105 protein-coding genes and 1 tRNA gene (2 of these 106 only partly in view) are annotated in these 115,343 nt (G+C 35.8%); 99 read left to right on the forward strand and 7 right to left on the reverse strand.

Features of this window, described 5'->3' with window-relative positions:
• The 8 genes from G600_RS0103210 to thiI all read left to right on the forward strand — a co-directional run.
• A protein-coding gene (locus G600_RS0103210; protein ID WP_155885930.1) for a hypothetical protein crosses the window boundary here: on the forward strand, window positions 1-180 show its 3' end. The gene continues 624 nt to the left of window position 1, outside the view; the window shows 180 of its 804 coding nt (coding positions 625-804); the start codon falls outside the window, past its left edge; the stop codon is at window positions 178-180.
• Window positions 181-480: 300 nt separating this feature from the next.
• Window positions 481-633 carry a hypothetical protein gene (locus G600_RS15640; protein ID WP_155885931.1) on the forward strand — a complete coding sequence of 51 codons (153 nt, stop codon included), beginning with the start codon at window positions 481-483 and terminating at the stop codon, window positions 631-633.
• A 358-nt stretch (window positions 634-991) separates the two neighbouring features.
• Entirely contained in the window at window positions 992-2,185 is a 1,194-nt protein-coding gene (locus tag G600_RS14925) for a hypothetical protein (RefSeq protein ID WP_051195340.1), read from the forward strand.
• Window positions 2,186-2,427: 242 nt separating this feature from the next.
• A complete protein-coding gene (locus tag G600_RS0103225) occupies window positions 2,428-3,813 on the forward strand; it encodes an aminopeptidase (protein ID WP_027430641.1) in 1,386 nt (461 codons plus the stop codon).
• A 136-nt stretch (window positions 3,814-3,949) separates the two neighbouring features.
• On the forward strand, window positions 3,950-4,909 hold the full coding sequence (prmA, locus tag G600_RS0103230) for a 50S ribosomal protein L11 methyltransferase (RefSeq protein WP_027430642.1): 960 nt from the start codon (window positions 3,950-3,952) through the stop codon (window positions 4,907-4,909).
• A gap of 15 nt (window positions 4,910-4,924) precedes the next feature.
• On the forward strand, window positions 4,925-5,668 hold the full coding sequence (locus G600_RS0103235; protein ID WP_027430643.1) for a 16S rRNA (uracil(1498)-N(3))-methyltransferase: 744 nt from the start codon (window positions 4,925-4,927) through the stop codon (window positions 5,666-5,668).
• A gap of 63 nt (window positions 5,669-5,731) precedes the next feature.
• Window positions 5,732-6,889 (forward strand): cysteine desulfurase family protein, encoded by a 1,158-nt coding sequence (locus tag G600_RS0103240; RefSeq protein ID WP_027430644.1) that lies wholly within the window; start codon window positions 5,732-5,734, stop codon window positions 6,887-6,889.
• Window positions 6,890-6,937: 48 nt separating this feature from the next.
• Complete coding sequence (gene thiI / locus G600_RS0103245) at window positions 6,938-8,119, forward strand: tRNA uracil 4-sulfurtransferase ThiI (protein ID WP_027430645.1); 1,182 nt, start codon at window positions 6,938-6,940, stop codon at window positions 8,117-8,119.
• 47 nt (window positions 8,120-8,166) lie between these two features.
• On the opposite strand, the gene G600_RS0103250 is transcribed toward thiI, so the two are convergent.
• The gene (locus tag G600_RS0103250; RefSeq protein ID WP_027430646.1) at window positions 8,167-8,400 is read right to left on the reverse strand and encodes an HPr family phosphocarrier protein; all 234 of its coding nucleotides are present in this window, start codon (window positions 8,398-8,400) and stop codon (window positions 8,167-8,169) included.
• A gap of 158 nt (window positions 8,401-8,558) precedes the next feature.
• Between G600_RS0103250 and mtaB the strand changes: the two genes are divergently transcribed.
• The 15 genes from mtaB to G600_RS0103325 all read left to right on the forward strand — a co-directional run bounded on the left by mtaB (window position 8,559) and on the right by G600_RS0103325 (window position 22,578).
• Window positions 8,559-9,977 (forward strand): tRNA (N(6)-L-threonylcarbamoyladenosine(37)-C(2))-methylthiotransferase MtaB, encoded by a 1,419-nt coding sequence (gene mtaB / locus G600_RS0103255; protein ID WP_027430647.1) that lies wholly within the window; start codon window positions 8,559-8,561, stop codon window positions 9,975-9,977.
• 29 nt (window positions 9,978-10,006) lie between these two features.
• The gene (locus G600_RS0103260) at window positions 10,007-10,792 is read left to right on the forward strand and encodes a type III pantothenate kinase (RefSeq protein ID WP_027430648.1); all 786 of its coding nucleotides are present in this window, start codon (window positions 10,007-10,009) and stop codon (window positions 10,790-10,792) included.
• A gap of 9 nt (window positions 10,793-10,801) precedes the next feature.
• Window positions 10,802-11,995, forward strand: coding sequence for a bifunctional phosphopantothenoylcysteine decarboxylase/phosphopantothenate--cysteine ligase CoaBC (coaBC, locus tag G600_RS0103265; protein WP_027430649.1), 1,194 nt, complete (start codon window positions 10,802-10,804; stop codon window positions 11,993-11,995).
• 64 nt (window positions 11,996-12,059) lie between these two features.
• Entirely contained in the window at window positions 12,060-13,484 is a 1,425-nt protein-coding gene (locus G600_RS0103270) for an HlyD family efflux transporter periplasmic adaptor subunit (protein WP_027430650.1), read from the forward strand.
• Between the two features lie 172 nt (window positions 13,485-13,656).
• Complete coding sequence (locus G600_RS0103275) at window positions 13,657-14,349, forward strand: YggS family pyridoxal phosphate-dependent enzyme (RefSeq protein WP_027430651.1); 693 nt, start codon at window positions 13,657-13,659, stop codon at window positions 14,347-14,349.
• A gap of 67 nt (window positions 14,350-14,416) precedes the next feature.
• Complete coding sequence (locus G600_RS0103280; RefSeq protein WP_027430652.1) at window positions 14,417-14,968, forward strand: cell division protein SepF; 552 nt, start codon at window positions 14,417-14,419, stop codon at window positions 14,966-14,968.
• 71 nt (window positions 14,969-15,039) lie between these two features.
• A complete protein-coding gene (gene aroB, locus G600_RS0103285) occupies window positions 15,040-16,128 on the forward strand; it encodes a 3-dehydroquinate synthase (RefSeq protein WP_034245405.1) in 1,089 nt (362 codons plus the stop codon).
• A 49-nt stretch (window positions 16,129-16,177) separates the two neighbouring features.
• On the forward strand, window positions 16,178-16,690 hold the full coding sequence (lspA, locus tag G600_RS0103290) for a signal peptidase II (protein ID WP_027430654.1): 513 nt from the start codon (window positions 16,178-16,180) through the stop codon (window positions 16,688-16,690).
• A 93-nt stretch (window positions 16,691-16,783) separates the two neighbouring features.
• The gene (locus G600_RS0103295; protein ID WP_081669406.1) at window positions 16,784-17,740 is read left to right on the forward strand and encodes an RluA family pseudouridine synthase; all 957 of its coding nucleotides are present in this window, start codon (window positions 16,784-16,786) and stop codon (window positions 17,738-17,740) included.
• A gap of 68 nt (window positions 17,741-17,808) precedes the next feature.
• Window positions 17,809-18,336 (forward strand): hypothetical protein, encoded by a 528-nt coding sequence (locus tag G600_RS0103300; RefSeq protein WP_027430656.1) that lies wholly within the window; start codon window positions 17,809-17,811, stop codon window positions 18,334-18,336.
• Between the two features lie 81 nt (window positions 18,337-18,417).
• On the forward strand, window positions 18,418-19,044 hold the full coding sequence (locus G600_RS0103305) for a cytidylate kinase-like family protein (protein ID WP_027430657.1): 627 nt from the start codon (window positions 18,418-18,420) through the stop codon (window positions 19,042-19,044).
• A 5-nt stretch (window positions 19,045-19,049) separates the two neighbouring features.
• On the forward strand, window positions 19,050-19,769 hold the full coding sequence (locus G600_RS0103310; protein WP_027430658.1) for a L,D-transpeptidase family protein: 720 nt from the start codon (window positions 19,050-19,052) through the stop codon (window positions 19,767-19,769).
• Window positions 19,770-20,070: 301 nt separating this feature from the next.
• The gene (locus G600_RS0103315; protein ID WP_027430659.1) at window positions 20,071-20,634 is read left to right on the forward strand and encodes a histidine phosphatase family protein; all 564 of its coding nucleotides are present in this window, start codon (window positions 20,071-20,073) and stop codon (window positions 20,632-20,634) included.
• 215 nt (window positions 20,635-20,849) lie between these two features.
• The gene (locus tag G600_RS0103320) at window positions 20,850-21,542 is read left to right on the forward strand and encodes an iron-sulfur cluster assembly scaffold protein (RefSeq protein WP_027430660.1); all 693 of its coding nucleotides are present in this window, start codon (window positions 20,850-20,852) and stop codon (window positions 21,540-21,542) included.
• Window positions 21,543-21,558: 16 nt separating this feature from the next.
• Complete coding sequence (locus tag G600_RS0103325; RefSeq protein ID WP_027430661.1) at window positions 21,559-22,578, forward strand: GGGtGRT protein; 1,020 nt, start codon at window positions 21,559-21,561, stop codon at window positions 22,576-22,578.
• Between the two features lie 743 nt (window positions 22,579-23,321).
• Here the strand turns inward: G600_RS0103325 and G600_RS0103335 are convergent.
• On the reverse strand, window positions 23,322-27,563 hold the full coding sequence (locus G600_RS0103335) for an acyl-CoA dehydratase activase-related protein (protein WP_027430662.1): 4,242 nt from the start codon (window positions 27,561-27,563) through the stop codon (window positions 23,322-23,324).
• 329 nt (window positions 27,564-27,892) lie between these two features.
• Here G600_RS0103335 and G600_RS0103340 point away from each other — a divergent pair, with 329 nt between their 5' ends.
• From G600_RS0103340 to G600_RS0103360, 5 genes are all read left to right on the forward strand, one after another.
• Entirely contained in the window at window positions 27,893-28,858 is a 966-nt protein-coding gene (locus G600_RS0103340) for a PHD finger domain-containing protein (RefSeq protein WP_027430663.1), read from the forward strand.
• A 110-nt stretch (window positions 28,859-28,968) separates the two neighbouring features.
• Window positions 28,969-30,399, forward strand: a complete 1,431-nt coding sequence (gene pyk, locus G600_RS0103345; protein WP_027430664.1) for a pyruvate kinase — start codon at window positions 28,969-28,971, stop codon at window positions 30,397-30,399.
• Window positions 30,399-30,914 carry a VanZ family protein gene (locus G600_RS13670; protein WP_051195341.1) on the forward strand — a complete coding sequence of 172 codons (516 nt, stop codon included), beginning with the start codon at window positions 30,399-30,401 and terminating at the stop codon, window positions 30,912-30,914. The genes pyk and G600_RS13670 overlap by 1 nt, the downstream gene beginning before the upstream one ends.
• A gap of 468 nt (window positions 30,915-31,382) precedes the next feature.
• Entirely contained in the window at window positions 31,383-32,606 is a 1,224-nt protein-coding gene (gene tyrS / locus G600_RS0103355) for a tyrosine--tRNA ligase (RefSeq protein WP_027430665.1), read from the forward strand.
• Window positions 32,607-32,784: 178 nt separating this feature from the next.
• The gene (locus G600_RS0103360; protein WP_027430666.1) at window positions 32,785-33,996 is read left to right on the forward strand and encodes a hypothetical protein; all 1,212 of its coding nucleotides are present in this window, start codon (window positions 32,785-32,787) and stop codon (window positions 33,994-33,996) included.
• A 122-nt stretch (window positions 33,997-34,118) separates the two neighbouring features.
• On the opposite strand, the gene G600_RS0103365 is transcribed toward G600_RS0103360, so the two are convergent.
• Window positions 34,119-35,876: an Rqc2 family fibronectin-binding protein gene (locus G600_RS0103365; protein WP_027430667.1), complete on the reverse strand. Its 1,758-nt coding sequence runs from the start codon at window positions 35,874-35,876 to the stop codon at window positions 34,119-34,121.
• Window positions 35,877-36,022: 146 nt separating this feature from the next.
• Here G600_RS0103365 and G600_RS0103370 point away from each other — a divergent pair, with 146 nt between their 5' ends.
• From G600_RS0103370 to proC, 14 genes are all read left to right on the forward strand, one after another.
• Window positions 36,023-36,901: a YicC/YloC family endoribonuclease gene (locus tag G600_RS0103370; RefSeq protein WP_027430668.1), complete on the forward strand. Its 879-nt coding sequence runs from the start codon at window positions 36,023-36,025 to the stop codon at window positions 36,899-36,901.
• A 105-nt stretch (window positions 36,902-37,006) separates the two neighbouring features.
• On the forward strand, window positions 37,007-37,645 hold the full coding sequence (gene gmk / locus G600_RS0103375; protein WP_027430669.1) for a guanylate kinase: 639 nt from the start codon (window positions 37,007-37,009) through the stop codon (window positions 37,643-37,645).
• Window positions 37,645-38,019 (forward strand): DNA-directed RNA polymerase subunit omega, encoded by a 375-nt coding sequence (locus tag G600_RS0103380; protein WP_027430670.1) that lies wholly within the window; start codon window positions 37,645-37,647, stop codon window positions 38,017-38,019. The genes gmk and G600_RS0103380 overlap by 1 nt, the downstream gene beginning before the upstream one ends.
• Before the next feature lie 110 nt (window positions 38,020-38,129).
• Window positions 38,130-39,293, forward strand: coding sequence for a 23S rRNA (uracil(1939)-C(5))-methyltransferase RlmD (rlmD, locus tag G600_RS0103385; protein WP_051195342.1), 1,164 nt, complete (start codon window positions 38,130-38,132; stop codon window positions 39,291-39,293).
• Between the two features lie 101 nt (window positions 39,294-39,394).
• Window positions 39,395-40,171: an aldo/keto reductase gene (locus G600_RS0103390; RefSeq protein ID WP_278244390.1), complete on the forward strand. Its 777-nt coding sequence runs from the start codon at window positions 39,395-39,397 to the stop codon at window positions 40,169-40,171.
• Window positions 40,172-40,180: 9 nt separating this feature from the next.
• The gene (locus G600_RS0103395; protein WP_027430673.1) at window positions 40,181-40,867 is read left to right on the forward strand and encodes a DNA alkylation repair protein; all 687 of its coding nucleotides are present in this window, start codon (window positions 40,181-40,183) and stop codon (window positions 40,865-40,867) included.
• A gap of 147 nt (window positions 40,868-41,014) precedes the next feature.
• Complete coding sequence (gene rimO, locus G600_RS0103400) at window positions 41,015-42,340, forward strand: 30S ribosomal protein S12 methylthiotransferase RimO (protein ID WP_027430674.1); 1,326 nt, start codon at window positions 41,015-41,017, stop codon at window positions 42,338-42,340.
• Between the two features lie 78 nt (window positions 42,341-42,418).
• Window positions 42,419-42,961, forward strand: a complete 543-nt coding sequence (gene pgsA / locus G600_RS0103405; protein ID WP_027430675.1) for a CDP-diacylglycerol--glycerol-3-phosphate 3-phosphatidyltransferase — start codon at window positions 42,419-42,421, stop codon at window positions 42,959-42,961.
• Entirely contained in the window at window positions 42,961-43,446 is a 486-nt protein-coding gene (locus G600_RS0103410) for a CinA family protein (protein ID WP_034245412.1), read from the forward strand. The genes pgsA and G600_RS0103410 overlap by 1 nt, the downstream gene beginning before the upstream one ends.
• A 339-nt stretch (window positions 43,447-43,785) precedes the next feature.
• Entirely contained in the window at window positions 43,786-44,892 is a 1,107-nt protein-coding gene (recA, locus tag G600_RS0103415) for a recombinase RecA (RefSeq protein WP_051195343.1), read from the forward strand.
• A 100-nt stretch (window positions 44,893-44,992) separates the two neighbouring features.
• Window positions 44,993-45,634: a regulatory protein RecX gene (locus G600_RS0103420; RefSeq protein WP_027430678.1), complete on the forward strand. Its 642-nt coding sequence runs from the start codon at window positions 44,993-44,995 to the stop codon at window positions 45,632-45,634.
• A gap of 113 nt (window positions 45,635-45,747) precedes the next feature.
• Entirely contained in the window at window positions 45,748-47,340 is a 1,593-nt protein-coding gene (rny, locus tag G600_RS0103425; RefSeq protein WP_027430679.1) for a ribonuclease Y, read from the forward strand.
• Between the two features lie 347 nt (window positions 47,341-47,687).
• Window positions 47,688-48,971 carry an aminotransferase class I/II-fold pyridoxal phosphate-dependent enzyme gene (locus G600_RS0103430; RefSeq protein WP_027430680.1) on the forward strand — a complete coding sequence of 428 codons (1,284 nt, stop codon included), beginning with the start codon at window positions 47,688-47,690 and terminating at the stop codon, window positions 48,969-48,971.
• A gap of 159 nt (window positions 48,972-49,130) precedes the next feature.
• Entirely contained in the window at window positions 49,131-49,928 is a 798-nt protein-coding gene (proC, locus tag G600_RS0103435; protein ID WP_027430681.1) for a pyrroline-5-carboxylate reductase, read from the forward strand.
• 99 nt (window positions 49,929-50,027) lie between these two features.
• Here proC and G600_RS0103440 read toward each other — a convergent pair whose 3' ends face one another.
• Entirely contained in the window at window positions 50,028-50,534 is a 507-nt protein-coding gene (locus tag G600_RS0103440; protein ID WP_027430682.1) for a flavin reductase family protein, read from the reverse strand.
• Window positions 50,535-50,659: 125 nt separating this feature from the next.
• Between G600_RS0103440 and G600_RS0103445 the strand changes: the two genes are divergently transcribed.
• Complete coding sequence (locus tag G600_RS0103445; RefSeq protein ID WP_027430683.1) at window positions 50,660-51,193, forward strand: NUDIX hydrolase; 534 nt, start codon at window positions 50,660-50,662, stop codon at window positions 51,191-51,193.
• A 98-nt stretch (window positions 51,194-51,291) separates the two neighbouring features.
• Here the strand turns inward: G600_RS0103445 and G600_RS0103450 are convergent, their stop codons facing one another.
• Complete coding sequence (locus tag G600_RS0103450; protein WP_027430684.1) at window positions 51,292-52,320, reverse strand: 3-deoxy-7-phosphoheptulonate synthase; 1,029 nt, start codon at window positions 52,318-52,320, stop codon at window positions 51,292-51,294.
• Between the two features lie 154 nt (window positions 52,321-52,474).
• Here G600_RS0103450 and G600_RS0103455 point away from each other — a divergent pair, with 154 nt between their 5' ends.
• From G600_RS0103455 to G600_RS0103595, 29 genes are all read left to right on the forward strand, one after another.
• Window positions 52,475-53,680 carry a phosphopentomutase gene (locus G600_RS0103455; protein WP_027430685.1) on the forward strand — a complete coding sequence of 402 codons (1,206 nt, stop codon included), beginning with the start codon at window positions 52,475-52,477 and terminating at the stop codon, window positions 53,678-53,680.
• A gap of 22 nt (window positions 53,681-53,702) precedes the next feature.
• The gene (locus G600_RS0103460; protein WP_027430686.1) at window positions 53,703-55,007 is read left to right on the forward strand and encodes a pyrimidine-nucleoside phosphorylase; all 1,305 of its coding nucleotides are present in this window, start codon (window positions 53,703-53,705) and stop codon (window positions 55,005-55,007) included.
• Window positions 55,008-55,249: 242 nt separating this feature from the next.
• Entirely contained in the window at window positions 55,250-56,092 is an 843-nt protein-coding gene (kduI, locus tag G600_RS0103465) for a 5-dehydro-4-deoxy-D-glucuronate isomerase (protein WP_027430687.1), read from the forward strand.
• Window positions 56,093-56,220: 128 nt separating this feature from the next.
• A complete protein-coding gene (locus G600_RS0103470) occupies window positions 56,221-57,018 on the forward strand; it encodes a gluconate 5-dehydrogenase (protein WP_027430688.1) in 798 nt (265 codons plus the stop codon).
• Between the two features lie 298 nt (window positions 57,019-57,316).
• Window positions 57,317-58,408 carry an FIST N-terminal domain-containing protein gene (locus G600_RS0103475; protein WP_027430689.1) on the forward strand — a complete coding sequence of 364 codons (1,092 nt, stop codon included), beginning with the start codon at window positions 57,317-57,319 and terminating at the stop codon, window positions 58,406-58,408.
• Between the two features lie 15 nt (window positions 58,409-58,423).
• Window positions 58,424-59,386 carry a methyl-accepting chemotaxis protein gene (locus G600_RS0103480; RefSeq protein WP_027430690.1) on the forward strand — a complete coding sequence of 321 codons (963 nt, stop codon included), beginning with the start codon at window positions 58,424-58,426 and terminating at the stop codon, window positions 59,384-59,386.
• A gap of 145 nt (window positions 59,387-59,531) precedes the next feature.
• Window positions 59,532-60,401, forward strand: coding sequence for a polysaccharide deacetylase family protein (locus G600_RS0103485; protein WP_027430691.1), 870 nt, complete (start codon window positions 59,532-59,534; stop codon window positions 60,399-60,401).
• Between the two features lie 15 nt (window positions 60,402-60,416).
• Entirely contained in the window at window positions 60,417-61,118 is a 702-nt protein-coding gene (locus G600_RS0103490) for an ABC transporter ATP-binding protein (protein WP_027430692.1), read from the forward strand.
• Window positions 61,119-61,127: 9 nt separating this feature from the next.
• The gene (locus G600_RS14930) at window positions 61,128-63,845 is read left to right on the forward strand and encodes an ABC transporter permease (RefSeq protein ID WP_027430693.1); all 2,718 of its coding nucleotides are present in this window, start codon (window positions 61,128-61,130) and stop codon (window positions 63,843-63,845) included.
• 86 nt (window positions 63,846-63,931) lie between these two features.
• Window positions 63,932-64,318 (forward strand): Asp23/Gls24 family envelope stress response protein, encoded by a 387-nt coding sequence (locus G600_RS0103500; RefSeq protein WP_027430694.1) that lies wholly within the window; start codon window positions 63,932-63,934, stop codon window positions 64,316-64,318.
• 38 nt (window positions 64,319-64,356) lie between these two features.
• Window positions 64,357-64,791, forward strand: a complete 435-nt coding sequence (nusB, locus tag G600_RS0103505; protein ID WP_330361974.1) for a transcription antitermination factor NusB — start codon at window positions 64,357-64,359, stop codon at window positions 64,789-64,791.
• 16 nt (window positions 64,792-64,807) lie between these two features.
• Window positions 64,808-66,010 (forward strand): exodeoxyribonuclease VII large subunit, encoded by a 1,203-nt coding sequence (gene xseA, locus G600_RS0103510; RefSeq protein WP_027430696.1) that lies wholly within the window; start codon window positions 64,808-64,810, stop codon window positions 66,008-66,010.
• Window positions 65,994-66,275 (forward strand): exodeoxyribonuclease VII small subunit, encoded by a 282-nt coding sequence (xseB, locus tag G600_RS0103515; protein ID WP_242826344.1) that lies wholly within the window; start codon window positions 65,994-65,996, stop codon window positions 66,273-66,275. The genes xseA and xseB overlap by 17 nt, the downstream gene beginning before the upstream one ends.
• Entirely contained in the window at window positions 66,262-67,248 is a 987-nt protein-coding gene (locus tag G600_RS0103520) for a polyprenyl synthetase family protein (protein WP_027430698.1), read from the forward strand. The genes xseB and G600_RS0103520 overlap by 14 nt, the downstream gene beginning before the upstream one ends.
• A gap of 100 nt (window positions 67,249-67,348) precedes the next feature.
• A complete protein-coding gene (dxs, locus tag G600_RS0103525; protein WP_027430699.1) occupies window positions 67,349-69,214 on the forward strand; it encodes a 1-deoxy-D-xylulose-5-phosphate synthase in 1,866 nt (621 codons plus the stop codon).
• Window positions 69,214-70,023: a TlyA family RNA methyltransferase gene (locus G600_RS0103530; protein ID WP_027430700.1), complete on the forward strand. Its 810-nt coding sequence runs from the start codon at window positions 69,214-69,216 to the stop codon at window positions 70,021-70,023. The genes dxs and G600_RS0103530 overlap by 1 nt, the downstream gene beginning before the upstream one ends.
• Window positions 70,024-70,059: 36 nt before the next feature.
• On the forward strand, window positions 70,060-70,905 hold the full coding sequence (locus G600_RS0103535; RefSeq protein ID WP_027430701.1) for an NAD(+)/NADH kinase: 846 nt from the start codon (window positions 70,060-70,062) through the stop codon (window positions 70,903-70,905).
• A 32-nt stretch (window positions 70,906-70,937) separates the two neighbouring features.
• Window positions 70,938-71,426, forward strand: coding sequence for an arginine repressor (argR, locus tag G600_RS13680; RefSeq protein ID WP_051195344.1), 489 nt, complete (start codon window positions 70,938-70,940; stop codon window positions 71,424-71,426).
• Between the two features lie 14 nt (window positions 71,427-71,440).
• On the forward strand, window positions 71,441-73,120 hold the full coding sequence (gene recN, locus G600_RS0103545) for a DNA repair protein RecN (protein WP_027430702.1): 1,680 nt from the start codon (window positions 71,441-71,443) through the stop codon (window positions 73,118-73,120).
• A 73-nt stretch (window positions 73,121-73,193) separates the two neighbouring features.
• Window positions 73,194-74,246 (forward strand): C40 family peptidase, encoded by a 1,053-nt coding sequence (locus G600_RS13685; protein WP_051195345.1) that lies wholly within the window; start codon window positions 73,194-73,196, stop codon window positions 74,244-74,246.
• Between the two features lie 195 nt (window positions 74,247-74,441).
• A complete protein-coding gene (gene glgA, locus G600_RS0103555; RefSeq protein WP_027430703.1) occupies window positions 74,442-75,881 on the forward strand; it encodes a glycogen synthase GlgA in 1,440 nt (479 codons plus the stop codon).
• A 203-nt stretch (window positions 75,882-76,084) separates the two neighbouring features.
• Window positions 76,085-76,167, forward strand: a tRNA-Leu gene (locus G600_RS0103560).
• An 87-nt stretch (window positions 76,168-76,254) separates the two neighbouring features.
• A complete protein-coding gene (locus G600_RS14935; RefSeq protein WP_051195346.1) occupies window positions 76,255-76,647 on the forward strand; it encodes a hypothetical protein in 393 nt (130 codons plus the stop codon).
• 15 nt (window positions 76,648-76,662) lie between these two features.
• Window positions 76,663-79,341 carry a DNA polymerase I gene (gene polA / locus G600_RS0103570; protein ID WP_027430704.1) on the forward strand — a complete coding sequence of 893 codons (2,679 nt, stop codon included), beginning with the start codon at window positions 76,663-76,665 and terminating at the stop codon, window positions 79,339-79,341.
• A 14-nt stretch (window positions 79,342-79,355) separates the two neighbouring features.
• Window positions 79,356-79,949 carry a dephospho-CoA kinase gene (gene coaE / locus G600_RS0103575; RefSeq protein ID WP_027430705.1) on the forward strand — a complete coding sequence of 198 codons (594 nt, stop codon included), beginning with the start codon at window positions 79,356-79,358 and terminating at the stop codon, window positions 79,947-79,949.
• Window positions 79,950-80,021: 72 nt separating this feature from the next.
• Window positions 80,022-82,382: a cell division protein FtsA gene (locus tag G600_RS0103580; RefSeq protein ID WP_027430706.1), complete on the forward strand. Its 2,361-nt coding sequence runs from the start codon at window positions 80,022-80,024 to the stop codon at window positions 82,380-82,382.
• Window positions 82,379-83,173, forward strand: coding sequence for an MBL fold metallo-hydrolase (locus G600_RS0103585; protein ID WP_027430707.1), 795 nt, complete (start codon window positions 82,379-82,381; stop codon window positions 83,171-83,173). Before G600_RS0103580 ends, G600_RS0103585 begins: the two co-directional genes overlap by 4 nt.
• Before the next feature lie 228 nt (window positions 83,174-83,401).
• Window positions 83,402-83,674 carry an ACT domain-containing protein gene (locus G600_RS0103590; protein ID WP_027430708.1) on the forward strand — a complete coding sequence of 91 codons (273 nt, stop codon included), beginning with the start codon at window positions 83,402-83,404 and terminating at the stop codon, window positions 83,672-83,674.
• 48 nt (window positions 83,675-83,722) lie between these two features.
• Window positions 83,723-85,087, forward strand: a complete 1,365-nt coding sequence (locus G600_RS0103595; protein ID WP_027430709.1) for a PFL family protein — start codon at window positions 83,723-83,725, stop codon at window positions 85,085-85,087.
• A 711-nt stretch (window positions 85,088-85,798) separates the two neighbouring features.
• Here G600_RS0103595 and G600_RS0103605 read toward each other — a convergent pair.
• Window positions 85,799-87,031: a tRNA(Met) cytidine acetate ligase gene (locus G600_RS0103605; RefSeq protein WP_027430710.1), complete on the reverse strand. Its 1,233-nt coding sequence runs from the start codon at window positions 87,029-87,031 to the stop codon at window positions 85,799-85,801.
• A gap of 223 nt (window positions 87,032-87,254) precedes the next feature.
• On the opposite strand from G600_RS0103605, the gene pta reads away from it, so the two are divergent.
• From pta to pgeF, 27 genes are all read left to right on the forward strand, one after another.
• Window positions 87,255-88,256 carry a phosphate acetyltransferase gene (gene pta / locus G600_RS0103610; protein WP_027430711.1) on the forward strand — a complete coding sequence of 334 codons (1,002 nt, stop codon included), beginning with the start codon at window positions 87,255-87,257 and terminating at the stop codon, window positions 88,254-88,256.
• Between the two features lie 132 nt (window positions 88,257-88,388).
• Window positions 88,389-89,585 carry an acetate/propionate family kinase gene (locus tag G600_RS0103615; protein ID WP_027430712.1) on the forward strand — a complete coding sequence of 399 codons (1,197 nt, stop codon included), beginning with the start codon at window positions 88,389-88,391 and terminating at the stop codon, window positions 89,583-89,585.
• A 188-nt stretch (window positions 89,586-89,773) separates the two neighbouring features.
• Complete coding sequence (locus G600_RS0103620) at window positions 89,774-90,298, forward strand: YceD family protein (protein WP_027430713.1); 525 nt, start codon at window positions 89,774-89,776, stop codon at window positions 90,296-90,298.
• A 4-nt stretch (window positions 90,299-90,302) separates the two neighbouring features.
• Complete coding sequence (gene rpmF / locus G600_RS0103625) at window positions 90,303-90,485, forward strand: 50S ribosomal protein L32 (RefSeq protein ID WP_027430714.1); 183 nt, start codon at window positions 90,303-90,305, stop codon at window positions 90,483-90,485.
• A gap of 135 nt (window positions 90,486-90,620) precedes the next feature.
• Window positions 90,621-91,634 (forward strand): phosphate acyltransferase PlsX, encoded by a 1,014-nt coding sequence (gene plsX, locus G600_RS0103630; RefSeq protein ID WP_034245421.1) that lies wholly within the window; start codon window positions 90,621-90,623, stop codon window positions 91,632-91,634.
• Window positions 91,635-91,706: 72 nt separating this feature from the next.
• Window positions 91,707-91,937, forward strand: a complete 231-nt coding sequence (gene acpP, locus G600_RS0103635; protein WP_027430716.1) for an acyl carrier protein — start codon at window positions 91,707-91,709, stop codon at window positions 91,935-91,937.
• An 89-nt stretch (window positions 91,938-92,026) separates the two neighbouring features.
• Window positions 92,027-92,734, forward strand: coding sequence for a ribonuclease III (gene rnc, locus G600_RS0103640; RefSeq protein WP_027430717.1), 708 nt, complete (start codon window positions 92,027-92,029; stop codon window positions 92,732-92,734).
• Window positions 92,735-92,749: 15 nt separating this feature from the next.
• Window positions 92,750-96,331, forward strand: a complete 3,582-nt coding sequence (smc, locus tag G600_RS0103645) for a chromosome segregation protein SMC (RefSeq protein WP_027430718.1) — start codon at window positions 92,750-92,752, stop codon at window positions 96,329-96,331.
• A gap of 133 nt (window positions 96,332-96,464) precedes the next feature.
• Window positions 96,465-97,379 carry a signal recognition particle-docking protein FtsY gene (gene ftsY, locus G600_RS0103650; RefSeq protein WP_027430719.1) on the forward strand — a complete coding sequence of 305 codons (915 nt, stop codon included), beginning with the start codon at window positions 96,465-96,467 and terminating at the stop codon, window positions 97,377-97,379.
• A 96-nt stretch (window positions 97,380-97,475) separates the two neighbouring features.
• Entirely contained in the window at window positions 97,476-98,693 is a 1,218-nt protein-coding gene (gene ilvA, locus G600_RS0103655; protein WP_027430720.1) for a threonine ammonia-lyase, read from the forward strand.
• Window positions 98,694-98,989: 296 nt separating this feature from the next.
• Window positions 98,990-100,861: a carbohydrate-binding domain-containing protein gene (locus tag G600_RS13695; RefSeq protein ID WP_051195347.1), complete on the forward strand. Its 1,872-nt coding sequence runs from the start codon at window positions 98,990-98,992 to the stop codon at window positions 100,859-100,861.
• Between the two features lie 136 nt (window positions 100,862-100,997).
• Window positions 100,998-102,440 (forward strand): AI-2E family transporter, encoded by a 1,443-nt coding sequence (locus tag G600_RS0103665; RefSeq protein WP_027430721.1) that lies wholly within the window; start codon window positions 100,998-101,000, stop codon window positions 102,438-102,440.
• A gap of 114 nt (window positions 102,441-102,554) precedes the next feature.
• Complete coding sequence (gene ylxM, locus G600_RS0103670) at window positions 102,555-102,899, forward strand: YlxM family DNA-binding protein (RefSeq protein ID WP_027430722.1); 345 nt, start codon at window positions 102,555-102,557, stop codon at window positions 102,897-102,899.
• A 9-nt stretch (window positions 102,900-102,908) separates the two neighbouring features.
• Window positions 102,909-104,261: a signal recognition particle protein gene (ffh, locus tag G600_RS0103675; RefSeq protein WP_027430723.1), complete on the forward strand. Its 1,353-nt coding sequence runs from the start codon at window positions 102,909-102,911 to the stop codon at window positions 104,259-104,261.
• A gap of 37 nt (window positions 104,262-104,298) precedes the next feature.
• Window positions 104,299-104,541: a 30S ribosomal protein S16 gene (rpsP, locus tag G600_RS0103680; RefSeq protein ID WP_027430724.1), complete on the forward strand. Its 243-nt coding sequence runs from the start codon at window positions 104,299-104,301 to the stop codon at window positions 104,539-104,541.
• A gap of 25 nt (window positions 104,542-104,566) precedes the next feature.
• Window positions 104,567-104,797 carry a KH domain-containing protein gene (locus G600_RS0103685; protein ID WP_027430725.1) on the forward strand — a complete coding sequence of 77 codons (231 nt, stop codon included), beginning with the start codon at window positions 104,567-104,569 and terminating at the stop codon, window positions 104,795-104,797.
• Window positions 104,798-104,947: 150 nt separating this feature from the next.
• Window positions 104,948-106,075 carry a metallophosphoesterase family protein gene (locus G600_RS0103690; protein ID WP_027430726.1) on the forward strand — a complete coding sequence of 376 codons (1,128 nt, stop codon included), beginning with the start codon at window positions 104,948-104,950 and terminating at the stop codon, window positions 106,073-106,075.
• Window positions 106,062-107,801 carry an ATP-binding protein gene (locus tag G600_RS0103695; RefSeq protein ID WP_027430727.1) on the forward strand — a complete coding sequence of 580 codons (1,740 nt, stop codon included), beginning with the start codon at window positions 106,062-106,064 and terminating at the stop codon, window positions 107,799-107,801. The genes G600_RS0103690 and G600_RS0103695 overlap by 14 nt, the downstream gene beginning before the upstream one ends.
• A gap of 37 nt (window positions 107,802-107,838) precedes the next feature.
• Window positions 107,839-108,363 (forward strand): ribosome maturation factor RimM, encoded by a 525-nt coding sequence (gene rimM, locus G600_RS0103700; RefSeq protein WP_027430728.1) that lies wholly within the window; start codon window positions 107,839-107,841, stop codon window positions 108,361-108,363.
• Window positions 108,364-108,474: 111 nt separating this feature from the next.
• Entirely contained in the window at window positions 108,475-108,825 is a 351-nt protein-coding gene (gene rplS, locus G600_RS0103705) for a 50S ribosomal protein L19 (RefSeq protein WP_034245423.1), read from the forward strand.
• A 122-nt stretch (window positions 108,826-108,947) separates the two neighbouring features.
• Window positions 108,948-109,508: a signal peptidase I gene (lepB, locus tag G600_RS0103710; protein WP_027430730.1), complete on the forward strand. Its 561-nt coding sequence runs from the start codon at window positions 108,948-108,950 to the stop codon at window positions 109,506-109,508.
• Between the two features lie 225 nt (window positions 109,509-109,733).
• Window positions 109,734-110,663 (forward strand): ribosome biogenesis GTPase YlqF, encoded by a 930-nt coding sequence (ylqF, locus tag G600_RS0103715; RefSeq protein WP_051195356.1) that lies wholly within the window; start codon window positions 109,734-109,736, stop codon window positions 110,661-110,663.
• A gap of 42 nt (window positions 110,664-110,705) precedes the next feature.
• Window positions 110,706-111,365 (forward strand): ribonuclease HII, encoded by a 660-nt coding sequence (locus G600_RS0103720; RefSeq protein WP_027430732.1) that lies wholly within the window; start codon window positions 110,706-110,708, stop codon window positions 111,363-111,365.
• A gap of 128 nt (window positions 111,366-111,493) precedes the next feature.
• Entirely contained in the window at window positions 111,494-113,191 is a 1,698-nt protein-coding gene (gene fliK / locus G600_RS0103725) for a flagellar hook-length control protein FliK (protein ID WP_027430733.1), read from the forward strand.
• Window positions 113,192-113,233: 42 nt separating this feature from the next.
• On the forward strand, window positions 113,234-113,578 hold the full coding sequence (locus tag G600_RS0103730) for an EscU/YscU/HrcU family type III secretion system export apparatus switch protein (RefSeq protein ID WP_027430734.1): 345 nt from the start codon (window positions 113,234-113,236) through the stop codon (window positions 113,576-113,578).
• A 12-nt stretch (window positions 113,579-113,590) separates the two neighbouring features.
• A complete protein-coding gene (locus tag G600_RS0103735) occupies window positions 113,591-113,932 on the forward strand; it encodes a YraN family protein (protein ID WP_027430735.1) in 342 nt (113 codons plus the stop codon).
• Window positions 113,933-113,937: 5 nt separating this feature from the next.
• Window positions 113,938-114,900 (forward strand): peptidoglycan editing factor PgeF, encoded by a 963-nt coding sequence (gene pgeF / locus G600_RS0103740; protein WP_081669401.1) that lies wholly within the window; start codon window positions 113,938-113,940, stop codon window positions 114,898-114,900.
• Between the two features lie 245 nt (window positions 114,901-115,145).
• On the opposite strand, the gene G600_RS0103745 is transcribed toward pgeF, so the two are convergent.
• Window positions 115,146-115,343, reverse strand: partial view of a hypothetical protein gene (locus G600_RS0103745; protein ID WP_027430737.1) — the final stretch only. 639 nt of this gene lie beyond the right edge of the window; the window shows 198 of its 837 coding nt (coding positions 640-837); the start codon falls outside the window, past its right edge — the gene reads right to left on this strand; its stop codon occupies window positions 115,146-115,148.

A 115,343-nucleotide genomic window follows, 5' to 3' on the forward strand; every position in this document is an offset into this window, starting at 1 on the left:
ATTAGAGATGCGAGTAATATAATTCGAATTAATATAAAAGATATTTTAGAAAATAATGAAGAATATAAAATTTACTATTTAAAAAACCATAAAATGGAGGATAAAAATAATACCCAACCATGTGGTATGAGTAAAGAAGATGAAATTGGAGAAGTTGCTTCAGATGAAGGAAGTGTTTAATGTAAAGATAAATGCTTTGCGTGGCTTCCCTTACCTTGCATTCATTTTCCAAAACTCTTATACTAGTTTGGTAAAATATTTTACTATTTACGCTTGCTTGTCTCATACTTATGAGTGCGTGTTCAACTAATGAGAATAAAACAAAGGAAGGGGAGGCAACTAGCCAAGGTCAGATCGAAATTGTAACTGAAACCTAGACTTGTTTCTTGGGATGATTCAGCATATGTATCTGCATGGGGTGGCGTTTATGAATATGATTTAGATAAGGAAGAGTTTATAGATGAAGGCTTGAATAGCTTTATGTTTACATTTAACGATAACGGCGTAGCTTACTTGCCTTGGTATCACAATCAGGGTTATGGAGATATGAATCCATACGATGCCTATAAGTATGATGAGAACACAGATAGTTACAAACTTGTCTTAACAGCCGATTCTTGGACAAGGATATAGAGCCTACTGATTATCCTGATAATGTGGATGTTGAAAATGCAGGCACTGTATATTTTGTTGGCTTAAACGGCAACAGTATCGACTACGAAAATCCAATTTCTAAGTCCGAATAAGAAAAAATATATAACCAGGTTTTTGAGAATTCAAATTCTGTAGACCTTGATTTTTACTATATTAGCATAGATGGTGTAAGTTCATATAAGTCTGAAAATTAATAATTTTCAAAAAAATATAATTTAGGGCTAAAGTTTTTACTAAAGCCTGTCGATATAGTTTCTAGATTAGTCTTACTAGGCTTTTCTAGAAACTTTTTTATTGGGTAAATGGATTTACCCTCGTTTACGGAAAGGAGTCCGTTATGAAGGTTGAAAGCAGTGTAATTTCTTTTGCCACAACACATGAAGAGAGCTATTACAGTTATAAAGAGTCTGTAAGTATGGATGTTGCGGCATCTAAAGGGGCAGTTATTGCCATTCTTGATTTATCAAAAGAATCTAAGGGCATGACCATGAAGGAAGCCATGCTAAGTTACCAAAAACAGGAGAAAGAAAACGAAAAGAAGCATAGAGAGGAAAATGAAGCAAGAAATCTTAATTCTCTTGCTAAACTCCTAAAGGCTAACAAAAACTCTAATCAATATCAGATTAGCGATGAGCTAGATATGAAGATTAAGATGATTAAGGAGATTTTAGCGACCCTTGCAGGAAAGAAGGTAAGTAAGGATTTTTTGCGTAATTATGAAAATGCAATGCCTTCAGGAAATTCTAAGAAAAACGTGGCGGCAGGACTTGCCACTAGTTCTAGCAATGCATTTTCATCCTCAACTTCAGTGACAGGACTAGTTATTAGCTCTTCTGAAAATAGAGGGGTTAGCAATGGTACAGCCAGACAGAAAATCACAGCAAGTACAGGTTTTGTTTCAGAACAGGAAAGCACTACATTTTCAAGCACAGGAAAAGTGGTGACGGCAGACGGTAGATCCATTGACTTTAACTTAGAACTTAGCATGTCTAGGGCTTTTATGGCAGAGACTAACATGCTAGAGGTTAAGGATTACATTAAGATGGATCCTCTTGTGATCAACTTAGATAGCAATATTACTAGCGTTTCTGACCAGAAGTTTTTCTTTGATTTGGATGCAGATGGGGATGAAGAGAGCATTTCCTTTGCAGGGGAAGGTTCGGGATTTTTAGCCTTGGATAAAAATAACGATGGCGTAATTAACGATGGTTCCGAGCTTTTTGGCACAAAGTCAGGGGATGGCTTTAAGGATTTAGACGTATACGATGAAGATGGCAATGGCTGGATTGATGAAAATGATTCCGTATTTAACAAGCTTAAGGTCTGGACAAAGGATAGTGAAGGAAGAGATTTGCTTATTGATTTAAAGAAGGCAGATGTGGGGGCAATTTATCTTGATAGCGCAAATAGTCAGTTTAGCTTAAAGGATGCAAGTAACAATCTAAATGCAGAAATTAAGAAGACTGGTGTCTATTTAAAGGAAAGTACTGGGGCTGTGGGTACAATAAGTCATGTAGATCTTGTTTTGTAAATTTTCTTATTAGTTTAGAAAATCTTAATTGGACAATAGATGTGTTTTGTCTTACATTAGTTAGTAGATACTAATTAATATATACTAAAGCTGACTTTACAAGTTAAAAATTCAATAGTAAACTTGTATACGTTATGATTTTTAGTGATTATAACTTTCAATTTAAGCAAGAATGCTTGATTGAATTTTTTTCAAAACACATTTAGATCCTTTTTGGGATTGGAACTAGGAGGAAATTGATTATGGAAAGAGCTAATGCTTGGAAGACATACGATGCTGCTACTAAGAAAGCTGTTTTTGATTTTGCAGAAGATTACAGACAGTTCATTAGCAAGGCTAAGGTAGAAAGAGAGTGCGTAACAGAATCTGTTAAGCTCGCTAAGGCAGCTGGTTATGAAGATTTAAATGAAGTTATTAAGGCTGGCAAGACTTTAAAGGCTGGCGATAAGGTTTATGCAGTTAATATGAAGAAGGCTATCGTGTTATTTAACATCGGTGAAGAGCCAATTGAGAATGGTATGAACATTTTAGGTGCTCATATTGATTCACCAAGACTTGATATTAAGCAGAACCCATTATATGAAGATACAGAACTTGTTTTACTTGATACTCACTACTATGGCGGTGTTAAGAAGTATCAGTGGGTTGCAACACCTCTTGCACTTCACGGTGTAGTTGCATTAAAGGACGGTTCAGTAATTGATGTTACTGTTGGTGAAGATCCATCTGACCCAGTTCTTGGTGTATCTGACTTACTTATCCATTTAGCTGCTGAGCAGATGGAAAAGAAGGGTAGTAAGGTCGTTGAAGGTGAACAGCTTGATGTTTTAGTTGGTAGCATGCCAGCTGAAGGCGAAGAAGACGAGAAGGAATTAGTTAAGAAGAATATCTTAAATATCCTTAAGGAAAAGTACAACATTGAAGAAGAGGACTTCTTATCAGCTGAACTTACAATGGTTCCAGCAGGTCCTGCTAGAGATTACGGTTTAGATAGATCAATGATTATGGGTTACGGTCATGATGATAAGTCTTGTTCTTACCCATCACTCATCGCTTTATTTAACTCACAGAACTTAAAGAAGACTGGTGTTTGTATCCTTGTTGATAAGGAAGAAATCGGATCTGTAGGTGCTACAGGTATGCAGTCTAAGTTCTTTGAAAATATGGTTGCTGAACTTATGGATAGATGCGGAGATTATTCAGATCTTAAACTTAGAAGAGCACTTGCTAACTCATTTATGTTAAGCTCTGATGTTTCAGCTGCCTTTGATCCAAACTATGCTTCTGTATTTGAGAAGAAGAACTCAGCTTTCTTTGGACGTGGTGTTGTATTTAATAAGTACACAGGCGCTCGTGGTAAGTCAGGTTCTAACGATGCTTCAGCAGAGTACGTTGCTAAGATTAGAAAGATTTGCGATGATAACAAGGTTAACTTCCAGACAGCTGAACTTGGTAAGGTAGATGCAGGTGGCGGCGGAACAATCGCTTACATCTTAGCTAACCTCGATATGAACGTAATCGATAGTGGTATTGCAGTTCTTAATATGCATGCTCCACACGAGATTATTTCAAAGGCTGACCTTTGGGAAGCTCTTAAGTGTTATGAAGCCTTCTTAAAGGATGCTTAAAATCACTTGATATATACTTATCTTTAGGTTAAAATTAGATAGCTTAAAATAATACAAGCCCTGATACTATTTACTTTAAATAGATTTTATTGGGGCTTGTAGTTTTTATGTAATAAAAAGAAATGGAGAAATAAGGATGAAGTGGAATAAATATTCAATAAAAACTACAACTGAAGCGGTGGATTTAATCAGTGCTTCTTTATCAGAACTTGGAATTGAAGGAATTGAAATCTGTGACAATGTTCAGTTAACTAAGGAAGAGGCTAAATCTATGTTTGTTGATTTTATTCCAGATTTGCCAGAAGACGATGGAAGCGCAGTTGTTAACTTCTATCTTGACTCAGAGGATGATGACCATACAATCTTAGATAAAGTTAAGGATGAAATCGAGAGCCTACGTATCTTTTGTAATGTAGGTGAAGGTACAATCACTGAATCAGAGACAGAGGATAAGGATTGGATTAACAACTGGAAGCAGTACTGGCATACCTTTAACATCGGCGACCTCTACATTAAGCCAACTTGGGAAGAGGTAACTGAAGAGATGAAGGGACATCCTATTCTTTCAATAGATCCAGGAACTGCCTTTGGTACAGGTTCCCACGAAACAACTCGTCTTGTAATTAGACAGCTTCAAAAGTATGTTAAGTCAGGGGACGAAGTTTTAGATGTAGGCTGTGGTAGCGGTATCTTATCAGTAGTTGCTCTTAAGTATGGCGCAGGTCATGCCTTTGGAACAGATCTTGATCCTAATGCTATTATTGCAAGTCATGAAAATGCAGACCAGAATGACATTTCTCACAGCCAGTTAGAGGTCATTGAAGGTAATATTATTGATGACAAGGCAATTAAGGATGCTTGCGGTTACGAGAAGTACGATATCGTCTGCGCTAACATTTTAGCAGATGTACTTGAACCTCTCTCAACATGCATTCACGAGCATATGAAAGTTGGCGCTTACTTCATTACATCAGGTATCATCGATAGCAAGGAAGAAGAGGTTGTTACTGCATTTAAGAAGAATCCTCACCTTGAAATCGTTGAAGTTAACCATGATGGTGAATGGGTAAATGTTACAGCAAGAAGAGCAAACTAAAGGTTGGTGTAGACTATGTATCATTTTTTTGCAGAACATGAGAACACATTTGAAGAGGAAGGCTATATTGATATAGTTGGCGGAGATGTTAATCATATTAAAAATGTACTGCGACTAAAGACGGGCGACGAGGTTTTAGTTAGTACAGGAGATAATCTTGATTATTCTTGCCTTATTGATAGCCTATCAGATGAGCTTGTAAGGGTAACAATTAAGGAGAAACGTGAGAAGACTAATGAACTTCCAATTGAGGTTTATCTCTTTCAGGGTTTACCTAAGCAAGATAAGATGGAACTTATTATTCAAAAATGTGTCGAACTCGGTATGACTGGCTTTTACCCTGTATCTATGAAAAGATGCATCGTTAAGCTTGACAAAAAGAAGGCAGACAATAAAATAAAACGATGGAATGAGATTTCTTTAAGTGCTGCTAAGCAGAGTAAAAGAAGCATTATTCCTAAGGTGGAATCACCAATGTCTTTTACAGAGGCACTAAAAGAAGCTGGAAAGCTTGATAAGTTAATACTTCCTTACGAATGTGCTGATGGAATGGCACATACTAAGGATGTGGTTAATTCTATAAAGCCTGGTGATAAGGTGGGCATTTTTATAGGTCCTGAAGGCGGCTTTGATAGAGATGAGCTTGATAGGGCTATTGAGGCAGGTTGTGAGATTGTTACTCTTGGTAAGAGAATTCTTAGAACTGAAACTGCAGGCCTTATGCTTATGAGCGTGCTTATGTATAATTTTGAAGAATAAAGACATTTTTTAAGAAATATTTAATCGCGATATTAGATAGTTACGAGATTTGGAGTGTGAAAAATGGAAGCGTATTTAGATAATTCAGCAACTACACGTACAGCAGATCCTGTTGTGCAGATTATGATTGAGGCCATGCAGGTTAACTACGGTAACCCATCAGCTAAGCATATAAAGGGTGTGGAGGCTGAAAGCTACGTTAAGGAAGCAGCAAGCATCATTGCTAAGAGCCTTAAAGTATTAGATAAAGAGATTCTTTTCACATCAGGTGGAACAGAATCTAACAATACAGCAATTATAGGAACTGCCATGGCTAATAAGCGTAAGGGCAATCACTTAATTGTAAGCTCAGTTGAGCATGCCTCGGTTAAGGAGCCTTTCAATTTTCTTGAAAGAGAGGGCTTTAGAGTAACTTACCTCCCTGTAAACTCAGAGGGTATTGTGGATTTAGAGGCTTTAAAGGAAGCTCTTGATGAGGAAACAATTTTAGTTAGCTGTATGCACGTTAACAATGAAATTGGTGCCATTGAGCCAATTGAAGAAATCGGACGTATCGTTAAGGAATATAATCCAGATATTATTTATCATGTGGATGCTATTCAGTCTTACGGTAAGTTTAGAATATACCCAAAGAAGCTTGGCATCGACCTTTTATCAGTAAGTGGTCACAAGATTCATGGCCCTAAGGGTTCAGGATTTTTGTATATAAAGGACAAGACTCGCATCAAGCCTATTATTTACGGAGGCGGACAGCAAAAGGGTATGCGTTCTGGTACTGAAAATGTTCCAGCAATCGCAGGTCTTGGAAAGGCTGTTGAACTTATCTATAATAGTGATTTTGATAAGAAAATAGAACATCTCTACGAAGTTAAGGATCATTTAATTGATGGTCTTGAAAAAATGGAAGATGTGCAGATTAACAGTAAGAGAGACGGAGAGTCAGCTCCTCAGATAGTTTCAGCTAGTTTTAAGGATGTTAGAGCAGAAGTTTTACTTCATGCCCTTGAAGAAAAGAATATCTTCGTATCTTCAGGTTCAGCTTGTTCTTCAAACAAGCCAGGTCTTAGCAACACTTTAGTGGCTATTGGCCTTGCTAATAACCTATTAGATTCAACAATAAGATTTAGCTTTAACTATGAAACAAGCATTGAAGAAATTGATTATGCACTTGAGGTTTTAAATACATTGGTGCCTCAGTTACGTAGATTTGTTAGAAAATAATTGTTGCAACTGCTTTAGCAGTTTAGTACTAAGAAGAAAGGAAACAATATGTACAAGGCTTTTTTAATTAAGTATGGTGAAATTGGCGTTAAGGGTAAGAACCGTTACCTTTTCGAAGACGCTTTAGTTAGACAGATCAAGCACGCTCTTAAAAATGTAGAGGGTGAATTTGATGTTATTAAGAGACAAGGTAGAATCTATGCTAAGGTTTTATCTGATTCTTATGATTATGATGAGACTATTGAGGCACTTTCAAGAGTATTTGGTATTCATGGAATCTGCCCTGTAGTTCAGATTGAAGATAATGGCTTTGAAGATTTAGCAGCTCACGTAGTTGACTATATTGGCAAGGCTTATGAAGATAAGAACTTTACTTTTAAGGTAGAGTCACGTCGTGCAAGAAAGAACTATCCAAAAACTTCAATGGAAATCAACATGGATTTAGGTGAGGCTATTCTTACAGCCTTCCCTGAAACAAAGGTTGATGTACATAATCCAGAAGTTTTAGTTCAGGTTGAAATTAGAGAAATCATTAACATTTACTCAATTGAAATCCCTGGTCCTGGCGGAATGCCAATCGGAACTGCAGGTAAGGCAATGGTTCTTTTATCAGGCGGTATTGATAGCCCAGTTGCAGCTTACATGGTTGCAAAGCGTGGTGTTGAAATCGAAGCAACATATTTCCATGCACCTCCATATACTTCAGAACGTGCAAAGCAGAAGGTTGTTGACCTTGCTAAGATCGTTTCTAAGTATGCAGGTCCTATCACACTTAACGTAGTAGATTTCACTGAGATTCAATTAGCTATTTATGAAAAATGTCCACATGACGAATTAACAATCATTATGAGACGTTTAATGATGAAAATTTCAGAAGACTTAGCAAAGCAGAGCGGTTGTAACGGCTTAGTAACAGGTGAGTCAATCGGACAGGTTGCATCTCAGACAATGGCCAGCCTTACATGTACTAACGAAGTTTGTACACTTCCAGTATTTAGACCAGTTATCGCTTTTGATAAGCAGGATATCATTGATATCTCAGAAAAGATTGGAACATACGAGACATCAATCTTACCTTACGAAGATTGCTGTACAATCTTTGTTGCTAAACATCCAGTAACAAAGCCAAACTTAAGTGTAATTAAGAGACACGAACACAATTTAGATGAAGTTATAGACGAAATGTATGAAAGAGCAATGAGCACAGTCGAAAAAATTGTATGCGAATAAAGTAAAAAAAGCCCCAGCCTTTACGGGCCGGGGCTTAGTTAATAATATTATTCAACGATATATGGCTTTAATACAGAAAGAATTGTATCAATGTCGTTCTCTGCGTGGATATTAAGGTCGATTGGCTTTGAAAGGTCAAGAGAGAAAATACCCATGATTGACTTAGCGTCAATTACGTATCTACCAGAAACTAAATCAAAGTCAACATCGAACTTAGTGATATCATTAACGAAAGACTTAACTTTATCAATAGAGTTTAATGAAATCTGAACAGTCTTCATTTTGTCTACCTCCTACATTATTTTATATAATCATTCTAGCTACTAAAAATCTTACTGTCAACTAGTAAAATTTATTTTAGAGACTAGATAGATTCTAACTTAGTTGTGGGTTGTTAAAACAATAACATAGAGAATACATTTTTGAAAAGAGGAATTTAGTGAAAAAAGTAGCATTACATAGCCTTGGTTGCAAGGTTAATTCATATGAAACAGAATCAATGGAAGAGTTGTTTAGAAAGGCGGGCTATGAGATTGTCCCTTTTAAGGAGGATGTTTTAGCTGATGTCTATGTAATCAATACTTGTTCCGTTACTAATATAGCCGATAGAAAGTCTCGTCAGATGCTTCATAAGGCTAAGAAAATGAACCCAGAGTCGGTGGTTATCGCCTGCGGTTGTTACGTTGAATCAGATAGCGCAGGAGTTATTGCTGACGAGTGCGTTGATATTGTAATTGGTAATAATAGAAAATTTAGCGTTGTTGAGGCCTTAGAGGAATACTATAAGGACAGCACTTGCAACGTTTTCATGAATGATATAAATAAGGATTCAAATTATGAGAATCTTACAATCGAGACAGTATCTGAGCATACTAGAGCCTATATAAAGATTCAGGATGGTTGTAATCAGTTCTGTTCTTACTGTATTATTCCATACGTTCGTGGAAGAATCAGAAGTAGACAGATTTCTGATATCGTTGAGGAAGTTAAGGGCTTGGCGGCTAAAGGCTTTAAGGAAGTGGTTTTAACTGGTATTCACATTACAAGTTACGGCCTCGACTTTGTGAAAGAAAGCGACAAGGGTCTAGCTAGCGACGATTATCTTGCTAATGAAAATGCAACAGCCCATATAGGCCTTCTTGATGTAATTAAGGCTATCAATGAGATTGATGGAATTGAAAGAATCAGACTTTCCTCACTTGAGCCAAGAGTAATTACAGAGGAATTTGCTAAGGAAATTGCGAAAATGCCTAAGCTTTGTCCACATTTTCATCTATCCCTTCAAAGTGGAAATGATAAGACTCTAAAGGCTATGAATAGAAAATACGATACTAAGGAATTTATGGAGGGGGTTAATAGACTTCGTAAATACCTTGATAAACCAGCCCTTACAACAGATATTATTGTTGGTTTCCCAGGTGAGACAGATGAGGACTTTAATGAGACTTATGAGTACCTAAAGAAGGTAAACTTTTATGAGATGCACATTTTCAAATACTCAAGAAGAAAGGGTACGGTTGCTGATAAGATGCCGGCTCAGGTAAACGGTAAGGATAAAAATAAGAGAAGTAATTCACTTTTACTTATGACAAAGGTTAATTCTTTGGCTTATAGAAAGGATTTCCTTGAGAATACTAAGTTTGCTGATGTCTTAATTGAGGAGCTAGTTACAATTGATGATAAGGAATATTATACAGGTTATACTAAGAATTATATTCGTGTAGCTATTGAAAAAGAGGCATTTAAAGGTTATTCTATAGTAAGTGAAGATAAAATAGTTAATACTATTGTAAAAATTAAAGCAGAAAGTTTAATGAGCGATAACGAGACAGTTCTTTGCTCAATTATCGGAGAGTAAATATGAAGACTAGAAAGAATGAGGCAGGAATGATTCTTGCCATAGACATGGGTAACACTAACATTGTAGTTGGATGCGTGGATAATGACCGTGTAATTTTTGAGGAGAGATTATCTACAGACCCATCAAAGACGGAGCTTGAGTATGCAATAGGTTTTAAGACGGTTCTTGAATTATATAATATAAAGCCTGAGGACATTAAGGGTTCAATTATTTCCTCAGTTGTGCCATCTTTAGTTAATATTATTAAAGAGGCAGTAATTAAGACAGTTGGCGTGGTCCCTATGATCGTTGGCCCTGGCATTAAGACAGGCCTTAACATCCTTATGGATCAGCCTCGTCAAGTAGGTTCTGATTTAATCGTTGATGCTGTTGGTGCAATTCATGAGTACGGCGCACCGGTTATTATTATTGACCTTGGAACAGCGACAACAATTAGTGTGGTGGATGAGAAGGCTAATTACATTGGTGGTGCGATTTTACCAGGAATTAGAGTATCTCATGATTCCCTAGTTTCAAGAACAGCACAGTTACCTAAGATTTCCCTTGAGGCACCGGAAAAGTCAATCGCAAAGAACACTGTAGATTGCATGAAGTCTGGCCTTGTTTATGGAAATGCTGCATGTATTGATGGCATGATTCGCCGTTTAACTCGTGAAGCTGGCTTTGGCAAGAACGGAAAGCCAGAAGCTAAGGTAGTTGCTACAGGTGGTCTTGCAAGTGTTGTAATTCCTAATTGTGAAGAGAAGATTATTGAAGATCCTGAGCTTTTAATTAAAGGACTTAAAATTATTTATGATAAAAATGTAGATTAGGAGAGTTTTATGTTAACTAATAAGAATGTAGTAATTGGAGTGACAGGAAGTATTGCGGCCTATAAGATAGCCAACCTAGCAAGCATGTTAGTTAAACAGCATGCCAATGTTGACGTTATTATGACAGAAAATGCTACAAATTTTATTAATCCAATTGCATTTGAGACTTTAACAAGTAATAAATGCATTGTTGATACATTTGATAGAAATTTCCAATTTAATGTAGAGCATGTATCTTTGGCTAAAAAGGCAGACATTTTCCTTGTGGCTCCTGCTTCCGCTAATGTTATTGGCAAGATGGCAGCAGGAATTGCAGATGATATGTTAACTACAACTCTACTTGCAGCTAAATGCCCAATTTATGTGGCACCAGCTATGAATACTAATATGTATACTAACAGAATTGTTCAGGATAATATAGCTAAGTTAAAGGGATATGGTGTACATTTTATTACACCAGCCACAGGTAGACTTGCTTGTGATGATGTGGGAATTGGCAAGTTAGCATCAGAAGATGTTTTAATGGATAATATCCTACGCGAAATTGCAATGCCACATGACCTTGAAGGCCTTAAGGTGGTAGTAACTGCAGGTCCAACTAGAGAGAAAATCGATCCAGTTAGATATCTTTCCAATAATTCCACAGGTAAGATGGGTTATGCTATTGCTAAGGTTGCTATGATGCGTGGTGCAAATGTAACACTTATTTCAGGTCCTACAAGCCTAGATAAACCTCGCTTTGTAGATGCTATTGATGTAGTTTCAGCAAGAGATATGTATGAGGCGGTAGTTGAAGAAGCTAAGGATGCTGATATTGTTATTAAGGCTGCTGCAGTGGCTGATTACAGACCAGATACAGTGGCAGATGAGAAGATTAAGAAAAAAGACGGAGATATGTCAATTAGTCTAGAGAGAACTGATGACATACTTGCTAGTCTTGGAGCAAACAAGTCAGATAAGCTCTTCCTTTGCGGTTTTTCAATGGAGACAGAAAATTTAATTGAGAACTCAAGAAAGAAGCTTGATAAGAAGAATCTCGATATGATAGTTTGCAACAATTTAAAAGTAGCTGGCGCTGGTTTTGGTACAGATACTAACGTAGTTACATTTATTACAAAGTCAGATATTAAGGAACTTCCGATTATGTCTAAGGAAGAAGTGGCGTCTAAGTTACTTGATGAGATTATGACTTTAAGAAAGTAGAAATACATTTTCAAAATAATAGGGTAGATAGGGTAGAAAATTTATATAAGGGGCAAATTGATTAATGGCTAAAAATAAAAAGGTAATTAAATATAGGCGTAATTATGACAAAGTAATTGCAGTTGTAACTTTTGTATTAATTGCAGTTTATGTAGTTTGTTTTGTCTTTTTATACGCTACAAAAAGTTCGGTTAAGACCTATGAAACTGCGCTTGGTAGTCTTTATGACAGCGAGAGTTTCACGGCCTTAGCTATTCGTGACGAGACAGTTTATTATTCAAATTATTCGGGTTTCGTTAACTATTATCAGGTTGAGGGCAGCAAGGTGGCTAATGGAGAGACGGTTTATTCAGTGGATGAAACCGGCAAAGTTGCTGATCTTTTGGCAAGCTATAGCACCGATACTTCAAATGCCCTTTCTTCCGATGATTTGTCTTTACTAAAGGAGACACTTGATAAGTATAAGCTAAATTATGATCCTAATGAATTCAGTGAAATTTATAATTTAAAGACAGATTTGAATTCTACAATTCTTGCATCTATAAGCGCAGATATTATGGAAAATCTTGATTCTTTAATCGATTCAACAGGAAATGCTAACTTCTTTAATGCCGTGGGTTCTGAGGCAGCAGGAGTGGTGGTTTATAGCACAGATGGCTATGAAAATTTTAGCGAGGATCAGTTATCTACTTCTTGCTTTAATAAAAATAATTATGAAAAAAATGTATTAAAAAATACCAGTGGTGAAGATACCATTGTAGCTGGCGATGCCGCTTACAAAATTGTAAATAGCGAGAATTGGAATCTATATATTTCCCTTTCTAAGTCTCAAGTTGAACAGCTTGATTTGACAAATGCATCTACAGTTACAGTAAATTTCAAGTCCGACGGTATATCCACAAGTTGTGGCTTTGAATTAGTTGAAGTTAATGGACAATATTTTGGAAAAATGGCACTTTCAAAATATATGATTCGATATGCTACAGAAAGATACTTAGATATTGAACTTGTTGTGGATGAGGCAACAGGAATTAAGGTTCCAAGCTCAGCAATGACAACAAAGGATTTCTATGTACTTCCAACTAGCTATTTAACTTCAAGTGGTAATGAAAATGGATATCTAATTAGCTATGAAGAAAATGGGGAGACTAAAAAGACCTTTATTAAAGTAGCTAGATATTATACAGAGGACAACGACACAACGGATACTAGTGATGACTACATTTACGTAGATCCAAATCTGTTCCCGTCAGATTCCTTTGTCTTAATAAAAGAGGATAGTAAAGAAACCTATTCTGATATAAAGACAGCATCACTTAATGGTGTTTACTGCGTAAATTCTGGCTTTACAGAATTTAAGGTAGGAAATATTTTGAAGAAGAACGACGAGTATTGTATCCTAGAAAACAATGCTACAAAAGGCGTTGAACTCTACGATAGAATTTTACTTGACGCAAAGAAATACAGCGAAGGTGAGCTGATATATTAATTGTCGCAATCAGCTTTGCTGATTACGACCTAGCGTCGCGCTGCGCGAAGCGCATCTCATGCGCGATGTTCCCCCCTGTCGCAATCAGCTTTGCTGATTACGACCTAGCGTCGCGCCGCGCGAAGCGCGTCTCATGCGCGATGTTCAATGGTAAATGTAAAAAGGAGTAATTATGGTAGTTGAAAATTACAAGGAAGTTTTAGAAAACGTTAAAAAGGCCGCCCTTAAGGCCGGCAGAGACCCTAAAGACATTACTGTTTTAGCGGTCAGCAAAACAAAGCCAAATGAAATGATAGAAGAATTATATAACGAAGGCGTTAGAGAATTTGGCGAAAATTATGTCCAGGAACTTGCAACAAAAATGGAAACTCTACCTAAAGATATCCAATGGCATATGATTGGACATTTGCAAAGAAATAAGATTAAATACATCATTGAAAATGTTAAAATGATCCATTCAGTAGATTCCCTTAGACTTGCTAAGGCAATCAGTGATGAAGCCGTTAAAAGAGGCGTAAATATGGACATTTTACTTGAAGTTAATGTGGCTCTTGAGGAAAATAAATTTGGTTTTAAAGTAGAAGAGGTTGAAGAGGCACTTAAAGAAATTGCAAAATTGCCTAATATCTGCGTAAAAGGCTTAATGACAAGTGCTCCATACGTTAGCAACGCAGAAGAAAATCGACAATATTTTAAAAGACTAAATAAATTATTAGTTGACATCAATGATAAAAACATAGATAATGTTAGTATGAGCGTTCTTTCAATGGGGATGACTAACGATTATTTGGTAGCCATTGAAGAAGGTGCGACTCATGTAAGAGTTGGCACAGCAATTTTTGGTGAGAGAAACTATAATAAATAGTTTATGTATTTTATGGACAGAATTTTATATTGCTGTGGAAAATCGATTGGGAATAAGGAGAAGAAAAATGGGAGCAATAGATAAGATTACAGATTTTTTCAAATTTAACGAAGAAGACGACTACGAGGATATCGAAGAAGAAGGATATGATGATTTAGAAGAAGACTACGAAGAAGATGAAGAAACAACTAATGACAGAAGAAACATCTTCGGTGGTAAGAAGAACGATACTGATTCAGTTTCAGTTCCAGAAAGACCAAAGTCAAGTCAGTCTCGTACTAAGATTGTACCTATTAAGACACAGACTCCAAAGGAATTAGAGGTTGTTGTTATTAGACCTCAGTCTATGGAAGATGCTAAGGAAATTACAGATACTTTACTTTACGGTAAAGCTGTTGTTCTTAATTTAGAAGGTATTCACGTTGAGATAGCTCAGAGAATTATTGATTATTCTGCTGGTTCAACATACGCAATCAGAGGTAACTTACAGAAGATTACTAACTTTATCTTCCTTGTAACACCTCCTAATGTAGATATTTCAGGTGACATTCCTGAATTAGTTGGTGGCGGAATTGATTTAGCAGGTGTTAAGTCTAAGTCTGATATTAGTCAGTTATAATTAAAGATTTTGCCATCTAAGCGCTAGCTTAGGTGGCTTTTTTAGTAGTAAGTGTGTTTTGTGGAGGAATTATGAGTAAGTGTATTAATGTAAAATATGAGGAAAAGCCTTGTTATGATATTGTAATTGAGAAGGATTTTTCTAAGCTAGCAGAAAGCTTTAATAAGCTTGGTGTTAAGGATAGAAAGATCTGTATCGTAACAGATTCTAATGTTGGTCCTATTTATGCAAATGAAGTGAAGGCCGAGCTTGAAAAGACAGGCAATAAGGTTTTTGTCTATACATTTGAAGCAGGAGAGGACAATAAGACTCTTTCTACAGTTCAGGATGTTTATGAATTTTTAATACAGAACAAATTCGATAGAAAGGATATGCTTGCGGCTCTAGGTGGCGGTGTTGTTGGAGATTTAACAGGTTATACTGCAGCAACTTACCTTAGAGGGGTAAATTTTATTCAAATTCCAACTTCTCTATTAGCACAAGTAGATTCTAGTATCGGTGGAAAAACTGGCGTAGATTTTAGAGGTTATAAGAACATGGTTGGGGCTTTTCATATGCCTAAACTTGTATATATGAATATGGGTTGTCTTAAGTCTTTATCTAAGAGACTCTTTAATTCTGGCTTTGGCGAGATTATTAAGCATGGTCTTATTAAGGATAAGGAATACTATCACTGGTTAAAGGATGAATATAAGGCAATTACTAGCCTTGATTTTGATGCTCTTGAACATATGATTTATGTGAGCTGTAATATTAAAAGAGAAGTGGTTGAAAAAGATCCAAAGGAACAGGGAGATAGAGCCCTACTTAACTTTGGTCATACACTTGGTCATGCCATTGAGAAACTACTTAACTTTAGTATGTATCATGGCGAATGTGTAGTGTTAGGTATGGTTGCAGCACTAGACATTTCTCTTAGAAGAGCTAAAATTACAGAGGAAGAGTATAATGAAGCTATTGAGATGTTTAAGCTCTATGAATTCCCTGTAACTTGTAAGGGAGTTTTAGCTGAGGATGTAATTAAGGCTTCTAAAAATGATAAAAAGGCAGACGCTGGTAAGATTAAGTTCATTTTACTTGATTCTATTGGAGATGCCATAATTGATAAGACTGTTTCAGATGATGAAATGAGACAGGCTTTAAAAAGAGTTTTAGAATAAAATTTATCAGACTCTTTTAAAAAATGGGAAGGGAAATTTGAAGTTTTTTATGAAAAAAAGTGTTAGATTAATTATATTTTTACTTGCAAGCGCATTACTAGTTGAGCTTGATCAGATTACAAAGATTATTGCAAGAGCTAATCTTGAGGGTAAGTCAGAGGGTTTTTCTATAATTCCTGGAGTTTTGAAATTATTTTACCTAGAAAATCAGGGAGCGGCTTGGGGAATCTTAAATGGCAAGCTTAATTTCTTTATTGTACTTACTTGCCTTATTGTATTAGTACTTGTTTATATAGTAATTAAGATGCCAGCAGATAAGAAATATAATTATCTCTTTTTTACAATAATCTTTTTAACAAGCGGAGCAATCGGAAACTTTATTGATAGAATTAGATTGTCTTACGTTAGAGATTTTATTTATTTTGAATTAATTGATTTCCCTGTATTTAACGTAGCTGATATTTATGTTACTTTATCGGTTATTGCCTTGATTATCCTTATTTTCTTTGTTTACAAGGATGAGGATTTTGCATTTTTATCAAGAAAAAGGGAATCTAACTAATAATTTTTTGAGGTGCAAATGTTAGATAATTTAGACGCAAATAAAAACGATGAAATAATGGCTTCTATGACAGAGAACATGAATGATGCTGTGATGGATGAGCTAGATTTAGAGGATGAGGACTCTTTTGAGAAGGAGATTTGCCTTAAAACTGAGAGTCAGGATAAGGGGACTCGTATTGATAAATACATTTCCTCAAAGCTAACTGACTTTTCCCGTTCTAGAATTCAAAAATCTATTGAAGAGGATAATATCTTAGTGGATGGAGCAAGCATTAAGGCTAACTATAAGCTTAAGGGCGGGGAAAACATTTTAGTAAGGATCCCTAAGCTTGTGGTGCCAGAAATTGTGGCGCAAGACATTCCACTTGATATAGTTTATGAGGATGATGATTTAATCCTTATTAATAAGCCAAAGGGTATGGTTGTGCATCCTGCGGCAGGTCATTACGACAACACTATGGTCAATGCCCTTATGTATCACTGCAAGGATAATTTATCCGGCATCAACGGGGTTTTAAGACCTGGTATTGTTCATAGAATTGACATGAACACAACGGGAATTATTGTTGCTTGTAAAAATGATTTTTCCCACAATTTTATAGCTAGTCAGTTGGCGGTTCATTCTATAACTAGAAAGTATTATGCCATTTGCCTAAATTCCTTTAAAGAGAAAGAGGGTACAGTAGATGCGCCTATTGGCAGAAATCCTAACGATAGAAAGAAGATGGCTATTGATAGAAAGAATGGCAAGAGAGCTGTTACTCACTACAAAGTTTTAGAAAACTTTGGAAAATATGCCTTTATCGAGTGTCAGCTTGAAACCGGCAGAACTCACCAGATTAGAGTGCATATGGCAAGTATCGGGCATCCTCTTTTAGGAGATGATGTATATTCAAGGGCTAAGTCCAATTTCAAATTGCAGGGCCAGACTTTGCATGCTGGAGTTCTTGGCTTTATACATCCTCGTACAAAAGAATATGTGGAGTTTAGCGCGGAATTGCCAGATTATTTTAAGGAACTATTAGAGAAATTAAGAAAGTCAAGTTAACTAAGAAAAAGCGTTTTTAGGGGATTGCTTATATTGCTTTTAAAATATATCTAACTTTGGAGGTCATCATGAGACGTAGAGAATATATTGATTTGATTTTAAATGGCATTTCCGATAGTTTTGACATTTACCATAACTATTGGTTTAAGGACAGGAAATTCGTGGTCTATGCATATAATTACGATCGCAAGAATAAATTTGAGACAGCTAAGGATGCGAAATTATGGGACTCGAAAAGCTATGAACATCTTTTCTTTATAAATTGCGATGATTTAGACCCAGAGAAGTTTAAGGAGCTTTATCAGTGGACTATTGATAATATTGAGCCACATTTCGTCCGTGGAGATAAAAGATGGCCACAAAAGAATCACATGTGTAGCTACATTTCCTTTATTATAATTACCAAGAATCCTATTACTTATGAGGTTTCGCAGCTTATTAAGAAGAGTAATTTTAAGAAGAATTATCTATTTGGAGCTAGAGGTTTTTCAAATATTAGGATTGCAGTAATTACGCCAAGTACAAAGGAAATTACAGTTAATAAGTTTGGGGCAAAGATAGGAAATTTCCTATCGGAATTGTTGCCTAATGAATAAGATAAATGTTATAATAATTATATAAATTTTTGTTCATTCATATAGCGATGATTTTAAAAATTGTTCAAGGGGGTATGAATTATGAATGAGAGAACTGTTATAACAATTGGCAGAGAATTTGGTAGTGGCGGTCATGAAGTAGGTATGAAGCTTGCTGCTAAACTAGGCATTAAGTGCTATGACAAGGAATTATTATCTGAGGCAGCTAAGGCAAGTGGCATAGCAGAAGAGCTTTTTTCAGCTCAGGATGAGAAGCCAACAAGTAGTTTCTTATATTCATTAGTCATGGATACTTATTCTCTTGGATATACTAATGCATATATGGACATGCCTATTAATCACAAGGTTTTCCTTGCTCAGTTCGATGCCATTAAGAAAATCGCTGCAAGAGAGTCTTGCGTAATCGTTGGTCGTTGTGCAGATTACGCCCTCGAGGACAATCCATTTGCAGTAAATGTCTTTATTAAGGCACCTCTTGAAAAGAGAGTGGAGAGAATCAAGAGAATCTATGAGCTAAACGATAACAAGGCAGCTGACTTCATTCAGAAGACAGATAAGAAGAGAGCTAGCTATTATAACTACTATTCTAGTAAGAGATGGGGCGAGGCTAAGAGCTACAACCTTTGCATTGATACTGGAGATGTAGGAATAGAGGGCGCTATCGAGCTCATATTAAATTATGTAGAATTAAAGGAAAAGAATTTGTAGTATTTATGTTGGATAATGGATTTAAAGGAAAGAAGAAATATGATTTTGGAAAATGGATCACTGGAGGAAATTCAAAGATTTATCTGATCTTAATGATAGTAGTATTTGTCTTTTTGCTTTTTGCCCTAAAGACAGTTATTAAGATGCATCAGGATAATATTGATAATGAGAATGGTGAAGCAACAAGCGAGGATGTAAATAACGACATCACAGAAGAAGCTACAGAGAGCGAGTCTAACTATGTTGCAACTAATATGTCTTATTGCATTAAGATTAATAAATCTCAGAATTTTGCAGTTATTTACCAAATGGATGAAAATCAAGAATACACTATAGTTGTTAAGGCATTTAAGGTTTCAGTAAGTGAAGACGCAAGTGTAGGTGAGACTTTCATTTCCCGTAAGGCTTTATGGTGGAAAGTTTCTGATACTTCATATTGCCGTTATGCTTCTAAATTGGACAATTCAGAGGTTTTATATTCAGCAGCATATTACTACAATGAAACAGATAATTCTTTAAATAAGAATTCTTATAATAATATTGGAAATGCGTCTCTAGACGGCTCAATTCACATGACCGTTAGCAATGCTAAGTGGATTTATGAAAATTGTGGCATCAACACACCAGTCTATATCCTTGATAATTTCGATTTGGACGAGGGCGTGACTCTAGAGGAGTTTGAAACAATAAGTTCAGGCTATCGCGACCCAACAGATACAAAGTAAGAATGTAAGATTTAACTCAGTCGGAGTACAAGCTCCGACTGAGTTAAACGCTCCGCGAGGATGCGCACGGATTCGGGTCTTGACTGATATAAAGATAAAATGAATAAAAGATTAACCGGTAGGTTTTTGAGTTACTTATATGGAGTTTAACTTAAATCTACCGGTTTTTTGTTGTTGTGGGTGGAGGATTATTTAGAATCTAGTGGGGTTAGATACATTTTCCTAAAGGCGCCCTTTAAAGAAAGGCAGTATCTGTGCTATAATGTGCCCTGTTAAATAAAAGAAATAGGGAAGTGTAATTATGCTATATATTATTCGACATGGAAAAACTGATTGGAATGTGGCAAAGAAGCTACAGGGCTGGACGGACATTCCACTAAATGAGCAGGGTATTAGTATGGCTCGTGAGGCGGCAAAGGAGAATAAAGAGATAGATTTTGATATATGCTTTTGTTCGCCTTTAACTAGAGCTAGACAGACTGCCGAGCTTTTCCTTGAAGGCAGGGACACTCCTATTATTATAGATGAGCGAATCAAAGAGATGGGCTTTGGTGAATACGAGGGAATTACTAACTATTTTGAGGATAGTAGTTGCCCTGTAAATGTTTTTTTTACTTATCCAAAGAACTATAAGGGTTCTAAAAATGGGGAATCTACTAAGGATTTACTTGCGCGAACTAAGGATTTTCTTGAAGATAAGGTCTATCCTCTTCTTAAAGAGGGTAAGAATGTCTTAATCGTTGGGCATGGCGCTGCAAATTCTAGTATCATTTGCAATTATCTTAATCGTGACGAAGACGATTTCTGGAAAGAGAGTATTGCTAACTGCAAGCTTATTAATTTAGATGCTTTAAAGGCCAACTAAGGGGCTAATATTATTTAAGCAAAAATGTTATTATTGATAAACTTTATCATATTTTAATTCCATTGATAATAAAGGGTAAATATGAATAAAGCCTTGATTTTACTGTATTTTTTGTGTTTTTTTCAGAAATTTGCAATTTTGTATTGAGAAAAAATTATCAATAAACTATTATATTAAGGTAAGGTTTCTATAAATTATTATTAATGGAGGAACATATGTTATATTCAACAGAAATTAAAAACATGTGCCCTGTAACACAGGGAGTACACCATGGCGCAGCTCCTATTCCAGAAGAAGCAAAATGGGTACAGGCAAAGAAAATCGAGGATATATCTGGCTATACACACGGTATTGGCTGGTGTGCACCTCAGCAGGGAGCTTGTAAGCTTTCCCTTAACGTAAAAGACGGAATTATTCAGGAAGCTCTTGTAGAGACAATCGGATGTTCAGGAATGACTCATTCAGCAGCTATGGCTTCTGAAATTCTTCCAGGACTTACTCTTCTTGAAGCTCTTAATACAGACCTTGTATGTGATGCTATCAATACAGCTATGAGAGAATTATTCTTACAGATTGTATATGGTAGAACTCAGTCTGCATTTTCAGAGGATGGACTTCAGATCGGTGCTGGTCTTGAAGATTTAGGTAAGGGTACTCGTTCAATGGTTGGTACTACTTATGGTACTTTAGCTAAGGGACCACGTTACCTTGAACTTACAGATGGTTACATCACAGAAGTTGCATTAGACGAAGATGATGAAATCATTGGTTATAAGTTTGTTAACTTTGGTAAGATGATGGATTTCTTAAAGGCTGGCGACGACGCAGAAACAGCTTTAAAGAAGGCATCTGGACAATATGGTAGAGTTGATGACGCTGTTAAGTGCATCGACCCAAGAAGACAGTAATAGGAGGATAATTGAAATGGCATTATTTGAATCATATGAAAGAAGAGAGCCACAGATCCTCGCTGTTTTAAAGGAATATGGTATCTCATCAATTGAAGAATGTAAGGAAATTACAGACGCAGCTGGTATCGATGTATATCACTTAATCGAAGGTATCCAGCCAATTTGTTTTGAGAATGCAAAGTGGGCTTACACAGTAGGTGCTGCTATTGCTATTAAGAAGGATTGCCGTAAGGCTTCAGAAGCTGCTGCAGCTATCGGTGAAGGTTTACAGGCTTTCTGTATCCCAGGTTCAGTAGCTGACCGTCGTAAGGTTGGTTTAGGACATGGTAACTTAGGAAAGATGCTTCTTGAAGAAGATACAGAATGTTTCGCATTCTTAGCAGGTCACGAATCATTCGCTGCTGCTGAAGGTGCTATCGGTATCGCTGAGAAGGCTAATAAGGTTCGTAAGACTCCTTTAAGAGTTATCCTTAACGGTTTAGGTAAGGATGCTGCTCAGATTATTTCTCGTATCAACGGTTTCACATACGTTGAAACAGAGTATGACTACAAGACAGGCGAACTTAAGGAAGCATTTAGAAAGTGTTACTCAAAGGATGCTAACTCTCCAAGAGCAAAGGTTAACTGCTACGGCGCTAACGATGTTCAGGAAGGTGTAGCTATCATGTGGAAGGAAAACGTTGATGTTTCTATCACAGGTAACTCTACAAACCCAACAAGATTCCAGCATCCAGTAGCTGGTACATATAAGAAGGAAAGACTTGAAGCTGGTAAGAAGTACTTCTCAGTAGCTTCAGGTGGTGGTACAGGACGTACACTTCACCCAGATAACATGGCTGCAGGTCCAGCTTCATATGGTATGACAGATACTATGGGACGTATGCATTCAGATGCACAGTTCGCTGGTTCTTCATCAGTTCCTGCCCACGTAGAAATGATGGGTCTTATCGGTGCTGGTAACAACCCAATGGTAGGTATGACAGTTTCAACTGCCGTTTCTATCGAAGAAGCTGCTAAGGCTGGTAAGTTCTAAGATTATTAGAACACACATTTATAATTTATAATTTAAATTAAATTCTAGCCAAGCTATCATTTTTCTAGATGTGATCTGATCCATCACATTTAGAAAATGAAAGTAAGGCACAAAATAAAAGGATTTTAAAGCTTGATTGAAGTTTTAATAAGTCGACATGTTAGAAGGACATGAGAGTTTTAGAATCTATTGATTTAAATCAAATAGGTCTTTGACCTACAATTTTATAAGTACTTAAAAGAAGCAAGTTCGCTGTGTTCCGGTCATAGCGAGCTTGTTTTTTTATTGCTTTGGAGTGGGGGGTCCTATAATTAATAGATTTGAGTTGCTTGCTTTTCTATTTAGGTGACGGGCCCTTTTAGAGCCTCTAAATTCGGCGTATTTGTGCCTGTGAATCGTATTCGAACAAGTTTAAGGCCCAATCGGAAGAGAATAATAAGCTTCTCTGTTTAGTTCCAGAAGCCCATAAAAAAAGACTCTAGCTTTCACTAGAGTCTTCATTAACATTTTTATTCATTGTCGTCTTCTTCAGCAGCAATCACACCTGAGATTACTGAAACTAAAACAACACTTGCAATTATAGCAATTGAAACACCAATAATTGGTCCTAAAAATAATAAAAACATTTTGTCACGACCTCCATTCATAGATTAGTTATATTATATATCTTGTTGCAAAGATTTTCAATGTCTTATTAGGTTAGTTGTTAAACAGAAGTCAAAGTCATAATTTCCTAAAGTCTATTATGAAATTTTTTGTTCTTTCTTAAGGTTTTTATTAGCTGTTGAAAGCATAAGCTTAATTCTGTTAAGCTGGTTAACTTCAGAAGCACCTGGATCGTAATCAACTGCGATGATATTAGATTCAGGGAATGCAGCTCTTAATTCCTTAATTACACCCTTACCAACGATGTGGTTAGGTAAGCAACCAAATGGCTGACAGCAAACGATATTTCCGGCACCGTTGTGAATTAATTCGATCATTTCACCAGTAAGTAACCAACCTTCACCTGTCTGGTTACCAAGAGAAACTAAGTCCTTAGCAAGGTTAGCAGTTTCTTTAATTGATGATGGAGCATCAAAACGCTTACTTGCAGCTAAAGCCTTGTTACCTTCTTTTCTGAACCATTCAAGGAAGCTAATAAGTGTGTTACCAATAAGGGCAGTCTTTTTTGGAGCGCCAAGGTATTGATGCTTAAAGTTTGTATTCTCCGCACTGTAGAGTAGGAAGCCCATTAAGTCTGGAACTACGGCCTCAGCACCCTCAGATTCAAGTAACTCAACTAAATAGTTATTAGCAGCTGGCATGAACTTAACTAAGATTTCACCAACAATACCAACTCTTGGTTTCTTAATATCAAGTAATGGAATTTCATCGAAATCCTTTACAATAGCGTGGAGATTCTTGTTGAATTCTCTCATATTTACACGCTTCTTAGTTAACTGCTCAATAACAACCTTCTTCCACTTATCATGAAGTGCATTTACAGAACCAGGAACGGCCTCGTAAGGTCTTGTTCTATAAACAACATTCATAAATACATCGCCATATTCAATAGCCATCATAGCCTTTTTAAGCATTGGGATAGTGTATGTAAAGCCTGAGTTCTTTTCAATTCCTTGAGCAGAAAGTGAAATAACAGGTACATATTCTAAGCCAGCCTTAGCAAGGGCTCTTCTAATAAATCCAATATAGTTAGAAGCTCTACAACCACCACCTGTCTGAGAGATAATAATAGCAGTTTTCTTCATATCATATTTACCAGAAAGGACAGCATCCATAATCTGACCAACAACCATAAGAGATGGGTAGCAAGCATCGTTATTAACGTACTTTAAACCTACATCTACAGCTGATTTGTTATCATTATCAAGGACAACGAAGTTGTAACCACAAGCATTAAGGGTTGGTGCAAGTAAATCAAAGTGAATTGGTGACATCTGAGGGCAAAGAATTGTGTAATTCTTGCGCATCTCTTCAGTGAATTCAATCTTGTTAAATGCAGCGCTTTCAACCTTTCTCTTGTAGTTATGAAGTTCTCTAACCTTAAGGGCAGCAATTAAAGAACGGACTCTAATTCTTGCAGCACCAAGGTTATTAACCTCATCAATCTTTAAGACAGTATAAATCTTACCTGCCTTAGATAAAATATCATTAACAGCATCTGTTGTAACAGCATCAAGACCACAACCAAATGAGTTAAGCTGAATTAAATCAAGGCTATCATCAGTTCTTACATAGCTTGCTGCTGCGTAAAGTCTTGAATGATACATCCACTGATCCATAACAACAAGTGGTCTGTCAACCTTACCTAAATGTGATATTGAATCCTCAGTTAATACGGCAATTCCATAAGAGTTAATTAATTCAGGAATACCATGGTTGATTTCAGGATCAACGTGGTAAGGTCTACCTGCAAGTACGATACCATGCTTACCTGTTTCGTGAAGGTAATTAATTACCTCTTCACCTTTCTTTCTAACATCTTCCTTAGATTGCATTAATTCATCCCAAGCATGACTTACAGCCTTCTTAACCTCTTTAGCTGGAATATCAGATAATTCCTCAACTAAGCGCTTTGTAAGAATTTCCTTGTTTTCAAATGTCATGAAAGGATTTCTAAAGTCGATATTTTCAGTTTTGATTTCCTCTACGTTATTCTTAATATTTTCAGCATAAGAAGTAACGATAGGGCAGTTGTAATGATTATTAGTATTCTCAATTTCCTTGTGCTCGTAAGGAATACATGGATACCAAATGAACTTAACGTTGTTCTTGATTAACCATGAAATATGTCCATGTGCTAACTTAGCAGGATAACACTCTGATTCTGAAGGAATTGATTCAATACCAAGTTCGTAAATCTTACGGTTTGAGCTTGGTGATAAAACAACTCTATACTTTAAGTCATTAAATAAAGTAAACCAGAATGGGTAGTTCTCATACATGTTAAGAACTCTTGGAATACCAACTGTACCACGAGTTGCCTCAGCTTCGCTAAGTGGCTCGTAGTCAAATAATCTATGGAACTTATAATCAAATAGGTTAGGAAGCTTATTCTTATTCTTTTCCTTACCAAGTCCCTTTTCACATCTATTACCAGTGATAAATCTTCTGTTACCAGAGAACTTATTAATTGTTAAATGACACTGGTTTGTACATCCCTTACATCTTGTAAGAGTTGTTTCATAAGTCAAGTTGTTGATCTGATCAATTGAAAGCATTGATGAATCTGAAATACCATCATATCTTTCTCTAGCAATAAGGGCAGCACCGAAAGCACCCATAATACCAGCGATATCAGGTCTAATAGCCTGAACACCTGTGATCTTCTCGAAAGAACGAAGTACAGCGTTGTTGTAGAATGTACCACCCTGAACAACGATGTGCTTACCTAAATCACCTGGATCAGAAATCTTAATAACCTTATAAAGAGCGTTCTTAATTACAGAGTATGCTAAACCTGCAGAAATATCAGCAACTTCAGCGCCTTCCTTCTGAGCCTGCTTAACCTTAGAGTTCATGAAAACTGTACAACGAGTACCAAGGTCAATAGGGTACTTAGCAAAAAGAGCAGCCTTTGCGAAGTCCTGAACTGAGTAATTAAGTGATTTTGCAAATGTTTCAATAAATGAACCACAGCCTGAAGAACAGGCTTCATTTAACTGAACGGAATCAACTGTCTGGTTCTTAATCTTGATACACTTCATATCCTGTCCACCGATATCAATAATACAGTCAACCTGTGGATCAAAGAAAGCAGCGGCATAGTAGTGAGATACAGTCTCGACTTCACCCTCATCAAGCATAAGAGCAGCCTTAATTAGGGCTTCACCATAACCTGTTGAGCATGAGCTAACAATCTTAGCCTTTGGACTAAGCTTAGAGTAAATCTCCTTAATAGCCTTAATTGTTGTAGCAAGTGGAGAACCATTGTTGCTTGAGTAAAATGAATATAAAAGATTTCCTTCATCATCAACCAAAGCAACCTTAGTTGTTGTAGAACCAGCATCAACACCTAAGTAACAATTACCCTCATAGCTTTCAAGTGGGGCAGTCTTTACCTTGTGAGCGCTGTGTCTTAAAGTAAATCCATCATATTCTAACTGGTTCTTAAATAGAGGTTCCATACGAGCAACCTCAAATTCTAACTGAACCTTGTTCTTTAAACGTGTAATAATATCATCTACGGCCACGAAAACATTTTCATCATAATTCATAGCAGAACCTACTGCTGCAAATAAATGTGAGTGGTCTGGTGCAATGATATTCTCAGGACCTAAGCTAAGAGTTCTAATAAAACACTGTCTAAGTTCTGATAAGAAATGAAGTGGGCCACCAAGGAATGCAACGTTACCTCTAATTGGCTTACCCTGTGCAAGACCTGAAATAGTCTGGTTTACAACGGCCTGGAAAATTGAAACAGATAAATCTTCCTTTGTGGCACCTTCGTTAATAAGTGGCTGGATATCAGTCTTTGCAAATACACCACATCTAGCAGCGATAGGGTAGATAGATTTATAATTCTTAGCATATTCGTTAAGACCCATAGCATCAGTCTGTAAAAGAGAGGCCATCTGGTCGATGAAAGAACCTGTACCACCAGCACAGATACCGTTCATTCTCTGATCAATACCGTTTGTAAAATATATAATCTTGGCATCTTCACCACCAAGTTCAATAGCTACATCACATTGTGGAGCATAGTCTTGAAGGGCAGTAGATACTGCAACTACTTCCTGAGTGAATGGTACGCCTAAATGTTTAGCAAGTGTAAGTCCACCAGAACCTGTGATTACTGGATATACTTCAAAGTCACCTAGCTTTTCTTTAGCTTTTTCAAGCAAAGATTGTAGAGTTTCTTGGATATTGGCAAAATGTCTCTCGTAGTCAGAAAATAAAATGTCGTTATTATCAGCTAATATTGCGAGCTTAACTGTTGTTGAACCAATATCAATACCGAGTCTATATCTATTCATATTCATTGCGGAATTTTCCGCACCTCCTCCTAAAAGTTTTAAAAGCATAAGTATAATTTAATTGCCTTTAACAATTTGTAAACAATTCTGTTATACATTTTAAATAAGAAAGAAAATGTATATAAAAGCAAAAACTTCTAAAATATGCAATCTGATTTATTATAGTGGAAAGAACTATAAATTTCAACTGTATACAATCTTGGAAATTATGAAATTAACCTAAATAAATGTGAATTAATTATATGATTAATTGACAAAGATGGTGTGTCTTTTTTATACTATTTATAGTAATGTCTGTACAATTTGACATAAAAAATTACTAGAGGTGAAAACTAATGAATTTTATGAGAAAATTAGAAAGAAAGTACGGTAAATACGCAATTCCTAACCTTATGAATTACATTATTGTTTTATATATCATAGGTTATGTTTTGTATATTTCAAAACAAGTTACGGGAGTAGATCTTTATTCTACCTTTCTTTCGCTTAATTTCAGGATGATTATGAGAGGACAGGTTTGGAGACTTGTTACTTATATCATCCAGCCACCTTCAACTAGTATTATTTTTATATTTTTTGCCCTATATTTCTATTACATGATAGGAACAAGTTTAGAAAGACTCTGGGGTTCTTTTAAGTTTAATGTCTATTTCTTTAGCGGCGTTATTCTTAATATAATCGCAGCTCTTATCATTTACTTGATTTGGGGCGTAAGTATGGATCTAAATACTTATTTTATTAATTTGGCACTATTTATGGCTTTTGCTGTTGAATTCCCTGATATGGAAGTATTACTTTTCTATATTATTCCAATCAAGGTTAAATGGCTTGGTATTTTAGATGCAATCTTTTTAGTAGCTCAGATAATAGGTGGATATGCTGCATTAATAGCATATAATACAGACAATTCGGTATTATTTATGCGTTTGTATCTTAACTTTGGCTTTGAATGGTTTAGCGCAACAGCAGCTTTGATTGCTATGTTGAACTTCTTTATTTTTATGATTCTTTATAAGAAGGGACCAGCTAAGAGTAAGACACAAAAGAATTTCCGCAAGGCAACAAAGAATTCTAATAGGACTTCTTTTAATGAGCGTTTTTACAATGCTAATAGTGAGAAGACTAACTGGGAGGATGCAAACAGTTACAGACCAATTAATCCAGGTGGAGCACGTCACAGATGCGCAATTTGCGGAAGAACTGAAAAGGATGGAGACTTAATTTTTAGATATTGTTCAAAGTGCAATGGTAATTATGAGTATTGTCAGGATCATTTATATACTCATGTGCACGTGAAATAATTGTCTAAATGGAATTAATGCTTGATTTATAGCGCATGCTATATTATAATGACAGATGTTTTTGGTTAAATTTAAGTAGAATTAGAGATTAGAGAATTTCGGAGGAAAGTATGAAGAAGACTAAGATTATTTGTACAATGGGACCTAATACTAACGACAGAGAACTTATTAAGAAGTTAGCATTAGCAGGAATGGATGTAGCTAGATTTAATTTTTCCCATGGTGATCACGAAGAACAGGCAGGCCGTATGGCATTAGTTAAGAGCGTTAGAGAGGAAATTGGAAAGCCAATCGCAACACTTCTTGATACTAAGGGTCCAGAAATCAGAACAGGTGCAGTAGCAGGTGATAAGAAGGTTACTCTTGTAGCTGGACAGAAGTATACACTTACAACAAAAGAAGTTGAAGCAACTAATGAAATTAACTGCATCACATACGAAGGACTTCCACATGATGTAGTAGCAGGTAACACAATCCTTATCGATGACGGTTTAATTGAACTTAGAGTTGATGACGTTGTTGATGGAACAGATATTATTTGTACAGTAGTTAACGGTGGTGAGTTAGGATCTAAGAAGGGTGTTAACGTACCTAACGTTTCAATTAGACTTCCAGGTATCACAGACAAGGATAAGGAAGATATTATCTTTGGTGTTGAACAGGGATTTGATTTTATTGCAGCTTCATTCGTTCGTAATGCAGCTTGTATCCAGGAAATCAAGCAGTTACTTTGGGCTCATGATTCAGACATTCCAGTTATCGCTAAGATCGAGAATGCTGAAGGTATCGACAACTTAGATGAAATCATTAAGGTTGCTGATGGTATCATGGTAGCTCGTGGTGATATGGGTGTTGAAATTCCAGCTGAAGATGTTCCACACATCCAGAAGGAAATCATTGCTAAGTGTAATGCAGCTTATAAGCCAGTTATTACAGCTACACAGATGCTTGATTCTATGATTAGAAACCCACGTCCTACAAGAGCTGAGGTTAATGATGTTGCCAACGCTATTTACGACGGTACAGACGTTGTTATGTTATCAGGTGAGACTGCTAATGGTAAGTACCCATTAGAAGCTCTTACAATGATGGCTAAGATTGCAGAAAGAACAGAAGCTGATTTAGCAGGTAGAGAAGCTGAATTAACTAACGTTCATGCTAAGAGAAACGTATCTTCTGCAGTTTGTAACGCAGCAGTTCAGACAGCTGCTAACTTAAATGCAAAGGCTATCCTTTGCCCAACAATTTCAGGATTTACAGCTAGATTAACATCTAAGCTTAAGCCAGAAGCTGAGATCATTGGATGCTCTCCATATGATAACGTTCTTAGAAAGATGCAGCTTTATAGAGGTGTTAGACCAGTTAAGTCTGCTCCAGAAACTAATACAGATAAGATCATTGAGCATGCTGTAGAAGTTGCTGAACAGGCTGGATACATTGAAGAAGGCGATACAGTAATCATTTCAGCAGGTATTGCTACAACTTCAGCTCCAACTGCTAAGCGCGGTTTAACTAACACAATGAGAGTTGTTACTCTTTAATGGATAAATTTAAAATTTGCGGCAGGGTGCTTATATGGCTCCCTGCTATTTTTATAGCCATCACTATTTTTAGTTTTTCAAACCAGAATGGTGATGAGTCACAGGGTCTAAGTAACAAGGCTGCTGAGGTTATTTTGACAGCGGGTGACAATTTAGGACTTGTAAAGTTTACAGATACTAATACTAAAGCTAACATGATAGAGGATTTACAGGTTCCTATTAGAAAATGTGCTCACATGGGGGAATATGCTGTTTTAACCATGTGTATATTTATAGCTTTTATGTTTAATGGAGTTGCTTTTAGATGGTCTAGAATACTTAGTCTTTTATTAACTATTATTTGGGCTAGTTCAGATGAAATCCATCAATTGTTTATTGCAGGTAGAGCAGGACGATTTTTAGATGTATGTATTGATACATTTGGCTCATTAATTTTTCTTGGAATAGTAAGTTTGATTCATCATCATCTAGAAGTAAAGAAAGAAAAGAATATATTTAGTGAGCTAGATCTTTAAATTTATGCTTGAAGAATATATTCTTTTGTGATAAGCTTTTAAAGTAAATTTAATATTAAAGCGATGATGGAAACAAGTAGGAATTTGTGGAAGCTACAGAGAATTGCCGGTTGATGAGAGGCGTTAGGGAAAGCAAGTTTTGAATACCTTCCGGAGTGTTTAACTGAAATTATAATTTTTGTTTTGAGGATGAGATACATTTTCATAAAAGTTATAAGACTAGGAGCGACGTATTGGTACACGTTATAGTACTAAGAGTTAAGGAATCTAAGGATTCTAAGACTTGATGAGGCAAGAAGCGCGAGTTTCTTGTGAATAAAGGTGGTAACACGGGATTTCACTCTCGTCCTTTTAATTAAGGATGGGAGTTTTTTTATTGCGATTTAGAAGCGATACAATCTCGTCCTTTCAGTCTCATTTTTATAATAATTGAGGCACAATCATATTATAATTAGGAGGTTCATAAATATGGGTATTTATGAAGAATTAGTTGCTAGAGGCTTAATCGCTCAGGTAACAGATGAAGAAAGAATTAGAGATTTAGTAAACAATGGTAAGGCTACTTTCTATATTGGTTTTGACCCAACTGCTGATAGTCTTCATGTAGGTCACTTCATGGCTCTTTGTCTTATGAAGAGACTTCAGATGGCTGGCAATAAGCCTATCGCTTTAGTAGGTGGCGGTACAGGTATGATTGGTGATCCTTCTGGTAGAACTGATATGAGAAAGATGTTAACTCCAGAAACTATTCAGCACAATTGCGATTGCTTTAAGAAGCAGATGGAGAAGTTCATTGATTTCTCTGATGGCAAGGCTTTAATGGTAAATAATGCTGATTGGTTAATGAACTTAAACTACATCGAAGTTTTAAGAGAAGTAGGTGCTCATTTCTCAGTAAATAACATGCTTCGTGCAGAATGCTACAAGCAGAGAATGGAAAAGGGCTTATCATTCCTTGAATTTAACTACATGATTATGCAGGCTTATGACTTCTATATGTTATACCAGAAGTACGGCTGTAACTTAGAGTTTGGTGGCGACGATCAGTGGTCTAACATGCTTGCTGGTACTGAGCTTATTAGAAGAAAGTTAGGCGAAGATGCTTCAGCTATGACAATCACACTTTTACTTAACTCGGAAGGTAAGAAGATGGGTAAGACTGCTTCAGGTGCTGTTTGGCTTGATCCTGAAAAGACATCTCCATACGACTTCTACCAGTATTGGAGAAATGTAGGCGATAACGATGTTCTTAAGTGCATCAGAATGCTTACATTCTTACCACTTGAAGAAATCGATGAGATGGATAAGTGGGAAGGTGCTCAGCTTAACAAAGCTAAGGAAATCCTTGCATTTGAGCTTACAAAGTTAGTTCACGGTGAAGAAGAAGCTAAGAAGGCAGAAGAGACTGCGAAGTCTATCTTTAGTGGTGCAGGTGCTGCAGCTAACATGCCAGAAGCTAAGATTTCAGAAGATGTATTTGTTGATGGTTCAATCAATGCAATCGCTTTAGTTGCTGCAACAGGCCTTGTAAAGTCTAATTCAGAAGCTAGAAGAGCTATTCAACAAGGAGGTGTAAGCGTTGATGGTAACAAGGTAACTGATATCAACGAAACATTTGCTAAGGAAAAGTTTGAAGGCGAAGGAATCGTAGTTCAGAAGGGTAAGAAGAACTTCGTAAGAGTTAGCTTATAATTATGAAAATGTAATAAAGAGTCTAGTATATCTAGACTTTAAACTTACTAACCCCGGTGGGAGTGCCAAGCATTTCTTCCGGGGTTATTCTTGTTTTAGCAAGGTGCATAGTGTATAATATAGTTAAATTTATAGTTGTAACCAATAGACGTGAATAAAAAAATAAAAGAGGATTTATATGGATAAGGCGCAAAAGACTTACATTCGCTTAGTCTCTATAATGGTTTTGTTATGCTTAGATTTTATTTGTCTGCTTTGCTTTTTGGGTGGTGGCTTGTTTCAGGACATTTTAAATCTAATAAGCCTAAATTCTGACAAATTAACAGAAGCTGAGAAAAATCTCTACAATATGCAATATTACTTGGCTTTTAATATAATTTATAGATTTGTATTTTCCTTTGCAATCCTTGCGGTATTTATTGCATTTATCGCAGTATTGTTTAGGCTTAGTAAAGCAGGAAGAATCGCTATTATTGCAAATCTATCAAGCATTGCCACAGCAGTAGTTGTAATTGTTGCTAGACTCTTAGAGGGGAATAAAAGCGTACATAGAAAGATTACAAATTTGTTTTTAGGTATCAATGGAGACGATTTTGTCACCATGCAGGCATTGCCTAAATTACTTGTTGTGCCAATAATTATTATAATTTTGTCACTGCTATGTTTGGCAATGGTTAAGTCTAGTAAAATTGAAAAAATACGACTTTATAACAAAGCCAACGCCCTAAGTGGAACTAGTATTTACATGGTTGCCATGTATGGATATGTGGGAATTGACGTGCTTAGAAACAATTTAAGTTATATGATTATGAATAAAAAGGATCTAGCTTGCATGAATTCCTTAAATTACTTAAGGACCTTTTATATAGATAATAATAAGATTCTAGGTTTGCCAATTTCTTATATTTTAATACTGATTATTGGCCTTGGAATCATAACAGATAAGTTTCTAAAAAAGAAAATTGCAGGAATTATCTCGGTTTTAATACCGACTTTAATCTCAATTGTAATCATTGTAATTAACATAATTAATAAGCCTGTGATTCTTGGAAATGTAACTACGGATTTGAATATTTGCGACATGGTTGATTTTGCCTACTTTGCCTTTTTAGCAAATTTCCTTATTACCTGTCTATATATAAACCTAATGCTAGTCTACATTATAAGCGTTAGGGGCAACAAAACTCAGATGTTAATTTTAATTACCATTAACATCATTTTAAATCTAATTGGTCAAATAATTGCTAAAAATTTTAGTGGTATTGCAATTCACTTTATTATGTGGAGCGTGGCAGATATTATAAGCACCGTAATCGTCCTAGTTCTTATGATTAATATTCATAAGTATCGAAAGAGAAAAAGACGAGAAGCTAGAGAAAGCAAAGATTAAAGGATTTTTGAAAATGTGCCATTTGGGTAAGTAAAAACCTACGTCCATAAGAAATAATAAAAATTAGGAAGGTCAAGTTGCTGGGAATCCCAAAACTTAACCTTCCTTTGTAAAAATAGGACTTAGTCCTCAACTTCCTTTAACATAGAAATGTCTGATTTTGCAATAAGAGAGTAATTTGTATAATAGACAACAAATCCAGGTTTTGCCTGAGCTGGCTTTTTAACTTCCTTCTTTACAACGTAGTCTATTTCTACCTTTTCAAGTTCTCTGCCCTTAGAGTAGTAGGCTGCAAGAGCTGCTGCCTCCTCGAAAGCTCTATCAGGAATTTCCTTGCCGTTAGTTCTTAAAACTACATGGGAACCTGGCATTTGCTTAGCATGAAACCACCAGTCGTTGGCATTGGCAAACTTAAAAGTAAGCTCGTCATTCTGACTGTTATTCTTACCAACATAGATGTCAAAACCATCAGAAGAAATGTAGTGAAGTGGCTTACTTGAAATCTTTTTAGAATTTTTCTTCTTAGAAGACTTTATATAGCCTGTTTCGTGAAGCTCTTCCTTAATCTGATTTAAATCGTCCTCGCTAACTGCAATTTCAAGAGAATTAAGAACAGACTCAAGATAGTTAATGTCTGCGCTAACTTCCTTAATAAGTATAGTTGTGGCCTCGTAAGTTCTCTTTAACTTGTTATACTTTGCAAAATACTTGTTAGCATTTTCAATAGCAGATAAATCCTTATCAAGTGGGATAGTGATTTCGCTGTTATCGTAGTAATTGTTACAAGTGTAGCTCTCATCTCCACTAGTTACATCATAGCTGTAGGCAGATAGTAGCTCGCCATAAATCTTATATTTTTCCTTCTTCTCAGTGTCCTTTAACTGTCGCTCCTGAATATCTAACTTCTTAATGTCACGCTCCAAAATAGTAGTAACAATTCGTCTTAAATCCGCAGATTTTTGATGAATTCTAGTATAGATTTCCTTCTTCTTATAAAAATCACGAATCAAATCACTAATTGACTCATAATTTGAAATGGCAATATCACTTGTCTTATTAGAACCTGAAAACATCTCAAGCTCAAAAGCCCAGAATTCCTTAGGAATGTTGTTTGAAAAGACTATGTTAGGCTTGTAGTTGCCTGCCTTAATATCAGCAAGTAATTTTGAAAATGTGTCAAAAATCGCCTCTTTGTCTGCATTTTCCAAACAATTCGCTGGAAGCTGGCTATCAATCTTAGCTCTTATGCAAAGTTCTTCGCCTGCAAGGCTAGAAAAACCGGTGTAGGTTTGATAAATTGCTTTAGAGATAGGTTGTGCCTTTGAGAATACATTTTCAAAAAACTCATCCTTAGTGGTAGCAACAGGGTTTAACTTGTTGTTAGTGTTAGTTATAAAATATGGGCGACCCGGTAGAACCTCACGCACGGAGCTCATCTGAGCGGATACGTGGCGGATACTATCAAGAATCATATTGTCCTCATTAACTAGGATAATGTTACTATGCTTACCCATAAACTCAGTAATTAAGTGCTTTCTGCAAAGGTCACCAAGCTCGTCAAGGTGCTCGATTTCAATATCAATAATTCTTTCAAATTTTGGCTGAGTGATTGAAATAATACGACCATTGTTTAGATGCTTTCTAAGTAACATACAGAAATTAGGCGCTTTTATAGGGCTTGTCTTATTATCCTTTGCAAGATAGCAAAGAGGAAGAGTAGGATTTGCTGATAAAAGTAGTCTGTACTGACCCTCAGAAGTTTTTACTGTAAGAAAAAGCTCGTCGTTTTCCGGCTGAGCGATTTTATATAATCGACCATTTTTAATGGTTTTGTTTAATTGATCAACAATATTTGAAATTACAATTCCGTCGAATGCCATTATTTTGCCTCCTTTTGTCTCGTATAAAGAGTTTAGCAAATTCTTGTATAAATTCCTAGTTCTTCTTGTGATTTTTGCAATATATTGTTATAATTATAGAAGTTTGTGGGGTTATTCAAATAAATACATTTACGAGGTGAAAATACGTGATTAAAAGTATGACAGGCTTTGGAAGAAGCGAGATTTTAAGAAATAATAGAAAGATTTTAGTTGAGGTTAAATCCGTTAACCATAGATATTTAGAAGCAGGAATTAAAATGCCAAAGAAGCTCAATTCTTTCGAGTCTAGAATTCGTGAGACTTTAAAGAAGTACGCTAATAGAGGTAAGGTGGATATTTTTATTAACTATGAGGACAATAACGAGAATCAGGTTAATATTAAATATAATGATGCAATTGCTAAGGAATATATGGACATTTTCAAGAAGATGAGCGAAGAGTTTAATATTGAAAATGATGTCAATTGCGCAGCGCTTTCAAGATACCCTGAGGTTATTACAATGGAAGAGGTTCAAGTGGATGAAGACGAGTTATGGGCATTTATTGAGGAGGCTCTAAAGGAGTGCTTTAGCCAGTTTGTTGAAACTAGAATCTTAGAGGGTGAGAACCTAAAGAAGGACTTACTTTTAAAGCTTGATCACATGGAAGAGCTTGTGGACTTTATTGAGAAGAGAAGTCCTGAAATCATGAAGGAATACAGAGGTAAGCTTGAAAATAAGATTAAGGAAGTCTTAGGAGATACTAATATTGACGAGCAAAGAATTGCTACTGAGCTTGTAATATATGCCGATAAGATTTGCGTAGACGAAGAGACAGTTAGACTTAGAAGTCACATTAATCATGCTAGAAAATGTCTTTCTGAAGACGGTGGTGTTGGTAGAAAGATGGACTTTATCGCTCAGGAAATGAACAGAGAGTCTAATACAATTCTTTCAAAGGCAAATGATATTGATATTTCTAATGCAGCAATTGATTTAAAGACAGAAATCGAGAAAGTAAGAGAGCAAATTCAGAATATCGAATAAATTTTACTTGATTGTTTTTTCTCCCTTAGGTATAATAGTCTTTGCGCATTATGTAAAGATTTATTCTTTATTGGTGCAACATAATTTAAGATTTGAGGTTATGTTATGAACAATAAAGGTTTATTAATTGTTTTATCTGGCTTTTCAGGAGCAGGTAAAGGAACAGTTGTTAAGAGCTTACTTGCTAGTCATAAGGATGAATACTGTTTAAGTATTTCAGCAACAACTCGTAATCCTAGACCAGGTGAAGAGAATGGCAGAGAATACTTCTTTAAGACAGTAGAAGAATTCGAGGCTATGATAGACAAGAATGAATTAATAGAGTATGCAAAGTATGTAAGCAATTACTACGGCACACCTAAGGCTTATGTCGAGAGTCAGCTTGAAGCTGGTAAGAATGTTATTCTTGAAATTGAGATGCAGGGAGCACTTGATATTAAGAAGATTTATCCGGATGCGGTGCTTATTTTCATCACACCTCCATCTGCTAAGGAATTAGAGAACAGACTCCGTGGTCGTAACACAGAGGATGAGGCTACAATTCTTGCAAGACTTTCAAGAGCTTATGACGAGTCTGAGGGCTTAGAAGAATATGACTACATAATTCTTAATGATGAAGTTGAGAAGTGTGTAGAAAGAATAGTGGGAGTTGTTGCATCTGAGAAGATGAAGACAGCTAACAATGAAGAATTAATTAACAAAGTAAAGGAAGAGCTTAAAGCTTATTCGAAAGGAGAACAATAATGATACATCCATCTTATACTGAATTAATGGCAGTTATTAACAGCGAGGTTGAAGAGGGCGAGCAGCCTTTAGTACAATCAAGATATTCTATCGTTAAGGCAACAGCTACACGTGCTAAGGAAATTATTGATGCAAGATCAATCCAGGAGAAGATTAACAAGGCTAAGGCTGATGCTACGGTTAAGGAAAAGGAAAAGGATAAGGACAAGAAGGAAGTAGAAGAGAAGAAGATTTCTGCTGAAGACGAAAGAAAGTTAATTATTGGTACTCCTCTTATTCATTCAACAGATAATGATAAGCCTTTATCTATCGCTGTAAGTGAATTATACCAGGGTAAGGTTAAGATCGTTGGTAACAGCGACGAGCAGTTCTAATAAAACTAATATATAATGATTACAATAATAGGCAGTCATCTAGATTTTAGGTGACTGCTTAATTTAGTATAAACGTTTATAAAGTTAAGTTTAATTTATTTGAGGTAAATATGAGTAGTTATAACGAAGAAACTAAGGCAATAAATTGTCCTTATTTTGAGGATTGCGGGGCTTGCGCCTATGCAGGAATGAAATATGACAACGAACTTGCAATTAAGACTAGAGACATGGAAAAGCTCTTTAAGGATTTTACTAAGGTGGAGCCAATTGTCTCTATGTATAGACCGATTTATTATAGAAACAAGGTTCATGCCGTGGTTGCCGCTGATAAAAAGGGCAATATCCGCATGGGCACTTATAAGGAAAATAGCCATGATGTAGTAGACATCAAAGACTGCATGATTGAAGATGAAGTATGTCGTAGTATCATTAATACCATCAAGGAGCTTATGAAGTCCTTTAAATATAAGGCCTACAATGAAGATACAAGACAGGGCTTTTTGCGCCACATTCTTATAAGACGTGGCGTTGTAACAAAGGAAGTTATGTTGTGCCTTGTAACCGGCGACATTGCATTTCCATCAAAGAACAATTTCCTTAAGGAAATCAGAAAGCGCCATCCTGAAATTACTACAATTTTGCAAAATGTAAATAATTCAAAAACTAGTATGATTCTTGGCAAAAGAACAGTAACTCTTTTTGGTAAGGGTTATATTGAGGACATTCTTTGCGGACTTAAGTTTAGACTCGGCATTAGCTCATTTTATCAAATTAACCACGACCAGACAGAAAAGCTCTACAAGAAAGCTATTAAGCTTGCAAACCTTACTAAGCAAGACACTGTAATTGATGCTTATTGCGGCATCGGCACTATTGGAATGGCTATGAGCAAGGCTGCTGGCCAAGTTATTGGTGTTGAGCTTAATGAAAATGCAATCGAGGACGCAAAAGTTAACGTTAAACTTAACAATATCAAAAACATTTACTTTCAGGCAGCAGACGCAGGGGAGTTTTTAGTAGACTACGCAGCAAGCGGCCGTAAGGCTAACGTTGTTGTAATGGACCCACCAAGATCTGGTTCAAGTCCAGAATTTCTTAAATCTATACTTAAGATTAAGCCGGATAGAGTGGTTTATATTTCATGTAATCCTGAAACTCAGGTGAGGGATATAAAGACTTTGATTAAGGGCGGCTATAAGGTAAGTCCTGTGACACCTTTTGATATGTTCCCACATACAGCGCATACAGAGACTGTGTGCCTCTTGAGTAGATGAAAACTCTAAATGTAAATTATATTTAAAGGAGGGAAGCTCTTAAGTGAGCTTCATCATGCAGAATGAATTCAGAAACTATTAGATTGAATAATGGCGTGGAAATGCCGCTTGTAGGGCTTGGCACATGGGACTTGCGCGGAGAGGAGTGCACCCAGATGGTTAGTACAGCCATTGCTCTTGGATATCGTTTGATTGATACAGCCCAGATGTATGGAAATGAGCGTGAAGTCGGAGAAGGCATCAAAAAAAGCGGGGTTGCCAGAGATCAGATTTTTGTGACTACAAAAATCTATAGCAGAAGTAATAGTTACGAGAAAGCGAAAAGAGCGATAGAAGAATCCCTCGAAAACCTTCAGCTTTCTTATGTAGATTTGCTGCTTTTACATGAGCCTTACCCTCAGGGTCCGGAGATGTACCGTGCGCTTGAAGAGGCTTTTCATGAGGGCAAGGCTAGAGCAATAGGAATCTCCAACTATGATGAGAACTGGTATCGCTCTTTCTTAAAGCAGTGTGATGTCATTCCGGCGGTCAATCAGTTGGAAACTCATGTTTACTTCCAGAAGTGGGACTTTCAGGAGGAAATGAAAAAACACGGGGTGACTATGCAGGCATGGGCTCCACTTGCGCAAGGAATCGGGAATGTAGCAAGTAATAAAGTACTGGCTGAAATTGGTGAAAAATATCAAAAAAGCGCAGCGCAGATAGCACTTCGCTTCCTGGTACAAAGAGGGATTCCTATCATTCCGAAATCAAGGCATGAAAACCGCTTACGAGAGAATATGGAATTGTTTGATTTCTCATTGACGGAGGAAGATATCACGAAAATAAGGGAACTTGACCGTGGCGATACGCTGTTCCCATGGACTAAGGCATTTTAAGAGGTATAAATGATAGTAAATGACATTCAACATACACTTTTTGAATTAGAAGATAAAAATTATAAGGACTTTCAATCAAAGCTTATTCCTAACGTGGAAAAATCTTGTGTTATAGGGGTTAGAACCCCTGATTTAAGAAAACTATCAAAATCTCTTAAGTCAAATAAAGATATTGAAATTTTTCTTAATAGTTTGCCCCACAGATTTTTTGAAGAAAATCAGCTACATGCTTTTATTATTTCTGATATTAGGGATTTTAATTTATGTATACAAAAAGTTAATGAGTTTTTGCCTTTTATAGATAATTGGGCTACTACAGATCAGATGTCTCCATGTGTTTTTAAAAGACATAAAAAAGAACTTCTTAAATATATCAATACATGGATAAAGTCAAATAGATGTTATACTGTTAGATTTGCCATAGAAATGTTAATGAAGCATTATCTTGATGAAGACTTTGACCTTAATTATGTAAGAATGGTTTCTGGGGTCAAATCAGATGAATATTATGTAAATATGATGATTGCTTGGTATTTTGCCACAGCACTTGCTAAACAATACGATGAAGTTCTTCCTTTTCTTACAAATAAATGTCTTGATAAATGGGTTCACAATAAAACTATTCAAAAAGCCATTGAGAGCAATAGAATTTCTGCAAATCAGAAGATATTTTTAAGAACACTTAAAATAAAATAGCGCATTTAACATAAATATGTTAGAATAGCACAGTATATTTTAACTCAGTCGGGGTACAAGCTCCGACTGAGTCTTGACAATTTTAGCCCATTAAGTGATATAATGGGCTTTTTATTATAAGAACAATTAGAATTTAGGAGAAATCATATGAAGATTATGTTTGTTTCCCTTGGATGTGATAAGAACCTAGTTGATACAGAGAACATGCTAGGTATTTTAAAGAACAAGGGCTATGAGTTTACAGATGATGAGTACAGTGCAGATATTATCGTTGTTAATACATGCTGTTTTATTGGGGATGCTAAGGAAGAAAGCATTAATACCCTTATTGAGATGGGTCAAAGAAAAAAAGACGCTAATTGCAAGATTTTAATTGCCGCAGGTTGTCTTGCTCACAGATATAAGGACGAATTAATTAAGGAGATTCCTGAAGTTGACGCATTTATCGGTACAACAAGTTTTGATAAGATTGCGGAGGCAATTGAGAGCGTATGTGCTAAGAAAAATATTAATTTTATTGATGATGATAACAGATTACCTCAGGTTAAGGATAAGAGAGTTATTTCAACTCCTGGATATTTTGAGTACTTAAAGATAGCAGAAGGCTGCGATAAGAGATGCACATACTGCATTATTCCTTATGTTAGAGGAAGCTTTAGAAGTTATCCGGTTGAATATTTAGTTGAGCAGGCTAAGCATTTAGTGGAAAATGGTGCTAGCGAACTTATATTAGTCGCACAGGAAACAACACTTTACGGTGTTGACTTATATGGCAAGAAGTCACTTCCTATGCTTCTTCACGAACTTTCTAAGATTGAAGGTTTAAAGTGGATTAGAATTCTTTACTGTTATCCTGAGGAAATTGATGATGAATTAATTCAGGCTATTAAAAATGAGCCTAAGGTCTGTCATTATCTTGATTTACCTATTCAATCAGGCTCTGATAATATCTTAAAGAGAATGGGTAGAAGAACATCAAGACAGGATATTATTGATATTGTAAATAAACTTAGAACAGAAATTCCTGATATTGCCTTAAGAACAACACTTATTACAGGTTTCCCAGGAGAGACTGAAAAAGACTTTGAAACAACTTATAATTTCGTTGATGAGCTTGAATTTGATAGACTTGGTGTATTTACTTATTCTATGGAAGAAGGCACACCAGCAGCTGAATTTGAAGACCAGGTGCCAGAAGAGATTAAAGCTAGTCGTCGTGATGAAATTATGGAATTACAGCAGGAAATCTCTATTGAGAAGTCACAGGCTATGGTAGGCAAGGAATTAGAAGTCTTAATTGAGGGCTATATCCCTGATGATGACACTTATGTTGGACGTTCCTATAAGGATGCGCCAAATGTAGATGGACTCGTATTTGTATCATGTGATTATGAATTAATTAGCGGTTCAATTGTAAAGGTTAAAATCACAGACGCCACAGAATATGACTTACTTGCAGAGATTATGGACTAATTTATAAATTTATGTGGAAAATTATTTACATTTGATATAAGCTAATATGTGGTAAAAGAAATTAATAGGAGGCTTAAGATGAATTTACCTAATAAATTAACTATTTTCAGAGTTATATTAGTGCCAGTTTTTCTTGTGTTATTATACATCGATAAGATTCCAGCACATAACTACTGGGCAGCAGCAATTTTCATAATTGCTAGCTTAACTGATATGCTTGATGGAAAGATTGCAAGAAAGTATAATCTTGTAACTAATTTTGGAAAGTTTATGGATCCTTTAGCAGATAAATTACTTGTTTGCTCAGGACTTATCGCACTTTCTGACCTTGGAAAAATCTATGGTTGGATTGTAATCGTTATTATTGCAAGAGAGTTTATTATCAGTGGTTTTAGACTTGTTGCATCAGACAATGGCGTAGTTATTGCTGCTAGCTGGTGGGGCAAGGTAAAGACTGCCGTAACTATGGTGACAATTATTTTAGTAGTACTTGAGTTACCATTCCCAGGTTCTGCTATTTTAAATCAGGTATTGATTTACATTTCCCTTGTATTAACAGTAATTTCACTTCTTGATTATATTATGAAAAATTATAAGATTTTCCTTGAGGGCGCACACTAATGCCAAACGAGAGTTTTATTAAGGGTTTAGATGCAGCAGCTGTACGAATTTTAAAGGACAAGGGTCTAGTCTTAACAACTGCAGAGAGTTGTACAGGCGGTATGGTTTCTTCTTTAATCGTCAATATTAGCGGCGCATCCAATGTATTTAAAGAAGGCTTTGTTACTTATTGTGACGAGGCAAAAGAAGAATTACTAGGTGTAAGCCATGAAACAATGCTTAAATACAAGGCTGTAAGTGCAGAAGTTGCTAGTGAAATGGCCAAGGGCGCTTGTAAAAAGGCCAAAGCTGACGTAGCAGTTTCTATTACAGGTGTTGCAGGTCCTTCAATGGAAGATGGAAAGCCTGTAGGTTTAGTTTATATTGCTTGTCATTACAAGGACGAGACTATTGTTAAGGAGTTTAACTTCACTGGCGATAGAAAGAGTGTTAGAGAGCAGGCTGCTTTCAATGCCCTTAAGCTTGTAATTGATACGGTAAAGTAGATATATCTGAAATTTGGGTGGTACATTTAATATGTACCACCTTTTTTTATAAAAATATATCTCAAAGCTCAAAGTCCAAACTCAAATAATCAAATTTAGACTTTGAGGTTTACAAAAAATAGTGGCTATGTTAAAATTTTTCTTGTTCCAGTATATTATTAAGATAAAAATCTTATCTAAAAGCAGTATTTATCTGCATTTTTTCTATTTAGACTCTCGTCTAAAACTTTCCGAATACATGTTCGAAAAACTATTGACAAAGAAATTAAATGGTATTATTATTAATACAAACGAACGAATGTTTCGAAAATACGTTTTGATTATAAGGAGATTACGATTATGGTAAATAACGATGAAAAGCTTAAAGCATTAGACGCAGCTATATCTAACATTGAAAAGCAATTTGGTAAAGGTTCGGTTATGAAGCTCGGAGAGCAGGCTGCTTCTCTTAATGTTGAATGTGTTCCAACAGGTTCATTAAGCTTGGATATTGCCTTAGGAGCAGGAGGGGTTCCGAAGGGAAGAGTTGTTGAAATTTATGGTCCTGAATCAAGTGGTAAGACAACAGTTGCACTTCACATGGTAGCTGAAGTACAGAAGCGTGGCGGTATTGCAGGCTTTATTGATGCTGAGCATGCTCTTGATCCAGTTTATGCTAAGAATATTGGCGTAGATATTGATAATTTATATATTTCTCAGCCTGATAGTGGTGAACAGGCATTAGAGATTTGTGAAACTATGGTACGTTCTGGTGCTATTGATATTGTAATCGTGGATTCAGTAGCTGCCCTTGTACCAAAGGCTGAAATTGATGGTGACATGGGTGATTCTCATGTAGGTTTACAAGCTAGACTTATGTCTCAGGCTTTAAGAAAGCTTACCCCAGTTGTAAGTAAGAATAACTGTGTAGTTATCTTCATTAACCAGTTACGTGAAAAGGTTGGTATTATGTTTGGTAACCCAGAAACTACAACAGGTGGTAGAGCCCTTAAGTTCTATTCATCAGTAAGACTTGATGTTCGTCGTATTGAAACATTAAAGCAGAACGGTGAAGTTATTGGTAACAGAACTAGAGTTAAGGTTGTAAAGAATAAGATTGCTCCTCCATTTAGAGAAGCTGAATTTGATATTATGTTTGGTAAGGGTATCTCAGCGGTTGGTGACTTAGTAGATTTAGCTGCTAACGCTAACATTATTAACAAAGCTGGTGCTTGGTTCTCATACAATGACGAGAAGATTGGCCAGGGTAGAGAGAATGCTAAGCAGTTCTTACTTAACAATCCAGCTCTTTATGAAGAGATTGATCATAAGGTAAGAGTATTCTACGGTATTGAACCAGGTGATGAAACAGAGGCTCAGGCAGAAGAAGTAGCATCTGATGAAAGCCAGGCTAAGGAAACAAAGACTACAAAATCAAGAAAGAAAGCTGCAGCAACTGAAGAATAATCTAGTAACTAATATTAGATTAATATAGATAACTATTGGATAGCTAGTTTTATGCTAATTGTCCAATAGTTATTTCTTTTCATGGCAGTTTGGTAAATTTATGAGCGAACTTACAATAACCTCAATTAAAGAATTAAATAAAAAGAAGCTATTAATATCAATTAACTATGAAGAGGCATTTGCCCTTTATAAAGGCGAAGTAAGACGCTTACATATAAAAGAAGGCGTAGTGCTTCCTGAGTCTGTATATGAGGAGATTATAGCCACTCTAACTAAGAGAGCAACTCTTAGGGCCATGTCTTTACTTACAAGTAAAGACTATGCAAGACAAGAATTAATAGATAAATTAGCTAAGAGTAGATATCCTAAGGAATCAATAAAGAAAGCCGTGGCTTACGTAGAGAGCTATGGCTATATTGATGACTACAGATATGCCTATAATTATTTCAACTTTAAGGCTGCTAATAAGTCCAAAAGAATTATTGAGATGAAACTTATGCAAAAGGGGATTAATTCTAATATTATCAAGGAAATTTCTGACGGATTTTATGAAGACAATCAAGATTGTGAGCTAAATCAATCAATTAAGCTTATTAGAAAGAAACTAAAACTAGCAGAAGATGAGTATATTGAGAATCTAGACTTTAAAGAGAAGAACAAATTAATGGCATTTTTGTTTAGAAGGGGATATTCGATGGATATAATTAATAAAGCATTAGATAGACTGATTAAGGACTATTAGAAAACTAGTTATGTATCTTAAATAGTGCAAATTTCTTGACAATATGCGCAAATCAAGGTAATATGGTATTGTTGTATGTAGAGTACAATAAAACTTAATAAGGAGGCGCTCCTGTGGATCCTATTTTGATAGTTGTGTTTGCTGTCTTAGTAGTCATAGTAGCAATCGTTGCCTATATTCTTGGTAATCGTTCAAAGATTAGCAATGCTAATAAGAAGGCACGTGAGATTGTTGATGAAGCTATTAAGGAAAGGCAAGCAGCCAAAACTGCTAAGGATGCCGCAATCGCTGATAGGGAGGCAGCAATTAGAGAAAAAGAAGCTGCAAAGAAAGAAGCTCTTTTAGAGATAAAGGAAGAGTCAATTAAGGCTCGTAATGAACTTGAGAAAGAGACTAGAGAAAGAAGAAACGAACTTTCAAAGTATGAAAGAAGAATAACTTCTAAGGAAGAATCCCTTGATAAGAAGATTGAGGCAGTAGAAAAGCGTGACTCTAGTATAACTAAGCGCGAGGAAGAACTTAGCAAGGCTAGAATAAAGGTAGAAGAACTTGAGAAACAGAGACAACAGGAACTTGAAAGAATCTCAGGCTTAACCTCCGAACAGGCAAAAGAATTTCTATTAAAGACTGTTGAAGATGAAGTAAAACATGATACTGCTGTAATGATTAAGACATTAGAAAGCAGAGCAAAAGAGGAAGCAGATAAGAAAGCTAGGGAGTATGTTGTTAATGCAATTCAGAGATGCGCTGCAGATCACGTTGCTGAAACAACAATTTCAGTAGTTCAGCTTCCTAACGATGAAATGAAAGGCCGTATCATCGGTCGTGAGGGTCGTAACATTAGAACTCTTGAGACTATGACAGGTGTAGAACTTATTATTGATGATACACCAGAGGCAGTAGTTTTATCAGGCTTTGATCCAGTTCGTAGAGAAGTAGCTAGAATTGCCCTTGAGAAGTTAATTCTTGATGGTCGTATTCATCCAGCTAGAATCGAAGAAATGGTTGAAAAAGCACAAAAAGAAGTAGAGGCATTAATTAAAGAGGAAGGTGAGGCTGCAACCCTTGAGGTTGGTGTTCATGGAATTCATCCTGAGTTGGTTCGTTTACTTGGTAAGTTAAGATATAGAACTAGTTACGGACAGAACGTTTTAAGGCATTCTATCGAGGTTGCCCAGTTAGCAGGTTTGCTTGCTGCAGAGATGGGACTTGATATTAAGACTGCTAAGAGAGCTGGTTTACTACATGATATTGGTAAAGCAGTTGATCATGAGATGGAAGGATCTCACGTTCAGTTAGGTGTGGATTTATGTAGAAGATATAAGGAATCACCAACTATTATTAATGCGGTTGAAGCACATCATGGAGACGTTGAACCAGAAAGCTTAATAGCTTGCCTTGTACAGGCTGCTGATACAATTTCAGCTGCAAGACCTGGTGCAAGAAGAGAGACGTTAGAAACTTATACAAACAGACTAAAACAATTAGAAGACATTACAAACTCATTTAAGGGAGTTGAAAAGTCCTTTGCCATTCAAGCAGGTAGAGAGGTTCGAGTAATGGTAGTTCCTGAAGTCGTGAGTGATACAGACATGGTACTTATGGCAAGAGATATTTCTAAGCAGATTGAAGATCAGATGGAATATCCAGGTCAGATTAAAGTAAGTATTATTAGAGAATCACGAGCTGTAGATTACGCTAAGTAATCAGATTTCAAGCCGAGAAAGAATTAAACTAAGGTGATTAAAGAGAAATCTTTAATCACCTTTTTTGATGCCCTTTTTAAGCTTTATTTCTAATTTTCTTTGATTTTCATAAATTGAGTTTTTCTTACAAACTTAATTTATGAAAGTAAATTCTCAAATTCTATTTATAAAATTAGATAAAATATAGAATTTCTATGTTTTTCCTTGCATTAACTCCTATTATTGTGTATGATACTAGGGACTTAAGAAAGTTTTTTGAGAAATAACTTTATTTTATTAAGTATAAACCTATCAATGCATTAATAAATTTAAGTCGTAGTAAATCTAATATGATTTAGGAGGAAGTTATGAATTATACAAGTTTAAGTAAAGAGGAATTACTTAAGTTAAGAGAGGAATTAAACAAGGAGTATAGTGAAGCTAAGGCAAAGGGCTTAAACCTTGATATGTCTAGAGGTAAGCCATCTGCAACACAGCTTGATGTTTCACTTGATATTTTAGACGCTATTAACTCTAAGTCACTACTTAAGTCTGAGAATGGTACAGACTGTAGAAACTATGGTGTTTTAGATGGTATTCCAGAAGCTAAGAAACTTATGGCTGATATGATTGGAACAACTCCAGATCATGTTATTGTATACGGTAATGCATCACTTAGCATTATGTATGATCAGGTATCAAGAGCTTATACACATGGTATTTTAGGTAACACACCTTGGTGTAAGTTAGATAAGATTAAGTTCTTATGTCCAGCTCCTGGTTATGACAGACATTTTGCTATTACAGAAAGATTCGGAATTGAAATGATTACAATTCCTATGTCAGATAAGGGACCAGATATGGACCTTGTTGAACACTACGTTAATAATGACCCAACAGTTAAGGGTATTTGGTGTGTACCAAAGTATTCTAACCCACAGGGCTACTCATACTCAGACGAAACAGTTAAGAGATTTGCTAACTTAAAACCAGCAGCTCCTGACTTTAGAATTTTCTGGGATAATGCTTATGTTATCCATCATTTATATGATGACAATCAGGATGAGATTCTTGAGATCCTTTCAGAATGTGAGAAGGCTGGAAATCCTGATATGGTATTTGAATTTGCATCAACATCAAAGGTTTCATTCCCAGGTTCTGGTGTTGCTGTATTTGCTTCATCACACGCTAACATCGAAGATGTTAAGAAGCAGCTTACAATTCAGACAATCGGTCATGATAAGTTAAATCAGTTAAGACATGTAAGATACTTCAAGAACCTCGATGGTTTAAAGGCTCACATGAGAAAGCATGCCGATATGATGAGACCTAAGTTTGAAGCTACATTAGCAGTACTTGAAGAAGAACTTGGTGATACAGGTATTGGTAGCTGGACAAAACCACACGGTGGTTACTTCATCAGCTTTGAAAGTTTAGAAGGTTGTGCTAAGGATATCGTTGCTAAGTGTAAGGAAGCTGGTGTAAAGCTTACTAACGCAGGTGCTACATTCCCTTATGGTTCAGATCCTAAGGATAGCAATATTCGTATTGCACCATCTTTCCCAACTCCAGAAGAGATGGCTCAGGCTGCAAAACTTTTCGTATTATGCGTAAAGTTAGTATCCGTTGAAAAGTTACTTGAAAGCAAGTAATTACTTATTTATTTAACTACAAACTCTAAATTCTAAACTAATTTCTAAAAACAACATTTAATTCAAAAAATAATTTATCTGTAGGTAATCATTTGGTATAATCTAACTGTTACCTACAGATTTTTTATTAGTAACAATATATCAACTTGGGAGGAAGATATGAGTAAAATTGGATTTATCGGAATGGGAAATATGGGATACGCAATGCTTAAAGGCGTTTTAAAGAGCTTTGAAGCAAGCGACATTATAATTACTAGCCCTAATAAGGAAAAATGTGAAAATATAGCTAAGGATACAGGGGTACGTTATGCTGAAACTAATGCAGAACTTGCTGCTAATGCGAAGTTTGTTGTTTTAGCCGTTAAGCCACAGGTATATCCAGAGGTTTTAAAGAATATTAAAAATGTAATCACAGGGGACAGTGTTATTATTTCCATCGCACCTGGTATCACAATCGAGTCTTTAAAGAAGCAGCTTGGAGCTGACATTAGAATTGTACGTGCTATGCCAAACACACCAGCTTTAGTGGGAGAGGGCATGACAGGAGTTAGCTATTGTAAGGAAGATTTCTCTTTTGAGGAAAGAGATTTAATTGATAGCTTCTTTAATGCCTTTGGTAAAGCAGTTTATGTAGCTGAGAATCAGATGGATGGTGTAGTTTGCGCATCAGGTAGCTCACCAGCTTACGTCTACATGTTTATTGAAGCTCTTGCTGATTCAGTTGTTAAGTACGGAATTAAAAGAGAAGATGCCTATAAGCTTGTTGCTCAAACTGTTCTTGGCTCAGCTAAGATGGTTTTAGAGACAGGCGAACATCCAGGTCTATTAAAGGATAAGGTTTGCTCACCTGGTGGAACAACAATTCAGGGCGTTGCAACACTTGAAGCAGAAGGCTTTAGAAATGCAGTAATTAAGGCAACAGATGCATGCTATGAAAAGTGCACTAAGATTAAGTAATGATAAAACTAATAAATATAAAAGCAAGTTTAGGCTTAAGGATTTCTTTTAAAAGTTCAAGCCACAAACTTGCTTTTTTATTTTCATACAATTATTTAATTATCTAGCCATGGCATCAATAATTTCACCTATATACATTGTGTGATAATCGCCTTCAGCATAGAATTTCTTGTCAATTTCTTTATCCATAAAAGTTTCAGCAGTAATAGGAACTGCTGCCATCTTCTTACATAAATAAACAAGGCTTGCTTCATCTGGAAATGGAATACCAAGTCTAGAATTAAGAGTTAAACCAGATTGCTCCCACTTATTATTGTCCTTGCCTGATAGTGAACCACAAACGCTTAAGGCATTTCTCTTATCATCAGGTAAAAAACTAACTGAGAAAAAGTCTGACTTATCAATTAATTCCTTTGTAAATCTAGATTCTCTTACATAAATTGTTAAAACGCTTTTACCCCAGAAAGTTCCAAAGCCTCCCCAGCTTACTGTCATAGGGTTAGCTTCCACCTTAGTACCAGCTGTTACAATAGCCCATTCTTTTGATAACTTTTGGAATGGATTAATCTCGATTAAGTCTAATGGTAATGGTTGAAATACGTGCATTTTTCTCCTCCAAATATATCTATTTCTTGATTATTTCAATCAGGACGTTTAATATATTGATTATATCATATATTTTAAAAAATGTGCCTATAATTGCACATTTTCAAAAAGAAAGGGAGAAGAAGATGGATAGTGTAAAACGTGTTGGAAGAGAATTAGTTTATAAGGGTTCAATCCTTGATATGTACAAGGATACTATGGAGTTTGCCGATGGTCATACATCAGACTGGGATTACCTTGATCATAGAGGAAATGCAGCAGCTGTAATTCCTATAACTAATGACGGAAAGATTTTAATGGTTAGACAATATAGAAACTCAGTGGATGGTCTTACTTTAGAGATTCCTGCGGGCTGCCTTGATTTTAAGGATGAAGAGACAAGCGTGGCTGCCGCAAGAGAATTAGAAGAGGAGACTGGCTTTAAGGCAAATAATATTGAGAAGCTCTTTACTATTGTAACTGCCGTTGCTTACTGTAACGAGTTAATTGACATTTACATTGCAAGAGACCTTGAAAAGGGACATAGATGTCTTGATGAAGACGAGGATATTAATGTTGAGTGCTATAGTCTTGATGAGGCTAAGAAAATGATTCTCGAAGGCAAGATTATCGATGCTAAGACAGTGGCTGCTATTTTAGCTTATGCAGCATTTTACTAAGATTTACTAAAAACTAATAAGATTAAATAAGACCTAACGGGAAACAACTTCCGTTAGGTCTTATATTTTCTTAAATTCTTTATTGATTAAAAATGATTCTATAATCTATCTGCGATTTCGTAAATAAGATTTTCTGAATCCTTCCAGCCAAGGCAAGCATCAGTAATTGACTTACCATAAACGCCTTCGCCTACCTTCTGATTTCCTGGTTCGATGTAGCTCTCAACCATAACGCCCTTGCAAAGAGTTCTAATATCCTTGTTGTAGCGGCAGTTGTGGAGGATTTCCTTAACGATTCTAATCTGCTCCATGTACTGCTTACCAGAGTTAGAATGGTTTGTATCAATGATAAGGGCAGGATTTTCAAGGTCTCTTGCCTTATACATGTTAAAGAGGCGAATAACATCCTCGTAGTGGTAGTTTGGATTGTTCTGTCCGTGCTTATTAACGGCACCTCTTAGGATGCAGTGAGTAAGAGGATTTCCTTGAGTATTAACCTCATGTCTTCTATAAATAAATGTCTGCTTAGACTGAGCTGCCACAACAGAATTTAACATAACGCTAAAATCACCAGAAGTAGGATTCTTCATACCAACTGGAACGTCAATACCACTTGAAACAAGGCGGTGTTCCTGATTCTCAACGGAACGAGCACCAACAGCTACGTATGATAAAACATCCTCTAAATACCAGAAGTTATCTGGGTAGAGCATCTCATCGGCTGGTGTAAGTCCAGTCTCCTTAATAATGTCTATGTGCATTTTTCTAATTGCCACAAGTCCTGCATAAAGGTCTGACTTCTTTTCTGGGTCAGGCTGATGAAGCATGCCTTTATAGCCAATGCCTGTTGTACGAGGCTTGTTGGTGTAAACTCTTGGGATAATTAAAATCTTATCTGCTACCTTTTCCTGCACCTTTGCAAGTCTAGTTGTATAGTCAAGGACCGCATCTTCATTGTCTGCTGAGCAAGGGCCAATAATAGCAATAAACTTGTCAGACTTTCCTGTGAAAACGTCTGCGATTTCCTGATCTCTTTTCTTCTTAAGTTCAATACATTCCTTACTTAAAGGATAGGCTTCCTTAATCTCCTTTGGAGTTGGAAGCTGCTTTACAAATTCAAAACTCATTTTACATCTCCTACATGTACTACATAATTTTTTAGAATAACTTCTGATGTATATCATACAACAATTCATATGTCATTTCTAGGAATTTATAGCTAAATGTGTTAAAATGTGAACAAGGGTTTGTGAGAAAAAAGAAATAACGGAGGCAGTTTTAATGGGAAAAATTCGTAATAAAAGTGGAATAAATAGAGTTATTTGGATTGTACTTGATAGTGTAGGTATCGGCGAAACACCAGATTCTAAGGACTTTGGTGATGTGGGAGTTGATACACTAGGACATACTTGGGAAGCTAATAACGGACTAAAGATTCCTAATCTTTTAAAGCTTGGCCTTGGAAATATTGACGGGGCTAATTTAAAGAGATTAGAAGATAAAGACATCATTGGCGCTTATGGAAAATTACAGGAAAAGTCAGCAGGTAAGGATACAACTATTGGTCACTGGGAAATGGCTGGTATTTATTCCCCTAATCCTTTTCCAACATTTCCTAATGGCTTTAACGATGAGATAAATAACGAGATCATTAAGAGAGCCAAGCTTCCTGGCATTCTTTGTAATGAGCCAGCTTCAGGTACTGAAGTTATTAATAGACTAGGAGATGAGCATGTAAAAACTGGTAAGCCAATTATCTATACATCAGCTGATTCAGTTTATCAGATTGCAGCCCACGAGGATGTAATTAGTGTTAAGAGATTATACGAGATTTGTGAGATTGCACGAGAAGTTTTACAAGGAGATGTGGCAGTGGCTAGAGTTATTGCTAGACCTTTTGTTGGAACTAGCGGCAATTACATTAGAACTTCTAATAGACATGACTTCTCCCTTGTACCAACAAAGGATAACATTTTAAATAGACTTAGAGATGATTTAGGTCTAGATGTTTTAGCTGTTGGTAAGATCGAAGATATATTTGCAAAAGAAGGAATCTCAAGAGCAGTTCACACTAAGGATAATATGGACGGGGTTGATAAGACTCTTGATTACATGAGAGAGGACAATCAGGGCTTAATCTACACTAATTTAGTTGAGTTTGACTCAGCTTGGGGACATAGAAGAGATGCCAAGGCCTACGGTAAGGGCTTAGAGGACTTTGATAGCCGCCTTCCAGAGATTTTTTCGGCAATGCGTGAAGATGACATGCTTGTTATTACAGCAGATCATGGTTGCGACCCAACATATTCTGGCACAGACCACACAAGAGAGTACGTGCCAGTGCTTATGTATGGTAAGGCTTTAAAGGAAAATGTTAATCTGCATACAGGTACTAGCTACGCAGATATAGCTCAAACAATCGCTGATATCTTTAATACTAGACCTACATTGATTGGTAATAGCAGACTTGGGGAGATTTTAAAGTAAATAAGCAAAGGGGATAGAGCTTATGAGAATGGTGGATTTAATTGAAAAAAAGAGAAATAAGGAGAAACTATCAAAAGAGGAGATTGACTTTATTATAAAGTCTTATACAGCCGGGGAGATTCCTGACTATCAGATGTCAGCCCTACTTATGGCGATATATTTTAACAAGATGGACAAGGAAGAAACCCTTAATTTAACCCTTGCTATGAGAGATAGTGGAGATACTCTTGATTTATCTGAAATTAAGGGCATAAAGGTGGATAAACACAGCACAGGTGGTGTGGGAGATAAGACTACTTTAGTACTTGGACCTATGCTTGCTGCTTGCGGTCTTAAGCTTGCTAAGATGAGTGGAAGAGGACTAGGTCACACGGGAGGCACCATTGATAAGATGGAAAGCATTCCAGGCTTTAAGACAAGTCTTTCTATGGAGGCCTTTGTAAAACAGGTAAACGAGCTTGGTATTGCAATTACAGGGCAGACAGGAAATTTAGCCCCTGCGGATAAGAAGATTTATGCTCTTCGTGACGTTACTGCCACAGTGGAAAATATTTCTCTTATTGCAAGTTCCATAATGAGTAAGAAGCTAGCTTCTGGGGCTGATAGCATTTGCCTAGATGTTAAGGTGGGATCTGGCGCCTTTATGAAGACCATTGAGGATGCTAAAAAGCTTGCTAGCGCCATGGTAGAAATCGGCAAAGGTGCTGGTAAGTCAACTATTGCCATAATTAGTGAGATGGATGAGCCTCTAGGGCTTGCTGTAGGTAATTCCCTTGAAGTTAGGGAAGTAATTGAAAGCTTAAAGGGCAGAGGCCCTAAGGATTTAATGGAGCTTGTTTACTGCCTTGGTTCTTATATGATTAAGTCTGCAAAGCCAGAAGTTAGCCTAGCAGATGCTAGAAAGATGCTTGAAGCCTCTATAACAGAGGGCACAGCTCTTGAAAAGTTTAAGGCTTTTGTTAATGCTCAAGGCGGCGATGAAAATGTAGTAAATGACTATTCTTTACTTAAGATTGCCCCAAGAGTAATTGAGGTTTTATCAAAAGAAGAGGGTTATGTAGCCCACATCCAGTCTGATTTAATTGGCCATGCTTCTATGATTTTAGGCGGCGGCAGACAAAGAAAAGAGGATACAATTGACTACGGCGTTGGCATTGAGCTAAATAAGAAGGTTTCTGATAAGATCCTTGAAAATGAATTGCTAGCTAAAATCTATGTAAACGACGAGACAAATCTAGCTAATGCCATAGATGATATTTATGAGGCCTTTAGAATTGAAAAAGAAGAGATTAAAGAGCCTGTTTTAATTAAAGAAATCGTAGAATAAATAATATTTTTTATGGGATTTTATCTATATATATGTATAAATAAATCCACTATAGAGATAGATTTTCTTAAAAATTCAACACAAAATTTTTAAGTTTGTTAAAGAAGTAACGTGCTTTATTACTTGTCTGAGGGCAAAGTTTATGGTAATATAGACATTGCGATTTAGATTTTTTAACTTTTACTATTTTAGTGAAAGTTAAAAGGACTAAAATTTTTTTGTAATTTTAAGGAGATATTAAGATGGAAGTTAGACCAGGTGCAAATCCTGTGGACGTAAAGACTTACGACACAGCAAGATTAAGACATGATTTTTTAATTGAGAACGTATTTGTTCCAGATGAAATTAAGTTAACTTACAGCCAGATCGATAGAATTATCGTTGGTGCTGCAACTCCAGTTAATAAAGAATTAAAGCTTGAAGCAGGTGATGAGCTTAGAGCTAAGTATTTCTTAGAGAGAAGAGAATTAGGTATTATTAACATCGGTGGTAATGGTACAGTTACTGTTGATGGAACAGAATATAATTTCAAGTATAAAGATGGTATGTATATTGGTATGGGCGCTAAGGATATTACATTTAAGAGTGCTGATCCTACAAACCCAGCTAAGTTCTACTTAAATTCAGCTCCAGCTCATAAGACATATCCTACAGTATTTATCGATCCTGCTAAGGATATTTTACCAGAAAACAAGAAGGAACTTGGTTGCCTTGAATCTGCTAACCACAGAACAATCAACAAGTACATCCTTCCAGGTCAGGTTGAAAGCTGTCAGTTAGAGATGGGTATGACTTGCCTTGAGCCAGGTTCAGTTTGGAACACAATGCCATGCCATACACATGATAGAAGAATGGAAGTTTATCTTTACTTTGAAGTACCAGAAGATGCTGTAGTATTCCACTACATGGGCGAGCCAACAGAGACACGTCACATCGTTATGAGAAATGAAGAAGCTGTTATTTCTCCAAGCTGGTCAATTCACTCAGCTTCGGCTACACATGCATATACATTCATTTGGGGTATGGTTGGCGAGAACCAGGACTTCGATGATATGGATGATGTAGACATGAAAGATTTAAGATAATTTCTTAGAAAATAAGAGGATTTCTAAGGCATTTTCTTAAAGACGTATAAATCTTAAGCTATATAAGATAATGTTATTTGGTTTTCCAAATTTCATTTATAAATTAAAAAAAGAAGGAGATTAATAAAATGTCAGTTAATTTTTCACTTGAAGGCAAGATTGCATTCGTAACTGGTGCATCTTATGGTATTGGTTTTGCTATCGCTTCTGGCATGGCAAAGGCTGGTGCTAAGATCGTTTTCAACGATATTAAGCAGGAATTAGTAGATAAGGGTATTGCAGCTTATAAGGAAGCTGGTATCGATGCTACAGGTTATGTTTGTGACGTTACAGATGAAGATGCTGTTAACGCTACAGTAGAAAAGATCACAAAGGAAGTTGGTCCTATCGATATCTTAGTTAACAACGCTGGTATCATTAAGAGAATTCCTATGTGCGAAATGACAGCTGCTGAATTCAGACAGGTAATCGATGTAGACTTAAATGCTCCATTCATCGTATCTAAGGCAGTTATTCCATCAATGATCGAAAGAGGTCATGGTAAGATCATCAACATCTGCTCAATGATGTCAGAATTAGGCCGTGAAACAGTTTCAGCTTACGCTGCAGCTAAGGGTGGTTTAAAGATGCTTACAAGAAATATTTGTTCTGAATATGGTAAGTACAATATCCAGTGTAATGGTATTGGACCTGGTTATATTGAAACTCCTCAGACAGCTCCTCTTCGTGAGAGACAGGCTGATGGTTCAAGACATCCATTCGATGCATTCATCGTTGCTAAGACTCCAGCTGAAAGATGGTTACAGCCAGAAGAACTTGCAGGTCCTGCAGTATTCTTAGCTTCAGAAGCATCTAATGCTGTTAATGGTCATATTCTTTACGTTGATGGTGGTATCCTTGCTTATATCGGAAAGCAGCCACAGTAATTAAGTAAAGAATAAACTAAATTATAACTTTCATTAGTATATAGATTTAGATTTTAGAGGTGTAGCAGTAGCTACACCTCTTTTTTATTTACATACTTTTTATACATATCCAATTATATCTTCTAACTTCTTATAAATATATAATTTTATACAATTCCAGAGAATTAGATTCATACATATATCTATCTTCACAAAAAATTTAAGTTTTATCTCCCTATTTACTAGCTAAATAAAATATTTTGTGTTAAAATACATTTAGTTTAAGTGCGTAACAAATTAATACAAATTAGGAGGCTTTATGAAATCTAAGTTTGGAATTAGTAAGAATGTTGATTTTGCTAAGGCTGTAACGGAGGCTTTAGGAGGCGTATCAAATCCAATCGGATTAGTTTATATTTGCCCATATGAAATGATTGAATCAGTGGGAAATGAACTAACTAGCAGATTCCCGGGAGTGCCAGTACTTGGTACAGGTGGAATTAGCTATTTTAATGATACGATTGATGATAAGCATCTTCAGATTATGGCTGTAACAGGTGGAGCAAAGATGGCTGCAGGTATTATTAAACACATTAGAAGAGCTCCTTTATCAGAAATCTATACACTTGAAAAGAGTGTACAGGAAGTAGGCGCTGGTGCTGATAATACAATCTGCCTAGAGTTTTGCCCATACAACGAAGAAGTTGCTACATCAACACTTAACGTTGTATTAGAAAAGCACAAAATTAGCCTTATTGGTGGATCGATTTTTGATGTTCCAGAGGGCAAAGATCCTTTAGTATTTGTAAACGGACAAGTTTATAAAGATACTCTAGGATATATGATGATTAAGAATACAGAAGGCAAGGTTCATATGTTTAAGGAAAATATCTACGCACCTACTGATAATCCTGTACATATTGCCACAAAGGTAGACTTAAATAAGAGAGAGCTATGTTGTCTTGATGGTAGGCCAGCAGCTCAAGTTTATTCAGAGGAAACTGGAGTGCCTGTAAATCAGGTTTGCGACAATGTATTTGTTAATCCATTTGGTCGAGTTGTAGGTGATGAAGTTTACATTGCTTCTATGAAGGAGCCAGGAACTAATGGTGGTCTTATTAATTATAAGAAGATTTATGAAAATGATGCTATTAGTATCTTAAGTGTTCTTGATTATAGAGAAGTTGCTGAAGAGACAAAGAGAAATATTAGAAGTAAAGTTAGTAATCCATCTTGTATGATTTCTTTTAACTGCTGCTTTAGATATCTTTTCTTTAATAGCGAGAATTACACAAATGAATATCTAAAAAACATGGCAACAGTAGCACCTAATTTCGGATATATAGCTGGTGGAGAACAGTATTTGAATCAGCATGTAAATCAGACAATGGTTTGTGCAGTTTTTGATTAATTAAGGAGGTTTGCAATGTTTGGTAGAAAAGTGGATAATACAGCAAAGACAGCAACAACTGAAAAGAAGATAGACTTAAATAAGGTATTTATGCCAATTGTGCAATCATCTAATCATATAATGGCACAGAAAAACAAATTAGTTGCTGAGGAATTAATTACATCTGAAAGCCTTCAGGCTGTAACAAGTTCATTTGTAGAAGTTAAGCGTCAGTCAAGAGAAATCAATGACTCCGTTGTACATTTTAGAGATGAATTTGATGATGTTAGAAAGGTATTAAATCATTTCGAGGAAATCATTGATAAGATGCTTGGAACTGTTAATGAGACTCATCAAAGCATGAATAATGTAAGAGTTTCTTCTCAGTCTGTAAATGAGACAATCAAGGCTGTTCAGGAAGTATTTGAGGAATTCCAAAAGAGCTTTGATGAAATCTTAGAAAAGGTAAATGCCATTAATGGTATTGCAAATCAGACTAACTTACTTGCTCTAAATGCTTCAATTGAGGCTGCAAGAGCTGGTGAATCAGGACGAGGCTTTGCAGTTGTAGCTGACCAGGTTAATAAACTATCTTCTGATATTAAGACATTAGTAGGTTCTATTGGCGATAGCATGGACAGATTAAATCAAAACAATTCAAGACTTATGGATTCTATTGATGATACACGTTCTGCTATGAATGATTCTATGAACCATATCAATGAAACTGAAGAAGTTGTAGATAACATCAAGGTTGTTGCCGATGAAATCGAAGATGGCAACAAGGGTATTGAAAGTGTTATTAATTCTTGTTCAGAGCACATTGATGAAATTACAGATACTATTCTTAGTTCTGAAAGATATTACGAATCCGTTTCAGAAAATATTGATTCTATGAAGCTTAAAATCACACAAAAGAGTTTCATTTTCGAGGAATTAACAAATATCCTAGATCAGTATCCTGAAATGATTGAAATCATTAAGAAAAGATTAAAATAATATTATACTCCTTTTGGCCCTAAACCTTAGTTGGTTTAGGGCTTTTTCCTTTTATAAATTGAGGGATTGTAGTATAATTGTATGGTAAGTTATATTTAAAAAAGATGATTAAATCCAAAGGTTTTAATTGTTTTGGGAGGAAAAGATGAACAGAATATATAAGGCTTATCCAGGGGGTAAACACAAAGTCCTTACACTTAGTTATGATGATGGAAAAGTTCAGGATTACCGCTTGTTAGAGTTACTAGACAAGTACCATATTAAGGCTACTTTTAATCTTAACTCAGCAGTAAAAGATGCCATTCATATTAGTCAAGATGAATGGCGCGAACTTTATAAGAATCACGAGGTTGCAGTGCATACAATGACACATCCAACAATGGCAAGATGCACTCCATACCAGATTTGTGAGGAATTACTAGAGGATAAGAATAATCTAGAAGAGATTATGCAAAGACCCGTTAGAGGACTTGCTTTCCCTAACGGTTCTTATAATGATGAGATAATTAATTTAGCAAAGTCACTAGGCTTTAAGTATGCAAGAGTTGCAGGTGATAAGTATGCCAACATTTGCGCAGCGAAACATTTTGCAAAGGAAGCCGAAGGCCCAATTCTACTTGGAGATGAGACAGGCTTTGGAATTCCAGAAGATTATATGCACTGGCTTCCAACATGCCATCACAATCACCATTTAGTAGATTTAGCTAAGGATTTTATAAATTTAACAAAGAAGCAGTATCTATACATGATGTATGTTTGGGGACATAGCTTTGAGTTTGATAGAAACGACAATTGGGAGCTTATGGAGGAATTCTGTAAGGTTATTTCTAATAGAGAAGACATTTGGTATGCCACTAATTTAGAAATCGTTGAATACGACGAGGCCTTTAATAACCTACAGTTCTTTGCAAGAAATTCTTACGTTTACAATCCAAACGCTATGAGCGTCTTTGTTATGGCGAATAATGATAAATGTATCGAAATACCAGGAGGAGCTACTATAAAGCTTTTCTAAAGAAGGAGAGAGAACATGAGTTTTATTGAATTTAGGAACGTTTGGAAGATTTACAGAATGGGCAATGTCAAAATCAAAGCCCTAACTGGAACTAACTTTACAATTGATGAAGGAGAGTTCGTTGTAATTGCTGGCGCTTCAGGTGCAGGAAAGAGTACTATTTTAAACCTTCTTGGAGGTATGGATAGCCAGACTACAGGTAAGATTATTGTAGATGGTAAAGAAATTAGCGAATATAACAACAAGAAATTAACAACTTATAGAAGGAATGATATTGGCTTTGTATTTCAGTTCTACAATCTAGTACAAAACTTAACAGTTCGTGAAAATGTTGAGCTTGCCACACAGATTGTAAAGGATCCTTTAGATATCGATGAAACTATTAAAGCCGTTGGCCTAGAAGATAGAATTTCTAACTTCCCATCACAGATTTCTGGTGGTGAACAGCAAAGAGTAGCAATCGCTAGAGCTTTAGCAAAAAACCCTAAGATTTTACTTTGTGATGAGCCGACAGGCGCTCTTGATTATAATACAGGTAAGCAGATTTTAAAGCTTCTTTATGATACCTGTAAAGAGAAGAAGGTAACTGTAGTTGTTATAACCCATAACCTAGCAATTTCAGCTATGGGAGACAAAGTTATTAAGGTAAAGAATGGTGCCGTTGAGTCCATCACCCTTAATGAAAATCCTGTATCTATAGATGACATTGAGTGGTAGGAGGAGAATATGGGTTTAGCTTTAATAAAAGATTTACTAAGAGAAATAAAACAAAGCTTTGGGCGATTCTTTGCTATATTTGCTATCTGCTTTATTGGCGTAGCATTTTTTGCAGGTGTAACCGCCTCTTCAAGCGATATGAAGTCCTCATCTGATGCCTACTATGATGACTATAATCTTTACGATTTACGAATTTTATCATCAATTGGCTTTGACAGTGAGGATGTGAATCAAATTAGTCAGGTGGAGGGTGTTGAAAATGTTTTCGCAAGCCACTACCTAGACCTACTAACTACAGTAGACGAAGTAGAAAAGGCTGTAAGAGTAACTAGTCTTCCAGATTCAGACGGGGTTAACAGCCTAAAGCTAGTTAAAGGTAGATTACCTGAAGCTGATAATGAATGTGTAATAAGATATGAAAGCACAATAGATTTGCCTGAAATTGGAGATGAGATAACATTTTCAAAGGGGGAAGAATCTGAAGTTGACGCCTTACTTGAGGGTGGCGAAAATCTAGAAGATGAAATTGCCAATACAAGCTACACAGTAGTTGGTTACGTATATACACCGGTTTATGTATCTTACTATATCGATTCAACAACAGTGGGAAATGGCACTTTGTCATATCTTGTTTTTGTAAATGATGAAAACTTTAAGAGTCAATATTATTCAGAAGTTTATTTAAATATTTCTGGAGCAAAGGATTTCTCAACTTATGATAATGACTATTTTGAATATTTAGAGTCTTACGAGGATGCAATTCTTGCAGTGGGAGATTCAAGATTTGAAGAGCGCTATAATAGTTTAGTAAGCGAGATTGAAGAAAAAAGAGAGGCTAGACTAGCAACTCTTAATGATGAGATTTATGCCCAGGTTGTGGCTAATCTAACTTCTATTTATCAGTCTTATTATCCAGATAGAGATGTTTCAGATATGATTGCTCCTTATATTGAGCCAAACTATCAAAAGGCTCTTGCAGAGTTTGACTATAGTTTGGTAAATGAGCCTTTTGATCAGGCACTAACTGAAGTGGAGGATAGAATTTCTAACTATACATGGCTTAGCCTTACAAGAAATGAATCCTACTCTTTTGTAGATTACAAGCAGAGTGCTAATAGAATGGGAGCCATTGCCACAGTATTCCCAATCTTTTTCATTGTAGTAGCAGGACTTGTTTGTCTTACAACAATGGCTAGATTAATTGATGAGCAAAGAGGCTTAATTGGTACTTATAAAGCCCTTGGTTACTCAAGATTTATTATTTCACTTAAATATGTCTTGTATGCCTTAATTGCTTCAATGATAGGTGGAATCCTTGGTTGCATTGTGGGACTAAAGATTTTCCCTTATATCATTATTAATGCTTGGAATATTATTTATCAAATTCCTGATATTGTGCCAGCTAACCACACAATTTTATCAATAATTGCAGTTTTAAGCCTAACTCTTACAACAATGATTGTTACAATAATTGCTTGTGGAGAGACAACAGCAGAAGTTCCATCAGAACTTATGAGACCTAAGGCTCCAATTAGTGGTAAGAAGATATTACTTGAAAAGGTGGGCTTTATCTGGAAAAGACTAAACTTTACAACTAAGGTAACTATGAGAAATCTATTCCTTTATAAGAAGAGATTTATAATGACAATTATTGGAATTGCAGGTTGTGGAGCACTAATTTTAGCAGGCTTTGGTATAAAGGATAGTATTAGAAGCTTAGTAACAAAGCAGTTTAGTGAGATTTTCCATTATGATTTAGTTGTGAGTCTAAATAGCAATTTAGAAGAGGAGAGCTTAAATTCTCTTACTTCAGATATGGATAGTAATTTACTTTATACTGATTATTTACTTGATTATGGCTACACTGAAACAGCTAGCAATAATGACAAGGAAATCGATGCAGGCATTTCAATTGTTTCTGATATTGATGCCTATAAAAATTACCTAAGCTTTAGAGATAGAAAGTCTCATAAGAAGGTAAATTTAACAGATGAGGGAGCAATCCTTTCAGAAAAGTTAGCTAGAGACTTAGGAGTTAAAGTGGGAGATAGCTTTACAATTAATGATGCTAATGGCGCTCCTATAACTATTAAGATTTCTGGCATATGTGAAATGTATGTAGGCCATAGCATTTACATGACTGCAAATTATTACACCTCTATTACAGGGGAAGACCTTGGAGTTAATAGAATGCTTGTAAAGCTTCCAGATTCAGAGGACGAAACAATTAATCTTGTAAGTAGCGACCTTATGGATAGAGCGCAGATTAAAGCTTTGACATTTTTAAATACTAATGTGGAGCATTATGAAAATATGATCAAGTCCCTTGACATTGTAACCTATGTACTTATAATATCTGCTGGGCTACTTGCCTTTGTGGTAGTTTATAACCTTATAAATGTAAACATCTCCGAGAGAATCAGAGAAATTGCCACAACAAAGGTACTTGGTTTTTATAATTTTGAAGTAGGAATGTATGTCTATAGAGAGATTATTCTTCTTACTTTAATTGGCGGTGTATTTGGATTAATCCTTGGCCGTCTATTACATATGTATATTATGACTACAGTTGAACTTGAAGATGTTATGTTTGGTAGTTATATAAGCGCTAAATCCTTTGTGTTGACCTACCTAATTACATTCATTTTCTCATTAATTGTAGATTTGGTAATGTACCCTAGATTATCTAAGATAAAAATGGTAGAATCACTTAAGTCAGTTGAGTAGTTTATTGGCAATTGCAAGCTAATTTGTGATATGTTATAATGTTTTAAAATTACAACTGCTTAAAATAAAGCGATGGAGGTTAAGACATGACTAAAGAGTTTGAGGATAGAGGAGCTAATTATACAGTTTCAGAAAACAATAACATTGGTGAAGTTAAGATTTCTGATGAGGTAGTAGCTATTGTTGCAGGTCTTGCAGCAACAGAAGTAGAGGGTGTTGTAAGTTTAGCAGGTAATATCACTAACGATATGGTAGCTAAACTTGGTATTAAGAACCTTGCTAAAGGAGTTAAGGTTTATGTTAACGAACAGACTGTGTCTGTTAGCTTAGTGGTAAATATTAAGTATGGTACATCAATCCCTGCTGTTTCTACTGTAATTCAGGAAAAGGTTAAGTCAGCTGTTGAAACTATGACTGGTTTAGATGTATCAGAAGTTAATATCAAAATTTCAGGCGTTAATATCGATGCTTAATGCATAGATAATTACGTAGATGTTAGGAGTTATATAATATGTCTAGAATGAACAGAACAGTGATGAGAGAGCATATTTTCAAGCTTTTATTCAGAGTGGAATTCCATGACACTGTCGAATTTGAACAACAAATTTCTTTGTATTTTGAGAATTTAAGAGAAGGAACTAAGGAAGAGAGAGGCATTGATATTAATGAAGCAGATTATAACTACATTCATGATAAAGCAATAGCTATCAAGAATAATCTAGCTGATATTGATGCTAAGATAAACGAGATTTCAGAAGGTTGGCCAACAACTCGTCTTGGTAAGGCAGAATTATCAATTATGAGACTTGCAACCTATGAAGTAATGTATGATGATGACATTCCAACGAATGTAGCAATTAATGAAGCGATTGAACTTGCTAAGAAGTATGGTTCTGATAATGCACCATCATTTATTAATGGTGTACTTGCAAAGCTTAATAATTAATTTGGAGAGATAATAAATGGCCGGAGTATATACTGTAACTCAGATCAATTCCTATATAAAGAACATGTTTCAGCAAGATTTCGTTCTTAAAAGCGTTCAAGTAAAGGGAGAGATATCGAATTGCAAGTATCATAGCTCCGGTCATATTTATTTTACTTTAAAAGATGAAACCGGAGCCATTGCTTGTATTATGTTTGCTTCCAATGCGAAAAGCCTTAAATTCACCCTTAAGGATGGTTTGGCTGTAAATGTACATGGAAGAGTCGATGTCTATGAACGCGATGGTAAATATCAACTCTATGTCACAAGCATAGAAGAAGATGGAATTGGAGATTTAAATAAACGATATTTAGAATTAAAGCAACAATATGAGGAAATGGGTTTATTTTCCCCGGAATATAAAAGACCTATTCCTGTCTTTGCTAAAAGAATTGGCGTTGTAACTGCAAGAACAGGTGCTGCCATAAGGGATATTATTAATGTTTCAAAGAGACGAAATCCTTATATTGAGATTGTTCTATATCCCGCATTAGTTCAGGGAGAGAATGCCAAATACTCAATTGTAAAAGGCATTGAAACCCTTAATAAACTAAACCTAGATCTTATTATTGTTGGTCGTGGTGGTGGTTCCATTGAGGATTTATGGGCTTTTAATGAGCCTATGGTTTTTGAGACGATTTTTTATTCTAAGACACCAATAATTTCTGCCGTAGGTCATGAAATTGACTTTACACTTTCTGACTTTGCAGCGGATTTAAGGGCCCCAACACCATCGGCGGCAGCAGAACTTGCAGTTAGCGATATAACTGTTATAGAGAATACAATAGATAATCTTAAAAGGCGCTTAGACCTGGCTATGTCAAGAAAAATTACAAGCTACAGGGATTTAATCTCTAAGTATGAATTAAGACTTAAATTCCTAGATCCAATCAATGTAGCTAATAAGAATCGCGAGGATTTAATTAGACTTGAAGAGCAATTAGAAGACGCCTTTAGTAACATTTTACAAAATAAAAAGAACAAACTAGAGCTTTTAATTACAAGGCTTGAGGGGGCAAGTCCTCTAAAGAAGCTAAGTTCTGGCTATTCTTATGTGGAGCATAATGGAAAAAATGTATCCTCAATTAAGGACGTTAACACAGGGGATAGCTTAAATATCTACCTAAAGGATGGTAAATTAGAGGCTATAGTAGGAGGTAAAAGTGGCAAAGAAGATTAAAGAAGAAGTGTGTAAAGCAAAGGCTGATAATGAGCTTAATTTAGAAGATAATAAAGAATTTAGTCTAGAAGTGTCTTTTACTAGACTTGAAGAAATTATTGGCGCCCTTGAAGAAGGAAAGATTAGCCTAGATGATTCTTTTAAGTTATATAAAGAGGGTGTAGGCCTTGTTAAGGACTGTAATAGTAAATTAGATAAAGTAGAAAAAGAAATTATTATTATTAATGAAGATGGAGAGATTGAAGAGACAGATGGAGAATTTTAAAGAGCAACTAACTAGTCAGGTTGATTTTATTAATGATATAATTGATGAGAGATTGCCAAAGGAAGAGGGTTACGCCCTTGAGGTAATTAAGGCTATGAACTACAGCGTAGATGCTGGTGGTAAAAGAATTAGACCTTTAATTATGCTTGAAAGCTACAGACTTTGCGGTGGTAATGACTGCAATGTGCTTTACGACTTTATGGCAGCTCTTGAGTGCATTCATACATATTCACTTGTTCATGACGATTTACCAGCCATGGATAATGATGAATACAGAAGAGGTAAGTTAACTACACATAAGGCCTTTGGCGAGGATATGGCTATTCTTGCAGGAGATGGCCTTTTAAATTATGCCGCTGAGCTAATTCTTAATAGAGTTAACGAAATCTCAAAGGATGCTAAGGAAAAGATTAATAAACTTCTAGATTCTGACCTTAATGAAGCTAATATGACAATAGTTAAGGACAAGATTAAGGCAGAGACTAAAATAATTACAAATGCTACAAATGCCGCCAATGTAATACTTTCAAAGGCAGGTATTTACGGCATGGTAGGTGGACAGTGTTTAGATGTGTATTTAACTAATAAGCCGGTTAAGGCAGAGGAGTTAGATTACATTTTCAAAAATAAAACTGCTGCCTTAATAGAATGTGCCTTTATGGCAGGCGGTTATTTAGCAGGTGCTAATGAAGAGACAATTGCTAAATTAGAGCTTGCAGGTAGATTTATTGGCCTTGCCTTCCAGATTCAGGACGACATCTTAGATGTTACAAGTACTACAGATGAGCTTGGAAAGCCAGTAGGTTCTGATGATAAGAACAATAAGACAACTTATGTGACTTTATATGGCATGGATAAGGCAAATGAAGACGTTAATTCCTACTCTAGAAAGGGTATTGAAATTCTAGAAGAAATTGGCAATAACGAATTTTTAATTGAATTAGCAGTTATGTTAATTGGCAGAAAAAATTAGTTATAATAAGCCTTACAAAGGTTTAAAATTTGCCAAAAATACAGCTAAATGCTAAAATTAGTTTTCGTTTAAATAAAATGAAAGTGGTTGAGATGAAATTATGATCCTTGAGAAAATTAATAAACCTGGTGATGTGAAAAAATTATCGCCAATTGAATATAATCAGTTGGCAGAAGAAATAAGAGACTTTCTTATTAATCATATTAGTAAGACAGGTGGACATCTTGCGTCTAATTTAGGCGTTGTTGAACTTACAATTGCATTACACTTGGCTTTTGATTTACCAAAGGATAAGATTATTTGGGATGTGGGACATCAGTCTTACACTCATAAGATTTTAACCGGTCGAAAGGACCAGTTTGATGGGCTTCGTAAGTTTGGTGGAATGAGTGGATTCCCTAAGAGAAATGAAAGTAATTATGATGCCTTTGATACAGGTCATTCATCTACATCTATCTCGGCAGGTCTAGGTTACGTCTGTTCTAGAGACTGTCAGGGTCAAAACTACAGCGTAGTTTCAGTAATAGGTGATGGTGCCCTTACAGGGGGTATGGCCTATGAGGCGCTAAATAACGCCTCTTCACTAAAGACAAATTTCATTATTGTTCTTAATGATAATGCCATGTCTATATCTAAGAATATAGGCGGTGTTTCATATATGTTAAGTGATATTCGTTCATCGGATTCATATATTGATTTTAAGGAAAATTTAGCTAATTCTTTATATAAGATTCCAGGGGGCAGCCGCATGGTTAGCGCCCTAAAGAAGACTAAGAATAATCTAAAGCAGATTATCCTTCCAAATCAATTGTTTGAAAGTATGGGAATTGCTTATCTAGGACCAGTTAACGGTCATGATACAGAAAAACTTATTAAGACCTTAAAGGTAGCCAAAAGAATTAATGGCGCGGTTATAGTTCATGTGGTTACTCAAAAAGGTCGAGGCTATAAGCAGGCGGAGAGAAATCCTAGTAAGTTCCACGGTATTGCTCCATTTGATGTAAAAACTGGAAATGTTTTAAACAAGCCAAAGAATCCAACTTATTCTAGTGTGTTTTCAGATGCAATTTGTCATTTGGCAAAGAAGGATAAGAAGATTTGTGCAATTACAGCGGCTATGCCAGATGGAACGGGCCTTACTAAATTTTCAAAATGGTTCCCGGACAGATTCTTTGATGTGGGAATTGCAGAAGAACATGCCACAACCTTTGCAGCTGGTATGGCAGCAGGGGGCATGAAACCCGTATTTGCAGTATATTCTTCCTTCCTTCAAAGAGCTTACGATCAGATCCTACATGACGTTTGTATTCAACAGCTTCATGTGGTATTTGCCATAGATAGAGCGGGACTTGTAGGTGCAGATGGAGAGACTCATCAAGGTATATTTGACCTTTCTTTCCTATCTTCAATTCCTAACATGACTATCTTTGCTCCAAAGAATGACTGGGAATTAAAGGAAGGACTTAAGTTTGCCCTTGAAGAACATAACGGTCCAATAGCCCTTCGTTATCCAAGAGGTGAGGCTTGCACTGACTTCCACGAATTTAAGGAAGAGATTGTGCTTGCTAAGTCGGAGATTTTATATAAAGAGAAAGATATAGCAATTCTTGCAGTTGGTAGCATGGTTAAACTAGGGGACGAAGTTAGAAAAAGACTTAAAGCTAGAGGCCTTAATGTAACCTTAGTTAATGCTAGATTTGTTAAGCCTATTGATGAAAAGCTTATATTAGAGTTAAGCATGAATCATAGTTTAATTGTTACTTTAGAAGAAAATGTAGCATCTGGCGGCTATGGTAGAGCAGTCTGTCAGATGATTAATGATACAAAATTAAAACCTAGATGTTTAGAAATTTCTCTACCAGATGATTATATTGAACATGGTAGTGTTGATATTTTAATGAAAGAAGCTGGAATTGATGTGGATTCCATTGAAGAAAGAATCCTTTCAGTTCATAAGGAGATATAATGGCAAAAGAAAGATTAGATGTTTTATTAGTAAAAAGAAATTTAGCTCCTTCAAGAGAGAAGGCTAAAAGCATTATTATGGCTGGCATTGTCTATGTAGATGGCCAGAAGGAAGATAAGGCTGGTACTACATTTGCAGAAACAGTTAATATTGAGGTTAGAGGCAATACTTTAAAGTATGTTAGCCGTGGTGGTCTTAAGCTTGAAAAGGCTATGGAAAACTTCGATGTTACACCAAATGGCAAGGTTTGTATGGATATCGGGTCATCAACAGGTGGCTTTACTGATTGCATGCTACAAAATGGTGCTGTTAAGGTTTATGCAGTAGATGTAGGACATGGTCAGCTTGCTTGGAAATTAAGAAACGATGAGAGAGTAGTTTGCATGGAAAAAACCAATATCCGCTATGTTACACCAGAGGATATTGATGATAAGATTCAGCTTGCAAGCTGTGATGTTTCCTTTATTTCTCTTACTAAGGTTTTAGGCCCTGCAAAGGAATTATTAGCAGATGATGGCCAGATGGTTTGTCTTATTAAGCCACAGTTTGAGGCTGGAAGAGAGCAGGTTGGAAAACATGGCGTAGTTAGAGATAAGTCAGTACATGAAAGCGTAATTAAGATGGTTGCTGATTTTGCAATCTCAATAGGCTTTGAGTGCTTAGCCCTTGATTTCTCACCAGTTAAGGGACCTGAAGGTAATATTGAATACTTAATTCATCTTCAGAAGCATACAGAAGGCAGTTACGAAGAAATGCCATTTAATATTAGTGATGTGGTAAATGCTGCACACGATTCATTAGATAAATAATTTAAATTAGTAGATAAATGTGTTTTGGAGGCTCAAATGAAAAATTTTTTTATTGTAGCCAATCCTTTAAAGGATAGGGAGGGACTCTATTCCAACAGAATATGCCAATATATAAAGAATATGGGCGGAACTTGTAGCATTTATAGTTATGAGCTAATTGAGAATGCTTGTAATTATACGGACTGCAAAAATATTCCTGAAGGTGTGGAGTGTATAATTGTGCTTGGTGGAGACGGTACTCTAATTCAGGCCTCGGATGATCTAAATGGCTTAAATCTTCCGTTTCTAGGGGTTAATATTGGAACTCTTGGTTATTTAACAGATACAGATATGGCAAATGTCTATGACACCATCGATTTGCTCTTTAAAGATCAATACCTAATTGATGAGCGAATGATGCTTAATGGACAAATCTATCGTGACGACAAACTTATCTTTGAAGAGACCGCCCTTAATGATGTAGTATTAAATAGGTCAGGTAATCTCTCAATTATGGAGTATGACGTCTATGTAAATGATGAGTATTTGACTACTTACATGGCGGATGGCGTGATTTTATCCACTGCCACAGGCTCAACAGCCTACAGCCTATCTGCAGGTGGTCCAATTATTCAGCCAAATGCCAATCTTATTTTAATGACTGCAATTTGCCCACATTCTCTTAATTCAAGAAGTATTATTTTTGGAGCAGAGGATTGCGTAACTATAGTTATTAAAGACAATAAAAAGGCGGCGGATAGAAGAGTTGCAACCTTTGACGGAGAAAAATTTATTGATTGCTTACCAGGGGATAAAATTAAGGTATGTAGATCAAAGAAGATAGCCAAGTTTATTAAGACCAACAAGGCTTCTTTCCTAGAAAGAATAAGGGATAAAATGTAATAAAGAAATGTAAAAAAGGAGAAAATTTTAAAATGAAGAATGCAAGACAACAAAAAATTGTTGAGCTTATTACTTCTTACGATATAGCAACACAGGATGAATTAGCTAAGGCCTTACTTGATGCAGGTTATAACGCTACTCAGGCAACTATATCAAGAGATATTAGAGAGCTTAACTTAACTAAAGTAGCCTCTGGTTCAAAAAGCCAGAAGTATGCCCTTCCTACTAATGAAAATGTAGCCCTTAACGGAAGATTCGAAGGTGTTTTAAGACAGGGCTTCTTATCATGTGACGTGGCTCAAAACATTTTAGTAGTAAAGACAGTTTCAGGTATGGCAATGGCTGTTTGTGCGGCCTTTGATGCCCTAAAGTGGCCTGAAATTGTAGGTGCTGTTGCAGGTGATGACACAATTCTTTGTGCTATTAGAACTGAGAAGGAAGCTCTTGAGGTTATGAGTAGAATTAGAAAGTTTGTAGCTGAGGAACCAAGTCACAAAGATGGAAATGAGGACTTTGAGTAAAGAGAGGTAGTGGGGTGTTAGTTAATTTACATGTAAAAAATCTTGCTCTTATTGAGGAAGAGAACATCGACTTTGAAGAAGGTCTAAATATTTTAACTGGCGAAACTGGCGCTGGTAAGTCTATAATCCTAGGTTCAATTAACGCAGCTCTTGGTGCTAAAACTAGCCCTGATTTTATTAGAACTGGCTGCGATTACGGCCTAGCCGAAGTAACATTTTATGTAGAAGATGAAAAAACAAGACAAGAGCTTAAAGAGCTTGGTATCTTAGATATTGATGAGGGGGAATTAGTGATTTCTAGAAAAATTTCTCCAAGCCGTTCAACTATTAAAGTAAACGGACAATCTTTTACATCAAGTCAAACAAGGCAATTAGCCAATCTCTTAATTAATATCCATGGACAAAGAGATAATCAGATTTTAATAGATGAGAATAAACAGCTTGAGACCGTTGATGAATATATTAAAAACGAAGCAGCTGTAGTTTTATCTGACTTAAAGTCTGCCTATAAAGAATTTAAAGAGGCTAAGCAGGCCCTTGATGCACTTAATATTAACGAGGAAGAAAGAAATAGACAAACTTCTTTCCTTGAATTTGAGATTAATGAAATTAGTGCCGCTAATTTAAGTCCTAATGAGGATTCTGATTTGGAAAATGAATACACAAAGATGAGAAATTATCAAAAAATCGTTTCTGAATTAGCTCTTGTATCGGAAAATCTATATGATGGTGAAACTAATGTATCTGATATGATTTCAGACATTTTAAGACATACCAATAAGGCCCTTGAATATGATGAAGACCTAGAGGATTTATCAAACACTTTATCATCTATTGAGGATTTAATTTCAGATGTGGCACATCAGGTTTCAAATTACATGGATGATTTAGAATTTGATGAAGAGAGATTTAATGAACTTGAGGAAAGACTTGATTTAATCAATAATCTTAAGATGAAATATGGTAAGACTATTGAGGATATATTAGAAAATCTTGATAAAAAGCAGGCTTTACTTGAAGAATACTTAGATTTTGACAATGTATATAGTAAAAAGAAAAAGGAAGTTACAGCTAAAGAAGAAGAGTGTAAAAAACTTGCAGCTAAGCTTAGTGACCTTAGAAAAGCTGGAGCTAAAAAATTAGAAGCTGCTTTTGTTAAGGCTCTAAAGGAACTTAATTTCCTTGATGTTAAGTTTGAAATTGACTTTAGTGAAAGTCCACTTAGTGCAAAGGGTGTTGATAAGATTACCTTTATGATTAGCACAAACCCAGGTGAGGAGATTAAGCCTTTATCAAAGGTTGCCTCTGGTGGTGAGCTTTCAAGAATTATGCTAGCGCTTAAAAGTATTATGGCAAGTAAAAATGATCAGACTAGTTACATTTTCGATGAAATTGATGCAGGTATTAGTGGTAAGACAGCCTCTATGGTTGCAGCTAAACTTCTTAGTCTATCAAATTCAAATCAGATAATTTGTATTACTCACTTACCACAAATTGCAGCTATGGCATCTAAGCATTTTATTATTGAAAAGGCCTTATCTAATAATAGAACTATTAGTAATATAAAAGCTTTATCTGAAGAAGAGTCTATTAAGGAACTTGCTAGACTTCTTGGTGATGGAGAGATGACAAAAGCAACTCTTACTAATGCCAAGGAATTAAAAAGCCGTTCTAAAAACTTGAACTTTTCCTAAAGGTGGAGTATACTTTAAAAGTGTTTTAACAGGATTTTAATAATTCTGTAATAAAATAATGGAGAGGAAGAGTATGCGCAAGAGAGTATTTAAGACATTTGCAGCAACTTTGTTGATTACATCACTTGCAGCTTCAGCAGTTTTTGCTGATGATGATGTAACAACTCTAAAGAATCAAAAGAGTCAGGCAGAAAGCACACTTGATGATTTAAAGAATCAGTTAGCTTACGTGCTTGTACAGATTGATGAATTAGAACAACAAGCAGCTGATTTAACTGAAGAGAAAGAAGAGGTTAATCAACAGTTAGCAGAGGCTGAAGAGAAACTTGCACAGCAGTACGATGATATGAAGTTACGTATCAAGTACATGTACGAGGATCAGTCAGCAACAATCTCAGATGTTTTCTTATCTTCTGCAGACATGAGTGAATTACTTAATAAGACTAACTACTTACAGTCAGTATACACTTATGATCGTGAACAGTTAGATGAGATGGCAGCTACAGCACAGGCTGTTGCAGATCTTAAAGCTGAAGTTGAAGAAAAAGAAGAAGCTTTAGCACAGACAAGTCAGGAATTAACTGACAAGCAAGCAAGTCTATATACTACTATTGAAGAGCAGGAAGCCTCTATTGAAAACTACGATGAATTAATCGCAGATGCAACTGAGAAGGCAGCAGCTGCAGCAGCAGCTAGGGCAGCAGCATCAGCAAAGAAGTCAACAACTACTACTACAACAACAACTACTACAACTGTTACAGCTAATAATAACAGTTCAGTAGCAAACCAGATTGTAAGCATGGCTTACTCATGTGTTGGTTATAATTATGTAAGTGGTGGTGCTTCACCATCTACAGGTTTTGACTGTTCTGGATTGATTTATTACATTTTCAATCAGTTAGGAATTTCCGTTTCAAGAACATCCTCTGGACAGGCATCAGGCGGTACTAAGATTTCAAGTATTAGTGAAGCTCAACCTGGCGATATCATTTGTTATCCAGGACATGTAGGTATCTACATTGGTAATAACATGATGATTCATGCACCAGTACCTGGTAAGAAGGTATGTACAATTAATGTATATGGATTAGGAATGTCTATAACATCGATTAGAAGATATTGGTAAATTTAGAATATCTCGTTATTTAACTAGTGTTTGGAAGTTAAATATGTTATAATAAGTGTGGTCTGTGGCCACACTTATTTTTTTGCTATTTTTGCCATAGATTATTAGCTTTAATGGAGAAGTAATAAAGCTAATTTTTTAGCCTTAGGGAGAGGCTAATTTAAAGCATATTTTATATGTTCTAGGAGGGAAGGAATGAAAAACGTATTATTTATAGCATCAGAGGCGGTACCTTTTATTAAAACTGGCGGATTAGCTGATGTTGTAGGTTCTCTTCCAAAGTATTTTAACAAAGAGGAATACGATGTAAGAGTAATGCTTCCAAAGTTTATGTGTATACCTTGGGAGTACAGAGAAAAGATGGTTTATAAGACACATTTCTATATTGATCTCGCTTGGAGAACTCAGTATGTAGGTGTGTTTGAACTAGAATGGGACGGAGTAACTTTTTATTTCATTGATAATGAATTCTATTTCGGTGGTCCAAAGCCTTATAGTTGGATCCATGAAGATATTGAGAAATTTGCCTTCTTTAGTAAGGCAGCTCTTTCTGCAATTCCAGTAATCGGATTTAATCCAGATATTATTCACTGTCATGATTGGCAAACAGGTTTAATTCCTGTTTATTTAAAAGAACGTTTCTCACAGGGTGAGTTCTATTCAGGTGTTAAATCAATTATGACAATTCATAACCTTAAGTTCCAGGGTATCTGGGATTTAAAGAAGGTAAAGGATATAACAGGACTTCCTGATGAATATTTTGCTCCAGATAAGTTAGAGGCTTATGAGGATGCTAATTATTTAAAGGGTGGTATTGTTTATGCCGATAGAGTTACAACAGTTTCTGAAACATATGCCCAGGAAATTAAGACACCATTCTATGGTGAGAATCTAGACGGACTTATGAATGCTAGATCTAATTGCCTAAGTGGTATTGTAAATGGTATCGACTACGAAACATACAATCCAGAAACTGATACTAACTTAGTTGCTAATTATAATCAGATTACTTTCCGTAAGGAAAAGTGGAAGAATAAGGTAGCACTTCAGAGGGAACTTGGCTTAAAGGAAGATAAGTCAAAGTTTATGATTGGTATTGTATCAAGACTTACAGATCAAAAGGGTCTTGATTTAATTGCCTATGTTATGGATGAGCTATGTAGTGAAGACGTTCAGTTAGTAGTACTTGGTACCGGTGAAGAACGTTACGAGAACATGTTTAGACATTTCGATTGGAAATATAATGACAGAGTTTCAGCTAATATTTACTATTCAGAAGCAATGTCACATAAGATTTATGCAGCTTGTGATGCATTTCTTATGCCATCACTCTTTGAGCCATGTGGCTTAAGCCAGTTAATGGCCCTAAGATACGGAACAGTACCTATTGTTCGTGAAACAGGTGGTCTAAAGGATACAGTTGAGGCTTATAATGAATATGAAAGCAAGGGAACAGGTTTCTCCTTTGCAAACTATAACGCTCATGAAATGCTTGGCATTGTAAACTACGCAAAGGACGTTTACTACAACCACAAGAGAGAGTGGAATAAGATTGTAGATAGAGGCATGAAGGCAGACTTCTCTTGGAAGACATCTGCTAAGAAGTATGAAGAGTTATATAGATCTTTATACTAATTGCTTTTGTAATTCCTATTACAATTAATTTTAGAATTTATTTTTGTTTTATTCATCTAGTCAAATTAACTTGGCTAGATGAATAAAATGTTTTTTGAAAATATTAGACGTCTTTTATCTTCAAAAAATAGATAGTTGAAAGTTAGAATTGTTCTGAATTAGCCTTGATTTTAGTGCAAAGTTATGATATTCTAATTAAGCGCGCGGATGTGGCGGAATGGCAGACGCAGCAGACTCAAAATCTGCCGGTGGTGACATCGTGCGGGTTCAAGTCCCGCCATCCGCATTAACTTAACCACTTAAGTCAGTTGGCTTAGGTGGTTTTTTTAGTTTAGTCGGAGAAATCCTAAGCAGGGATAAAAAGGAGTCTTATATGAAATGTAAATATTTTCAAAATCAATTCGAAGACTTTGATAAATCAAGATTATCATTTAAAATGAATGAGGATTTTATTAATCATCTAAAAACTTGTCCCGATTGTAGGGAAGAGCTTGAGATATATTACATTGTTAAATATGGATTATCCGATGATGATATAATAGATAATCAAATGAGATCAAAGGAAGAGTTTGCCAACAGGCACGCTTTTCAAAAGCTCTTCGATTCTCTTGATTTTGCAGGCATAGTAGACTTGAAATTAAAGCTTGAAGAGCAAAAACAAGAAAGAATAAAAAAACGCAGAAAGCTTAATCGATATTTCCTAATGACAGTTAATATGCTTATGCTTTTAACTTGTATAATCTGGTTTATCATAAACTATTTGTAATTAATTGGAGGAAAAATGAGAAAAAAAATTGTATTAATAGATGGTCACAGTATCTTAAATAGAGCCTTTTATGGCATACCTGACCTAACAAACAGCGAAGGAATCCACACTAATGCCATGTATGGATTTCTTAATATCATGTTTAAGTTCCTTGATGAGGAAAAGCCTGACTACTTAACTGTAGCTTTTGACTTGCCTGTCCCTACCTTTAGACATGTAATGTATAAGGAATATAAGGGCACAAGAAAGGCCGCAGCACCAGAGTTTAAGCAGCAGGTGCCCCTTATGCAGGACCTACTTAGAAGCATGAATATTAATGTTGTAACTTGCGAAGGCTTTGAAGCAGATGACATTATTGGAACTATTGCAAAGACAAGCGCAAGAGACGGACTTGATGTAGTAATCGTCTCTGGTGATAGAGATTTACTCCAGCTTTGCGAAGAGCATATTAAGATTAGAATCCCAAAGACTAAGAAGGGCGGCACTGAGGTTGAAGATTATTTACCTGAAAATGTTTTCGAGACCTACGGCGTTACACCTCTTGAATTTATTGATGTTAAGGCCTTAATGGGAGATACATCTGATAATATTCCTGGTGCTCCTGGTATTGGCATAAAAACTGCTTGCAAAATTATAGCTGATTATAAAACTATGGAAAATGTGTTTAAAAATTTAGATAAATTAACACCTAAACAAAGAGAAAGTATTGGAAATAACATTGAAGTTTTAAGACAAAGCAAAATCTTAGTTACAATTAAAACGGATGTAGACCTTGGCTTTAAATTAGAGTCAGCAGGCCTTGATGATATGTTTAATGCAGATTCTTATGAGTTATTTAAGCGCTATAACTTTAAGAATATGTTATCTAAATTTGATAAGAATATGCCTCAAAAAGAACTTGAAGTTTACGATAATTTCAAGGAAATTACTGAATTTAACGAGGTGGAAGACATTTTTAATAAAGTAAAGGAAATGGTAGAGAGCGGCAAGCAAATCGGCTTGGCAGTACTTGCAGAAGAAAGTTTATCAGGCATTGCCCTTAGTCTCTCTGATGAGGAGATTTACTATATTCCATGCACTGGTTTTGTGAATGAAAACTACCTTGTAGCAAGACTACGTGAAGCAATCAAGCTAGCAGATGGCAGATTAATTGTTACTTCAGGCTTGAAATCTGTTTTGAAATTTTTGGACACAACAAGTCTTTATGAATACTCAGATGTCCCTGAAAATGCATTCCTTGACTTATCTGTTGGAGAATATTTACTTGCACCAAACAATGAAAGCTACGACTATGTAGCCCTTGCAAGAACTTATATGGACATTAACCTGCCAGCAAGAGCTGAGTTAATTGGTAAGGACAGCTTAGAAAAGGCTAGCCAGACTAATAATGAGAATCTAGTTAAGTACGCTTGCCTACAGTCATACATTTACTTAAAGGTTGCCAATAATATTCTTGATAATTTGAAAAAAATGGACATGTATGACTTATTTATTAATATGGAAATGCCACTAATCTTTGTTTTATACGAGATGGAAAAGCAGGGCGTAAGAGTAGATAAACAGGAATTAATTGACTACTCAGCAGTTCTTGCAGAAAGAATAGAAGACCTTGAGGCAAGCATCTATAAGACTGCAGGAGAGGAATTTAATATTAATTCTCCAAAGCAGTTAGGAGTTATTCTTTTTGAAAAGCTTGGCATGCCAGTAAAGAAGAAGACAAAGAGTGGTTATTCAACTGCCTCTGATGTCTTAGAAGAGTTAGCAGTGGATTATCCAATTGTTAATGATATCCTAGAATACAGACAGTTAGCTAAGTTAAAGTCAACTTATGCTGACGGTTTAACAGAATATATAGGAGAGGATGGTAGAATTCATTCAAACTTCAACCAGACAATTACAGCTACTGGAAGAATCAGCTCTACTAATCCAAACCTACAAAACATTCCAATTAGAATGGAAATGGGTAAGTTGTTTAGAAAGGTATTTATTCCAAGAGAAGGCTTTAGCTTTATTGATGCGGATTACTCACAGATTGAGCTTAGAATCCTTGCTCATATGTCAGGTGATGAAAAGCTTATTGAAAGCTACAATTCAGACGTAGATATTCATAGAGCTACTGCATCTCACGTATTTAACACACCGCTTGAAGAGGTAACTGACCTTCAAAGAAGAAATGCCAAGGCCGTAAACTTTGGTATTATCTATGGAATCAGCTCCTTTGGTTTAAGTAAAGACTTAAGTATTTCACCAAAAGAAGCTAAGCAGTATATCGATCAGTACTTTGAAAGCTACCCATCTATTAAAGACTTTATTGATGGCTTAGTAGAGAATGCTAAGGAAAATGGATACTCAATCACTATGTTTAACAGACGTAGACCTATTCCTGAATTAAAGGCATCTAACTTTATGCAAAAAAAATTCGGTGAAAGAATCGCCATGAACGCTCCAATTCAGGGAACTGCAGCAGATATTATTAAGATTGCCATGATTAGAGTTTATGATGAATTAAAGAAGGCAAATTTAAAGTCACACCTTGTTTTACAGGTTCACGATGAATTATTAGTAGAGGTTGCTAATGATGAAATCGAGAAGGTAAGAGAAATCATTGAAAAGGGCATGAAGGAAGCTGCTAAATTAAAGGTATCCCTTGAAATTGATTTAAATGTTGGTAAAAACTGGCTTGAATGCCATTAATTAAAAGGAATAATATGAAAACAATAGGTATTACAGGAGGCGTGGGGGCTGGAAAGTCCCTCGTCCTTTCTCTTTTAAAGGAAATGACAAACTGCGAAATTTTAATGGCAGATGATGTGGCAAAGTCCATGTATTTTAAGGGAAATAAGGCCTTTGAAGACTTAATAGAATTCTTTGGGGAAGAAATTCTAAATGAGACAAAAGATGCCATTGATACAAGTAAGCTCTCAAAGATTATTTATAATAATCCCAACAAGCGAATCCTTGTAAATAGCATAGTTCATCCCTTAACTAAGCAGGAGATTATAAAGAAAATCACTGAGCATAAGATTAAGGATGACGTGGATTTTTGCTTTGTTGAGGCTGCCCTTTTGCTAGAAGATCACTATGATGTATTTTGTGACGAGACTTGGTACATTTTCGCAAGTAAAGAAACAAGAAGGCAGAGATTAAGAGAGAGTCGTGGCTACTCAGATGAGAAAATCGACAAAATCTTTGAGGCCCAGCTCTCAGAAGAAGACTTTAAAAATAGAACAGACCATACAATAGACAATGATACAAGTATAGAGAATATTAAAGGAAAACTTGCTAGTTTGCTAAATTTATGATATATTAAAAATAATTTAAACGTGAATTTAATATACTAGTTGACCTTACTTTATATTTAGGGGGTATTTGGGATGGAAACACGAATTGGTCTAGACAGCCTTGTTTTCGGGTTGGACATCGGAACAAGAAATGTTGTAGGTGTGGTTGGTTGTGTAGAAAATGACATCTTTAAGGTTGTAGCTATGTCTGAGAGGGAGCATGAGAGCAGATCTATGCTTGATGGTCAGATTCATGACATCTACAAGGTTGGAGAGAAAATCCTTGAGGTCAAAAACGACTTAGAGGCTCAACTTGACACTAAACTTAAGGATGTGTGTATTGCTGCAGCTGGTCGAGTATTAAAGACTATTAATACAAAGGGCATAATGGAATTTGATGAGGAAACAAGAATCACTAAGGATCACGTTTTCTCTATGGAATTACAGGCCATTGAAAATGCACATAAAAAGGTAAACGAAGAGGATGCCGAAGCGAAATTCTTTTGCGTAGGTCATTCCGCTGTAAGATATCTTCTTAATGGCTTTGAAATTAGCAATCTTGAAGGCCATAAGGCAAAGAAGATAGAGGTAGATTTAATTGCTACATTTTTACCAGAAGAAGTTGTAGATAGCTTGTATATGGCTGTGGAGCACGCTGACCTAAAGGTGGCTAGCCTTACTCTAGAACCTATTGCTGCTATTAATATAGCGGTGCCAGAAAACTTTAGACTGCTTAATCTAGGTTTGGTGGATGTAGGCGCTGGAACTTCCGATATTTGCCTAACTAAGGATGGCAGCATTATTGCCTTTGGCATGATTCCTGTGGCAGGAGATGAAATCACTGAAGCCATTGCAAGACACTATCTTGTAGACTTTAAAACTGCAGAGCAGATTAAGATGATTGCAAGCTCTAAGCCAAAGGGACAGGTGAAATTTAAAGATGTCATGGGCATTGAGCAAAAAATCAATGTTTCAGATATTAATAAAGTTGCCTCAGAGCCAATTGGTGAGATGGCTAAGGAAACAGCAAGTCGCATTAAAGAGCTTAATGGAGGCAAGAGCTGTAACGCCGTCTTTGTAGTTGGTGGCGGTGGCAAAATGTCTGGCTACACACAAACTCTTGCTAAGGAGCTTGGTCTTCCAAAGGAGAGAGTTGCAGTTCGTGGGGCAGATGTACTTGAAAGCGTGGATTTTAGCGCGGTTTCTTTCCAGAAAGATTCCCTTTATGTAACACCAATCGGAATTTGCACTAATTTCTATAACCAGAAGAACAACTTTGTCTTTGTTAGCGTAAACGAGTCAAGGGTTAAGCTCTATGACAACAACCACCTAACAATTAGCGATGCCCTTGTTCAGATTGGTTATTCTAATAGCGATGTATTCCCTAAACGTGGTAAGGCCCTTAGTTTCTCAATTAATGGCGTTCAAAGACAGGTTAAGGGTAAATCTGGTGAAGGCGCTATAATTAAGCTAAATGGCAAGCCTGCTAACCTAAATTCTAAGATTGGTCAAAATGCAAAGATTGAAATTAAGAATTCAACTGCCGGTGAAGATGCAAACCTTACACTTAATAAGCTAGAGGAGCTCTCAAGCCCAGTTAAGTTAACTCTTAACGGTGAGCTACTTGAACTTCCAAAGATTGTCTATGTAAATGGCGAGACAAAGCCTGAAGATTACGACATTTTAGAGGGAGATCATTTAAGAGTTGAAAACTATTATACTGTTAAGCAGCTTTGTGACTGTCTTGGCATGAAAGCCCTTGATAACGAAATCTTTGTAAACGGCGAGGAAGCTAATCCTATTACTAAGATTTATTCCGGTGATTCTATTACAGTCTCAAGTTACATTAAGAGTAATGAAAATGCATCAAATCCTGACAATAAGTATCTAACCCTAACAAATGGCTTAGAGGTGGAAAACTATGAAGAGGATATTGAGGAACTAGAAAAGGCTAAGGAGCGTGGCAGAAAGAAGGCTATGCTTGAAGAAGAAAAGAAGTTAAAGGAAGAAGCTAAAAAAAGCATTGACCTTAAAAATATCGATGAATCAAGTATTGGTAAGATGAGTGCTTCCTTTACTAAAAAGAATAAGATTTCAAATGACAAGTTCATGAATGAAATTATAAAAAGCAATACATTTTCAGAAAATATTGCCAAGCCTGGAAATCAGGAAGAATTGGCGCAGGTGGCAGCAGACATGGTTATGGTTGAGAAAAAGTCAGAGATTCCAAATAAAATAACTAAGGGTATCACAATTTTTGTAAATAATGAACCTGTAAAATTATCTGGAAAAAGCGACTATATTTTGGTAGACTTATTTCAGTTCTACGAATTTGATTTGTCTAAGCCAAAGGGAGTCGTAGTTCTAAAACAAAATGGAAATAAGGGTGAATACACAGCTCCTCTAAAGGAAGGAGATAAGATTGACCTTTATTGGGAGGATATAACACAATGAGAATGATGCCAATCGCAAGTGGCAGCAGTGGAAACTGCGTCTACGTTGGCTCTGATAATACGCATATTTTAATTGATGCAGGAGTTAGTCGTAAAAAAATTGAAGAGGGTTTGAATAAAATCGACCTTTCAGTTAAAGATTTATCTGCAATATTCGTAACACATGAGCACAGTGACCACATTAAGGGTATTGGAGTTATAAGTCGAAAAGAGGCTATTCCAATTTATGCAACCCAAGGTACAATTGATGGAATATTAGAGGCTGGTTTAGGAGATATGCCTGAGGGCATACTTAATAGAATCGGCGTTGACATTCCCTTTTACCTTAACGATTTAGTTATTAGACCTTTTGCAATTTCACACGATGCTAACGAGCCTTGTGCTTACAGCATTACTAATGCAAATAAGAAGGTTGCTGTTTGTACAGACCTTGGTTGTTATGATGACTATACAGTTGAGAATTTGAAAGAATCGAACATTTTATATGTAGAGGCTAATCATGACATAAATCTACTTCAGGTAGGTAGTTACCCATATTATCTTAAGCAAAGAATCTTAGGAAATAAGGGACATTTATGTAATGAGTCTTCAGGACAGCTAATTAGTAAGGTTTTACATCCTAATTTAAAGAAGGTAATTCTTGGCCACTTAAGTAAGGATAACAACTACGAAAAGCTAGCCTATGAAACTGTAAAATTAGAAATTGACCAGTCAGAAAACGACTATAAGGCCAGTGATTTTGAAATTGAGGTGGCAAAGAGATTTGAAACTTCAATGTTAAATGTGATTTAAGGTTATATGTAATTAAATGTTGCATTTGATTTAATTTTACATGTTAAATGTACTTTAAAGTAACATTTTCAAAAAGAATAAAAATTAAAGCTTCCGAAATCTTGCAATTATGCGGGGTTTTGGAAGCTTTTTGCTTATCTTAAAATTGACATACATTCAGAAATAGAGTATCTTTAGAGGGATAAAGCTTGCAATTTGCAAGTGTTTAATTTTAAGGAGAATGATTATATGAAGAAGTGTGTAATTACAGTTGTAGGAAAAGATACAGTTGGAATTATAGCAAAGGTATGTACTTATTTAGCTGAGTCTAAGATCAATATCTTAGATATTTCACAGACTATCGTTTCAGGTTATTTTAACATGATGATGATCGTTGATATTGCTAATACAACTAAGAGCTATGATGAAATTTTAGAGAATTTAGACAAGCTTGGCGAAGGAATCGGCGTTTCTATTAAGTGCCAGAAGGAAGAAATCTTCGACATGATGCATAGAATCTAATTCGATTTTTCAAAACACATAAAAACTCTGATAATATAGGAGAAAACTATGATTAATATTATGGAAGTCACTGAGACTAATAAGATGGTTGAGAAGGAAAACCTTGATGTAAGAACTATTACAATGGGTATTAACTTGCTTGAATGTGCAAGTCCAGACCTTAAGTCTACATGTGATAATATTTACAATAAAATTACAACTCTTGCTAAGAACTTAGTAAAGACTGGTGAAGACATTGCTAGGGAATTCGGTGTCCCTATTGTTAATAAAAGAATTTCTATCACACCAATTTCTTTAGTTGGTGGTGCTTGTTGTAAGACAAGTGATGACTATGTTGAAATCGCAAAGACTCTTGATAGGGCTGCACACACAGTTGGTGTTAACTTTATTGGTGGTTATTCAGCAGTAGTTTCAAAGGGTATGACTCGTTCTGATGAGTTACTCATTCGTTCAATCCCAAAGGCTTTAAAGGAAACAGAACTTATTTGTGCTTCTGTAAATGTTGGCTCAACAAAGACTGGTATCAATATGGATGCAGTTAAGCTTATGGGCGAAATTGTAAAGGAAACAGCACATTTGACAAAGGACAACGACTCTATTGGTTGTGCTAAGTTAGTTGTTTTATGTAACGCACCTGATGATAATCCATTTATGGCTGGAGCTTTCCACGGTGTAACAGAAGACGATGCAATCATTAACGTAGGTGTTTCTGGTCCAGGTGTTGTAAAATATGCTCTCGAATCAGTACGTGGTGAGAGCTTCGAGGTTCTTTGCGAAACTATAAAGAAGACTGCCTTTAAGATTACTAGAGTAGGTCAGTTAGTAGCTCAAGAAGCTTCTAAGCGTCTTGGTGTACCTTTTGGTATCATCGATCTTTCACTTGCTCCAACTCCAGCAATCGGCGATTCAGTTGCAGATATTTTAGAAGAAATCGGACTTGAAAGAGCAGGTGCTCCTGGTACAACAGCAGCTCTTGCCCTCTTAAATGACCAGGTTAAGAAGGGTGGCGTTATGGCTTCTTCTTACGTTGGTGGTTTATCAGGTGCCTTTATTCCTGTTTCAGAAGATCAGGGTATGATTGATTCTGTTGAGGCTGGTTGCCTTACAATTGAAAAGCTTGAGGCTATGACTTGTGTTTGTTCAGTAGGTCTTGATATGATTGCCATTCCTGGTGATACAAAGGCTACAACAATCTCAGGTATCATCGCAGATGAGGCAGCTATTGGTATGATCAACCAGAAGACAACTGCTGTAAGAGTTATTCCTGTTGAAGGAAAGGGACTTGGAGAGACAGTTGAATTTGGTGGATTACTTGGATACGCACCAATTATGCCAGTAAATCAGTTTGATTGTTCTGCGTTTGTGAATAGAAAAGGTAGAATTCCAGCGCCTATTCATAGTTTTAAGAACTAGCTGGCTTAAATCAGTTATTAAATAATATAGTTTGATGCTTTCTGTTATGTTTGTGTGACTAACGTACATTGCAGCACAGCCATCAAATTCTCAAAGACACGTTTTCACTAAGCTAATTGCTTAGCGGTACTAATAAAAGGGATGGGTTATTACCCATCCCTTTTAAAGTGCCGAAGCAATTAGAATTGTCTTTTCGAATTTATGTCTGCGCTTCCATTTACCTTACAACAAACCAGACAATAAGATGAAACTTTATAGATATAAAACTGCTTTAATTGCCGATAGAATACTACTAACTACCACACCTTTAGGAATATGTATTACATGAACATTAACATTTAGTATAACTAAATTTTTTGCGACCACGATTAGCAAGATATGACCCCACCACACAACAAGCCCGAGGAACCACTCCGCAGGAGTCAGTTCCGGCGTTTGTGATAAAAGTCAAATATCGGAGTTTACTAATGGGGGGCATTCTCATCCGCAGGGGTGATGCACAATGTAAGTGGAGATACAAGTTCGAAAAGACAATTCTAGCTGCCTCTGTACTTGAAAGGACGTCCCCTTTAGGGGGCTGGACTTTCTTAGTACAGCTAGGCAGCTAGCTTAGCGGGAGCGGGTCTTTGAGAACTTTGTAGCTTCACTGCAATGTCCGTTCTTCTCCCCTTAGTGGCTGAGATAACTCATCCCATTAGTAAAACTCCCTATTTAGTTTTCCTTCACAATTGCCTTCTTAATCTCTCTTTCTGGAATCTTTCCTGTCTTCCTTCCTAGCACATTATTGTACAAATCAGACATATACATTTCTTCCAAAAATTCTTTATTTTCTTTTCCCTTAGAGTTCTTAGTTATTAGTTCTATATCTAAGTCCTTCTTTACGCTAGATAGTAGGGCTTGTCCTTTTTTATCAAAGCCTAACACTTTAATAAAAGTTAATTCTTCCTTTATATCTGTCTTTTTTATTCCTAAAATTATGCAAAAAAGACAGCGGGAGATGCGAGAGTAAGTGTAGGTTTTTGATTTTAGAGCATCTATAAAATCACTAATTTTAAAGGCTCTATTCCAGTTTATAAACTTCGTATAGATAGAGGCTGCTAAAAAATCTGATAGGTCGTTGAATTCTACTAAAGCTTTTATAGCCTCGTCTTTGTTATATTTGCAAAGGTCTAAGAGCTTAAAATAAAGAAGGTCACTAAAGTCATCAATAAAGATTAGTTCGTTCTTATTAAAGCTATCCTCTAAGATATTATAAGTAAATTCATTTGTGTGACCTTTGATTATTTCTATGTCTTTTTTATACAAAGAATTTCTAATGGCTGTGGCGCTTGTAAGATTTTCTTTTATTTCTTCATCATTAAAGTCTTGGCCAAGGCGTTTTATGCCTTCAAAGCTTATGTTGGCCTTGTGTTTTTTGTTATATTTTAAAATCTGTCTAATATATTCAATAGCAAGCACATTGTTGGACTTAGTTGTTTCCTTTGCCAAATTCTCCCCATAAATAGAAGAGAGGGCTAGCATTCTAGCCTTAGGGTAGGAGTAGCCTTCATTAATAAAAGACTTGATGCTTTCACTAAATTCTGGACTTTCGTCGTTTAGTAGGTTAGCGATCTTTACTAGATTTTCAATATTATCAGACTCCATGCCAAAGATTATCTTATCAGCTCCCAGCTTTATTAGACTGTTGATGGAAGCAAAGGCAAAGTAGCTTGCGCTTGATAAGGAAAATTTAGTTGCTATCTGAAGGATGAGATTTACATTTTCAGATAAAGCCATATTCGTTCTTTTATATTTATCTATAATTGCTCCCTCGCCTCTTTGGACAAAATCGCCACTCATGGAAACAATGAGGCTTGCCTCTGGGTATTTAGCCTTGATTGAGTCAAGCAAATACTTGTGTCCGTTGTGGAAGGGATTAAATTCTGCAACTATTCCTATAGTCATAATTAAACCTCTTGTTAAATTTATATAAAATTACAAGTTAATAATATTATTTTTTCTAAAACATGTCAAAATCGTGCTTTTAAAGAGATAATGTTAAAATATTTTCTTGTATTCAAAAAGGAAAAGTCGTATAATTTTTACTAGTGTTCGAAGTGTTTTTGAAACTGGAAATCATCGAACTAATATTAAAAAAACAAAATAATCTAAGGAGGAGTCAGTAATCATGGCATTTATTGACGAAATTAAAGCAAAGGCTAAAGCTGATAAGAAGACTATCGTTTTACCTGAATCTATGGATAAGAGAACATTCGCTGCTGCAGAGCAGATTTTAAAGGAAGGTATAGCTAACTTAATCATTATCGGTACTAAGGAAGAAATCGAAGCTAACAGTGAAGGATATGATATTACAGGTGCAACTATCGTTGATCCTTTCAACGATCCTAACAAGCAGAAGTACATCGACAAGTTTGTTGAATTAAGAGCTAAGAAGGGTGTTACTCCAGAGCAGGCTAAAGAAATGATGGAAAAGGATTACATGTACTATGCATGCCTTATGTGTAAGTGTGGCGATGCTGATGGTGCTGTTTCAGGTGCTTGCCACTCAACAGGTAACACAATCAGACCAGCTCTTCAGTTATTAAAGACTAAGCCAGGTATCTCATCAGTTTCTGGTTTCTTCCTTATGGAAGTTCCTAACTGCGAACTTGGTGAAAACGGTTTATTCGTATTCGCTGACTGTGCTGTTAACCCAGATGTTGATTCTGAGAAGTTAGCTGAAATTGCTAAGTTATCTGCTGAATCATTTGAAACATTTGTTGGTAAGGAAGCTAAGGTTGCTATGCTTTCATTCTCTACAAAGGGATCTGCTAAGCATGACAATGTAGATAAGGTTGCTAACGCTGTTGCAATCGCTCATGAGAAGTATCCAGAACTTACACTTGATGGTGAATTACAGTTAGATGCTGCATTAGTTCCAGAAGTTGGTGAATTAAAGGCTCCAGGTTCTAAGGTTGCTGGTCATGCTAACACATTAGTATTCCCTTCACTTGAAGCTGGTAACATCGGTTATAAGTTAGTTCAGAGACTTGCTAAGGCTGGTGCTTACGGTCCTATCTTACAGGGTCTTTCACTTCCAGTTAACGATCTTTCAAGAGGTTGTTATGCAGAAGATATCGTTGGTACAGTAGCTTTAACAGCTGTTCAGGCTCAGAACGCTGCCAACTAATCTAGATTTAGTCTTATTTTAATTAACTAGATTTTTAAGATATTACTTAATAAAAACTGATCACCGGGAGTTTTACATTGCCTCCGGTGATTAGTTAAGTTATAAATAATTTTTTAAACAAGGAGATTATCAATGAATATTTTAGTTTTAAACTGTGGTAGTTCATCACTTAAGTATCAGTTAATCAACATGGACGACGAAAGCGTTATCGCTAAGGGTCTTGTTGAAAGAATTGGTATCGAAGGTTCAATCCTTACACATAAGCCAACAGGTAAGGATAAGTATGTAGTAGAAACACCTATGAAGGATCATAACATCGCTGTTAAGTTAGTTCTTGACGCTTTAGTAGATCCAGAACACGGTGTAATTAAGTCAACAGACGAAATCGGCGCTGTAGGTCATAGAGTACTTCACGCTGGTGAAGCTTACAAGGAGTCTTGCCTTGTAACTGAAGATGTTAAGAGAGTTATTAAGGAGTGCTTCGATTTAGGACCTCTTCATAACCCAGCTAACTTAATCGGTATCGAAGCTGTTGAAGCTGCTATGCCTGGTAAGAAGAATATCGCAGTTTGGGATACAGCATTTGGTGGAACAATGGAGCCAAAGGCTTACCTTTACGCTATTCCAAGAGAATACTATGAGAAGTATCATGTAAGAAGATACGGTTTCCATGGAACATCTCATATGTTCGTTTCTGGTGAAACAATTAAGTTTGCAGGCCTCAATAAGGACAACGCTAAGGTTATCGTTTGCCACTTAGGTAACGGTGCTTCAATCTCTGCATCAATCGGTGGTAAGTGTGTTGATACTTCAATGGGTCTTACTCCACTTGAAGGTTTAATCATGGGTACACGTTCTGGTGATCTTGATCCAGCTATCCTTGAATACCTTTGCAACCATGAGAATATGACAATCTCTGAGATGTTAAACGTTCTTAATAAGAAGTCTGGTATCTTAGGTATGTCAGGTATCTCTTCAGATTTCCGTGACTTAATCGCAGAAGTTGATAAGGGTAACCAGATTGCTAAGGATACATTAGATGCTTATGCATACAGAGTTGCTAAGTACATCGGTTCTTATGTAGCAGCTATGAACGGTGTAGATGCTATCGCATTTACAGCTGGTGTTGGTGAAAACAACGCTAGAATCCGTAAGATGATCTTAAGCTATTTCAACTACTTAGGTATTGAAGTTGATGATGCAGCTAACGAAGCAGCAGTTGGCGAAACAAAGATGATTTCTACAGCAGATTCTAAGGTTAAGGTAGTAGTATTACCTACTAACGAAGAATTAGCAATCGCTAGAGATACATTAGCATTAGTTAAGTAATTGTCTTATAACTATTAAATTTTATGCTGTAAAGTAATTTTACTTTACATTTTAGAAAATGTTGTTGACAAAAACAAAACATGTGCGTATAATTGACAAAGTGTGAAAAGGCAAGTTATTTCCCTTCACGCCTAGTATATAGGATCGGGTCGTAACTAAGTATTAAAGGTTTCGATAGGAGATTATGTATGCTAATTGATTTAAGAGAACTTTTATCCGGTTCATCTCAAGATTTAACTAAGAATGTTTCCCTTGAAGCGGATACATTTAATAATGGTCTATTTGACTATCCAATAGTTAAGAAGGCACCATTTGATGTTGCTATTAACAAGATAGGAACTAACAAGATTTCTATTAAGGCAGTAACAGATGTAACTTTATCAATTCCTTGTGACAGATGTTTAACAGCTGTTGATACTAAGGTGGATTTAGTTATTGATGAGATAGTTGATTTTGCTGATGACGCTTCGGAAGAAGAGACTCAGATAGAAAAAGACTACATTGATGGATACAACCTCGACGCGGATAAATTATTATTTAGCGAATTGCTTGTTTCCATGCCAGGCAAGACTTTATGTAAGGAAGACTGCAAGGGCTTATGCTTAAAATGTGGTACTAATCTTAATATTAAGGAATGCGGGTGTGACCGCGAAGTTCTGGATCCAAGAATGTCTGTTTTCAAAGATATTTTAAATGAGTTTAAGGAGGTGTAATAGTATGTCAATTTGTCCAAAGAATAAATCATCTAAGGCTAGAAGAGATAAGAGAAGAGCTAATTGGAAGATGAGCGCTCCTAATCTTGTTAAGTGTTCAAAGTGTGGTGCTTTAATGCTCCCTCATAGAGTTTGCAAGGCTTGTGGTTCTTACAACAAGAAGCAGATTATCGAAGTTGAAGCTTAATTCTAGAGCTTAATTTTTATAAAGAGTCCTTTTATAGGGCTCTTTTTTTATTTGTTAAAAAACTCTAAAAGACTTGAAAAATGCGCGTTTTCGTGGTACTTTTAATAAAGTTTAAAAATAAATTCGGAGGAGAATATGATTAAAGTCGCTTTAGATGCTATGGGTGGAGATAATGCTCCAAAGGAAACAGTAAAGGGAGCTATAGAAGCAATTAATGCCGATAGTGACACATTTGTATATCTAGTTGGACTAGAGGATGTTATTAATAAGGAACTTGCAAATTATAAATATAACAAGGATCAGCTTGAAGTAGTAGCTGCTAGTGAAGTTATTGAAACAGGTGAACCACCTGTTATGGCCGTAAGAAGAAAGAAGGATTCTTCTTTAGTTAAGGCTTTATATATGGTTAAGGAAAAGAAGGCTGACGCTTTTGTTTCAGCTGGTAGTTCAGGTGCTATTCTTGTTGGTGGACAGACTATTGTTGGTAGATTAAAGGGCGTTCAAAGACCTCCTATGTCACCACTTGTACCAACTATGAATGGTGTTTTCTTACTTGCAGATGCAGGTGCTAACGTAGATTCTAGACCGGATTTCCTTGTTCAGTGGGCTAAGATGGGCTCTATTTACATGGAGAATGTAGTAGGTGTTAAGAATCCTAGAGTAGCTATTGTTAACGTAGGTTTAGAGGAAGAGAAGGGTAACCAGTTAGTTAAGGAGACATTTCCACTTCTTAAGGCTTGCGATGACATTAACTTTATTGGAAGTATTGAAGCTAGAGAAATTCCTAATGGTGGAGCAGATGTAGTAGTCTGTGATGCCTTTGTAGGTAATGTAATCTTAAAGCTATATGAAGGTCTTGGCGGTGGCTTACTTAAGAAGATTAAGGGCGTTTTAATGTCTAGTCTTAAGACTAAGATTGGTGCTCTCTTAATTAAGAATAAGCTTAAGGAAGAGTTAAAAACTATGGATGCTAGCCAGTACGGAGGAGCACCTTTAGTAGGCTTAAATGGTCTAGTTGTTAAGACTCACGGAAACGCTAAATCTACTGAAATTAGGAACTCAATTCTTCAGTGTGTTAAGTTTACAAAAATGAATATTAATGATAAGATTGTAAAGTCATTAGAGAATATGCCAACAGCTAATGACTAAGCATTTTGGCAAAGCTTTATAGCATGTACGATGCTAATAGAGGGATTTTTATTTTGAAAGGATGTTAATACTATGGAATTCGAGAAATTACAGAAAATTATTGCTGATGTACTTAATGTAGACGTTGACAAGATTAATCTTGATACAACATTTATCGATGATTTAGGCGCTGATTCATTAGATGTTTTTCAGATCATTATGGGAATTGAAGAAGAATTTGATATTGAAATACCTGAAGACGCAGCAGAACAGATTTCAACTGTTGCAGATGCAGTAGAAGCAATTAAGAACGCAACTAAATAATAACTTTATATGATTTAATATAGGACTACTTATTTGTTTAAGTAAGTAGTCTTATTTATTTGTAAAAATATAAAAAGGAAGATGAATTTATGAATACTAATCTGAATGAATTAATGGATATTATTGGCTATAAGTTCAAGGATATCTCATTACTAGAGAATGCACTTACTCATAGTTCATATGCCAATGAAAAGAAACAGCTTAAGATTAAGGATAATGAAAGACTTGAATTTTTAGGCGATGCTGTTTTGGAACTATCAAGCAGTGACTACATTTTCAAAAAATTCACAATGAATGAAGGTAAGATGACTAGACTTCGTGCAAGTATTGTTTGTGAGCCAACTCTTGCACTTTGCGCTAGAGAATTTGGTTTTGAGGAATTTATTAAGCTTGGTAAGGGTGAAGAACTTACAGGCGGTAGAAGAAGAGACTCTATTGTTTCAGATGCACTTGAGGCTTTAATTGGTGCTATTTATCTTGATAGTGATTTTGCTAATGCAAAAGAGTTTGTCCTTGAATTTATTTTAAATGACTTAGACAATAAACAACTCTTTTTTGATAGCAAGACCATTCTACAGGAAGTTGTTCAAGGAATGGGTAAAGAGGTTAGCTATTCTCTAATTAGAGAAGAAGGACCAGAGCATAATAAGACTTTTGTTGTGGAAGTTAAAGTAGAGGGCTTAATTGAGATTGAAGGAAGCGGACACAATAAGAAGAATGCTCAGGCTAACGCCGCCTATAAAGCTTTAGTAGAGCTTAAAAACAAAGGGATAGAAATTAAAGATGTATTAAAGTAACTAAAGGGAGATTTTATGTATTTAAAGAGTATTGAGGTACAAGGATTTAAGTCCTTTGCCAATAAAATCGTTTTTGATTTTGATAACGGTATTACTGGTATTGTAGGACCTAATGGTTCTGGTAAAAGTAATGTTGCTGATGCTGTAAGATGGGTTTTAGGTGAACAGTCAGCTAAGCAACTTCGTGGTTCTAAGATGGAGGATGTTATCTTTGCTGGAACACAAAACAGAAAGCCTGTGGGCTTTGCGTATGTATCAATTACGCTTGATAATTCAGATCATGCACTAGCAGTTGATTATGATGAAGTAACTGTAAGCAGACGAGTTTATAGATCTGGCGAGAGCGAATATCTAATTAATGGTAATGCGTGTAGATTAAAGGATGTTACTGAACTTTTTTATGATACAGGTATTGGTAAAGAAGGCTACTCAATTATCGGACAGGGTCAGATTGATAAGATCCTTTCTGGTAAGCCTGAGGAGAGAAGAGAACTATTTGATGAAGCAGCAGGTATTGTAAAGTTTAAGAGAAGAAAAGCTGCCGCAATTAAGAAGCTAGAAAGTGAGAGAGCTAATTTAGTCAGAGTTAATGATATTTTATCTGAGCTTGAAAAGCAGGTAGGACCTTTAAAGGTGCAGTCTAATAAGGCTAAGGAATACCTTAATTTAAAGACTGATTTAAAGAATTACGATGTCAATGCCTTCCTCTTAGAGACAGACAGAATCCGTAATGATTTAGCTGCCTTAGATGAGAAGATTTCTATTGCTGATGGTGACCTTTCAAAGGCCAATGGCGAATACGAAACAATTAAGTCAGAATATGAGCAGGCTGAAAGTCAGTTAGAGGCAATTAATGCTCAGATTGAAGAAACTAATAATACAAAGTCTGAGACAGAACTTGAAAAGCAAAAGCTTGAGGGCACAATTAATGTCTATAGCGAGCAGATTAAGACTTTCAATAACAATAACGAACTTCACTCAGAAAGACTTACAAAGATCACTGAGGAGATTGCATCAAAAAACGAAGCAATAGCTAAAGCTGAAGCTGATTATCAGGCTATTAAAAATGATATGACAGGCCACGATGATAGACTAGAAGAGATCAACAAGCAAAGCGAGGAAATTAAGGAAAAGATTTCTTCTGTAGAGACTAAGATTGATGAGAAGAACCAGTCTATTATGGATGCCTTAAATGAGAAGTCTTCTATTAATGCTGAGAATCAGAAGTACGTTACTATGCTTGAGAACTTAAGCATTAAAAAGGCAGAGCTTTCAAGTAAGGTAATTAAAGATAAGTCTGATGAAGCTAGCCAGAAAAAGCTTATTGATTCTTATTCTAACGAGCTTTTATCAGTTGATGAAGAATATAATGAATTAAACGATAAATTAGTTAAGAATAATGAAGAAATTACTAATATTAAAAATGCTAACACAGATTTAAATCTTCAAATTGAAAAATTAACTAGTAAATATCATAGAGAGAAATCAAGACTGGAATCCTTAATTAATATTACTGAGCGTTATGATGGTTACGGTAACTCAATTCGTGAAATCATGAAGCTTAAGGATAAGAAGCCAGGTATTCTTGGTGTTATTGCAGATATTATTAAGGTTGAGCGTTCTTATGAAGTAGCAATTGAAACAGCCCTTGGCGGAACTATTCAGAATATCGTTACAGACAAGGAAGAAACTGCTAAAGACTTGATTGCTCACTTAAAAGAAAACCGTTTGGGTAGAGCTACATTTTTACCATTAAACGCTATTAAGGCAAGAGATACCCTTGAAAAGGATAATTGCATTAAGGAAGAGGGCGTTATTGGCGTAGCTTCTAACTTAGTTAGAGTTTCCTTTGAATATGAGAATCTTGCTAAGTATTTACTTGGTAGAATCTTAGTTGTAGATAATATTAACAATGCTCTTGCCATTGCAAGAAAGTATAGATATTCCCTTAGAATCGTAACTCTTGAAGGTGAACAGCTAAATCCAGGTGGTTCAATGACTGGTGGTGCTTTCAAGAATTCAAGCAACTTGCTTGGACGTAGAAGAGAAATCGAAGAGTTAAAGCAAAGTGTTAATGAGACTTCTAAAGCTGGCGTTGAGCTTAAGAATCAGGTTAGCGATAACAGAGCTAAGATTGCTGAAATTAGAACTGATAACGAAAGCTTAACAAAGGATTTAAGAGATGTTACTTTAAGAAAGAACACAATTCAGGTTAACTTAAATCAGGAGAAGGCTAAGTTAAAGTCAATCCTTGAGTTAGTTGCAAAGGATAGCATGGAAATTAAGATGGCGGATGAAGAAATCCAGAAGATTAATGAAAGCAAGTCCCTTGTTTCTAACAACTTAGATGAACTTGATAATCAGAATGAGAAGTCTAAGGAAGAGATTGAGAGCTTAAATAAGTTCCTTGACGAGTTAAAGGAAGAAGAAGTTAAGATTTCTGTTAAGCTAGAAAATGTAAAGCTACAGCATAGCAGCTACAGCCAGAAGATAAGCTACATCGAAGAGACTATCCTTCGTCTTAACGAAGAAGTTAAAAAGCTTATTGTGGAAGAGGCAGAAATCAAGAATAAGATTAAACAGACTGAAACTGAAATTATTAATAAGAATAAGGACATTTCAGATGTTAAGAAGTCTATGAATCTTGCTGACTTTAGAATTAAGGAATCTAACGAAAAGATTGAGAAGTTAAGACTTGAGCGTGACGAGATTTCAAAGACTCACAAGTCATCCTTTGATAAGAGAGATGAGATTAATAATCGAATCGTCTTACTTGAAAAGGAAAGCATGCGTCTTCATAACCAGCATGAAAAGCTCGATGAATCTAATGATACATTAGTAGATTACATGTGGAATGAATATGAGTTAACTTATAGTTATGCTCTTGAACTAAGAAACGAAGAACTTACTGATCTATCTAATATTAGAAAGCAGATTAACATTTTAAAATCCGCAATTAAAAAGCTCGGTGATGTAAATGTTAATGCCATTGAAGAATACAAAGGCGTTTCAGAACGTTACGAATTCTTAAAGGGCCAGCATGATGATATGATTGAAGCTGAAAATGCACTTATGCAGGTTATTGATGAACTTGATAGCGGCATGAGAACTCAGTTTACAGCTAAGTTTGAAGAAATTAAGAAGGAATTCGACCAGGTATTTAAGGAATTATTTGGCGGTGGAAAGGGTACAATCGAACTTGTAGAAGGTGAGGATATCCTTGAAGCAGGCATTACAATTATTTCTCAGCCACCTGGAAAGAAATTACAGAATATGATGCAGTTATCTGGTGGTGAAAAGGCTCTTACAGCCATTGCGCTTTTATTTGCGATTCAGAACCTAAAGCCATCTCCATTCTGTCTACTTGATGAAATTGAGGCCGCTCTTGATGACTCAAATGTAGGAAGATACGCAAACTACCTACATAAGTTAACAAAGCATACTCAGTTTATTGTCATTACACATAGACGTGGTACTATGGCAGCTGCAGATAGACTCTTTGGTATTACAATGCAGGAAAAGGGTGTATCAACTCTTGTTTCTGTTGACTTAATTGATAAAGAACTAGATAAAGATAAGCAGGTAAAAACTGCCTAGAAATTTTAGTTAAGCCTATATTTTTACTAGTATGGAAGTACATGCATTAGAGGCGGCTTCTATGAAGTCGCTACATTTGATTAGTTTACTTGTAAGAATGTGGGCTTAATTTTTTTATAAGGAAGGATTTAATATGGGATTTTTTGAAAAATTAAAAGCAGGTCTTAATAAGACAAGAGACAATATTGTTTCAAGCATTGATTACGTTTTCAATGGCTTTACAAATATTGACGACGAATTCTATGAAGAGCTTGAAGAAACTCTTATTATGGGCGACATAGGCGTTAGAACAACTGATGAAATCATTGAAAATCTTAAGGAAAAGGTTAAGGAAAATGCTATTAAGCAGCCAGCTGAATGTAAGGAATTACTTATTCAGTTAATTAAGGAGCAAATGGATCTAGGCCCTAATGCCTACGATTTTGAAAATCAGAAATCAATTGTCTTATTAATCGGTGTTAATGGCGTTGGTAAAACAACTTCAGTGGGTAAGCTTGCTGGCTTACTAAAGAATCAGAATAAGAAGGTTATTATGGCTGCTGCCGATACCTTTAGAGCTGCTGCCATTGAACAGCTTACAGAATGGTCTCATAGAAATGGCTGTGAGATTATTGCTCAAAGCGAAGGTTCAGACCCAGCTGCAGTTATTTTTGATTCAATTCAGGCTGCAAAGGCAAGAAAAGCTGATGTTTTACTTTGCGATACAGCAGGACGTCTTCAGAATAAGAAAAACTTAATGGAAGAGCTTCGTAAAATCGATAAGGTTATTACAAGAGAATATCCAGAAGCTTATAGAGAGAATTTAATCGTACTTGATGCTACAACAGGACAGAATGCTCTTTCTCAGCTTAGAGAATTTAAGGATGTAACTGACATTACAGGTATTATTTTAACTAAGATGGATGGTACAGCTAAAGGTGGAATAGCAGTGGCTATTCAGTCTGAATTTGGCATTCCAGTTAAATATGTGGGAGTTGGCGAGCAGATTGAGGATTTACAGAAATTTAACTCAGAGGATTTTGTAAATGCCCTCTTTGACTTGCAATAAAAGCTTTACAGGTCTATAATTATGAACAACTTGTCATACAACAATTATGGCTTGTTGGACAAGAATACTTATGGGATTCAAGGAGAAGCTAGGAAAATGGAAGAATTAACATTGAAGAAATTCGAAGAAGCAGCTGAAAAAGTTAAAGAAGCTACTCTTCCAACAAATTTAGTATATAGCGAGTTCTTTAGTGCACAGTCAGGCAACAAGGTTTACTTAAAGCCTGAGAATATGCAGTATACAGGCGCATACAAGGTTAGAGGTGCTTATTATAAGATTAGCACAATGTCAGAAGAAGCTAGAAAAAGAGGATTAATTACAGCTTCAGCTGGTAACCATGCCCAGGGCGTTGCATTTGCAGCAAAGAAATATAACGTAAAAGCAACAGTAGTTATGCCTACTACAACACCTTTAATTAAGGTTAACAGAACTAAAGGCTATGGCGCCGAAGTTATCCTTTATGGAAATGTTTACGATGAGGCATGTGAATACGCAATTAAGTTAGCTAAGGAGCAGGGATTAACTTTCGTTCATCCATTTGATGACCTTGAAGTGGCTACAGGTCAGGGCTCAATAGCTATGGAAATCATTAAGGAATTACCTACAGTTGATTATATTTTAGTACCAGTAGGTGGTGGCGGACTTGCAACTGGTGTATCTACACTTGCAAAGCTACTTAATCCTAACATCAAGGTAATTGGTGTTGAACCTGCAGGAGCTAACTGTTTACAGGCATCCCTAAAGGCTGGGGCTGTAACAACACTACCAACTGTTAACACAATTGCAGATGGTACAGCAGTTAAGACTCCAGGTAGTAAGTTATTCCCATATTTACAGAAGAACTTAGACGACATTATTACAGTACCAGATGAAGACTTAATCGTATCCTTCCTTGATATGGTTGAGAACCACAAGATGGTAGTTGAGAATTCTGGTTTACTTACAGTAGCTGCCCTTAAGCAGCTTAATGTAAAGGATAAGAAGGTGGTTTCTATCCTTTCAGGTGGTAACATGGATGTAATTACAATGTCTTCAGTAGTTCAGCAGGGTCTTGTTCAGAGAAGCAGAATCTTTACAGTATCTGTTCTTTTACCAGATAAGCCAGGTGAACTTGTAAGAGTTGCAACTATTATTGCAGAAGCTAATGGTAATGTAATTAAGCTTGAGCACAACCAGTTTGTATCAATTAACAGACAGACAACAGTTGAGCTTAGAATCACAATTGAAGCTTATGGACATGAGCATAAGGATGAGATTGTAGAAAAGCTTGAAGAAGCAGGCCTTAGACCTAGAATAGTTAAGGTTAATATTTAGTCAGACTATAAAGAAGCTAGATAATCTAATAAATTAGATACAAAACTACAGCTGTTATGAGTAAGTGAAACTAAGCTTTACGCCCTTGTTTCATTTCTCATAGCAGCTTTTTTAATTTCTTTTTAAAATTTCTTTTTTATCTCTTTTTAATTTCTTTATTTCAGTTCACAAAAACACCACACAAAGAACACATTTACAACATTTTAAATCTTTATATTAATTATAAAAATAAGATATCAGAGGGCGGAAAGATTTACGATTCCCCAGTGATAGGTTTAATTAAAGGAGGATTACTTATGATTAATTTAAGAAAGGTAGGTACCATAGGATTAACTAGTGTATTAATTACCATGAGTCTATATGGCTGCACAACTAACGAGGCTACAACGACAACAACAAGTTCATCTAGTTCTACTAGCTCATCAAGCTCCACAACTGCAACAGTTGACGTAGATTTAGACGAGTTGATCTCAAGTCTTGAAAATGGAGTGTCTCTTGAACTAGATGAAAATGATACAGATACATCTTATGACAACGACGACACAACAATTACACTTAATGGTTCTTCAATTTCAGTAAATGGTGATGGCGCAAGTGCATCTGGTTCTACTGTAACTATCACCAAAAAAGGAACTTATGTTATTTCCGGTAGCTTAAGCGATGGACAGATTGTAGTTGACCTTGCAGATGACACTGATGAGGTGCATTTAATTTTAAATGGAGTGGATATTTCTAATTCAAGCACAGCACCAGTTTTAATTCTTAGTGCAGACAAGGTAACAATTACTCTTGCAGATGGTACAACTAATACAGTGACAGATTCCTCAAGAACTACAGATACTGAAGAATATAGCGCAGCAATTTATTCTAAGGATGACTTAAGCATTAATGGTAATGGTAGTTTAGTTGTAAATGCAGGCTATAACGATGCTATTACAAGTAAAGATGATTTAATTATCGTTAGCGGAAACATTTCCATAACAGCAACTGATGAAGGTTTAATTGGTAAAGACTTAGTAGGTATTGCTGGTGGAACAATTGATATTACAGCAACTGGAGATGGTATTAAGGCTTCAAACGATTCTGATGCAACTAAGGGTTATATCATTATTGAAGACGGTGAGATTACAATTCAGTCAGAAAATGATGGTATCCAGGCAGAAAACTACGTAGTAATTAATGGTGGTACAATTGATATAACAACTGGTGATGGTGCAGCTAATTCCTCTGTTACACATAGTTCAACAGACTTTGGCTTTAGAGCAGGTTCTTCAACTTCTTCAACTTCTTCTACAAGTACAGATAGTATGAAGGGTATTAAAGCCACAAACGTATTAATCGTATTTGGAGGAAATGTTAATATAGATTCTGAAGATGATGCTGTTCATACAGATGGTGCCGTTATTATAAAGGGCGGTGATTTAGAACTTGCTTCCGGTGATGATGGTATCCATGCAGATACATTAATTCAGATTGATGGTGGAACTGTTAATATTACAGATTCATATGAAGGTTTAGAAAGTACTCAGATTGTTATTAACAATGGTAATGTTAGTGTAGTAGCTGACGATGATGGTATGAATGCCTCAGATGGTTCAACACAAACAACTGGCATGGGTAATACAACAGGTGGTACAAATTCAAGTGTTAAATTAGAAATCAACGGTGGTACTGTTTATGTTAAATCTACCGGTGATGGACTTGATTCAAATGGTACACTAACAATTAATGGTGGTAATACAGTAGTTGAAGGACCTACAGATTCATCAAATGCAGCTGTTGACTTTGATTCTAATTTAACTATTAATGGTGGTACATTAATGGCCTTTGGTTCAAGCGGAATGGTTGAAACACCAAGTTCTGCTACAAACGGTGTATGCTTATTATTATATGGTTCAGGTTCTGCTAATCAGACCTTTACATTAACTGATTCAAGTGGAAATACAATTCTTTCATATACACCATCAAAGTCATATCAGGTTTGTATTTGTTACTCCGCTGACATCACAACAGGCAGCTCATACACATACACAATTGGTTCTTCTTCAACAACAGTAACACCAACAAGTTCTGTTTACTCAAATGGTTCTTCAAGCTCAGGTATGGGCAGTATGGGAAACATGGGTGGTAACTCACAGTCTGGCACTGGAAGAAATGCCTTTAAATAAAATCTAAATAAAATTTAAATATCTTTTAAAATATAAGAAAATAGGCTATAATTAAAGGGATGACTTTTTAGTCGTCCCTTTTTTCGTACATTAAAGCCTAGATTAGGGCTATAAATTTAAATATTAGGGGGATAATATGAAAAATAAGGAACCGATAGATATTAGGAAATATTTAGGACTTACACTTGCATTTTCTATTTCTTTTATACTAGCAATGTTAGTATATTTTATGATTGATAGAGCTAGCTATATAAGTAAATTTCTAAATGGCATAATAAAAACCTTAATGCCTTTTTTAATAGGTGCCTGCTTGGCCTATATTATCTGTCCTATGGTAAATGGTCTAAATTTATTATACCAAAAGCTTTTTAAAAAACTAAAAGAAGAAAGAAGATTAGCCCTTGCTAATTCTTTTAGTATCTACACAGGTATTATAATTGCAGCGCTTATTATAATTTTCGTTATTGTTATGATTATTCCAAACCTTGTTAACAGTATTATAAGAATTGTGCAATTAGCACCTTCGGCCATTGATAAATTCTATGATTTTGCAATTAATTTTTTGCAGTCAAATGAATTTATTAGGGAGCATTCTCAAAATATTATTAATACAAGTTATGACTTTGCAAAAGATTATATTAATAACAATCTAGTTAAAAACTCAGATGTTATCCTATCTAATCTTACAATCGGTGTAATGGGAGTATTAAATCTATTTTTTAACTTACTTATTGGTTTTATTGTTGCAATCTATCTTCTTTTTATGCGCAAAAAACTTGCTAAACAAGGTAAGATGATAATTTATAGCATTTTCAAAGAAAAAGAAGCAGAATCCATTATGGATGAATTTGAATTTGTTGATAAGGTATTTTCAGGCTTCCTTATTGGTAAAATTGTAGACGCCATTGTAATTGCCATCATATGTTACTTTATGCTTATATTTTATAAATTGCTAAATCCTGGCGTTGAAACTATGAACGAAGTCATGATTGCAGTAATTGTAGGCATATTTAATGTCATTCCTTTCTTTGGATGGTACATAGCTTGGGCTATTGGCATTATACTTTGCTTAATTGTAAATCCAGGACAAGCCATATATTTCCTCGTGTTTAACTTTATTCTTCAGCAAATCGATGGAAATATTATAGGACCAAAAATTTTAGGAAACAGTACAGGTATCTCTGGCTTTTGGGTATTATTTGCCATCCTTTTATTCGGACACATTTGGGGCTTCTTTGGAATGTTAATTGGTGTTCCAATATTTGCCATAATTTATCACTTCATCAAGAAGGCTATTTTCAAAGGACTATTAAAAAAAGGACAGTTTAAAATGGCGGTGGATTATGAAAATGAATATCCAACGAAGGAAAATGAAAAGTTTAGTGAGAAGATGAAGACCGCATATGAAAGAATTAAGGAAGATCAATTAAAACAAAAAGAAGAAATAGTAAAGCAAAGGGAAGAACAAAAAAGAATAAAAGAAGAGCTAAAGGAAAGCAAAAGGCTCAAAAAGGAAAACAAACAAAAAGAAGAAAATATAGAAATTGACTCTGAAATAGAAGAGGATGAAGAAGAATAATTTTTTAAATTTTCTTCCTCTGTCAAGTTTTTTTACTTGACATTAAAAATGCTATATGATATTCTATTCAAGGTTTAATTGAAACAAGCTAAATTTACATAAAGGTAAGGAATTATGGAGAAGATTGTTGAGCAGGCTCTTCTATATGACTTTTATGGAGAGTTACTAAATGAACATCAAAGAAAAGTCTATGAAGATGCAATATTTAACGATTTATCATTTAGTGAAATTGCTGATGAATATGGAATCTCTAGACAAGGAGTTTTTGATTTAATTAAGCGTGTCAATAAGACATTGGCCAATTATGAATCTAAACTTCACCTTATTGAGAAGTTTCAAGAAACTAAGACAAAGGTTGCAAGAATAGATTCTTTAGCTGATTCTTATCTAGAGAATAATGATGAGAATTTAATACTAGATATCAAGAAGATATCTAAAGAAATACTAGATGAATTTTAGAGGTGTTACATGGCATTTGATAGTCTTTCAGATAAACTACAGAATGTATTTAAGAACCTTCGAAGTAAGGGACGATTAACAGAAAGTGATGTTAAGGCAGCCCTTAAAGAAGTTAAGATGGCTTTACTTGAAGCTGATGTAAACTTTAAAGTTGTAAAAAACTTTGTTAAGTCAGTGGAGGAAAGAGCAGTAGGTCAGGATGTTTTAACAAGTTTAACTCCTGGACAGATGGTCATTAAGATAGTTAACGAAGAGATGGTTAACTTAATGGGATCTGAAACTACCGAGATAAAGCTAAAGTCCGGTAATGAAATTACCGTAATTATGATGGCCGGTCTTCAGGGTGCTGGTAAAACAACTACAACAGCTAAGTTAGCTGGAAAGTTTAAAGCTAAGGGTAAGAAACCTTTACTAGTTGCCTGTGATGTTTATAGACCTGCAGCTGTTGAGCAGTTACAGATAAATGGTAAGAAGCAAGAGGTAGAAGTTTTCTCAATGGGAACTAATAACAGCCCAATTGATATTGCCAAAGCTGCTATTAATCATGCTAAGGATAATAACTTTAATGTTGTTATTTTAGATACAGCCGGTAGACTTCATGTTGATGAAGATATGATGAACGAGCTTATTGAAATTAAGAAGAACGTAGAAGTTGATCAGACAATCTTAGTTGTAGATTCTATGACTGGTCAGGATGCAGTTAATGTTTCTGCTTCCTTTGATGAGAAGATTGGAATTGACGGAGTTATCTTAACAAAGCTTGACGGCGATACAAGAGGTGGTGCTGCACTTTCAATTAAAGCAGTAACTGGTAAGCCAATTCTCTATGTTGGTATGGGTGAGAAGTTATCTGACCTTGAACAGTTTTATCCAGATAGAATGGCAAGCCGAATCCTTGGTATGGGCGATGTACTTACTCTTATTGAGAAGGCAGAAGCTCAGATAGATGCCACTAAGGCCAAAGAGATGGAGAACAAGTTAAAGAAAGCAGAGTTTGACTTTAACGATTTCCTCGATTCCATGGATCAGATTAGTAACATGGGTGGTATCGGTTCAATACTTGGTATGTTACCGGGTATGGGACTTGGCTCTAAGATGAAGGATGTTTCAATCGATGAGAATGAAGCAGAAGCCAATTTAAAGAAAACAAGAGCAATTATTCAATCTATGACAAAGAAAGAAAGATCTCATCCAGATATTCTTAATCCGTCAAGAAAGAATAGAATTGCAAGAGGTGCAGGCGTAGATATTGCAGAAGTTAATCGTCTTGTTAAGCAATTTGAGCAGATGAAGAAGATGATGAAGCAGATGCCTGGAATGATGAAAGGTGGTAAAAAGGGTCGATTCAGATTACCTTTTTAACATATATCAGCAAATTATTTAGGAGGTGAAATTTAACATGGTAAAGATTAGATTAAAGAGATTAGGTGAGAAGAAGTCTCCTTTCTATAGAGTAATCGTAGCAGATTCAAGATCTCCAAGAAATGGTAGATTCATTGATCAGATTGGTACTTATGATCCTAATTATGAACCAGCTAAGATTAACATCGATGCAGAAGCTGCTAAGAAGTGGTTAGCTAACGGTGCTCAGCCAACTGAGGTAGTTAGCAAGCTTTTCAAGGCTGCTGGTATCGAAAAGTAATTGACTAGTAGTGGAGGTGTGGTCTATGAAAGAATTAGTAGAAATTATCGCTAAAGCGCTAGTTGATAATCCCGATGAAGTTGTAGTAACTGAAACTGAAAAAGACAAGGCAATTGTAATTGATTTAAAAGTTGCTTCTTCTGATATGGGTAAAGTAATCGGTAAATCAGGTAGAATTGCAAAGTCTATTAGAGCAGTTGTTTCAGCTGCTGCACAGAAAACCGACAAAAAGGTTATAGTCGAAATTGACAACTAGTTAATGGAGAACTATTTGAGAGAGATTAAGTTTAGCTTAGTTTCTCTCTTTTTTTGTATCTTAGTTTACTTGGCTCACTTTACATGTGCTTCAAAGTTTATTACAATATTTATGTTTTTTAAGAAACTAAAAGACATTGGGAGGAATACATTGAAAATTATACATTGTGCAGATTTGCACCTAGATTCGTCCTTAACAGCTAATTTTAATGCAGGACAGACTAAGGAAAGAAAACTAGAACTGATAAATAGCTTCGAAAGATTACTTCGCTATGCCGATGAGAATCTTGTAGATGCTGTTATTATCGCTGGGGATTTATTTGATAAGCCAATCGTTAGTAAGACTACAAAGAATATTGTTCTTGATGGAATTACTAGATTAAAAGATATAGATTTTTACTACTTAAAGGGAAATCACGACGAGTTTAATTCCCTTGATCAACTAAGAAACTTACCGGAGAATTTGCATTTATTTAATAATGAATGGCAGACCTATACAGCATTTTCTTCGGATTATTATGATATAACAATTTCAGGAAAAGAGCTAACTAGTAGGGATTCTAATCTAGACTTAGAGGGCCTTGAGCTTGAAGCTTCTGACTTTAACATAGTCTGCCTACATGGTCAGCTAACAGGCTACGAATCTAAAAAGGATGACATAAACATTCCTTTAAATGGCCTTGTAGGGAAGAATATCGACTATTTAGCCCTTGGCCATATTCATAAAGAAAGCGTCGGAGAAATCGATTCTAGGGGCATTTATGCCTATTCTGGAGCGCTAGAGGGCCGCGGCTTTGATGAGCTTGGGGAGAAGGGATTTATTTTACTAAATATTGATGAGGAAAATCACAGCTTTACTCACGAGTTTATTCCCTTTGCTAAAAGAACCCTTGAAGAAGTATGGGTGGACATTACAGATGCATATACAAGCCTTGATGTTATTGAGCTTGCAACAGAGGCTATTAATGAAGCTAATATCCCTAAAACCTCTCTTATTAAGCTAGTCCTTGTGGGAGAAGTCCTTGTGGAGGCGGATATTAATGAAAATGTAATCAAGCGCCATTTTGAAAACGACTTCTTCTACATTAAAATCGTAAACGACAGCCGATTTAAGCTAAATATTAGCGACTACGCCCATGAAGAGTCCTTGAAAGGTGAATTTGTAAGGTTAATTGCTACAGATAAGGAACTTTCAAATAAGGACAAGATGCAAATAATTAATATTGGAATTAAAGCGTTAACTAACGATTTAGGAAAGCAGGACTATGAGATTAATTAGCTGTCATATTGAGAATTTTGGTAAGCTGTCAAATTTTGATTACAATTTTAACGAAACTAAAAATATCATCCTAGAGGACAACGGCTGGGGAAAGACGACTCTTGCAGCCTTTATTCGTGTCATGTTTTACGGTTTTGCAAACCCTCTAAAAAAGGATGATTATGAAAATGAAAGAAAGAGATTTAAACCTTGGAAAGGCGGAGTTTATGGCGGCAGCCTAAGCTTTAGCGTTAATAACAAGGAATATATAATTAACCGTGTCTTTTTTGATAGAGAAAAGGAAGATACATTTTCCATAAGAGACGCCCACACTTTACTTGAGACTACAGACTTTAGTAAAAACATTGGGGAGGAAATCTTTAAGATTAATCACGAGTCCTTTAAAAATACCATCTTTGTTGGACAGGACGAGCTAGAAACCAAGTCTACAAGGGATATTGAGAGCTTGCTTGGCAATGTAAGCTTAGAGGAACTTGATATTAATAACTACGACGACGCCCTTGGCACCATTAACGGCCTTATTAATAGTTTAAGCCCTGATAGAAAGACTGGCAGACTCTACAAGCTATCTAGACAGCTTGATAATCTTGAATTTGAAAATCTATCTTTTGACGCTAATAAAACACGAGTTTCTAAGTTAGTTGAAAGAGCTAAGTCTTTGGAACATTTTCTAAATAAGGAAAGAAGGGCTAAGTCAGAGCTACAGGGGCTAATATTTGAGGAACTATCAAATAAGGGCGAGGAAAAGAAAGAAGTGAAAGAGGAGAAAAAGGAAGAGGCGCCAAAAGATGAGAGGGCAGAAAAGTTAAAGAAGGACATTTTTAACTTTAATAAGCTTGCCATCAATGAAAAGACTGATGTTATCGGACTTTTTATACTTTTCTTTGGATTTTTCCTAACGGTACTAGGTGTATTTTTACAAAATAATAACAGATACCACGTATACGCTTATCCACTGACCTTTATTGGAATTATCATTGTGATTTTCTATGTGTCTAGGACCTTCTTTAAAAGGGCCGATGATACGGAAGATGATGATGAGGAGGAAGATCCTCATCTAAAAGAGGAAAAAAAGGAAGAAACTAAGGGCTACGAACCTTTTAAATCCGCTGAGGATGCCGAGTTTAACAGCTCTTCTAGTAAGTATCAGGCTTTAATTGAGAAGATGAAGCTTAATGATAAGAAAATCGATGAGCACACAGGTGAGCTCTACCGCCTAAACCGCGAGATTGAGGAGCTTACAAAGGAGATTTTAAAGCAGGAAGAAAATATTACAAGACTAACAGAAATCAAGGAAGAGATAATCGAGCTTAAGGAAAAGTATGAATATACTCTAAAAGCTAGAGATTATCTAAGCTTGGCTAAGGAAAATTTTGCTAAGCGCTACAATAAGCCAGTAAAAAAGAGCTTTGATAAGTTCCTTGGCTATATGCTTGATGAGACGGATGACTACATTTTAAATATAAATAATGAACTAAGAATTAAGGATGCCGGAGAGTTAAGGGACGTGAGAATGCTAAGTAAGGCCTTTAGAGACGTAATTGGCCTTGCCCTTCGCCTTGCCTTTATTGAGAGTGCCTTTACTAAGGAAAAACCTTTTATTATCCTGGATGACCCTTTTGTAAATGTGGATGATAACACACTAGCTCCTTGCCTTAATACGCTAAATATCATCTCAAAGGATTATCAAATTATTTATTTTACTTGCTCAATAAGTAGGACCTAGTTTATAATACGAATACGATTTTAGATTGGAGTAGACTATGAAGAATGATTTATTAAGAGTCGGTGTTATTACATCTACTCATGGAATTCGTGGTGAAGTTAAGGTTTTTCCTACAACAGATGATCCACAAAGATTTAAAGATTTAAAGGAATGCATCATTGCTGCAAAAAGAGAGAATATTAACGTTACAGTGGAATCTGTGAAGTTTTTTAAGCAGTATGTAATAGTTAAATTCAAGGAATTCTCTAATATCAACGATATTGAAATCTATACTAAGTGCGATTTAATGGTTACTAGAGAAAATGCAGTTAAGCTCGAAGAAGGAGAATATTTTATCTGCGATTTAGTAGGCCTTGAGGTTATTACAGATGAAGGCCAAAAGATTGGTAAGTTAAAGGATGTCCTTGAGACTGCTGCCAACAATGTCTATATTGTAGAAGATGAGGATGGGGATGAAATCCTTATTCCTGTTATTGATCAGTGCATTTTAGGCCATGACCTAGAGGCTGGCACAATCACTGTTCACCTACTTGATGGCTTATTGGATTTAAATAAAAAATAAAGCTTGCATAAAGCGAGGATTTATGATAAATTAATAAAGTTGTGAGATAACGAGATGGTCCTCTGTTACAATTCCTGTATTAAGAACATCCAGATTAATAGGAGGTCACACATGGCTAATAGTATTATTAAGAGCATCGAAGATGCACAGCTTAAGGCTCAGGCACCTGAGTTCAGAACAGGTGATACAGTTAAGGTATCAGCTAAGATTAAAGAAGGAAACCGTGAAAGAATTCAGGTTTTCGAAGGTACAGTAATTAAGAAGCAGGGTACAGGCGTACGTGCTACTTTCACTGTAAGAAAGATTTCTAACGGAGTTGGCGTTGAGAAGACATGGCCACTTCATTCACCTATCGTAGAGAAGGTAGAAGTTACTAGACGTGGTAAGGCTAGACGTGCTAAGCTTTATTACTTAAGACAGAGAACAGGTAAGGCTGCTAAGGTTAAGGAATTAGTTAGATAATTAATTTACGTTAGTGGATCTATAAAGCCCGCAACTTATGTTGTGGGCTTTTTTTTTCTACATTTTTTTGATATAATCTAGTTTGTTTGTAAATTAATAAAGTTGGGAGAGAATATGGTGATATGGTAGCATTTAGAAGAAGATACCACGAGAACAAGCAATTGCTATTCGTGTGTAAATATATTGTTGATATAATAATGGTGATTGTGGCAGCTTACGTTTTAGTGAGCTTTATAGCCTATAGAGATACTAATGTGGGTAACTCCATGAACTCTATTTTAAAGGATGGAGATACAGTTTTAGTTAACCGTTATGCCTATTCTTTAGCTAGCCCTAAAAGATACGACGTTATTGCTTTTAGCGTAGATGGTGTTAATTCATCTAAGATTTATATTAAAAGAGTAATTGGTCTTCCAGGAGAGACAGTGCTTATTAAAGACGGCAAAGTCTTTATTAATGGTGAAGAGTTAGAAGACGATGTGGTGGATACAGAGATTTTAACTGCAGGTCTTGCAAGCACAAGCATTACCCTAGATAAGGATGAATATTTTGTTCTAGGTGATAATAGAAACAATAGTGAAGACAGTCGTTTCTCATCTATAGGAACAGTAAAGGAAGACAATATAGTTGGCAAGGTTTGGTTCATTTTAAGCCCTGTTAAACGTATTAAATTTGTATCATAATCAATCATAACTATCATTGAAAGGTGATTCTATATGAGTAAAGAAATTAAGAAAAATTTTGGAAAGTCAGCTTCTAAGGGAAGAGCTGCTGGAAAATCCAGTGCTAACAAGTCAGGTTCTGGCAAGTCTGGCTCTAAGTTTGGCGCAGCTAAGCCTAGCAAGACTTTTGATAAAAAGGAACACGATAGAAAAATTCAAGAACGTAAACTTGAAAAGAAGAAGAAAATGGAAGCTAAGGAAGCAGCAGGAGATAATAACAAGCTTGCAACTTTTAACTGGTATCCAGGTCATATGACTAAGGCGAAGCGTCAGATGCAGGAAGATATTAAGCTTATCGACCTTGTAATTGAAATCGTTGATGCAAGAGTACCAAACAGTTCAAGAAATCCTGATATTGATGAATTAGCTAATAATAAAGCAAGAATCGTTATTCTAAATAAGGCTGATTTAGCTGATGATAAGCTAACTAATGCTTGGATTAGCTATTTTAAGGAAAAAGGCTTTTACTGCATAAAGATGGATTCAAGAAAGAATAACGGCTTTAAGGAATTAAACGAGATTATCCTTGAATCTTGTAGTGAGAAGATTGAAAAGGACAAGGCAAAGGGTATTGTTGGTAGACCTATTAGAGCCATGATCGTTGGTATTCCTAATGTGGGTAAGTCTACATTTATCAATGCCTACTCCGGTAAGGCGTCAGCTAAAACTGGTAACAAGCCTGGTGTAACAAAGGGTAAGCAGTGGATCAAGATCAAAGGTAACATCGAGCTTCTTGATACTCCTGGTATCCTCTGGCCTAAGTTTGAAGACCAGACAACAGGACTTAGACTTGCCATGATAGGTTCAATTAACGACAACATTTTAAATAAGGATGACTTAGCCCTTGAGGTTATTAAGTACTTAAATAAGTATTATGCCAATAACCTAAAGAAGCGCTACGAGTTTGAAGATAGCGAGATTGAAGAGGCTAAGGCAAATTATGAAATGGCAATTAATGAAGAAACTGCAACTAGCCTTGCAATTATGGAAGTTATTGCCTTAAAGAGAGGTTGTATAAAGAAGGGGGCACAAGCTGATTTTGAAAAGGTATCTAATATTATCTTAGATGACTTTAGAAGTGCTAGACTTGGTCTCGTTTCTCTTGAAAGACCTTAATTTATCTAAGCTTAACTAAAGTTTAGGAAAATGGAGCATTATATGACATTAAAAGAAGAACGCGAATTAAAAAAGAAGAAAAAAATGGAAGAAGAAATGGCCAGAGTTGAGGCCATGTTTGAATATGAAAAGCAGCATCCTGATTGTGAGTATATCGCAGGTATCGATGAAGTAGGCCGTGGCCCTCTTGCAGGTCCTGTGGTTACTTGCTGCATCATTATGCCAAAGGATGTAAGAATCCCTTATGTAAATGATTCTAAAAAGGTTTCTAAAAAAAGACGTGAAATGTTGTATGATATAATTATGGAGAAGGCAATTGCCGTTTCCATTGGCGTCAATAACGAGAAGAGAATTGATGAGATTAACATTTTACAAGCAACTTATGAAGCTATGCGTAAAGCTATTAACAATTTAGAAGTAAAACCCGATATATTATTAAACGATGCAGTTAATATTCCTGAGATAGACATTCCTCAGGTTCCAATCATTAAGGGTGACGCTAAAAGCTTTACCATTGCCTGTGCAAGTATCATTGCTAAGGTTACAAGAGATAGAATGATGGAAGAATACGACAAGAAATATCCAGGCTACGGCTTTGGGAAAAATATGGGTTATGGCACAAAGGAGCACACAGATGCCCTAAGGAAGCTTGGCCCATGTGAAATTCACAGAAGAACTTTCATAAAGAATTTTGTGGATTAAATTGATTTGAAAAAATGTATTTGAAATAATTGATTTGAAATTATATTTTTAAGTTAGTTAAGCAAGCTATAAAGTTGGCAAAAGATTTACCGTTACTAGAAACTAATAATTAGTATAGTGGGGGAATTATGGAGATTAATCTTTCAAAGCTATTTAATAACCAAAATATAAATACTAATCAGAATCCCGAAGGAGAGGTTTCAAGCACTTCTCTTAGGGAGTCTGCCAACCTTTTAAAGAATGTTGTTAATAGCAATAATTCTGAGAACGCTATAACTGTGCTTAAAAATATGCTAGCTGGAGATACATTTTCGGGGCTTGTAACCAATGTATCTGAAGGTAGCGTTGAAATTCTCCTTAATCAAAATGTAAAGATTAACGCTAGTCTCTCAAAAGGGGTTAATATCTCTAAAGGAGAGAACCTAACCTTTATGGTTGAGGACAATCAAAATGGCAAGGTTCATATAAGACCGCTTGATTCTAACGGTCAGGCAAACACTGTAATTAACAGAGCTCTTGAGGCAGCAAATCTTCCTATAAACGAGAAGAACATAAACATTGTAAAAGAGCTTTTATCCCTAAATATGCCAATTAATAAAGAGACCATAACTAACTTGGCTCGTCAAATGGCAAAATTCCCAGAGGCTAATTTAAACAGCCTAGCTAATCTAACAAGACTAAATATTCCAATTAATAAAGAAAATATCGGACAATTTGAAGCCTATAAGCAATTCGACGCAAAGATAGAACAAAGCCTAAATACACTAGAGTCGGATTTTTTCAAAGACTTAGAAGGGCTTATAAATAATAAGAATCAGGCAGGAAATCTTGCCACTAAGGGCGATGCGCAAGGAAATAATCCTAGCAATCTAGTGGGAAATCCTAATGAGGCTAATGCCTCAGCCTTAGGAGAGAATGTCCAAAATTTACAAAAGGATAATCTAGCTAACGCCCGTGATATTCTCAAATCCACTATAAACAATCTATACAATGGTGTAGCAGATTCAAAGGATAATACACTAGATACATTTTTATCAAAAGAAAGTTTAAATAATCTAGCTAGCCTTGTAAGCGATAAGGAGTTAGCAAGCCAGATTAAAGATGGCTCAATTACTACAAGAGACCTAGTTACTAAGCTTTTTAATTCTGAAAATGCATTATCAAACGAAAATCTTGCAAAGCTTATTGGCGACAAAGACTTTAAGAGTCTTTTCCACGAATTAATTAATGAGACTATGAAGCTTAGCCCTAAGGAAGTAGGGGAGTCTGAGGACGCTATTAATGAATTTTACAATAAATTAAAGAAAAATGTGGACGAGCTATCTAAGGATTTAAAGAACCTAAATATTAGCCCACAGACCGAGAAAAACGTAGACAATCTAAAGAATAACATTAACTTTATGAACGAGCTTAATAGAAATCTTATGTTTATGCAGATGCCAATTAAGTTTAGTGATAGCGAGGGAAACGGAGAACTCTATGTTTTTAGTAATAAGAAAAATCTAAAATACGACCCAGATAATATTAGCGCTATGCTGCATCTAGACATGGAAAACTTAGGACCTCTAGACATTTACGTAAAGCTAACTAATAAGACTAATCTAAGCACCAACTTTGTTCTAGAGTCCGATGAGATGCTAGATTTTATCTATGAAAATATTGATAAGCTTGAAAAGAGGCTCTCAGAGCTTGGTTACGATACACATTTTGAAATGAAGACCAATGACGAGGCGGCAAAGAGTTTCGACTTTGTAAGAGATTTTATTGAGCGAGACCTAAATAAGTCAAGCCCTATTGAGACCTACATTTTTGATACCAAGGCCTAGCTAGAAAGTTTTGTGACTATTTAGTTTTACGGGGGTAAAATTATGGCGGAGAATAAGTTTCATTTTAATAAGGAAAATGTAAATAAAGACAGCAGTAAAAATAAGGACGGGGACAATAAGCAAAAAATTGCAGTTGCTCTTGAATACGTCCCTGGGGAAGATGCGCCAAAAATCATTGCCAGTGGTAAGGGACATCTTGCAGAAACCATTATTGAAAAGGCCAAGGAGGTAAATGTGCCAACCTATGAGGACACAGGCCTTGCAAATACCCTATCTAAGCTAGATATAGGGGATATGATACCTCCTGAATTATATACAGTTGTTGCAGAAATACTTGTATTTGTGGATGACTGTGATAGAATAAGAGGAAAATTAAAAAATAAATAGAAAGGTTAAGCCATGAACAAAAGACAACTAGGGCAGGAGAATGAGTATTTAGCCCTCAAATACCTAACGGACAAGGGGTATAAAATTATTAAGAGGAATTACAGATGTAAATTAGGGGAAATAGATTTAATTGCTAAAAAAAATAATAGAATAATTTTTATCGAGGTTAAATATAGATCTAATAGCCGCTACGGAAATTCTATTGAGGCGGTAAATAAGCGCAAGCAACAAGTCATAAGGCAGGTAGCTCGCTACTATCTTTTAACAAACTATCACAGTTTGGAAATCCCCATAAGTTTTGATGTAATTGGAATTGATAAGGACAAAATAACACACATAGAGAATGGCTTTTAAAAAATATGGAATTTAAATTAATTAATAACAAGGATTTTTTTGACGGACTAAAGGTGGGCTCTTGTATTGATTCCACATATTTTGAAAAAATTGAGGTTGATGCAAATAAGGATTTTAATAGACAGCCTGCTGCCAAAGAGAACGAAGCTTCTAAGGAGTCTTTGGCAAGTCACAAGGTTGGCATTATTAGATTTAAGCCCTTTAAGGATTTAGACTTTATTGAGTGCGCCTTTTCTACTAGACTTGGTGGGGTAAGTACTGGCTACTCTGAGAGCATGAGCTTTTGCTATGATAGAGGAGATAGTAGAGAAAATGTTTTAGAAAATTTTAGAATTTTTTCTAAGGCCATTAAGATAAGCCCAGACAGACTAGTCTATTCAAAACAAACTCACACAACTAATGTTTTATATGTAGATGAGTCAAATGCAGGCATGGGAGTTACAAAAGAACGTAACTATGACAATATCGATGGACTTATTACTGATAAGAAAAATCTATGTCTTGTAACTTCCTTTGCAGATTGTGTTCCTGTAATCTTCGTTGATAAAAAAAGACATGTAATAGGCTCTGCCCACTCTGGTTGGAGGGGTACAGTAGGAAATATTACAAGAAATGTAGTTGAACAAATGGGACAAAAGTTTGGCACAAAACCAGAAGATCTTGTAAGCTTTATTGGCCCATCAATTTGCATGGATTGTTATGAAATCAGTGAAGATGTAGCAGAAGAGTTTAAAAAGGCCTACTCAAAAGAAGAACAAAAACACATCCTATTAGATAAGAAAAATGGTCACTACCAACTAAACCTACACATGGCCAATTACTACAACATGCTAAACGCCGGTATAAAGCCAGAAAGCATAAACGTAACTAATATATGCACCTGCTGTAATAAAGATTTACTCTTCTCCCATAGAGGAAGTCAGGGAAAACGTGGGTTGCTATGCAACTTCATATACATAAAACAATAAACTTATCTCCAAGCACGGTGAAACTCGCGCGAGCTTTGCGACAAAGTAAATGGAAGCAAAGACACAACTTCGAAAAGACAATTCTAATTACCTCGGTACTTAAAAAGCCCAGGATTGTAAAATCCCGGGCTTTTTTTAGTATCCGCTAGGTAATTAGCTTAGCGCAAGCGTGTCTTTGAGAAGTTAGTGTCTTTGCTGCAATGTACGTCCGTCGCAAACCTCGCGACTTAACTGCACTTCCAACTCTACACCCCCCTACGCTTCTTAATCTCTAGTTCTTCCTTTATCAACTTATTCTGTTTCTTCTTATTTCCAACTCTTATAAAGTAAACAAGCAATGCCAAAATTGCTACGGGAATGGCAGCAGTAATGATTACTGATAGAGTTTCGGAAACGACTCCATTTTCTAAAATCGAAGATTTAACTTCTGTATACTTAGCGGA

Source organism: Lachnospira multipara ATCC 19207 (genome assembly GCF_000424105.1).
Classification (GTDB): domain Bacteria; phylum Bacillota; class Clostridia; order Lachnospirales; family Lachnospiraceae; genus Lachnospira; species Lachnospira multipara.

Excerpts from the sequence above, each read along its gene's own strand:
- G600_RS15640 (WP_155885931.1), top strand. The coding sequence starts at position 481 with ATGTTTACATTTAACGATAACGGCGTAGCTTACTTGCCTTGGTATCAC.
- G600_RS14925 (WP_051195340.1), top strand. The coding sequence starts at position 992 with ATGAAGGTTGAAAGCAGTGTAATTTCTTTTGCCACAACACATGAAGAG.
- G600_RS0103225 (WP_027430641.1), top strand. The coding sequence starts at position 2,428 with ATGGAAAGAGCTAATGCTTGGAAGACATACGATGCTGCTACTAAGAAA.
- prmA (WP_027430642.1), top strand. The coding sequence starts at position 3,950 with ATGAAGTGGAATAAATATTCAATAAAAACTACAACTGAAGCGGTGGAT.
- G600_RS0103235 (WP_027430643.1), top strand. The coding sequence starts at position 4,925 with ATGTATCATTTTTTTGCAGAACATGAGAACACATTTGAAGAGGAAGGC.
- G600_RS0103240 (WP_027430644.1), top strand. The coding sequence starts at position 5,732 with ATGGAAGCGTATTTAGATAATTCAGCAACTACACGTACAGCAGATCCT.
- thiI (WP_027430645.1), top strand. The coding sequence starts at position 6,938 with ATGTACAAGGCTTTTTTAATTAAGTATGGTGAAATTGGCGTTAAGGGT.
- G600_RS0103250 (WP_027430646.1), bottom strand. The coding sequence starts at position 8,400 with ATGAAGACTGTTCAGATTTCATTAAACTCTATTGATAAAGTTAAGTCT.
- G600_RS0103260 (WP_027430648.1), top strand. The coding sequence starts at position 10,007 with ATGATTCTTGCCATAGACATGGGTAACACTAACATTGTAGTTGGATGC.
- coaBC (WP_027430649.1), top strand. The coding sequence starts at position 10,802 with ATGTTAACTAATAAGAATGTAGTAATTGGAGTGACAGGAAGTATTGCG.
- G600_RS0103270 (WP_027430650.1), top strand. The coding sequence starts at position 12,060 with ATGGCTAAAAATAAAAAGGTAATTAAATATAGGCGTAATTATGACAAA.
- G600_RS0103275 (WP_027430651.1), top strand. The coding sequence starts at position 13,657 with ATGGTAGTTGAAAATTACAAGGAAGTTTTAGAAAACGTTAAAAAGGCC.
- G600_RS0103280 (WP_027430652.1), top strand. The coding sequence starts at position 14,417 with ATGGGAGCAATAGATAAGATTACAGATTTTTTCAAATTTAACGAAGAA.
- aroB (WP_034245405.1), top strand. The coding sequence starts at position 15,040 with ATGAGTAAGTGTATTAATGTAAAATATGAGGAAAAGCCTTGTTATGAT.
- lspA (WP_027430654.1), top strand. The coding sequence starts at position 16,178 with ATGAAAAAAAGTGTTAGATTAATTATATTTTTACTTGCAAGCGCATTA.
- G600_RS0103295 (WP_081669406.1), top strand. The coding sequence starts at position 16,784 with ATGGATGAGCTAGATTTAGAGGATGAGGACTCTTTTGAGAAGGAGATT.
- G600_RS0103300 (WP_027430656.1), top strand. The coding sequence starts at position 17,809 with ATGAGACGTAGAGAATATATTGATTTGATTTTAAATGGCATTTCCGAT.
- G600_RS0103305 (WP_027430657.1), top strand. The coding sequence starts at position 18,418 with ATGAATGAGAGAACTGTTATAACAATTGGCAGAGAATTTGGTAGTGGC.
- G600_RS0103310 (WP_027430658.1), top strand. The coding sequence starts at position 19,050 with ATGTTGGATAATGGATTTAAAGGAAAGAAGAAATATGATTTTGGAAAA.
- G600_RS0103315 (WP_027430659.1), top strand. The coding sequence starts at position 20,071 with ATGCTATATATTATTCGACATGGAAAAACTGATTGGAATGTGGCAAAG.
- G600_RS0103320 (WP_027430660.1), top strand. The coding sequence starts at position 20,850 with ATGTTATATTCAACAGAAATTAAAAACATGTGCCCTGTAACACAGGGA.
- G600_RS0103325 (WP_027430661.1), top strand. The coding sequence starts at position 21,559 with ATGGCATTATTTGAATCATATGAAAGAAGAGAGCCACAGATCCTCGCT.
- G600_RS0103335 (WP_027430662.1), bottom strand. The coding sequence starts at position 27,563 with ATGAATATGAATAGATATAGACTCGGTATTGATATTGGTTCAACAACA.
- G600_RS0103340 (WP_027430663.1), top strand. The coding sequence starts at position 27,893 with ATGAATTTTATGAGAAAATTAGAAAGAAAGTACGGTAAATACGCAATT.
- pyk (WP_027430664.1), top strand. The coding sequence starts at position 28,969 with ATGAAGAAGACTAAGATTATTTGTACAATGGGACCTAATACTAACGAC.
- G600_RS13670 (WP_051195341.1), top strand. The coding sequence starts at position 30,399 with ATGGATAAATTTAAAATTTGCGGCAGGGTGCTTATATGGCTCCCTGCT.
- tyrS (WP_027430665.1), top strand. The coding sequence starts at position 31,383 with ATGGGTATTTATGAAGAATTAGTTGCTAGAGGCTTAATCGCTCAGGTA.
- G600_RS0103360 (WP_027430666.1), top strand. The coding sequence starts at position 32,785 with ATGGATAAGGCGCAAAAGACTTACATTCGCTTAGTCTCTATAATGGTT.
- G600_RS0103365 (WP_027430667.1), bottom strand. The coding sequence starts at position 35,876 with ATGGCATTCGACGGAATTGTAATTTCAAATATTGTTGATCAATTAAAC.
- gmk (WP_027430669.1), top strand. The coding sequence starts at position 37,007 with ATGAACAATAAAGGTTTATTAATTGTTTTATCTGGCTTTTCAGGAGCA.
- G600_RS0103380 (WP_027430670.1), top strand. The coding sequence starts at position 37,645 with ATGATACATCCATCTTATACTGAATTAATGGCAGTTATTAACAGCGAG.
- rlmD (WP_051195342.1), top strand. The coding sequence starts at position 38,130 with ATGAGTAGTTATAACGAAGAAACTAAGGCAATAAATTGTCCTTATTTT.
- G600_RS0103390 (WP_278244390.1), top strand. The coding sequence starts at position 39,395 with ATGCCGCTTGTAGGGCTTGGCACATGGGACTTGCGCGGAGAGGAGTGC.
- G600_RS0103395 (WP_027430673.1), top strand. The coding sequence starts at position 40,181 with ATGATAGTAAATGACATTCAACATACACTTTTTGAATTAGAAGATAAA.
- rimO (WP_027430674.1), top strand. The coding sequence starts at position 41,015 with ATGAAGATTATGTTTGTTTCCCTTGGATGTGATAAGAACCTAGTTGAT.
- pgsA (WP_027430675.1), top strand. The coding sequence starts at position 42,419 with ATGAATTTACCTAATAAATTAACTATTTTCAGAGTTATATTAGTGCCA.
- G600_RS0103410 (WP_034245412.1), top strand. The coding sequence starts at position 42,961 with ATGCCAAACGAGAGTTTTATTAAGGGTTTAGATGCAGCAGCTGTACGA.
- recA (WP_051195343.1), top strand. The coding sequence starts at position 43,786 with ATGGTAAATAACGATGAAAAGCTTAAAGCATTAGACGCAGCTATATCT.
- G600_RS0103420 (WP_027430678.1), top strand. The coding sequence starts at position 44,993 with ATGAGCGAACTTACAATAACCTCAATTAAAGAATTAAATAAAAAGAAG.
- G600_RS0103430 (WP_027430680.1), top strand. The coding sequence starts at position 47,688 with ATGAATTATACAAGTTTAAGTAAAGAGGAATTACTTAAGTTAAGAGAG.
- proC (WP_027430681.1), top strand. The coding sequence starts at position 49,131 with ATGAGTAAAATTGGATTTATCGGAATGGGAAATATGGGATACGCAATG.
- G600_RS0103440 (WP_027430682.1), bottom strand. The coding sequence starts at position 50,534 with ATGCACGTATTTCAACCATTACCATTAGACTTAATCGAGATTAATCCA.
- G600_RS0103445 (WP_027430683.1), top strand. The coding sequence starts at position 50,660 with ATGGATAGTGTAAAACGTGTTGGAAGAGAATTAGTTTATAAGGGTTCA.
- G600_RS0103450 (WP_027430684.1), bottom strand. The coding sequence starts at position 52,320 with ATGAGTTTTGAATTTGTAAAGCAGCTTCCAACTCCAAAGGAGATTAAG.
- G600_RS0103455 (WP_027430685.1), top strand. The coding sequence starts at position 52,475 with ATGGGAAAAATTCGTAATAAAAGTGGAATAAATAGAGTTATTTGGATT.
- G600_RS0103460 (WP_027430686.1), top strand. The coding sequence starts at position 53,703 with ATGAGAATGGTGGATTTAATTGAAAAAAAGAGAAATAAGGAGAAACTA.
- kduI (WP_027430687.1), top strand. The coding sequence starts at position 55,250 with ATGGAAGTTAGACCAGGTGCAAATCCTGTGGACGTAAAGACTTACGAC.
- G600_RS0103470 (WP_027430688.1), top strand. The coding sequence starts at position 56,221 with ATGTCAGTTAATTTTTCACTTGAAGGCAAGATTGCATTCGTAACTGGT.
- G600_RS0103475 (WP_027430689.1), top strand. The coding sequence starts at position 57,317 with ATGAAATCTAAGTTTGGAATTAGTAAGAATGTTGATTTTGCTAAGGCT.
- G600_RS0103480 (WP_027430690.1), top strand. The coding sequence starts at position 58,424 with ATGTTTGGTAGAAAAGTGGATAATACAGCAAAGACAGCAACAACTGAA.
- G600_RS0103485 (WP_027430691.1), top strand. The coding sequence starts at position 59,532 with ATGAACAGAATATATAAGGCTTATCCAGGGGGTAAACACAAAGTCCTT.
- G600_RS0103490 (WP_027430692.1), top strand. The coding sequence starts at position 60,417 with ATGAGTTTTATTGAATTTAGGAACGTTTGGAAGATTTACAGAATGGGC.
- G600_RS14930 (WP_027430693.1), top strand. The coding sequence starts at position 61,128 with ATGGGTTTAGCTTTAATAAAAGATTTACTAAGAGAAATAAAACAAAGC.
- G600_RS0103500 (WP_027430694.1), top strand. The coding sequence starts at position 63,932 with ATGACTAAAGAGTTTGAGGATAGAGGAGCTAATTATACAGTTTCAGAA.
- nusB (WP_330361974.1), top strand. The coding sequence starts at position 64,357 with ATGTCTAGAATGAACAGAACAGTGATGAGAGAGCATATTTTCAAGCTT.
- xseA (WP_027430696.1), top strand. The coding sequence starts at position 64,808 with ATGGCCGGAGTATATACTGTAACTCAGATCAATTCCTATATAAAGAAC.
- G600_RS0103520 (WP_027430698.1), top strand. The coding sequence starts at position 66,262 with ATGGAGAATTTTAAAGAGCAACTAACTAGTCAGGTTGATTTTATTAAT.
- dxs (WP_027430699.1), top strand. The coding sequence starts at position 67,349 with ATGATCCTTGAGAAAATTAATAAACCTGGTGATGTGAAAAAATTATCG.
- G600_RS0103530 (WP_027430700.1), top strand. The coding sequence starts at position 69,214 with ATGGCAAAAGAAAGATTAGATGTTTTATTAGTAAAAAGAAATTTAGCT.
- G600_RS0103535 (WP_027430701.1), top strand. The coding sequence starts at position 70,060 with ATGAAAAATTTTTTTATTGTAGCCAATCCTTTAAAGGATAGGGAGGGA.
- argR (WP_051195344.1), top strand. The coding sequence starts at position 70,938 with ATGAAGAATGCAAGACAACAAAAAATTGTTGAGCTTATTACTTCTTAC.
- G600_RS13685 (WP_051195345.1), top strand. The coding sequence starts at position 73,194 with ATGCGCAAGAGAGTATTTAAGACATTTGCAGCAACTTTGTTGATTACA.
- glgA (WP_027430703.1), top strand. The coding sequence starts at position 74,442 with ATGAAAAACGTATTATTTATAGCATCAGAGGCGGTACCTTTTATTAAA.
- G600_RS14935 (WP_051195346.1), top strand. The coding sequence starts at position 76,255 with ATGAAATGTAAATATTTTCAAAATCAATTCGAAGACTTTGATAAATCA.
- polA (WP_027430704.1), top strand. The coding sequence starts at position 76,663 with ATGAGAAAAAAAATTGTATTAATAGATGGTCACAGTATCTTAAATAGA.
- coaE (WP_027430705.1), top strand. The coding sequence starts at position 79,356 with ATGAAAACAATAGGTATTACAGGAGGCGTGGGGGCTGGAAAGTCCCTC.
- G600_RS0103580 (WP_027430706.1), top strand. The coding sequence starts at position 80,022 with ATGGAAACACGAATTGGTCTAGACAGCCTTGTTTTCGGGTTGGACATC.
- G600_RS0103585 (WP_027430707.1), top strand. The coding sequence starts at position 82,379 with ATGAGAATGATGCCAATCGCAAGTGGCAGCAGTGGAAACTGCGTCTAC.
- G600_RS0103590 (WP_027430708.1), top strand. The coding sequence starts at position 83,402 with ATGAAGAAGTGTGTAATTACAGTTGTAGGAAAAGATACAGTTGGAATT.
- G600_RS0103595 (WP_027430709.1), top strand. The coding sequence starts at position 83,723 with ATGATTAATATTATGGAAGTCACTGAGACTAATAAGATGGTTGAGAAG.
- G600_RS0103605 (WP_027430710.1), bottom strand. The coding sequence starts at position 87,031 with ATGACTATAGGAATAGTTGCAGAATTTAATCCCTTCCACAACGGACAC.
- pta (WP_027430711.1), top strand. The coding sequence starts at position 87,255 with ATGGCATTTATTGACGAAATTAAAGCAAAGGCTAAAGCTGATAAGAAG.
- G600_RS0103615 (WP_027430712.1), top strand. The coding sequence starts at position 88,389 with ATGAATATTTTAGTTTTAAACTGTGGTAGTTCATCACTTAAGTATCAG.
- G600_RS0103620 (WP_027430713.1), top strand. The coding sequence starts at position 89,774 with ATGCTAATTGATTTAAGAGAACTTTTATCCGGTTCATCTCAAGATTTA.
- rpmF (WP_027430714.1), top strand. The coding sequence starts at position 90,303 with ATGTCAATTTGTCCAAAGAATAAATCATCTAAGGCTAGAAGAGATAAG.
- plsX (WP_034245421.1), top strand. The coding sequence starts at position 90,621 with ATGATTAAAGTCGCTTTAGATGCTATGGGTGGAGATAATGCTCCAAAG.
- acpP (WP_027430716.1), top strand. The coding sequence starts at position 91,707 with ATGGAATTCGAGAAATTACAGAAAATTATTGCTGATGTACTTAATGTA.
- rnc (WP_027430717.1), top strand. The coding sequence starts at position 92,027 with ATGAATACTAATCTGAATGAATTAATGGATATTATTGGCTATAAGTTC.
- smc (WP_027430718.1), top strand. The coding sequence starts at position 92,750 with ATGTATTTAAAGAGTATTGAGGTACAAGGATTTAAGTCCTTTGCCAAT.
- ftsY (WP_027430719.1), top strand. The coding sequence starts at position 96,465 with ATGGGATTTTTTGAAAAATTAAAAGCAGGTCTTAATAAGACAAGAGAC.
- ilvA (WP_027430720.1), top strand. The coding sequence starts at position 97,476 with ATGGAAGAATTAACATTGAAGAAATTCGAAGAAGCAGCTGAAAAAGTT.
- G600_RS13695 (WP_051195347.1), top strand. The coding sequence starts at position 98,990 with ATGATTAATTTAAGAAAGGTAGGTACCATAGGATTAACTAGTGTATTA.
- G600_RS0103665 (WP_027430721.1), top strand. The coding sequence starts at position 100,998 with ATGAAAAATAAGGAACCGATAGATATTAGGAAATATTTAGGACTTACA.
- ylxM (WP_027430722.1), top strand. The coding sequence starts at position 102,555 with ATGGAGAAGATTGTTGAGCAGGCTCTTCTATATGACTTTTATGGAGAG.
- ffh (WP_027430723.1), top strand. The coding sequence starts at position 102,909 with ATGGCATTTGATAGTCTTTCAGATAAACTACAGAATGTATTTAAGAAC.
- rpsP (WP_027430724.1), top strand. The coding sequence starts at position 104,299 with ATGGTAAAGATTAGATTAAAGAGATTAGGTGAGAAGAAGTCTCCTTTC.
- G600_RS0103685 (WP_027430725.1), top strand. The coding sequence starts at position 104,567 with ATGAAAGAATTAGTAGAAATTATCGCTAAAGCGCTAGTTGATAATCCC.
- G600_RS0103695 (WP_027430727.1), top strand. The coding sequence starts at position 106,062 with ATGAGATTAATTAGCTGTCATATTGAGAATTTTGGTAAGCTGTCAAAT.
- rimM (WP_027430728.1), top strand. The coding sequence starts at position 107,839 with ATGAAGAATGATTTATTAAGAGTCGGTGTTATTACATCTACTCATGGA.
- rplS (WP_034245423.1), top strand. The coding sequence starts at position 108,475 with ATGGCTAATAGTATTATTAAGAGCATCGAAGATGCACAGCTTAAGGCT.
- lepB (WP_027430730.1), top strand. The coding sequence starts at position 108,948 with ATGGTAGCATTTAGAAGAAGATACCACGAGAACAAGCAATTGCTATTC.
- ylqF (WP_051195356.1), top strand. The coding sequence starts at position 109,734 with ATGGAAGCTAAGGAAGCAGCAGGAGATAATAACAAGCTTGCAACTTTT.
- G600_RS0103720 (WP_027430732.1), top strand. The coding sequence starts at position 110,706 with ATGACATTAAAAGAAGAACGCGAATTAAAAAAGAAGAAAAAAATGGAA.
- fliK (WP_027430733.1), top strand. The coding sequence starts at position 111,494 with ATGGAGATTAATCTTTCAAAGCTATTTAATAACCAAAATATAAATACT.
- G600_RS0103730 (WP_027430734.1), top strand. The coding sequence starts at position 113,234 with ATGGCGGAGAATAAGTTTCATTTTAATAAGGAAAATGTAAATAAAGAC.
- G600_RS0103735 (WP_027430735.1), top strand. The coding sequence starts at position 113,591 with ATGAACAAAAGACAACTAGGGCAGGAGAATGAGTATTTAGCCCTCAAA.
- pgeF (WP_081669401.1), top strand. The coding sequence starts at position 113,938 with ATGGAATTTAAATTAATTAATAACAAGGATTTTTTTGACGGACTAAAG.